This is a genomic window from Blattabacterium cuenoti, from assembly GCF_014251655.1.
GTDB lineage: Bacteria > Bacteroidota > Bacteroidia > Flavobacteriales > Blattabacteriaceae > Blattabacterium > Blattabacterium cuenoti_I.
Genome location: NZ_CP059225.1, coordinates 356,028 through 471,370 on the forward strand (window position 1 = coordinate 356,028; position 115,343 = coordinate 471,370).

At 25.4% G+C, this 115,343-nt stretch carries 121 protein-coding genes, 8 tRNA genes, 1 rRNA gene, 1 other RNA gene and 1 pseudogene (2 of these 132 cut by a window edge); 39 read left to right on the top strand and 93 right to left on the bottom strand.

All coding sequences use genetic code 11. The features are described 5' to 3' along the window. Positions 1 to 885 (bottom strand): 16S ribosomal RNA (locus H0H63_RS01665) (it extends 478 nt beyond the left edge of the window). A gap of 238 nt (positions 886 to 1,123) precedes the next feature. Here H0H63_RS01665 and queA point away from each other — a divergent pair. The 4 genes from queA to H0H63_RS01680 are packed head-to-tail and all read left to right on the top strand — an operon-like array spanning position 1,124 to position 5,304. After that, the gene (gene queA / locus H0H63_RS01670) at positions 1,124 to 2,167 is read left to right on the top strand and encodes a tRNA preQ1(34) S-adenosylmethionine ribosyltransferase-isomerase QueA (protein WP_185858297.1); all 1,044 of its coding nucleotides are present in this window, start codon (positions 1,124 to 1,126) and stop codon (positions 2,165 to 2,167) included. A gap of 33 nt (positions 2,168 to 2,200) precedes the next feature. Next, positions 2,201 to 3,178, top strand: coding sequence for a polyprenyl synthetase family protein (locus H0H63_RS01675; protein ID WP_185858298.1), 978 nt, complete (start codon positions 2,201 to 2,203; stop codon positions 3,176 to 3,178). Positions 3,179 to 3,187: 9 nt separating this feature from the next. Then, on the top strand, positions 3,188 to 3,376 hold the full coding sequence (locus H0H63_RS03115) for a toprim domain-containing protein (RefSeq protein WP_394798813.1): 189 nt from the start codon (positions 3,188 to 3,190) through the stop codon (positions 3,374 to 3,376). 44 nt (positions 3,377 to 3,420) lie between these two features. Then, complete coding sequence (locus H0H63_RS01680) at positions 3,421 to 5,304, top strand: type IA DNA topoisomerase (protein WP_394798816.1); 1,884 nt, start codon at positions 3,421 to 3,423, stop codon at positions 5,302 to 5,304. Positions 5,305 to 5,309: 5 nt separating this feature from the next. On the opposite strand, the gene H0H63_RS01685 is transcribed toward H0H63_RS01680, so the two are convergent. Beyond that, entirely contained in the window at positions 5,310 to 5,732 is a 423-nt protein-coding gene (locus H0H63_RS01685; RefSeq protein ID WP_185858299.1) for a hypothetical protein, read from the bottom strand. Positions 5,733 to 5,945: 213 nt separating this feature from the next. Here H0H63_RS01685 and rsmI point away from each other — a divergent pair, with 213 nt between their 5' ends. Beyond that, complete coding sequence (gene rsmI, locus H0H63_RS01690; protein ID WP_185858300.1) at positions 5,946 to 6,617, top strand: 16S rRNA (cytidine(1402)-2'-O)-methyltransferase; 672 nt, start codon at positions 5,946 to 5,948, stop codon at positions 6,615 to 6,617. Here the strand turns inward: rsmI and H0H63_RS01695 are convergent. Further along, positions 6,610 to 7,605: an aspartate-semialdehyde dehydrogenase gene (locus tag H0H63_RS01695; protein ID WP_185858301.1), complete on the bottom strand. Its 996-nt coding sequence runs from the start codon at positions 7,603 to 7,605 to the stop codon at positions 6,610 to 6,612. The genes rsmI and H0H63_RS01695 overlap by 8 nt on opposite strands. Positions 7,606 to 7,671: 66 nt before the next feature. Between H0H63_RS01695 and gmk the strand changes: the two genes are divergently transcribed. Then, positions 7,672 to 8,256 carry a guanylate kinase gene (gmk, locus tag H0H63_RS01700; RefSeq protein ID WP_185858302.1) on the top strand — a complete coding sequence of 195 codons (585 nt, stop codon included), beginning with the start codon at positions 7,672 to 7,674 and terminating at the stop codon, positions 8,254 to 8,256. Positions 8,257 to 8,278: 22 nt separating this feature from the next. Here gmk and H0H63_RS01705 read toward each other — a convergent pair. After that, positions 8,279 to 8,352, bottom strand: a tRNA-Asn gene (locus H0H63_RS01705). 8 nt (positions 8,353 to 8,360) lie between these two features. Continuing rightward, positions 8,361 to 8,789: an RpiB/LacA/LacB family sugar-phosphate isomerase gene (locus tag H0H63_RS01710; RefSeq protein ID WP_185858303.1), complete on the bottom strand. Its 429-nt coding sequence runs from the start codon at positions 8,787 to 8,789 to the stop codon at positions 8,361 to 8,363. A gap of 99 nt (positions 8,790 to 8,888) precedes the next feature. On the opposite strand from H0H63_RS01710, the gene H0H63_RS01715 reads away from it, so the two are divergent. The 4 genes from H0H63_RS01715 (at position 8,889) to H0H63_RS01730 (ending at position 11,220) form a co-directional block, all read left to right on the top strand. Beyond that, complete coding sequence (locus H0H63_RS01715) at positions 8,889 to 10,109, top strand: phosphoglycerate kinase (RefSeq protein WP_185858304.1); 1,221 nt, start codon at positions 8,889 to 8,891, stop codon at positions 10,107 to 10,109. Positions 10,110 to 10,159: 50 nt separating this feature from the next. After that, positions 10,160 to 10,777, top strand: coding sequence for a superoxide dismutase (locus H0H63_RS01720; protein ID WP_185858305.1), 618 nt, complete (start codon positions 10,160 to 10,162; stop codon positions 10,775 to 10,777). Between the two features lie 6 nt (positions 10,778 to 10,783). After that, complete coding sequence (gene folB, locus H0H63_RS01725) at positions 10,784 to 11,140, top strand: dihydroneopterin aldolase (RefSeq protein ID WP_185858306.1); 357 nt, start codon at positions 10,784 to 10,786, stop codon at positions 11,138 to 11,140. A gap of 9 nt (positions 11,141 to 11,149) precedes the next feature. Continuing rightward, positions 11,150 to 11,220, top strand: a tRNA-Cys gene (locus H0H63_RS01730). Positions 11,221 to 11,628: 408 nt separating this feature from the next. On the opposite strand, the gene glmS is transcribed toward H0H63_RS01730, so the two are convergent. Further along, on the bottom strand, positions 11,629 to 13,479 hold the full coding sequence (gene glmS / locus H0H63_RS01735) for a glutamine--fructose-6-phosphate transaminase (isomerizing) (protein WP_185858307.1): 1,851 nt from the start codon (positions 13,477 to 13,479) through the stop codon (positions 11,629 to 11,631). A gap of 42 nt (positions 13,480 to 13,521) precedes the next feature. After that, entirely contained in the window at positions 13,522 to 14,331 is an 810-nt protein-coding gene (locus H0H63_RS01740) for a glycogen/starch synthase (protein WP_185858308.1), read from the bottom strand. Positions 14,332 to 14,494: 163 nt separating this feature from the next. Between H0H63_RS01740 and rnr the strand changes: the two genes are divergently transcribed. Beyond that, a complete protein-coding gene (gene rnr / locus H0H63_RS01745; RefSeq protein WP_185858309.1) occupies positions 14,495 to 16,459 on the top strand; it encodes a ribonuclease R in 1,965 nt (654 codons plus the stop codon). A 13-nt stretch (positions 16,460 to 16,472) separates the two neighbouring features. Here rnr and coaD read toward each other — a convergent pair. Further along, positions 16,473 to 16,948 (bottom strand): annotated as a pseudogene (coaD, locus tag H0H63_RS01750) (pantetheine-phosphate adenylyltransferase). 90 nt (positions 16,949 to 17,038) lie between these two features. Here coaD and H0H63_RS01755 point away from each other — a divergent pair. From H0H63_RS01755 to H0H63_RS01765, 3 genes are read left to right on the top strand one after another with little or no spacing between them, the layout of a single operon-like run. Continuing rightward, positions 17,039 to 18,115, top strand: coding sequence for a PSP1 domain-containing protein (locus H0H63_RS01755; protein ID WP_185858310.1), 1,077 nt, complete (start codon positions 17,039 to 17,041; stop codon positions 18,113 to 18,115). Positions 18,116 to 18,148: 33 nt separating this feature from the next. Beyond that, a complete protein-coding gene (locus H0H63_RS01760; protein ID WP_185858311.1) occupies positions 18,149 to 20,449 on the top strand; it encodes a transglycosylase domain-containing protein in 2,301 nt (766 codons plus the stop codon). Positions 20,450 to 20,473: 24 nt separating this feature from the next. After that, positions 20,474 to 21,448: an NAD(P)-dependent oxidoreductase gene (locus H0H63_RS01765; RefSeq protein ID WP_185858312.1), complete on the top strand. Its 975-nt coding sequence runs from the start codon at positions 20,474 to 20,476 to the stop codon at positions 21,446 to 21,448. Positions 21,449 to 21,596: 148 nt separating this feature from the next. Here the strand turns inward: H0H63_RS01765 and H0H63_RS01770 are convergent, their stop codons facing one another. The 47 genes from H0H63_RS01770 to rplM all read right to left on the bottom strand — a co-directional run bounded on the left by H0H63_RS01770 (position 21,597) and on the right by rplM (position 54,780). After that, positions 21,597 to 23,258 (bottom strand): diflavin oxidoreductase, encoded by a 1,662-nt coding sequence (locus H0H63_RS01770; RefSeq protein WP_185858313.1) that lies wholly within the window; start codon positions 23,256 to 23,258, stop codon positions 21,597 to 21,599. 416 nt (positions 23,259 to 23,674) lie between these two features. Further along, positions 23,675 to 24,583: a cysteine synthase A gene (gene cysK, locus H0H63_RS01775; protein ID WP_185858314.1), complete on the bottom strand. Its 909-nt coding sequence runs from the start codon at positions 24,581 to 24,583 to the stop codon at positions 23,675 to 23,677. Positions 24,584 to 24,591: 8 nt separating this feature from the next. Beyond that, a complete protein-coding gene (locus H0H63_RS01780) occupies positions 24,592 to 25,416 on the bottom strand; it encodes a serine O-acetyltransferase (RefSeq protein WP_185858315.1) in 825 nt (274 codons plus the stop codon). Between the two features lie 530 nt (positions 25,417 to 25,946). Then, entirely contained in the window at positions 25,947 to 26,990 is a 1,044-nt protein-coding gene (locus tag H0H63_RS01785; RefSeq protein ID WP_185858316.1) for an AMP-binding protein, read from the bottom strand. Positions 26,991 to 26,994: 4 nt separating this feature from the next. Further along, positions 26,995 to 28,080 carry an enolase C-terminal domain-like protein gene (locus H0H63_RS01790; RefSeq protein WP_185858317.1) on the bottom strand — a complete coding sequence of 362 codons (1,086 nt, stop codon included), beginning with the start codon at positions 28,078 to 28,080 and terminating at the stop codon, positions 26,995 to 26,997. A gap of 2 nt (positions 28,081 to 28,082) precedes the next feature. Then, positions 28,083 to 28,778 carry a metal-dependent hydrolase gene (locus tag H0H63_RS01795; RefSeq protein ID WP_185858318.1) on the bottom strand — a complete coding sequence of 232 codons (696 nt, stop codon included), beginning with the start codon at positions 28,776 to 28,778 and terminating at the stop codon, positions 28,083 to 28,085. Positions 28,779 to 28,862: 84 nt separating this feature from the next. After that, entirely contained in the window at positions 28,863 to 29,693 is an 831-nt protein-coding gene (gene menA / locus H0H63_RS01800) for a 1,4-dihydroxy-2-naphthoate octaprenyltransferase (RefSeq protein ID WP_238784388.1), read from the bottom strand. Beyond that, entirely contained in the window at positions 29,690 to 30,523 is an 834-nt protein-coding gene (menB, locus tag H0H63_RS01805) for a 1,4-dihydroxy-2-naphthoyl-CoA synthase (RefSeq protein WP_185858319.1), read from the bottom strand. Before menB ends, menA begins: the two co-directional genes overlap by 4 nt. A gap of 442 nt (positions 30,524 to 30,965) precedes the next feature. After that, complete coding sequence (nhaD, locus tag H0H63_RS01810; protein ID WP_185858320.1) at positions 30,966 to 32,240, bottom strand: sodium:proton antiporter NhaD; 1,275 nt, start codon at positions 32,238 to 32,240, stop codon at positions 30,966 to 30,968. Positions 32,241 to 32,246: 6 nt separating this feature from the next. Continuing rightward, positions 32,247 to 33,539, bottom strand: coding sequence for a phosphopyruvate hydratase (gene eno, locus H0H63_RS01815; RefSeq protein ID WP_185858321.1), 1,293 nt, complete (start codon positions 33,537 to 33,539; stop codon positions 32,247 to 32,249). Positions 33,540 to 33,542: 3 nt separating this feature from the next. After that, positions 33,543 to 33,971 (bottom strand): 50S ribosomal protein L17, encoded by a 429-nt coding sequence (gene rplQ / locus H0H63_RS01820; protein ID WP_185858322.1) that lies wholly within the window; start codon positions 33,969 to 33,971, stop codon positions 33,543 to 33,545. 6 nt (positions 33,972 to 33,977) lie between these two features. Continuing rightward, the gene (locus H0H63_RS01825) at positions 33,978 to 34,973 is read right to left on the bottom strand and encodes a DNA-directed RNA polymerase subunit alpha (protein ID WP_185858323.1); all 996 of its coding nucleotides are present in this window, start codon (positions 34,971 to 34,973) and stop codon (positions 33,978 to 33,980) included. Positions 34,974 to 34,984: 11 nt separating this feature from the next. After that, complete coding sequence (gene rpsD, locus H0H63_RS01830) at positions 34,985 to 35,593, bottom strand: 30S ribosomal protein S4 (protein ID WP_185858324.1); 609 nt, start codon at positions 35,591 to 35,593, stop codon at positions 34,985 to 34,987. Between the two features lie 12 nt (positions 35,594 to 35,605). Then, positions 35,606 to 35,992 carry a 30S ribosomal protein S11 gene (gene rpsK, locus H0H63_RS01835; protein ID WP_185858325.1) on the bottom strand — a complete coding sequence of 129 codons (387 nt, stop codon included), beginning with the start codon at positions 35,990 to 35,992 and terminating at the stop codon, positions 35,606 to 35,608. A gap of 11 nt (positions 35,993 to 36,003) precedes the next feature. Beyond that, positions 36,004 to 36,384, bottom strand: a complete 381-nt coding sequence (gene rpsM / locus H0H63_RS01840) for a 30S ribosomal protein S13 (RefSeq protein ID WP_185858326.1) — start codon at positions 36,382 to 36,384, stop codon at positions 36,004 to 36,006. A 12-nt stretch (positions 36,385 to 36,396) separates the two neighbouring features. Beyond that, positions 36,397 to 36,513, bottom strand: coding sequence for a 50S ribosomal protein L36 (rpmJ, locus tag H0H63_RS01845; RefSeq protein WP_185858327.1), 117 nt, complete (start codon positions 36,511 to 36,513; stop codon positions 36,397 to 36,399). A gap of 12 nt (positions 36,514 to 36,525) precedes the next feature. Beyond that, a complete protein-coding gene (infA, locus tag H0H63_RS01850) occupies positions 36,526 to 36,741 on the bottom strand; it encodes a translation initiation factor IF-1 (protein ID WP_185858328.1) in 216 nt (71 codons plus the stop codon). Between the two features lie 49 nt (positions 36,742 to 36,790). Further along, positions 36,791 to 38,185, bottom strand: coding sequence for a preprotein translocase subunit SecY (secY, locus tag H0H63_RS01855; RefSeq protein ID WP_185858329.1), 1,395 nt, complete (start codon positions 38,183 to 38,185; stop codon positions 36,791 to 36,793). Positions 38,186 to 38,190: 5 nt separating this feature from the next. Beyond that, the gene (gene rplO / locus H0H63_RS01860; protein ID WP_238784389.1) at positions 38,191 to 38,661 is read right to left on the bottom strand and encodes a 50S ribosomal protein L15; all 471 of its coding nucleotides are present in this window, start codon (positions 38,659 to 38,661) and stop codon (positions 38,191 to 38,193) included. Continuing rightward, positions 38,648 to 39,157: a 30S ribosomal protein S5 gene (gene rpsE / locus H0H63_RS01865; protein WP_185858330.1), complete on the bottom strand. Its 510-nt coding sequence runs from the start codon at positions 39,155 to 39,157 to the stop codon at positions 38,648 to 38,650. Before rpsE ends, rplO begins: the two co-directional genes overlap by 14 nt. Positions 39,158 to 39,167: 10 nt before the next feature. After that, a complete protein-coding gene (gene rplR, locus H0H63_RS01870) occupies positions 39,168 to 39,494 on the bottom strand; it encodes a 50S ribosomal protein L18 (protein WP_185858331.1) in 327 nt (108 codons plus the stop codon). 10 nt (positions 39,495 to 39,504) lie between these two features. After that, the gene (rplF, locus tag H0H63_RS01875) at positions 39,505 to 40,056 is read right to left on the bottom strand and encodes a 50S ribosomal protein L6 (protein ID WP_185858332.1); all 552 of its coding nucleotides are present in this window, start codon (positions 40,054 to 40,056) and stop codon (positions 39,505 to 39,507) included. 18 nt (positions 40,057 to 40,074) lie between these two features. After that, a complete protein-coding gene (rpsH, locus tag H0H63_RS01880; protein ID WP_185858333.1) occupies positions 40,075 to 40,458 on the bottom strand; it encodes a 30S ribosomal protein S8 in 384 nt (127 codons plus the stop codon). A 17-nt stretch (positions 40,459 to 40,475) separates the two neighbouring features. Next, positions 40,476 to 40,745, bottom strand: a complete 270-nt coding sequence (rpsN, locus tag H0H63_RS01885; RefSeq protein ID WP_185858334.1) for a 30S ribosomal protein S14 — start codon at positions 40,743 to 40,745, stop codon at positions 40,476 to 40,478. A gap of 1 nt (position 40,746) precedes the next feature. Next, positions 40,747 to 41,298 carry a 50S ribosomal protein L5 gene (rplE, locus tag H0H63_RS01890; RefSeq protein ID WP_185858335.1) on the bottom strand — a complete coding sequence of 184 codons (552 nt, stop codon included), beginning with the start codon at positions 41,296 to 41,298 and terminating at the stop codon, positions 40,747 to 40,749. Then, positions 41,295 to 41,522, bottom strand: coding sequence for a 50S ribosomal protein L24 (rplX, locus tag H0H63_RS01895; protein WP_185858336.1), 228 nt, complete (start codon positions 41,520 to 41,522; stop codon positions 41,295 to 41,297). Before rplX ends, rplE begins: the two co-directional genes overlap by 4 nt. A 27-nt stretch (positions 41,523 to 41,549) precedes the next feature. After that, positions 41,550 to 41,921, bottom strand: a complete 372-nt coding sequence (gene rplN / locus H0H63_RS01900; protein ID WP_185858337.1) for a 50S ribosomal protein L14 — start codon at positions 41,919 to 41,921, stop codon at positions 41,550 to 41,552. 30 nt (positions 41,922 to 41,951) lie between these two features. Continuing rightward, a complete protein-coding gene (gene rpsQ / locus H0H63_RS01905) occupies positions 41,952 to 42,230 on the bottom strand; it encodes a 30S ribosomal protein S17 (RefSeq protein WP_185858338.1) in 279 nt (92 codons plus the stop codon). After that, positions 42,227 to 42,421, bottom strand: coding sequence for a 50S ribosomal protein L29 (rpmC, locus tag H0H63_RS01910; protein WP_185858339.1), 195 nt, complete (start codon positions 42,419 to 42,421; stop codon positions 42,227 to 42,229). The genes rpsQ and rpmC overlap by 4 nt, the downstream gene beginning before the upstream one ends. Positions 42,422 to 42,423: 2 nt before the next feature. After that, complete coding sequence (gene rplP / locus H0H63_RS01915; protein WP_185858340.1) at positions 42,424 to 42,837, bottom strand: 50S ribosomal protein L16; 414 nt, start codon at positions 42,835 to 42,837, stop codon at positions 42,424 to 42,426. Positions 42,838 to 42,849: 12 nt separating this feature from the next. Further along, positions 42,850 to 43,551: a 30S ribosomal protein S3 gene (gene rpsC / locus H0H63_RS01920; protein WP_185858341.1), complete on the bottom strand. Its 702-nt coding sequence runs from the start codon at positions 43,549 to 43,551 to the stop codon at positions 42,850 to 42,852. Between the two features lie 4 nt (positions 43,552 to 43,555). Further along, entirely contained in the window at positions 43,556 to 43,915 is a 360-nt protein-coding gene (gene rplV / locus H0H63_RS01925) for a 50S ribosomal protein L22 (protein ID WP_185858342.1), read from the bottom strand. 16 nt (positions 43,916 to 43,931) lie between these two features. Further along, positions 43,932 to 44,216 (bottom strand): 30S ribosomal protein S19, encoded by a 285-nt coding sequence (gene rpsS / locus H0H63_RS01930; RefSeq protein WP_185858343.1) that lies wholly within the window; start codon positions 44,214 to 44,216, stop codon positions 43,932 to 43,934. A gap of 8 nt (positions 44,217 to 44,224) precedes the next feature. Beyond that, a complete protein-coding gene (rplB, locus tag H0H63_RS01935; RefSeq protein ID WP_185858344.1) occupies positions 44,225 to 45,049 on the bottom strand; it encodes a 50S ribosomal protein L2 in 825 nt (274 codons plus the stop codon). 5 nt (positions 45,050 to 45,054) lie between these two features. Next, on the bottom strand, positions 45,055 to 45,339 hold the full coding sequence (gene rplW / locus H0H63_RS01940) for a 50S ribosomal protein L23 (protein WP_185858345.1): 285 nt from the start codon (positions 45,337 to 45,339) through the stop codon (positions 45,055 to 45,057). Positions 45,340 to 45,354: 15 nt separating this feature from the next. Then, positions 45,355 to 45,984, bottom strand: coding sequence for a 50S ribosomal protein L4 (gene rplD, locus H0H63_RS01945; protein WP_185858346.1), 630 nt, complete (start codon positions 45,982 to 45,984; stop codon positions 45,355 to 45,357). Next, on the bottom strand, positions 45,975 to 46,613 hold the full coding sequence (rplC, locus tag H0H63_RS01950) for a 50S ribosomal protein L3 (RefSeq protein WP_185858347.1): 639 nt from the start codon (positions 46,611 to 46,613) through the stop codon (positions 45,975 to 45,977). The genes rplD and rplC overlap by 10 nt, the downstream gene beginning before the upstream one ends. Positions 46,614 to 46,618: 5 nt before the next feature. Continuing rightward, positions 46,619 to 46,924 carry a 30S ribosomal protein S10 gene (rpsJ, locus tag H0H63_RS01955; protein ID WP_185858348.1) on the bottom strand — a complete coding sequence of 102 codons (306 nt, stop codon included), beginning with the start codon at positions 46,922 to 46,924 and terminating at the stop codon, positions 46,619 to 46,621. 4 nt (positions 46,925 to 46,928) lie between these two features. After that, positions 46,929 to 49,034, bottom strand: a complete 2,106-nt coding sequence (gene fusA / locus H0H63_RS01960) for an elongation factor G (protein WP_185858349.1) — start codon at positions 49,032 to 49,034, stop codon at positions 46,929 to 46,931. Positions 49,035 to 49,054: 20 nt separating this feature from the next. After that, positions 49,055 to 49,531 carry a 30S ribosomal protein S7 gene (rpsG, locus tag H0H63_RS01965; protein ID WP_185858350.1) on the bottom strand — a complete coding sequence of 159 codons (477 nt, stop codon included), beginning with the start codon at positions 49,529 to 49,531 and terminating at the stop codon, positions 49,055 to 49,057. Positions 49,532 to 49,545: 14 nt separating this feature from the next. Beyond that, positions 49,546 to 49,923 carry a 30S ribosomal protein S12 gene (gene rpsL, locus H0H63_RS01970; RefSeq protein ID WP_185858351.1) on the bottom strand — a complete coding sequence of 126 codons (378 nt, stop codon included), beginning with the start codon at positions 49,921 to 49,923 and terminating at the stop codon, positions 49,546 to 49,548. 67 nt (positions 49,924 to 49,990) lie between these two features. After that, positions 49,991 to 50,818, bottom strand: a complete 828-nt coding sequence (gene map, locus H0H63_RS01975) for a type I methionyl aminopeptidase (RefSeq protein ID WP_185858352.1) — start codon at positions 50,816 to 50,818, stop codon at positions 49,991 to 49,993. A 7-nt stretch (positions 50,819 to 50,825) separates the two neighbouring features. Then, on the bottom strand, positions 50,826 to 52,379 hold the full coding sequence (gene gpmI, locus H0H63_RS01980) for a 2,3-bisphosphoglycerate-independent phosphoglycerate mutase (protein WP_185858353.1): 1,554 nt from the start codon (positions 52,377 to 52,379) through the stop codon (positions 50,826 to 50,828). 13 nt (positions 52,380 to 52,392) lie between these two features. Next, the gene (gene tsf / locus H0H63_RS01985; RefSeq protein ID WP_185858354.1) at positions 52,393 to 53,205 is read right to left on the bottom strand and encodes a translation elongation factor Ts; all 813 of its coding nucleotides are present in this window, start codon (positions 53,203 to 53,205) and stop codon (positions 52,393 to 52,395) included. Further along, positions 53,205 to 53,924, bottom strand: coding sequence for a 30S ribosomal protein S2 (gene rpsB, locus H0H63_RS01990; protein ID WP_185858355.1), 720 nt, complete (start codon positions 53,922 to 53,924; stop codon positions 53,205 to 53,207). The genes tsf and rpsB overlap by 1 nt, the downstream gene beginning before the upstream one ends. A gap of 34 nt (positions 53,925 to 53,958) precedes the next feature. Further along, entirely contained in the window at positions 53,959 to 54,336 is a 378-nt protein-coding gene (gene rpsI, locus H0H63_RS01995) for a 30S ribosomal protein S9 (RefSeq protein ID WP_185858356.1), read from the bottom strand. Between the two features lie 3 nt (positions 54,337 to 54,339). Further along, positions 54,340 to 54,780 carry a 50S ribosomal protein L13 gene (rplM, locus tag H0H63_RS02000; RefSeq protein WP_185858357.1) on the bottom strand — a complete coding sequence of 147 codons (441 nt, stop codon included), beginning with the start codon at positions 54,778 to 54,780 and terminating at the stop codon, positions 54,340 to 54,342. Between the two features lie 204 nt (positions 54,781 to 54,984). On the opposite strand from rplM, the gene dnaK reads away from it, so the two are divergent. Beyond that, positions 54,985 to 56,874 carry a molecular chaperone DnaK gene (gene dnaK / locus H0H63_RS02005; RefSeq protein ID WP_185858358.1) on the top strand — a complete coding sequence of 630 codons (1,890 nt, stop codon included), beginning with the start codon at positions 54,985 to 54,987 and terminating at the stop codon, positions 56,872 to 56,874. 34 nt (positions 56,875 to 56,908) lie between these two features. Here dnaK and H0H63_RS02010 read toward each other — a convergent pair whose 3' ends face one another. From H0H63_RS02010 to rsfS, 4 genes are read right to left on the bottom strand one after another with little or no spacing between them, the layout of a single operon-like run. Next, the gene (locus H0H63_RS02010; RefSeq protein WP_185858359.1) at positions 56,909 to 57,580 is read right to left on the bottom strand and encodes a phosphatidylserine decarboxylase family protein; all 672 of its coding nucleotides are present in this window, start codon (positions 57,578 to 57,580) and stop codon (positions 56,909 to 56,911) included. A gap of 8 nt (positions 57,581 to 57,588) precedes the next feature. Beyond that, positions 57,589 to 58,413: a phosphatidate cytidylyltransferase gene (locus tag H0H63_RS02015; RefSeq protein ID WP_185858804.1), complete on the bottom strand. Its 825-nt coding sequence runs from the start codon at positions 58,411 to 58,413 to the stop codon at positions 57,589 to 57,591. A 4-nt stretch (positions 58,414 to 58,417) separates the two neighbouring features. Continuing rightward, complete coding sequence (gene ftsH, locus H0H63_RS02020) at positions 58,418 to 60,352, bottom strand: ATP-dependent zinc metalloprotease FtsH (protein ID WP_185858360.1); 1,935 nt, start codon at positions 60,350 to 60,352, stop codon at positions 58,418 to 58,420. A 54-nt stretch (positions 60,353 to 60,406) separates the two neighbouring features. Next, the gene (gene rsfS, locus H0H63_RS02025; protein WP_185858361.1) at positions 60,407 to 60,718 is read right to left on the bottom strand and encodes a ribosome silencing factor; all 312 of its coding nucleotides are present in this window, start codon (positions 60,716 to 60,718) and stop codon (positions 60,407 to 60,409) included. A 113-nt stretch (positions 60,719 to 60,831) separates the two neighbouring features. On the opposite strand from rsfS, the gene H0H63_RS02030 reads away from it, so the two are divergent. Next, positions 60,832 to 61,596, top strand: a complete 765-nt coding sequence (locus H0H63_RS02030; RefSeq protein ID WP_185858362.1) for a biotin--[acetyl-CoA-carboxylase] ligase — start codon at positions 60,832 to 60,834, stop codon at positions 61,594 to 61,596. Here H0H63_RS02030 and yidC read toward each other — a convergent pair. Both yidC and H0H63_RS02040 read right to left on the bottom strand, forming a co-directional pair. Next, positions 61,577 to 63,349: a membrane protein insertase YidC gene (gene yidC / locus H0H63_RS02035; protein ID WP_185858363.1), complete on the bottom strand. Its 1,773-nt coding sequence runs from the start codon at positions 63,347 to 63,349 to the stop codon at positions 61,577 to 61,579. The two genes, H0H63_RS02030 and yidC, sit on opposite strands and share 20 nt — an antisense overlap. Continuing rightward, entirely contained in the window at positions 63,349 to 64,986 is a 1,638-nt protein-coding gene (locus H0H63_RS02040) for a CTP synthase (RefSeq protein ID WP_185858364.1), read from the bottom strand. The genes yidC and H0H63_RS02040 overlap by 1 nt, the downstream gene beginning before the upstream one ends. A gap of 122 nt (positions 64,987 to 65,108) precedes the next feature. Here H0H63_RS02040 and ffs point away from each other — a divergent pair. Next, positions 65,109 to 65,211: signal recognition particle sRNA small type (gene ffs, locus H0H63_RS02045), an RNA gene on the top strand. Between the two features lie 39 nt (positions 65,212 to 65,250). Continuing rightward, complete coding sequence (clpX, locus tag H0H63_RS02050) at positions 65,251 to 66,477, top strand: ATP-dependent Clp protease ATP-binding subunit ClpX (RefSeq protein ID WP_185858365.1); 1,227 nt, start codon at positions 65,251 to 65,253, stop codon at positions 66,475 to 66,477. Here clpX and obgE read toward each other — a convergent pair. The 3 genes from obgE to lpdA form a co-directional block, all read right to left on the bottom strand. Then, complete coding sequence (obgE, locus tag H0H63_RS02055; RefSeq protein ID WP_185858366.1) at positions 66,467 to 67,447, bottom strand: GTPase ObgE; 981 nt, start codon at positions 67,445 to 67,447, stop codon at positions 66,467 to 66,469. The two genes, clpX and obgE, sit on opposite strands and share 11 nt — an antisense overlap. A 2-nt stretch (positions 67,448 to 67,449) precedes the next feature. Next, the gene (locus H0H63_RS02060; protein ID WP_185858367.1) at positions 67,450 to 68,034 is read right to left on the bottom strand and encodes an adenylate kinase family protein; all 585 of its coding nucleotides are present in this window, start codon (positions 68,032 to 68,034) and stop codon (positions 67,450 to 67,452) included. A 130-nt stretch (positions 68,035 to 68,164) separates the two neighbouring features. Continuing rightward, positions 68,165 to 69,562, bottom strand: a complete 1,398-nt coding sequence (gene lpdA, locus H0H63_RS02065) for a dihydrolipoyl dehydrogenase (protein WP_185858368.1) — start codon at positions 69,560 to 69,562, stop codon at positions 68,165 to 68,167. A 139-nt stretch (positions 69,563 to 69,701) separates the two neighbouring features. On the opposite strand from lpdA, the gene fsa reads away from it, so the two are divergent. Continuing rightward, positions 69,702 to 70,364, top strand: coding sequence for a fructose-6-phosphate aldolase (gene fsa / locus H0H63_RS02070; RefSeq protein WP_185858369.1), 663 nt, complete (start codon positions 69,702 to 69,704; stop codon positions 70,362 to 70,364). On the opposite strand, the gene H0H63_RS02075 is transcribed toward fsa, so the two are convergent. The 5 genes from H0H63_RS02075 to H0H63_RS02095 all read right to left on the bottom strand — a co-directional run bounded on the left by H0H63_RS02075 (position 70,361) and on the right by H0H63_RS02095 (position 72,959). Further along, complete coding sequence (locus tag H0H63_RS02075; RefSeq protein WP_185858370.1) at positions 70,361 to 70,660, bottom strand: hypothetical protein; 300 nt, start codon at positions 70,658 to 70,660, stop codon at positions 70,361 to 70,363. The genes fsa and H0H63_RS02075 overlap by 4 nt on opposite strands. Beyond that, positions 70,657 to 71,205 (bottom strand): outer membrane protein assembly factor BamD, encoded by a 549-nt coding sequence (locus tag H0H63_RS02080; protein WP_185858371.1) that lies wholly within the window; start codon positions 71,203 to 71,205, stop codon positions 70,657 to 70,659. The genes H0H63_RS02075 and H0H63_RS02080 overlap by 4 nt, the downstream gene beginning before the upstream one ends. Positions 71,206 to 71,211: 6 nt before the next feature. Next, the gene (locus tag H0H63_RS02085; protein WP_185858372.1) at positions 71,212 to 71,706 is read right to left on the bottom strand and encodes a ferritin; all 495 of its coding nucleotides are present in this window, start codon (positions 71,704 to 71,706) and stop codon (positions 71,212 to 71,214) included. 8 nt (positions 71,707 to 71,714) lie between these two features. Next, positions 71,715 to 72,599 (bottom strand): 4-hydroxy-tetrahydrodipicolinate synthase, encoded by an 885-nt coding sequence (gene dapA, locus H0H63_RS02090; RefSeq protein ID WP_185858373.1) that lies wholly within the window; start codon positions 72,597 to 72,599, stop codon positions 71,715 to 71,717. Positions 72,600 to 72,689: 90 nt separating this feature from the next. Further along, positions 72,690 to 72,959 carry an RNA recognition motif domain-containing protein gene (locus H0H63_RS02095; RefSeq protein ID WP_185858374.1) on the bottom strand — a complete coding sequence of 90 codons (270 nt, stop codon included), beginning with the start codon at positions 72,957 to 72,959 and terminating at the stop codon, positions 72,690 to 72,692. 180 nt (positions 72,960 to 73,139) lie between these two features. On the opposite strand from H0H63_RS02095, the gene pncB reads away from it, so the two are divergent. The 7 genes from pncB to groL all read left to right on the top strand — a co-directional run bounded on the left by pncB (position 73,140) and on the right by groL (position 79,787). Further along, positions 73,140 to 74,312, top strand: a complete 1,173-nt coding sequence (pncB, locus tag H0H63_RS02100) for a nicotinate phosphoribosyltransferase (protein ID WP_185858805.1) — start codon at positions 73,140 to 73,142, stop codon at positions 74,310 to 74,312. A 71-nt stretch (positions 74,313 to 74,383) separates the two neighbouring features. Next, positions 74,384 to 75,721, top strand: coding sequence for a tRNA (N6-isopentenyl adenosine(37)-C2)-methylthiotransferase MiaB (miaB, locus tag H0H63_RS02105; protein WP_185858375.1), 1,338 nt, complete (start codon positions 74,384 to 74,386; stop codon positions 75,719 to 75,721). Positions 75,722 to 75,740: 19 nt separating this feature from the next. Continuing rightward, a complete protein-coding gene (locus H0H63_RS02110; protein ID WP_185858376.1) occupies positions 75,741 to 76,988 on the top strand; it encodes a sigma 54-interacting transcriptional regulator in 1,248 nt (415 codons plus the stop codon). 171 nt (positions 76,989 to 77,159) lie between these two features. Next, positions 77,160 to 77,456 (top strand): hypothetical protein, encoded by a 297-nt coding sequence (locus H0H63_RS02115; RefSeq protein WP_238784390.1) that lies wholly within the window; start codon positions 77,160 to 77,162, stop codon positions 77,454 to 77,456. 70 nt (positions 77,457 to 77,526) lie between these two features. After that, a complete protein-coding gene (secG, locus tag H0H63_RS02120; protein ID WP_238784391.1) occupies positions 77,527 to 77,709 on the top strand; it encodes a preprotein translocase subunit SecG in 183 nt (60 codons plus the stop codon). 124 nt (positions 77,710 to 77,833) lie between these two features. Further along, a complete protein-coding gene (locus tag H0H63_RS02125; protein ID WP_185858378.1) occupies positions 77,834 to 78,112 on the top strand; it encodes a co-chaperone GroES in 279 nt (92 codons plus the stop codon). Positions 78,113 to 78,143: 31 nt separating this feature from the next. Beyond that, positions 78,144 to 79,787: a chaperonin GroEL gene (gene groL, locus H0H63_RS02130; protein WP_185858379.1), complete on the top strand. Its 1,644-nt coding sequence runs from the start codon at positions 78,144 to 78,146 to the stop codon at positions 79,785 to 79,787. Between the two features lie 43 nt (positions 79,788 to 79,830). Here the strand turns inward: groL and H0H63_RS02135 are convergent, their stop codons facing one another. From H0H63_RS02135 to H0H63_RS02145, 3 genes are all read right to left on the bottom strand, one after another. After that, complete coding sequence (locus H0H63_RS02135; protein WP_185858380.1) at positions 79,831 to 80,328, bottom strand: KdsC family phosphatase; 498 nt, start codon at positions 80,326 to 80,328, stop codon at positions 79,831 to 79,833. Between the two features lie 47 nt (positions 80,329 to 80,375). Then, on the bottom strand, positions 80,376 to 80,768 hold the full coding sequence (locus H0H63_RS02140) for a DUF3276 family protein (RefSeq protein WP_185858381.1): 393 nt from the start codon (positions 80,766 to 80,768) through the stop codon (positions 80,376 to 80,378). Positions 80,769 to 80,866: 98 nt separating this feature from the next. Further along, positions 80,867 to 82,576 (bottom strand): ABC transporter ATP-binding protein, encoded by a 1,710-nt coding sequence (locus H0H63_RS02145; protein WP_185858382.1) that lies wholly within the window; start codon positions 82,574 to 82,576, stop codon positions 80,867 to 80,869. A gap of 104 nt (positions 82,577 to 82,680) precedes the next feature. Between H0H63_RS02145 and nusB the strand changes: the two genes are divergently transcribed. The 4 genes from nusB to H0H63_RS02165 all read left to right on the top strand — a co-directional run bounded on the left by nusB (position 82,681) and on the right by H0H63_RS02165 (position 84,680). After that, a complete protein-coding gene (gene nusB, locus H0H63_RS02150) occupies positions 82,681 to 83,619 on the top strand; it encodes a transcription antitermination factor NusB (protein ID WP_185858383.1) in 939 nt (312 codons plus the stop codon). A gap of 110 nt (positions 83,620 to 83,729) precedes the next feature. Further along, positions 83,730 to 83,960 (top strand): preprotein translocase subunit YajC, encoded by a 231-nt coding sequence (gene yajC / locus H0H63_RS02155; protein WP_394798814.1) that lies wholly within the window; start codon positions 83,730 to 83,732, stop codon positions 83,958 to 83,960. Then, a complete protein-coding gene (gene coaE / locus H0H63_RS02160) occupies positions 83,957 to 84,580 on the top strand; it encodes a dephospho-CoA kinase (RefSeq protein ID WP_185858385.1) in 624 nt (207 codons plus the stop codon). Before yajC ends, coaE begins: the two co-directional genes overlap by 4 nt. Continuing rightward, complete coding sequence (locus H0H63_RS02165) at positions 84,564 to 84,680, top strand: 30S ribosomal protein THX (RefSeq protein WP_185858386.1); 117 nt, start codon at positions 84,564 to 84,566, stop codon at positions 84,678 to 84,680. The genes coaE and H0H63_RS02165 overlap by 17 nt, the downstream gene beginning before the upstream one ends. On the opposite strand, the gene H0H63_RS02170 is transcribed toward H0H63_RS02165, so the two are convergent. Then, on the bottom strand, positions 84,677 to 85,378 hold the full coding sequence (locus tag H0H63_RS02170; RefSeq protein ID WP_185858387.1) for a zinc metallopeptidase: 702 nt from the start codon (positions 85,376 to 85,378) through the stop codon (positions 84,677 to 84,679). The two genes, H0H63_RS02165 and H0H63_RS02170, sit on opposite strands and share 4 nt — an antisense overlap. A gap of 75 nt (positions 85,379 to 85,453) precedes the next feature. Between H0H63_RS02170 and H0H63_RS02175 the strand changes: the two genes are divergently transcribed. Continuing rightward, positions 85,454 to 86,746, top strand: a complete 1,293-nt coding sequence (locus H0H63_RS02175; RefSeq protein WP_185858388.1) for an NAD(P)/FAD-dependent oxidoreductase — start codon at positions 85,454 to 85,456, stop codon at positions 86,744 to 86,746. Here H0H63_RS02175 and H0H63_RS02180 read toward each other — a convergent pair. Continuing rightward, positions 86,728 to 87,774: a chorismate-binding protein gene (locus H0H63_RS02180; RefSeq protein ID WP_185858389.1), complete on the bottom strand. Its 1,047-nt coding sequence runs from the start codon at positions 87,772 to 87,774 to the stop codon at positions 86,728 to 86,730. The genes H0H63_RS02175 and H0H63_RS02180 overlap by 19 nt on opposite strands. A gap of 5 nt (positions 87,775 to 87,779) precedes the next feature. After that, positions 87,780 to 88,214: a PaaI family thioesterase gene (locus H0H63_RS02185; protein WP_185858390.1), complete on the bottom strand. Its 435-nt coding sequence runs from the start codon at positions 88,212 to 88,214 to the stop codon at positions 87,780 to 87,782. Positions 88,215 to 88,299: 85 nt separating this feature from the next. On the opposite strand from H0H63_RS02185, the gene idi reads away from it, so the two are divergent. From idi to miaA, 7 genes are all read left to right on the top strand, one after another. Continuing rightward, positions 88,300 to 88,821, top strand: coding sequence for an isopentenyl-diphosphate Delta-isomerase (idi, locus tag H0H63_RS02190; RefSeq protein ID WP_185858391.1), 522 nt, complete (start codon positions 88,300 to 88,302; stop codon positions 88,819 to 88,821). Continuing rightward, positions 88,821 to 89,234, top strand: coding sequence for a 6-pyruvoyl trahydropterin synthase family protein (locus H0H63_RS02195; RefSeq protein ID WP_185858392.1), 414 nt, complete (start codon positions 88,821 to 88,823; stop codon positions 89,232 to 89,234). Before idi ends, H0H63_RS02195 begins: the two co-directional genes overlap by 1 nt. After that, complete coding sequence (gene gcvT / locus H0H63_RS02200) at positions 89,218 to 90,342, top strand: glycine cleavage system aminomethyltransferase GcvT (RefSeq protein ID WP_185858393.1); 1,125 nt, start codon at positions 89,218 to 89,220, stop codon at positions 90,340 to 90,342. The genes H0H63_RS02195 and gcvT overlap by 17 nt, the downstream gene beginning before the upstream one ends. Before the next feature lie 102 nt (positions 90,343 to 90,444). After that, complete coding sequence (locus H0H63_RS02205; protein WP_238784392.1) at positions 90,445 to 91,677, top strand: MATE family efflux transporter; 1,233 nt, start codon at positions 90,445 to 90,447, stop codon at positions 91,675 to 91,677. A gap of 78 nt (positions 91,678 to 91,755) precedes the next feature. Then, positions 91,756 to 93,381 carry a DEAD/DEAH box helicase gene (locus tag H0H63_RS02210; RefSeq protein ID WP_185858394.1) on the top strand — a complete coding sequence of 542 codons (1,626 nt, stop codon included), beginning with the start codon at positions 91,756 to 91,758 and terminating at the stop codon, positions 93,379 to 93,381. A gap of 7 nt (positions 93,382 to 93,388) precedes the next feature. Beyond that, positions 93,389 to 94,474 (top strand): chorismate synthase, encoded by a 1,086-nt coding sequence (gene aroC, locus H0H63_RS02215; protein WP_185858395.1) that lies wholly within the window; start codon positions 93,389 to 93,391, stop codon positions 94,472 to 94,474. 57 nt (positions 94,475 to 94,531) lie between these two features. Continuing rightward, positions 94,532 to 95,404, top strand: coding sequence for a tRNA (adenosine(37)-N6)-dimethylallyltransferase MiaA (gene miaA / locus H0H63_RS02220; protein ID WP_238784393.1), 873 nt, complete (start codon positions 94,532 to 94,534; stop codon positions 95,402 to 95,404). Here the strand turns inward: miaA and H0H63_RS02225 are convergent. Next, positions 95,386 to 95,460: transfer RNA gene (locus tag H0H63_RS02225), tRNA-Val, on the bottom strand. The genes miaA and H0H63_RS02225 overlap by 19 nt on opposite strands. Positions 95,461 to 95,465: 5 nt before the next feature. Next, positions 95,466 to 96,737 carry a bifunctional folylpolyglutamate synthase/dihydrofolate synthase gene (locus tag H0H63_RS02230; RefSeq protein ID WP_185858396.1) on the bottom strand — a complete coding sequence of 424 codons (1,272 nt, stop codon included), beginning with the start codon at positions 96,735 to 96,737 and terminating at the stop codon, positions 95,466 to 95,468. 92 nt (positions 96,738 to 96,829) lie between these two features. On the opposite strand from H0H63_RS02230, the gene glnS reads away from it, so the two are divergent. After that, positions 96,830 to 98,497 carry a glutamine--tRNA ligase gene (gene glnS / locus H0H63_RS02235; RefSeq protein ID WP_185858808.1) on the top strand — a complete coding sequence of 556 codons (1,668 nt, stop codon included), beginning with the start codon at positions 96,830 to 96,832 and terminating at the stop codon, positions 98,495 to 98,497. Here the strand turns inward: glnS and rpoC are convergent. The 16 genes from rpoC to ileS form a co-directional block, all read right to left on the bottom strand. Next, on the bottom strand, positions 98,494 to 102,726 hold the full coding sequence (gene rpoC, locus H0H63_RS02240; protein WP_185858397.1) for a DNA-directed RNA polymerase subunit beta': 4,233 nt from the start codon (positions 102,724 to 102,726) through the stop codon (positions 98,494 to 98,496). The genes glnS and rpoC overlap by 4 nt on opposite strands. A gap of 66 nt (positions 102,727 to 102,792) precedes the next feature. Beyond that, positions 102,793 to 106,605 (bottom strand): DNA-directed RNA polymerase subunit beta, encoded by a 3,813-nt coding sequence (rpoB, locus tag H0H63_RS02245; RefSeq protein WP_185858398.1) that lies wholly within the window; start codon positions 106,603 to 106,605, stop codon positions 102,793 to 102,795. 52 nt (positions 106,606 to 106,657) lie between these two features. Continuing rightward, positions 106,658 to 107,032 carry a 50S ribosomal protein L7/L12 gene (gene rplL, locus H0H63_RS02250; protein WP_185858399.1) on the bottom strand — a complete coding sequence of 125 codons (375 nt, stop codon included), beginning with the start codon at positions 107,030 to 107,032 and terminating at the stop codon, positions 106,658 to 106,660. Between the two features lie 45 nt (positions 107,033 to 107,077). Further along, positions 107,078 to 107,626 (bottom strand): 50S ribosomal protein L10, encoded by a 549-nt coding sequence (gene rplJ, locus H0H63_RS02255; RefSeq protein ID WP_185858400.1) that lies wholly within the window; start codon positions 107,624 to 107,626, stop codon positions 107,078 to 107,080. After that, positions 107,623 to 108,321 carry a 50S ribosomal protein L1 gene (gene rplA, locus H0H63_RS02260; RefSeq protein ID WP_185858401.1) on the bottom strand — a complete coding sequence of 233 codons (699 nt, stop codon included), beginning with the start codon at positions 108,319 to 108,321 and terminating at the stop codon, positions 107,623 to 107,625. Before rplA ends, rplJ begins: the two co-directional genes overlap by 4 nt. Before the next feature lie 27 nt (positions 108,322 to 108,348). Continuing rightward, entirely contained in the window at positions 108,349 to 108,786 is a 438-nt protein-coding gene (rplK, locus tag H0H63_RS02265) for a 50S ribosomal protein L11 (protein WP_185858402.1), read from the bottom strand. Between the two features lie 4 nt (positions 108,787 to 108,790). Next, complete coding sequence (gene nusG, locus H0H63_RS02270; RefSeq protein ID WP_185858809.1) at positions 108,791 to 109,348, bottom strand: transcription termination/antitermination protein NusG; 558 nt, start codon at positions 109,346 to 109,348, stop codon at positions 108,791 to 108,793. Between the two features lie 11 nt (positions 109,349 to 109,359). Next, positions 109,360 to 109,545, bottom strand: a complete 186-nt coding sequence (locus H0H63_RS02275; RefSeq protein ID WP_185858403.1) for a preprotein translocase subunit SecE — start codon at positions 109,543 to 109,545, stop codon at positions 109,360 to 109,362. Between the two features lie 22 nt (positions 109,546 to 109,567). Then, a tRNA-Trp gene (locus H0H63_RS02280) sits at positions 109,568 to 109,640 on the bottom strand. Positions 109,641 to 109,679: 39 nt separating this feature from the next. Continuing rightward, the gene (tuf, locus tag H0H63_RS02285; RefSeq protein ID WP_185858404.1) at positions 109,680 to 110,867 is read right to left on the bottom strand and encodes an elongation factor Tu; all 1,188 of its coding nucleotides are present in this window, start codon (positions 110,865 to 110,867) and stop codon (positions 109,680 to 109,682) included. Positions 110,868 to 110,905: 38 nt separating this feature from the next. Further along, positions 110,906 to 110,977: transfer RNA gene (locus H0H63_RS02290), tRNA-Thr, on the bottom strand. An 8-nt stretch (positions 110,978 to 110,985) separates the two neighbouring features. Then, positions 110,986 to 111,058: transfer RNA gene (locus tag H0H63_RS02295), tRNA-Gly, on the bottom strand. A gap of 23 nt (positions 111,059 to 111,081) precedes the next feature. Then, positions 111,082 to 111,165, bottom strand: a tRNA-Tyr gene (locus H0H63_RS02300). Positions 111,166 to 111,176: 11 nt separating this feature from the next. Beyond that, positions 111,177 to 111,250, bottom strand: a tRNA-Thr gene (locus H0H63_RS02305). 79 nt (positions 111,251 to 111,329) lie between these two features. Beyond that, positions 111,330 to 112,004 (bottom strand): lipoprotein signal peptidase, encoded by a 675-nt coding sequence (locus tag H0H63_RS02310; protein WP_185858405.1) that lies wholly within the window; start codon positions 112,002 to 112,004, stop codon positions 111,330 to 111,332. Positions 112,005 to 112,325: 321 nt separating this feature from the next. Then, a protein-coding gene (gene ileS / locus H0H63_RS02315; RefSeq protein ID WP_185858406.1) for an isoleucine--tRNA ligase crosses the window boundary here: on the bottom strand, positions 112,326 to 115,343 show its 3' portion. The gene runs 417 nt beyond the window's last position; the window shows 3,018 of its 3,435 coding nt (coding positions 418–3,435); its start codon lies off the right edge, out of view; it ends in the stop codon at positions 112,326 to 112,328.

The window sequence follows — 115,343 nt, forward strand, 5'->3', positions numbered from 1 at the left end:
CCCCAGGTGGATCACTTATCACTTTCGCTTAGTCACTGAAAAAAATCCAACAACTAGTGATCATCGTTTACGGCGTGGACTACCAGGGTATCTAATCCTGTTTGCTCCCCACGCTTTCGTGCCTCAGCGTCAGTGTAGACTTAGTAACCTGCTTTCGCGATCGGTGTTCTGTGTGATATCTATGCATTTCACCGCTACACCACACATTCCAGCTACTCCAATCTAACTCAAGTTTACCAGTATCAATAGCAATTTTAACAGTTAAGCTGTAATATTTCACTACTGACTAAATAAACCGCCTACGCACCCTTTAAACCCAATAAATCCGGATAACGCTTGTGTCCTCCGTATTACCGCGGCTGCTGGCACGGAGTTTGCCGACACTTATTCGTATAGTACATTCACAATTCTTATCTCGTAAGAATCTTTATTCCTAAACAAAAGCAGTTTACAACCCGTAAGGCATTCTTCCTGCACGCGGCGTGGCTGGTTCAGAGTTTCCTCCATTGACCAATATTCCTCACTGCTGCCTCCCGTAGGAGTCTGGTCCGTATCTCAGTACCAGTGTGGGGGATCACCCTCTCAGGCCCCCTACCGATCATTGTCTTGGTAAGCTATTACCTTACCAACTAACTAATCGGACGCACGCTCATCTTTTGCCACATTTCTGCTTTAATAATAAGATCATGCGATCCTACTATATTATAGAATATTAATCCGAGTTTCCTCAGGCTATGTTCTAGCAAAAGGTAGATTACGTACGTGTTACGCACCCGTACGCCGGTCGCCATCAAAATCTTTTCAGATTTCATGCTGCCCCTCGACTTGCATGTGTTAAGCCCGCCGCTAGCGTTCATCCTGAGCCAGGATCAAACTCTCCGTTGTAGTAAAAAATTTAATAACACAAAACCTTATTAAAAAAATACTCCAAATATCAGATCTAGAAGCTATTTTTTTTACATCTTAAAAAGAACTATAAGAGTGCAAGTATACGTCTTTTTTTTTTTAAAAAAAAAGTTTTTTCAATAAAAAATAAATGTATGTATATTTTTCTATATAGAAAAAAAATAATTTAATTTTAGACAAAATCAGTGTAAAAAATTTTTACATTATTTACTAATATATGAGAACTTCAGACTTTTACTTTGAATTACCTTTGAATCTTCTTGCTAAATATCCTTCTCAAGAAAGAGATGAATCTAAACTAATGGTTATTCACAGAAATAATAAACAAATAGAACATAAATTATTTAAAGATCTATATCAATATTTTGAAGAAGGAGATACTTTAATTATTAATAATACCAAAGTATTTCCTGCAAGACTATTTGGAAATAAAGAAAAAACGGAAGCTAAAATAGAAGTTTTCTTACTTAGAGAATTAGATCCCAAAGATAGAACTTGGGATGTATTAGTTGATCCAGCAAGAAAAGTAAGAGTAGGGAACAAATTAAATTTTGGATATGGATTAACAGGAGAAGTTATAGATAATACAACTTCTAGAGGAAGAATTTTACAACTTCATTTTGAAGGATCCCATAAAGAACTTATTAAAAAAATAAAAAAGTTAGGTAAAACCCCTTTACCTAAATATATCAACCGAAAACCAGAAAAATATGATGAAGAACGTTATCAAACTGTATATGCAAAAAAAGAAGGATCTATAGCCGCTCCAACCGCAGGTTTACATTTTTCTAAACATTTATTAAAAAAATTAGAAATAAAAGGAATAAATTTAGTAGAAATAACTTTACATTTAGGATTAGGGAGCTTTTTCCCCGTAGAAGTAGAAGACATTTCAAAACATAAAATGGATTCAGAAAAATGTTTTATAGATGAGTACTCTTGTAAAATTATTAATCATACTATACAAGAAAAAAAAAGAATTTGTGCTGTAGGAACTTCTTCTATGAGAGCGATTGAAAGTTGTGTTTCTTCTAGTAAAAATTTAAATCCGTTTTATGGATGGACCAACAAATTCATTTTTCCTCCTTATAATTTTAGTATAGCAAATTCTATGATTACAAATTTTCATATTCCTAAATCTACATTATTAATGATGACTGTAGCTTTTGCAGGTTTTGATTTAATTATGAAAGCATATCAAATAGCAATACAAAAAAAATATAGATTTTATTCTTATGGAGACGCTATGTTAATTTTATAATAATTAAAAATTATTATCATTTGTAAGATAATTATGAGAATCATTTTAAAAACAGTAAAAAATTCTATAAAACAAGAAATAAAAGAATTTGAAAAACAATTTATCAATATTATCAATAACAATAATCCTCTTATAGACAAAATTAATCATTATCTATTTCAAAGAAAAGGAAAATTAATACGTCCTATATTTGTTTTTTTAATAGCTAAAATGTTAGGTACTATTCAAAAAAAAACGTATCATACAGCTTGTCTGATAGAACTTATACATACTGCTACTCTTATTCATGATGATGTAATAGATAATAGTTCTTTTCGTCGTGGTTCTTTTTCAATTAATGCTATATGGAAAAATAAAATAGCTGTTTTAATAGGAGATTATTTGCTTTCTAAAAGTCTTTTATTAGCGACAAATAATAATTATCATGATCTTCTTAAAATAATTTGTAAAACTGTTAAAAATATGAGCGAAGGAGAATTATTACAAATGGAAAAATCTACTCAATTAAATATAACTGAAAATGTTTATAATAAAATTATTTACCATAAAACAGCTAGTTTAATTGCTGCTTCTTGTGAAGGAGGAGCACGTTCGGTGAATGTAAATGAAGAGACAGCGTTGAAAATGAGAAAATTTGGAATTTTTATTGGGATAGCTTTTCAAATAAAAGATGATTTATTCGATTATGAAGAAAAAGACAAAAATTTAACAGGAAAACCAATAGGAATTGATTTTAAAGAAAAAAAAATAACACTTCCACTTATTTATACTATTCAAAAAGCTTCTAAAAAAGATCAGAAGAAAATTTATCATTTTATAAATAACTATAACAGTAGAAAAAGACATAAAATAATTGATTACGTAAAAAAATATGGAGGATTAGAATATGCCCAAAAAAAAATGATAAAATTCCGTAATAGCGCATTAAAAATTTTAGAAGTTTATCCAGAAGGATCTATTAAAAAAGCATTGAAAATAATGGTAAATTTTATTGTAGAAAGAAATCAATAAAAAATAAATATGAAAGAAAATTTAGTAATCGTTGAATCTCCTATAAAAGCTTACACTATACAAATGTTTCTTGGGAAAAATTATCATGTAGTATCTAGTTACGGACATCTTATAGATCTTCCTAAAAAAGAAATAGGAATTGATATTAAAAAAAATTTTAAACCTAATTACGTAATTCTATCTAAAAAAAAAAAATAGTTCAAAATCTAAAATCACTTATAAAAAACTATAAAATCATTTGGATTGCTTCTGATGAAGACCGTGAAGGAGAAGCTATTGCTTATCAAATTTGCAAAATATTTAATATACCCAATGAAAAATATAGAAGAATAGTTTTTCGTGAGATTACAAAAAAAGCAATTTATTATGCTATAAATAATCCGAGAAAAATTAACTATGATCTAGTAAATGCTCAAAAAACAAGACGAATTTTAGATAGATTAGTAGGATTTCAATTATCTCCAGTCTTATGGAAAAAAATTAATACAGGACTTTCCGCGGGTAGAGTACAGTCTCCAGCAATAAAACTAATAGTAGAACGAGAAAATAAAATTAAAGAATCAAATTCTTCTTCTACTATTTATCAAGTATATGGAAGTTTTGTTACGAAAAATGATAAGAAAATAACTATAAATACTAAATTAGAAAAAGAAATAAAAGATAAAAAACAAATAGTAAAAACTTTATTATCATGTATCAATACTACTTTTCAAGTCAAAAAAATAGTGATTCGACATGAAAATAAAAAACCATCACTTCCATTCACGACTTCTTCTCTACAACAAGAAGCTTGTAAAAAATTACAATATTCTATATCGAAAACTATGTTAATAGCACAAAAATTATATGAAAAAGGATTTATCACATATATTCGTACAGATAGTATGAATTTATCAAAAAATATTTTATTGGAGATAAAAAATTACATTCTTTCTTCATATGGAGAAAAATATTTATCTATTAAAGAATTTTCTAAAAGAAAAAAGTTTTCTCAAGAAGCTCATGAAGCTATTCGTCCTACTATAATTAATCATAAAGAAGAAAATTATCTAAAATCTCTAGACATATATCAAAAAAATCTTTATCTCCTTATATGGAACAGATCTATAATGGGACAAATGACAAACGCTATAATAGAGAAAAAAATTTTCTATATTCAATCTACCGATTTAAATATTCCTTTTATTTATACAAAAAAGACCGTTTTATTTGACGGATTTATGAAAATTACAAATAAAGAAGAAAAAAAAGATAAATATGATCGTTTAGAACTCCAAGAAGGATCTTTTTTAGAAAAAGAAAAAATTATAGCTAAACAAATATTTAAGAATCATTTATATAGATATAATGAAGCTTCTTTAGTAAAAAATTTAGAAAAATTAGGGATAGGAAGACCATCTACTTATGTACCTATAATATCTGCTATTCAAAAAAGAAATTATGTTAGTACACATAAAATAATAAAAAGAAAAAAAATTATAAAAAATTTTCTTTTAAAAGAAAATTCTATCGTGGAAAAAAATGAAGAAGTTACTGAAATAGAAAAAAATAAATTTATTCCTACAGAAATAGGAATATTAATTGTTAATTTTTTGGAAAAAAATTTTAAAAAAATAGTGGATTATGATTTTACAGCAAATTTAGAAAAAGATTTTGATGAAATAGCCAAAGGAAAACAATCTTGGATTAAAATTGTTGAAAATTTTTATGAAAAATTTAATCAAAAAATACAATATGTACGAAAATATGTAGATAAAATTCATAAAGAACGTTTTCTTGGAATAGATCCAAAATCTAATAAAAAAATTTTTGCTAAAATTGCTAGATTTGGTCCGGTAATTCAAATAGGAGAATTTAAAAAAGATAAAAACAAACCTAAATTTTTTCCTTTATTAAATAGTCAAACTATAAATACAATTTCTTTTTTAGAAGCTCTGAAAATAATTGAATTACCAAAATTATTAGGTTTTTTTGAAAAAAAAGAAGTATTACTAAAAATAAATAAGTATAATATTTATATAGAATACAAAAAAAAATTTTTTCCAGTTGAAAAAGAAATATTTTTTAATTCTAATTCTTTAGATTTACAAAAAGCTATTGATATAATAGAAAATAATTTCAAATAAACAATTTATCCATCAAAATATCTTTGATTTAAATAAGTAGTAGGATATGCTTGATCATGTCCAGTTCGTTTGACGTGATCTAAATATTTAGGAATATAAGATAATGCTTTTACTCTATCAGATAACGACATTCGATTCCATATATTTTCAGCCATTCTTTTTTTTCCTACTTTATATCTATAATCTTTCCAAAAACGATTGAAAGATAAATCTGTAGGGACTTCTTCTATAGAAAAAGCGGCCCTTGTATTTTTCATTTTATTTATGATAGATTCATTATAAGGCAAGTATTTTCCAATCCATATATAATGTGATAAAGAAAGTTTTTCTGGAAAAATAACTTCTCTTAAGAAACCGTTTAAATCGTATTTGAATATAATATCTCCAGATACTAAATAACTTCTAAATATATATTGTTTACCTCTCATTATTATTTATTTCATCAGCATTAATTATTATTATATTGTTATAAGTTTTAATGCATAAACTATTTTTAGTCGAAATAAAATTATTAACTATTTTATGTTGATGATGAAATTTAGAAAAAAGTATTTTACATATTTTTTTAGATCATATTTAAAAGTTATGGATTTTTATCTTACAAAAATTTTATAATACTTTTTTTTTTTACATATTTTAATATGTTATATATTGTACCTACACCTATAGGAAATTTAGAAGATTTTACTTTTAGAGGATTGAGAATTTTAAAGGAAGTAGATATAATTTTAGTAGAAAATTATAAAATTTCCAGAAAATTATTAGATTTTTATAAAATTAAAAATCATATAAGTAGATATCATATCCATAACGAACATAAAGTAATTCCTCATTTTATAAAAAAAATTAAACAAGGAAAAAAAATAGCATTAATATCCAGTTCTGGAACTCCCGGTATATCTGATCCTGGTTTTTTACTCATACAATCTTGTATACAAGCTTCTATTTCTATAGAATGTTTACCAGGTCCTACTGCTTTAATACCTGCATTAGTAACTTCTGGAAGTCCTATCAATGAATTTACTTTTATAGGTTTTTTACCTAAAAAAAAAAGAAAAATAAAATTAGAAAATTTATCTAAAGAAAATAGAACAATTGTTTTATATGAATCTCCTTATAGATTATTACGAACATTAAATGATATAAAATATTTTTTCGGATTGAAAAGAAACATAGTTGTATGTAAAGAAATATCTAAGATTTTTGAAAAAATTTCTAGAGGTAATATAGAAGATATAATTACATATTATAAAAACATGAAGAAAGTATTAGGAGAATATACTATTATTATTGAAAAATGTATTTCTAAGTAATATATTTTTTATCTATTAAATATTCAGCAATTTGAATAGCATTTGTAGCTGCTCCTTTTCTTAAATTATCTGCTACTATCCAAATATTAATAGAATTAGGAAATGAAAAATCTTCTCTTATTCGACCAACAAAAATTTCATCTTTTCCATGAGCATATAATGGCATAGGATAAATGTTTTTTTTTGGATCATCTTGAATTATTATTCCTTTTCTTTTTAATAAAATATTAGATATATGATCTGTATTAGGTTTTTTTTTAAACGTAATATTTACACTTTCAGAGTGACCTCCTACAACCGGTACACGTACTGCTGTAGCAGTAATAGAAATATTTTGATCATTTATAATTTTTTTTGTTTCTTTAATCAGTTTAATTTCTTCTATCGTATAATTATTTTCTGTAAATTGATCACAATGTGGTAGAACATTTTGATAAATAGGATATGGATATATTTTTTTACTAGAATTATCTCCTTTTTTTTCTCTGTTTAATTGATCCAATGCTTTTTTTCCGGTTCCTGTTACTGATTGATAAGTAGAAACAATAACCCTATAAATACAATATTCTACATGTAATGGAAATAAAACCATTACTAATTGTATTGTAGAACAATTTGGATTTGCAATAATTTTATCTTCTTTTTTTAAAATTGGAGCATTGATTTCTGGAACGATCAATTTTATATTAGAATCCATTCTCCATGCAGAAGAATTATCTATAACAGTAGTCCCTACTTTAGAAAATTTTGGAGCCCATTTCTTAGAAACCGTTGATCCAGCAGAGAATAATACAATATCAGGTTTTTTTAATAGTAAGTTATATACACTAATAACCTTAAATATTTTTTTTTTAAAAAAAATTTCTTTTCCTATAGATTTATCAGAAGCAGATAGGTATAATTTTTTTAATGGAAAATTCCGTTTTTCTAAAATGTCTAACATTACACGACCTACCATTCCAGTTACTCCTACAATTCCTAATTTCATATAAACCTTTAATAAAAATTTAATTTTCCATTATAATAACTAGCAAAGTTAGTAAATTAATTAATAATGAAAAAAGGAAAAATGATTATTTTATCTGGATCATCTGGAACTGGTAAAACCACTATTTCACATTTTTTACTTTCAATATTTCCAGAATTAAAATTTTCTGTTTCGTGTACTACTAGATCTATGCGAAATAAGGAAAAAAATGGAATAGATTACTATTTTATTTCCACGAATACTTTTATTTCTAAAATAAAAAAACATCAATTTATTGAATGGGAAGAGGTTTATCCTAAATTATTTTATGGAACTTTGAGAAATGAAATTTTTAAAATTTGGAAATCTAATCAACATATTTTATTGGATGTAGATGTAAAAGGGGGGATAAACTTAAAAAAACAATATCCAAATAATTCTTTATCTATATTCTTAATGGTTGATTCCATTCAAATTTTAAAAAAAAGACTCTTTATAAGAAATTCTGGTAGATATTTTAATGAAAATCAAATAAATATACGTTTAAAAAGAGTTAAAGAAGAAAATAATTATGCTAAATTATTTGATGTTGTTTTATTAAATATTGATCTAGTTCAAACAAAAAATAAAGTAGTTCAAATAGTTTCCAATTTTATTACTAATAAAAATTAGTTAAAAAATAATTTAATAAAAACTCCTCAGGCAGGATTCGAACCTGCGACTCTCTGATTAACAGTCAGATGCTCTAACCAACTGAGCTACTGAGGATTTTTTTATTAATCTATTTTTTCTATTCTTATCTGATGCCGTCCTCCTTCGAATTCCGTTTTTAAAAAAACTTCTATAATTTCCAAAATTTTATTTTCACTTATAAAACGTGCAGGTAAACTAATAATATTAGCATTATTATGTCTTCTTGCTAAAGAAGCTATTTCTTTTTTCCATACTAGTGCTGCACGAATTTTTTTATGTTTATTAGCAGTTATAGCCGCTCCGTTTCCACTACCACATATAATAATTCCAAAATCAGCTTTTCCTTTTTCTACAAATTCTGCTGTAGGATGTATAAAATCAGGATAATCAACTTTTTTTCCATATTCATAAAATCCAAAATCTTTAATTTTATACCCAATTTCAGATAAATAATTATTGATTAAATATTTATAATATACTCCGGTATGATCGGATCCTATTGCTATTTTCATAATGATTTTTAAATACAAAAAAAAAGACACTTACAATCAAGATAAATATACAATAAAATTTATTTATTTTATTTTTGTAATACTATGGATTGTTAAAAAATGGAATATATAAAAACTATAAATAATTTTGATTTTAGAAATCAAACTGCATTAATCAGAGTAGATTTTAATGTACCTGTGAATGAAAATCATCAAATAACAGATAATACACGTATTAAATATAGTATTCCTACTATTCAAAAAATTCTTTATGAAAAAGGAAAAATAGTTTTGATTTCTCATTTTGGAAGACCAAAAGGAAAAATATCTGAAATCTATTCTTTAAAATTTATAGTTCCTTTTTTATCTAAAGAACTAAAAACAGATGTACTTTTTTTTGAAAATTGTATAGGAAAAGATGTAGAAAAAAAAGTTCATCAATTAAAAAACGGTGAAATTTTATTACTAGAAAATTTACGTTTTTACAAAGAAGAAGAAGAAGAAAACGAACATTTTGCTTTTGAACTATCAAAATTGGGAGATATTTATGTTAATGATGCTTTTGGTGTTTCTCATCGTTTGCATACTTCTATTACTATTCTTCCAAAATTTTTTGGGGAAAAAAAATGTATAGGATTTCTTATGAAAAAAGAAATTCAAAATATCAATAAATTTTTATCAAAAAAAGGAAAAAAACCTATTACATTTTTATTAGGAGGAGCAAAAATTTCTTCTAAAATAGAAATAATTGAAAATATTATTGATATTGCTGATCATTTACTAATAGGAGGAGGGATGGCTTTTCCATTTATAAAAATAAATGGAGGAAAAGTGGGGGATTCTATTGTTGAATATAATAAAATAATTAAAATTGAAAATACACTAAAAAAAATCCTTGATCAAAAAAAAAACAAAATAAATATTTTATCTTTTCCAAAAGATGTTGTCATTTCTAAATCTTTTAAAAAGACATCTAATACTAAAATTGTACCTATTTATTCTATTCCAGATGGATGGATGGGGTTAGATATAGGTCCTTCTTCTATCAAATATTTTTGCAACATTATAGAAAAATCCAAAACTATTTTTTGGAACGGCCCAGTAGGAGTTTTTGAAATTTCTAATTTTTCTTTGGGGACTAAATCTATAATAAAAACAATTGCAAAAACTACCGAAAAAGGTTCTTTTTCCTTAATTGGAGGTGGAGATTCTATTGCTTCACTAAAAATGGTAAAAGGATGTAAAGAAAAAATAAGTTATTTATCTACTGGAGGTGGTGCTATGTTAGAAAGTTTAAAAAATAAAATACTTCCTGGAATAAAAGCTATAATAAATACATAAAAAATTATGTTTTTAATTATATTTGTCTTTTTCATATAAAAAATACAATTATGCTATTTAAACTTCCAAAATTATCTTATTCATATGAAGATTTTGAACCTTTTATAGATAAAAAAACTATGGATATTCATTATAATAAACATCATGCTACTTATACAAACAATTTAAATAAAGCTATATCATCTTCTTGCATAGATATGAAAAGTTTGTCCATAGAAGAAATTCTTAGAAGAGCACATATGGAAACTCCTACAATACGAAATAATAGTGGAGGTTTTTACAACCATAATATTTTTTGGGATATATTAATTCCTCATTCAAAATATGTTCAACCAAGTCCATATTTAAATGAAATTTTTAAGAAATATTTTAAATCTTTTGACTCTTTTAAAGATAAATTTTCTACTATTGCAGCTAATTGTTTTGGATCTGGTTGGACTTGGTTATGTGTAAAAGAAAAAATATTACAAATTTGTTCAACAAAAAATCAAGATAATCCTTTAATGTATAATACTGGTTGTGACGGGGTTCCTATACTTGGATTAGATATTTGGGAACATGCTTATTATTTACAATATCAAAATAGACGTTTAGATTATATATCTTCTTTTTGGAATATTGTTGACTGGAAGAAAGTAGAAAAAAATTATCAAAAAGCTGTGAAATAAATTTTCATGGGAAAAATTATCCTAGAAAATATAAAATTATTTGGATTTCATGGATGTATGCCAGAAGAAAAACTTTTAGGATCTTATTATACAATTAATCTTGAAGTAGAATTAGATTTTTATGAAGCATCCATTCATGATGATTTGTCTAAAACTGTAGATTATGTACATTTATATCGTATTGTAAAAGAAGAAATGAATATTCATTCTAAATTGATAGAACATTTAGCTCAAAGAATAATTCAAAGAATTAAGAAATATAAAAAAATTTTAATTAGACATGCAAAAATAAAAATATGTAAGAATAATCCACCATTACAAGGTTCTGTAATAGATAGTGTATGTGTTGTTTTAAATGATTAAAAATTTTTTGGCACTGTGTCCGAATGGTAAGGTAGAGGTCTGCAAAACCTTTTATAGCGGTTCGATTCCGCTCTGTGCCTTTTTATAAAAAAAAATTATTAAAACTTTTCCAAAAATTTTATTTCATCACTTATTATTCTAATTTTTTATGATTATCTATAGTTAAAAAAAATTAGTAAAAAAATATTAGTCTTTTATCTTTGTCAAGATAAAGTAAAAAAATAGAGATTATCCAGTGATATTTGATATTTTTGAATTAAAAAAATAATGATATTTTATTTTTTCAGTACTAAGTAAAATCTTTTTTTATGTATGTAGGGGGACACTTACTTAAAACTACTTTATTAAATAGTATTTTTATAAATATATAAATAAAATTATTCTTGAATTTAGTAGAATATTTTTATTATATACGTTAAAACAAACGTTTAGAATAAAACTGATATGAAATTTTATACGTAAATAAAAAAATCATGAGTAAATTTACTTTACTCCACTGTTACTGATTTAGCTAAATTTCTCGGTTGATCAACGTTTTTCCCTCGTATATAAGCTATTTCATAAGCTAATAATTGAAGAGGGATAATAGTGACTAATGGACTAAGCTCTTCAGATGTTTCTGGAACTTTTATAACATGATCAACCATCATACTTACTTGAATATCTCCTTCATTAACTATAGCTATAATTTTACCTTTTCTAGCTTTAATTTCTTGAATATTTCCTATTATTTTTTCATAGCATACTTTTTTTGTTGCAATAATAACTACTGGAATATTTTTATCTATTAATGCTATAGGTCCATGTTTCATTTCTGCAGCTGGATAACCTTCTGCATGAATATAGGATATCTCTTTTAATTTTAAAGCTCCTTCTAAAGCTACTGGAAAATTAATCCCTCTTCCTAAATAAAGAAAATTATTAACATGATAATATACTTTAGATATTTCTTTTATATATTGATTTACTTTTAAAACATGATCTACTTTTTCTGAAACAGATCCAAGTTCTTTACATAAAGATTGATATTGATTATCATTTATAGATAATCTATATTTTCCTATTTTCAAAGCCAATAAAACAAAAATTATAATTTGTGCAGTAAATGCTTTTGTAGAAGCAACCCCTATCTCAGGACCTGCATGTGTATAAGCACCAGCATCTACATTTCGTGAAATAGATGAACCTACTACATTACAAATTCCAAAAACAAAAGCTCCTTTATTTTTTGCTAATTTTAAAGCAGCTAAAGTATCCGCTGTTTCTCCAGATTGAGAAACTACAATAATCACGTCTTTTTCTTTTACAATAGGATTTCTATATCTAAATTCAGAAGCATACTCCACTTCTACTGGAATACGAGCTAATTTTTCCAATAAATATTCTGCGATTAAACTAGCATGCCATGATGTCCCACATGCTACTATAGTTATAGATTTAGCATTAATAAAAATATCTTTATGAGACTCAATTCCATCAATACAAATGATTCCTTTTGGAATTAATAATCTACCACGTAAAGTATCTAAAATTGTTTTTGGTTGTTCATATATTTCTTTCAACATAAAATATTTATATTTTCCTTTTTCAATTTTTTTTAAATTTATTTGTAGTTTTTTAATAATTGGATTGAGTTTATGATTATCTAGAATCTTTCTAAGGTCTAATTCTTCTCCTTTTTTAAGAATTGCCATCTCTCCATCTTTTAAATAAATCACGTTATCTGTATAATCTATAAAAGGAATAGGATCAGACGCAATAAAAAATTCTTTTTTATTAATTCCTAAAGCAAGAGGACTTCCTAATTTTGCTATGATTATTGTTTCTGGATTATATTTATCTACTATAGCGATTGAATAAGCTCCTACTATTTCATTTAAAGAAATTCTTACCGCCTCTTCTAAAGAAAATTTATTTTCTTTTTTAACATATTCAATAAGATTTACAAGGACTTCTGTATCTGTTTCGCTTTTAAAAGTGAATCCATTTTTTAATAAAATAACTTTAATGGAATAATAATTTTCTATAATTCCATTATGAATCATAATTAATTCATTAGAATTAGAAACATGAGGATGAGCATTCAAATCATCAGGAATACCATGAGTAGCCCATCTTGTATGACCTATTCCAGAAGTTCCTTTTACTTTTATCTTACAAGAATATATTTTTTTCTCTAATTCATAAACCCTTCCTTTAGTTTTACATAAACTATATCCATTTTCATAAAATATAGCAATTCCAGAACTATCATATCCTCTATATTCTAATTTTTTTAATCCATTAATAATAATAGGATAAGCTTCTCTGTCACCTAAATAACCAATTATACCACACATTCTAACTTAGAAATTAGAAGTTTTTATAATTAATCAATACTACTATTCTAAAACAGTTTCTTTATAAAATTGTTGATAAACAGTTTCTATCTTTTCTACAGGATAATATTCTAATACTAACAACTTATTAATGTTTATATAATCTTCTATTTCTTTTGGAAAAGATAAATCTCCTTTTATTATAGCATCCGAAAAATATATACATAATTTTACTAAATTAAAATAATCCGGATTTTCTAATAATTTAAGTTTTCTAGATTTAATACCATCTAGTTTTACTTTTTTAATAACATCTTTATCTAGATAATTTAAAAAAGGTTTATTATAAATAGATACTACTATTTTTACATTTTGATATAAAGGATCATTTTTATATAAATTTTTAATATACAAAGGAATGAAAAAACTAATCCATCCATATATATGGATAATATCAGGTTTCCAATTTAATTTTTTTATAGTTTCTAAAACTCCCTTTGTAAAAAATAAAGCTCTTTCATCATTATCTTTAAAAAAGACACCATGTTCATCATTATCTATAGCCTTTCTTTTAAAATATTCCTCATTATCTATAAAATAAACTTGTAGTCTAGCATCAGGTATGGATGCTACTTTTATCCATAAAGAATGTTCAACATTATTAATAACTAAATTTATACCTGACAAACGAATAACTTCATGTAATTGATGTCTTCTTTCATTTATCACACCAAAACGAGGCATAAATATACGTACATCATTCCCTATTGATTGCATAAACTTAGTAACTTTCAAAACTGATAAAGAGATGTGGTTCTCTGAAGAAAAAGGAAATAAATCTGAAGAAACATATAATATACGTTTACCTGTCATCTTAAGAGTTATTTTTTTTTATAATATAAAGAAACGGATCGTTGCAAATATAATAAATAATATTCAATGCCTTAAATTTTAAAATAAAAATATAAAATCATTTTTTAGATAAAATCTCGTAGATTGTAGGTTTTTTAGTTCTTTATAAAGACATGCTTTTATCATGAAATCAGAAAAAAAAATAAAAAATAAACATTGTATTAATTTTGCCATAGGTTTTATTAATGTAACTAATCACGGATATGCCTTTGTAAGTATAGAGGGAGTTAAAAAAGATATTTTTATCCCAAAAAATAAAATAAATCAATCTTTAGAAGGCGATTTAGTAAAAATTAGGTTCAAAAAAAATAGAACAGGAATAAAAATGGAGGGAGAAGTATTAAAAGTAATTAAAAGAAAAAATAAAAAATATATTGGAATATTAAAAATTCATTCCGATTCTGAATATGGATTAGTAATAGTTTCTAATATTCACGTAAATATTCTTATTCCAATAAATGATAAAAAATTAAAAAAATATCATCATAATAATAAAGTATTAGTTCAAATCATATCATGGCCTAGAAATTTAAAAAATCCTGTAGGAAAAATAATTAAAATATTCGGAAAATATGGAGATTATGAAACTGAAGTTTATTCATTATTAGAAGAAAATAGAATTTCTTACAAATTTTCTAAAAAAGTAGAAGATGAAACTAAAAAGATTTTTTCTAAAAAAAATTCAGATAAAACTATAAGAAGAGACATGAGATACATAAAAACTTTTACTATAGATCCTATAAATGCTAAAGATTTTGATGATGCTCTATCAATTAGAAAATTAAATTCTGATATTTGGGAAATAGGAGTACATATATCCGATGTATCTCACTATATAGAAGAAGATAGTTTATTAGATAAAGAAGCATATTTACGTTCTACGTCTATTTATCTTGTAGGAAAAGTAATTCCTATGCTTCCGGAATTATTATCCAATGATATTTGTTCTTTACAACCAAAAAAAGATAGGTTAAGTTTTTCTTATATTTTTGATATAGATAAAAAAGGAAAAATATTGAGAAGTTGGTTTGGAAAAACAATTATACGATCTAATAAAAAATTTACATATGATGAAGTTCAAAAAATTATAGATGAAAAAAAAGGGGATTTTTATGAAGATATTTACACTTTATTTTTATTTTCTAAAATATTAACTAAAAAGAGATTAAATAATGGAGCAATTTATTTAGAAAAAAGTGAAGTTAAGTTTCATTTAGATAAAGAAAATAATCCAATATCTTTATATTTAGAAAAAAATAATGATGCTCATCACTTGATAGAAGAATTTATGTTACTGACTAATCAAAAAATTTCAGAATTTGTTAGCTTAAATTTAAATGGAGAACCTTCTAACAAATTATATATTTATAGAATTCATGATGAACCAGATCCTAAAAAAATATTTTTATTGAAAAAAATTATAGAGCCCTTAGGATATTTTTTAGATTTAAAAAATTTAAAAAATTCTATCAATCATTTACTAAGAAGAATTAAAGGAAAACCTGAACAAAACATGATAGAAAACTTAATTCTTCGTTCTATGAGCAAAGCTAAATATTCCACAAAAAATATAGGTCATTATGGCTTGTCTTTTATTTATTATACTCATTTTACTTCTCCTATAAGGAGATATTCAGATATCATAGCTCATCGTTTATTACACTATTATTTAATGGTGAAAAAAAATAATGTAAAAAGTAAAAAACTAAAAGATATAGAATTTTATGAAGAACAAACTCAATATTGTAGTAATAAAGAACGTTTAGCTATAGATATAGAGAGAGAATTTTTAAAATATATACAAGTAAAATACATAAAAAAATTTTTAGGAAAAGAATTTTACGGAATAATTACAGGGTTAACTGATTGGAGTGTTTATGTTGATTTATTATTGTTTCAAATAGAAGGAATGGTTCGATTACGTGATATTAAAGAAGATTGTTATGTTTTAAATTCAGATAGTTATACTATAATCGGTAAAAAAAAAAAGAAAATTTATCATTTAGGAGATAAAATAAAGGTAAAACTTTTAGATATTAATTTAGAAAAAAAACAAATTATTCTTGATTGGATTGATAATATTACTTGAAAAATAAAATACTTCATATTCTAACAGAAGAAGGAACAAATAAGGTATAGTCTTCTCCTCTTTTGATCATATTTCTCACAACACAAGAACTAATATGAGATTTATCATAAGAAGCTATGAGATAAAAAATTTCAATAACATATTTTTTATGTAATTGTTGATTAGTATATAGTATGTTTTTTTCAAATTCTAAATCCAATTGATTTCTAATTCCTCTCAATAAAAATTGAATTTTTTTTTTATACAAAAAGAAATAGTTAAACCATTAAATGAATCTACTTCTATTTTATTTTCTAAATTAGAAAAAGTTTTTAGGATCCATTTTTTTCTTTTTTTAATAGAAAACATATTTTTTTTCCCCAAGTTATCTCCAATAGCTATGATAATTTTATCAAATAAGTTTAAAGCTCTAACAATAATATCATAGTGTCCTAAAGTAATGGGATCAAAAGATCCTGGAAATATAGCTATTTTAGCATAACGATCCATAATTATAAAATTATAATTTTTTATTTAAAAATAATAAGCATCTATAATAAAAGTTTTATTTTTATTTTTAAACTGATTATTTATTAAATGATGAAAAAATCATGTTCTGGTTGTTTTAAATGTTTAAAAAATAAAAACACTCTTGAAAAAAAAGAAATCCAAAAAAAAACATGTTATAGTAGTGATAATCCATTATTAGATTGGTTATCTAATATAAAATCTCCTTTTGAATATTACAAATATGATATTATTGAGATTAGATTTAAAAATAATAGAAAAGAATTTTTTATTAATAAAAAAAGATTGATCCTTAATCAAGGAGATATGGTTACTGTAGAAACTAAATATGGAATAGGATATGATGTAGGAGTTGTTAATTTAACTGGAGAACTAGTGAAATTACAAATAAGAAAAAATAAGAATACTAATTTAAATGAATATAAAACAATATACCAAAAATCAACCGATAAAGAAATTAATATTTGGAAATATTTTAAGAAAAAAGAATTTTCAACTTTATTAAAAGCTAAAAAAATTGTAAAAAAATTAAATCTTTCTATGAAAATTAGTGATGTAGAATATCAGGGTGATGGAGAAAAAGCGATTTTTTATTATACAGCTGATAATAGAATTGATTTTAGAAACTTAATTAAAAAATTAGCTATATGTTTTCACACACGTATAGAAATGCGTCAGATAGGATATAGACAGGAATCGGCAAAAATTGGAGGGTTAGGATCTTGTGGGAGAGAACTTTGTTGTTCTACTTGGATTAAAAATTTTAAAAGTGTTACTACTAATTCAGCAAGATATCAGCAACTTTCCATAAATATCCAGAAACTAACAGGTCAATGTAGTAAGTTAAAATGTTGTTTGAATTATGAATTAGACATTTATTTATCTTACATGAAAGATTTTCCAGATTTTAATAGTAAAATTCATACAGAAAAAGGAATTGCTAAATGCATGAAAATTGATGTTTTTAAACGAAAAATGTGGTTTTCTTATATTAAAAAACCAAATATTTGGTTTAAACTAGAAGTAAAAAAAGTTAAAGAAATTTTAGAAAAAAATAAAAAAAATCAAATAGCACCACCTTTAGAAAAATTATCTACAGTTAATTCTATTCATAAAACAGAATTAACATTTAAAAATTTATCTATATAATAAAAAAAATAATATATTTAACAAATAATATTCGTGTTGAAAAAGAAAAATAGGATAAAAATAAATTCTTATTTTCGTGTACTTATTTTTTACTTTTGGTTTTTATTTTTTATAGGTATTAGTACATTTTTTATAGTTTTTTATGCTATTTCTAAAGGATATTTAGGGACTTTGCCTAGTACCAAAGATATAGAAAATCCTACTATGGAGGTAGGATCAGAAGTATATGATTCGAATGGAATATTATTAGGTAGATTTTTTTCAGAAAATAGAACTTTAATTACTTATCAACAGTTACCAAAAAATCTTGTAAATGCTTTAATAGCAAAAGAAGATATTCGTTTTAGATATCATTCTGGGATTGATGCTAAATCTCTTCTTAGAGCTATTCTTTTACTAGGAAAAAAAGGAGGAGGTAGTACGATTTCTCAACAATTAGCAAAACTTCTTTTTACAAGAGCATCTGCAAAAAATAAATTACAAAGAATATATCAAAAACTTTTAGAGTGGATAATGGCTATTGAATTAGAAAAACGTTATACAAAAGAAGAGATTATCACTATGTATTACAATAAGTTTGATTTTTTGTATAACGCAAAAGGAATAGAGACAGCATCTCACACTTATTTTAATAAAAAAGTTTCTGAACTTAATCTAGGAGAATGCGCAATTTTAGTTGGTATGTTAGAGAATCCTTCTTTATATAATCCAAAGAATTATCCTAGTAGAGCTAAAAAACAAAGAAATTTAGTTCTATATCAAATGAAAAAATATAATTTTTTAAATGGATTTCAATACGAAAAAGAATTAAAAAAACCCATAACAATACATTTCAAAATGCAAAAAAAAGATTTTGAATTACTTACTTATTATGGAGAATTTTTAAAAAAAGAAGTACAAGAATCTCTAAATGAATATCAAGAAAAAACTGGACTTAAGTTAAATCTTTATTCTAGTGGGTTAAAAATATATACATCTATAGATGCTAAAATGCAAGATCTTGCAGAAAAGGCTGTTCGTAAACATCTAACTAAATTACAAATTTTATTTAATCACTTTCAAAAAAAAAATAAAAATGCTCCATTTTCAAATATTTCTCAGGAGAAAACCAAAAGAATTCTTACATCCTCTATGCATAGAAATCCTTTGTATCAAAATTTAAAACAAAAAGGGTTTACTGAAGAAAAAATCATAGAAGAATTTAAAAAACCACAATTAATAAGATTATTTACTTGGAATGGATCTAAAAAAGTACTAATATCTCCTTGGAATTTTATTCGTTATCAAAAAAGTATTATTCAAGCAGGATTATTATCTATTGAACCATCTACAGGATTTATAAAATCATGGGTAGGAGGAGTGGATTTTAATTATTTTCAATATGATCATGTAGCACAAACACAACGACAAGTTGGTTCTGTTTTTAAACCTATTTTATATGCAACAGCTATTAATGAATTACATTATAATCCTTGTACAAGAATTTCTAATGAAAAATTTCATTTAGGAAAATGGAATCCTAGAAATTCTAATGGAAAATATGGAGGAACTTTTACATTAAAAGATGGATTAGCTTTTTCCGTTAATACTATTTCAGCTCGTATTATATCACAAGTTACTCCAGGACCAGTAATACAATTAGCTAAGAAAATGGGAATTGAGTCATCCATACCAGATCATTTATCTATAGCATTAGGTGCTGCGGATTTAACCTTGTATGAAATGACTGGAGCATTTAATACATTTACCAATTATGGTATTTATTTAAAACCTAGTTTATTAGTAAAAATAGAAGATGAAAATGGAAATTTAATTAAAGAACATATAGACATTAGCAGAAGACAAGTTTTTAGTGAAGAAGTAGCATATATCATGTTAAAATTAATGCAAGGAGTAGTTCAATATGGAACAGCTAATAGATTAAAAAAATATTATAATATTATAGGAGACGTAGTTGGAAAAACTGGAACTACCAATGAAAATTCAGACGGATGGTTTATAGGAATGGTTCCAAATTTAACAACTGGTGTTTGGGTAGGGTGGGAAGATCGATTTACTCATTTTGATAATATTAAGTTTGGGCAAGGAGCAAATATGGCTTTACCTATATGGGCATATTATATGAACAGTTTATATAAAAAAATGAATTTAATTTATTATGAAAAATTATTATTTCGTAAACCAAAAAATTATCAATATCATTGGGAAAAATGTGAAGAAAGTATCTTAGATCAAGAAGAAAAAAAGGATAAAGAAGAAGAAGATTCTTTAGAAGAAATTATTGATATTAATAATAATTTAAATACGGAAAATAATAAATATTACGATAAATAATAATTATTATTAATCTATGATTTTATGATCAAAAAAATATTAATTTTAGAGAAAGGACATCCTTTTATTAAGTATAAATTACAAAAAAAAGGATTTATTTGTGATGAAAATTATAAGCATTCAATTAATAAAATTGATATATCTATGTATGATGGAATCATTTTAAGAAGTAGGTTAAAAATAGATAAACAATTTATTGATAGAGCTGAAAATTTAAAATTTATAGCTCGTATTGGATCTGGTACAGAAAATATAGATAAAAATAATGCTTTTCAAAAAGGAATTACTTTAATTTCTTCTCCAGAAGGGAATAAGGATGCTGTAGCAGAACATGCTATAGGAATGCTTTTGTGTGTGAAAAATCATATAATTCGTTCTTATCAAGAAATTAAAGAGGGAATATGGAATAGAGAAAGAAATAGAGGAACAGAAATTATGGGAAAAACTATAGGGATCATTGGATATGGAAATACAGGAAAAGCTTTTGCTAAAAAACTTTCAGGATTTGATTCTAGAATATTATGTTATGATATTTTACCAAAAATAGGAGATATTTATGCTAAACAAGTAGATATGAATACTATTTTTAGAAAATCAGACATAATAAGTTTACACGTTCCTTATACAGAAAGGACAAAAGGAATGATAAATTCCAATTTTATTAATAAATTTTATAAATCTTTTTATTTTATAAATACTTCTCGTGGAGGATGTGTTATTACACATCATTTGGTAAAAGCATTAAATACTGGTAAGGTATATGGAGCATGTTTGGATGTATTAGAATATGAAAATTTTTCTTTTGAAAATATTTTTAATCATCATAAGCTTCCTAAAAGTTTTTTTTATTTAATTGATTCTAATAAAGTAATATTAACTCCACATATTGCTGGATGGACTAAGGAATCTAAATATAAAATGGAAAAAAAGATTGTAGAAAAAATTATTATTTTAAATAATAAATTCAAAAATTATAAAACAAAAAATTTTAATCAATAAGATATTTCTATGATATTCTTTTGGTAAAACATGTATTAATTTTGATAATGAGAAAATTTATTAATAAATCAAAATAAATTAGATTATTTATCTAATAATACTAATATTTATTATTTTGTTATTCATTTTTTATATTTAAGTATTTTTTTCAATATACATCTTTTAAATATCTTCCTTCCTTTTTCATTTTTTTTATAAATAATTTCGAATCATATTTTCCTATTTTCTGTATTATGTTATGGATTACTTTTTCAACATCTATACTCATAAAAAATTTTTTTCCACAAACATAAATGTATGCTCCATTTTTTATCCATGAAAAAAATTCTATACGATTTTCCCATATTTTATCTTGTACATATATTTTTTTTTCTTGATCTCTAGAAAAAGAAAGATTTACATGATAAAGAATTCCTTCTTTCTTCCAATTTTCGATTTCTGTTCGATATAAAAAATCTGAATCAGAATATTGATTTCCAAAAAATAACCAATTTCTACCAATACCCCCCATTACTTGTCTTTCATATAAAAAAGATCTAAAAGGAGCTATACCAGTACCGGTTCCAATTAAAATAATATCTTTTTCTGGATTTGGTGGTAATCTAAATAAGTGATTTTGATGAATAAAAAAGGTTAATTTATCTCCTTTTTGTAATTTAGATAAAAAATTGGAGCAATGACCATATACAGTTTTTCCGTTTAATTGAAAGCTATGACGAGATACAGTTATGTGTATTTCTCCATGATGAACATTAGGAGAAGAAGAAATAGAATATAATCTAGGTTTTATCGGTTCTATTATTTCCATAAGATTTTCTAATAAAAATTCTTTCTTCATAGGAAATTCTTTTAATAGTTCAATAAGTTTCCATTTTTTATTTAAAGTAATATTTTTTATTCCCGAAAGAGAAGAATATTTTATTAAAAAATTATCTGATAAATAAAGAATATTTAATTTTTTTTTGAACAAATAAAATATATTATTTTTTTTATTATATTCTGCTAACTCTTTTTTTTTAGTAAAAGAAATTTCTTCTATAAGACTATCTACTTCATTTAATGGATTTTCAGGAAATATTCCTACAGAATCTCCTGGAAAATATTTAATTTTTTTTTGAATATAAATTTCTATATGATAAATTTCTTTATTAATCCCTATTTTTTTATTGTTTAAAAGTATAACATTTAATATTTTTCCATCTATTTCTCTATTTTTTCTACATTGTTTTTTTTTTTTTACTTTATTAAAAAAGTTGAAAATTTCTAAGATCCATTGATCAGCCTTTTCTTCATAATTAATAACATCACATTTATATAATGGTATTATTCTTTTTGCACCTATTTGATACAGACGTTTATCCACATTTATTCCTGCATTACAAAAAAAAGAATAAGATTTATCACCTAACGCCAATACACTATATTTCAAATTATTTAAAATAATATTTTTATTATGAATAAAATTAAAAAAAGTTTTGGAAGAAGAAGGAGGGTCTCCCTCTCCATGAGTACTAATTATTATAAATAAATAATGTTCTTTTTCTAAATCTTGTAATTGATATTGATCTAAACCAATTAATCTTATCGGGAATTCTTTCTTTTTTATTTTTTTATAAACCTCAATAGCTAAATTTTTAGCATTACCTGTTTCAGTTCCATAAACTAATGTAATTTTATTTTCTATTTTTATATCTTTTTTACAAGAAGAAGATAAAAATCCGTAAATATAACCATTCATCCATATAATTTCTTTCTTAGAGGATTCATTGATTAATTTAAAAAATATTTTTTTATTGGATTCAGATAACATTATCGTCAATTTGATTTTTATCAAATATGAATATAATCCGAAATAATTATCCCATATAATTATGAATTATATCATTTTTTTTATTATAAATTCATCATTTATTAATGAACTTTTTTTTTAAATAAATTCAAAAATATTATAACTAAATTTAGTATCATAAATTTATTTTTTTTTTAATAAAAAAACAAATTTTATCGATTCTATCTATTTTATAAATAATGTTTACCTTAATTTTGAAATTATTAATTTTTATATAATTTTTTTTACAAAATATCAAACAATTTTTGATTTATTTCCTAACTAACTTAGTTTAATCCCGATTGATTACTAAATCTAATTCCTAAAATTAGGATATGATTTTTTTAAATTAATAATTTTTATAAAAAAATTAAATTGGATTATATCTTAATTTTTTTCTAGAAAAGACCATCTACTGAAATGTATCTTTCTCCTGTATCATAATTAAACGTTAATATAATAGATTTTTCGGATAAATGAGATAGTTGTTTATTTATAGCCGATAAAGACGCTCCTGTAGATATTCCTACAAGAATACCTTCTTTATTTGCTGTTTTTCTAACAAAATCAAAAGCTTCTTCTTTAGAAACTAAAAAAGATCCATCTAATATTTTTACGTTTAAAATAGACGGAATAAAACCTGCACCTAATCCTTGTAGAAAATGTGGACTGGATTTCCCACTAGATATTACTGGAGATTCTATAGGTTCCACAGAAAAAATTTTTATATTAGGAAATTTATTTTTTAGAACTTCTCCAATTCCAGTAATGTGTCCTCCTGTCCCTACTCCTGTAATAAAGTAATCTATTCCTTCAGGAAAATCTTTTATTATTTCTTTTGCAGTTATTATCTTATGAGTATTTGTATTAGAAATATTATCAAATTGTCTTGGCATCCAAGAATTTGGAATAGTATTGATTAATTCTTTTGCTTTCTGAATAGCTCCTATCATTCCTTTATCTTTCGGAGTAAGAATAAATTTGGATCCAAAAATAGAAAATAATTTTCTTCTTTCTATACTCATTGATTCTGGCATAACTAGAATAAGACGATATCCTTTTACAGCACAAACTATAGAAAGTCCTATTCCCGTATTACCGGAAGTAGGTTCTATAATGATATCTCCTTTATGAAGAAGACCTTCCCGCTCTGCATCTTCTATCATAGATAGTGCTATTCTATCTTTTAGACTTCCTCCTGGATTACTTTTTTCTAATTTCATCCATACTTGATGATTAGGATATAACTTATTGAGACGTATATGAGGAGTATTACCAATAGTTTTTAAAATACTATCAACTTTCATTTCTTTTTTTATATTGTGAAATTTATAGAATTAGAAAGTGGAATGTTATTTCTCATTTTTGTTTCATTTTTTTGATACACTATAGAAAAAGGAGGAATACTTCGTGTAATCCAAACATTTCCTCCAAGAATACTATCATGACCTACTACAGTTTTTCCTCCTAAAATAGTAGCTCCTGCATAAATAGTTACTTTATCTTCTATAGTAGGATGACGTTTTTTATTTTGTAATTTTTTATCTACATGAATAGCTCCTAGAGTAACTCCTTGATATATTTTAACTTTTTCTCCTATATTTGTACTGGAACCTATAACAATACCAGTTCCATGATCAATTGCAAAAGCTTTTCCTATTTTTGCAGATGCATGAATATCTACTCCGGTTTTACTATGTGCATATTCTGTAATTAATCTTGGAATAATTGGAATATTTTGAATATGTAATTGATGTGCTATTCTATACAATGCAGTAGCAAAAAATCCAGGATAAGAAAGAAAAATTTCTTCTATTACTGTTGCTGCTGGATCCGATTCTAATATAGCATGAGCATCTATAATCAATGTTTGGTAAATATTAGGAATTTCTGAAAAAAAACTTTTGGAAATATTTATAGAATTTTTTGAATCAATATTTAAATCAATAAGAATTTCGTATAATATATTTTGTAATTTTTTGTAATCATTTTCTAGATAAATTATATCATTTAAAAGTTTTTTATCAGGAGTAAATAAAAGATAAAATAATTTTTTTACAAAATTTTCGGATTTTTTCTTATTAGGGATAAATTTTTTATTTTTATTATTTTCAAATATGGTACTTAAAAAACTTAACATTTATTTCATTTTTATGATTGAATCATATACATTCTATTGATAAATTTTTATCATAATTAATATTCTAAATTAGAATGACTTACGACATAATTCTTACCTACAAATAATATATGTAAATTTTTTATCCAATCACTTTTAAAGTGATATTTTTATTATTGTTAATTATTATTATTAATTTAGGAAAGTAAAAAATATGTGATGTTATAGTATAGATAAAATAATTATATAAAAAAATTTCGATAAAAAATTCTATTGTAACTTTTTTTTTTACAAAATTATTCATTAAGATTATTTATCTACTATCAGATGATATTTACTAATTATATTGAACATAGTTTAATTTTTTCTCAAACATAAGATTTTTTATCTTATTCTGTAATAGAATAATCTATTTTTTTTATATAAAATCGTATATTCACAAAATAATTCATCTATTTATTATATAGATCTAATCAAACAAGGTAAAAATACAAATATAGTAATTTCTTTTTTTTTATTACATGTTTATAATAAATAGTAAAAAAAGAATTTTACCAAGAAAATGTTTTTATTAAACTTTTAGTAGTCTCTTTTCTTTTTATTTTTCCTAGTGGATTTTCTATAAAATGAGAAATAAAAAAAATATTTTTTGGTTTATAAAACTTTTTTTTTCCATTAAAAACAAATTCTGGTATTTTTAAAGAAAAAGGGTTTCCCTCTATAATAAGAATAATTTTTTCTCCTAGAATTTTATCTGGTATAGATGATATAAAAAATCGTTTATCAAAAGGAATAAAATGACTTATTTTTTTTTCTACTAATTCAGGAATAATTTTTATTCCTCCACTATTAATAATATTGTCATATCTTCCTATCCAAACAAATGTATTATTGGAAATAATACGAACAATATCATTGGTTTGAATAAATTTATCCATACAACACGTAGAAAAAATACCTAAACAATTTCTTTTATCTATACTTATATTTATATCATCAAATGATTGATAAAAAGAATGTTCTCTAACTCCATTAATTTTTTTTATAGCTATATGACCTAGAGTTTCTGTCATTCCATAAGTTGCATAACAAATTGTTGAAATTTTTTTCAATTTTTTTTCTAAAAAATTTGGAATAGAACTCCCTCCTATCAAAAGAATTTTGATATACTTTAAGTATTTTAAACTAAAAAAAACTTGCATAGGAACCATTGAAGATATATCAAAATATTTATTTATATTTTTTAATGGATTAGATGATGGAGGTATACAATATATTTTCCATTTAAAAATAATAGCTCTAACTAAAAACATTTTAGCAGCTATAAAACCTGCAGATAGACATAATAAACCTTTAATTTTTTTTTTTTCTAATTTCAAAAAATGTACGGTTTTTATAGCCCTTTCTATCATATATTTTTTCTCTAAAAATATTTTTTTAGGAGTTCCTGTTGTTCCAGAAGTAGAAATCATTAATATTGGATTATTTTTATACCAATTATTCAGGAAAGAAAAAATATCCTTTTTCCAATTAGAGTTATTTTTTTCTATATCATAAAAATAAAATTTTTCTTTATTAGAAAAATCTATCCACATTTTTTTATATTTTTATTTTCCATTTTAATAATGGATTATACCAAATGGAACCTTTTTTTATTTCTAAAGGAGATTCCCAATTATTTATATATAAAAATCCTGTATTTAATCCATGAACATTAATCTTATTTTTATATTTTTTATCAATGATAAAAGTCCATTGAGCAATAGCATTAATTCCTATATTACTTTCTAAAGAAGAACTAATCCACCATTTTATTTCTCTTTTTTTAGCTTCTAATATCCATTCTTTAGATCCAAAAAAACCACCATTAATACTAGGTTTTATCACTATATATTTAGGCTTTATAAAATCTAATAATCTTTTTTTATTTTCTAAATTATTTATACCCTTTAATTCTTCATCTAAAGCTATAGGAATTTTTGATTGTTTGCATATTTCCGACATATATTTCCAGTTTCCGGATAAAATAGGTTGTTCTATTGAACAAACCATATTTAATTCATAAAGTTTATTTAAATAAAATAAGGTATCTTTTACATTATTAAAACAACCATTTGCATCTATTCGTATTTTTGCAATTGGATATTTTTTTTTTATCTTTTTTAATATAAAATATTGATAGTTAAAAAGTTTTGTATTTATTTTTATTTTTATAAATGAAAAACCTTCCATAATTTTATCTCCTATATATTTCATTACATTATTTTCTTTCTTTTTATTAAAAGAATTCAACCATATTAATCCATTTACAGGAACTCCTTCTTTTCCATTTACAAATTTAGAATTATATAGTACTGGAAATTTATTTTTTAAACTTAACAAAACTTGCTCTAATCCAAATAAAATAGACGGATATGAAATATATTTATGATAATAACATATTTTGGTTTTTTTTAAAGAAATTACTTTTTTATAAACTTTATCTAATTCTTCTTTAAATTTAAATTGATTTGAATCTTTAAAAGTATCTAATAGAGGATTACACTCCCCTATTCCTATTATTTTATTATTTTTTTTTAATACAAAGAACCAAATCGTATTTGTTATAAAAGTTCTATTAGAATTAAATATTTTATTTTTCAAATAAAAAGTTTTTTCTTTTAAAAAAAAATTTTTTTTATTCATATTTAAATATCTATACTTTCTCCCATTTTCAATAATATTAATTCTTTTCCTTTTTCATAAAAAATTTTTTTTGCTTGTTTTTTATTAATTTGAATACTTGAAAAAGTATTATAATGAACTCCTAGTATTTTTTCACATTTCAGAAATTCAGAAGCAATGACGGCTTCATTTATATCCATAGTATATCTGCCTCCTATTGGTAAAATGGAAAGTCCTAATTTTCCAAAATTAGGAATAAGATTCATTTCATATGTTAAAGATGTATCTCCTGATATATATAAATTTCCTTCATCTGTATGTAAAAGAAATCCTCCAGGATTTCCTCCATAAGTTCCATCATCAAAAACACTAGAATGAACAGCCCAAACATATTTTAATTTTCCAAAAGGAAAAGAAATAAAAGATCCATAATTTATTCCATAAGTATTTATTCCTTTTTTATCAAAATAATTAGATATTTCGTAATTAGAAATTACTAAAGAATTAGTAAATTTTCGTGAAAAAAACTCAACATCACAAACATGATCATAATGTGCATGAGTTAATAAAATATAATCAATTTTTTCTAAATTTTTAGTAAATTTCAAAAAATCTATATTCCTGAAAATAGGATTTTTTGAAAAAAAAGGATCAATTAATAAATGTTTTTCATGTATCTCAAGTATACATGTACTATGAGTAAAAAAAGTAATTTTCATGATATAATAATATTTTTTATAAGAATAGACTTATTCCAATACTTAATACATATAAAAAAATAATTATAACTAGTTTTTTTAATTTTAAACTAAATATTTTTTTTTTTTAATAAACATCATTTCTTTTACATGTAATCCTAAAAATAGAACAATTAATCCAAAAAATAACCATTGATAAATAGTTTTTTGATTAAAAAAAACAAATATACTCCCTAATAAAATTGAAATAAAAATAATAATCATATGATAAACTTTAGCATATTTCATTCCTAACCATACAGCCATAGTATACTTTTTACTTTTAAGATCACTATCTATATCTCTCATATTATTTATATTTAGAACAGCTACATTTAATAATCCTATAGATAAAGATAATAAAAGCATATCCATATGTAAAGTTTTTGTATATAGAAAATAACTTCCTTCTATTGATAAAATTCCAAAAAATAGAAGAACAAATAAATCCGCCATCCCTATTATGTATCCATAAGGACGATATCCGATAGAATATTTTATAGATCCATAAATACAAATCAAAATTCCAAAAAAATAAAGGATAAAAAATTTATTCCATGAAATAGTTGTTAAAATCAATATAAATCCTGAAATAAAAGATAATATAGAAAATAAATAAATAGCTTTTTTCATTTCTAATAATGAAATATAACCGCATTGTACTGTTCTTTTTGGTCCTATACGTTTATCATTATCTACTCCATTAATACTATCTCCATAATCATTTGAAAAGTTTGCTAATATTTGTAATAATAAAGCAGTAATAGAACATAAAATATATATATATAAATTTACGTATACTCTAGATCTGGATATTAAAAAACTTAAAGTTATTCCAGAAAAAGATAAAGGTAGAGTATGTAAACGAGCTGCTTTTATCCAATATTTCAGTTTCATAAAAATTTTGGAAACTTTTTAAAATTTGGATTTCTTTTTTCCAAAAAAGCTTTTTTACCTTCTTGAGATTCTTCTGTTAAATAAAACATTAAAGTAGCATCTCCTGCTAATTGCATTAATCCATGTTGTCCATCTAATTCTGCATTTAAACAACGTTTGATCATTCTTAAACACATAGGACTTCTTTTTTGTATTGTTTTACACCATTCTATGGTTTTTTTTTCTAATTGTTTTTTACTTACTACTTTGTTAATCAAACCCATTTTTAATGCTTCTTCAGCCGTATATTCTTTGCATAGAAACCACATTTCTCTTGTTTTTTTCTGACCAATATGACGAGCTAAATAAGAAGACCCAAATCCTCCATCAAAAGAACCTACTTTAGGACCTACTTGACTAAAAGTAGCATTATCTGATGCGATAGTTAAATCACAAACAACATGCAAAACATGCCCTCCTCCAAAAGCATAACCATTAACCATAGCAATAACAGGTTTAGGAATTTCTCGTATTTTTTTATAAAAATCTAAAATATTTAATCTAATAAATCCATCTTTTCCCAAGTATCCGCCTAAACCTCTTGTATTTTGATCTCCACCAGAACAAAATGATTTATCTCCATAACCCGTTATAATTAATACGTCTATATCTTTTCTATCTCTACATATATCTATAGCTTCTATCATTTCTTTTACTGTTTCTACACGAAAAGCATTATGACACCATGGTCTATTTATTATTATTTTAGAAATACCTTTCCAAAAAAGAAATAAAATATCTTCGTACTTCTTAATCGAAATCCAATCTATATTTTTTACAGTAGAATTCATAACAAAAAAATTAAAATTGATATTTATTTTTACAAAAAAAAAGATTTTATTTATATGTATGTATCATAATATATTATCAGTATTTACAGGAGTATCAATAAGTATTATTGAAATACTTATTTTTATTGAACTTATAAAAAAAAAGTTTTTACAAATAAAAAATATTCCTTTATTTAAATTTAAATGTATTCTTATTAAAGCCCTAGTCTATTCTTTTTTATTTTGATTTTTTTTATCTTTTTAGTGTTCTATTAGGAGAAATAATAACTACTTTTTTTGCAAAAAATGCGAAAAAAGCTTCTGCTATATTAACTAGTTTTATTGTATTCTTAGTAGTATCTTTTCATATTTTTTTTTCTGTCCATTTTCTTTATGGTTTCAAATTGTGACTCCTCTTATTTTTATTCCTTTTTCATATCTAAAAAGTAATTTTATAGAATTTTTACAAAGAAAAAAATGGATAAATTAAAAGATAAAAAAATCCAGATATATAACCAATTAAAGCAATCCAACTAATTTTTTTTAAATACCAAAAAAAATCTATTTTTTCCATTCCCATAGCAGTTACTCCTGCAGCAGATCCTATAAGAAAAATGCTTCCTCCTGTTCCAGATACATAAGCTATAAAATGCCATAAATCATGATCAATTGGATAAGAAAACATAGAAATAGTAGCTGCAACTAAAGGTACATTATCTATAATAGAAGAAATTAATCCAAATATAAAAGTTGTTATTCTCCATGTATGAACTATTTTATTGATCCAATGAGATAAATGATATAATTTTCCCATTGCTTCTAAAGAAGAGACAGAAAGTAAAATTCCAAAAAAGAACAAAATACTGGAAATATCTATTTTTCTAAAAATTTCGTCTATAGAATAAATAGTTTTGTATTTTTTAATTACTATGCAAAGAAGAATACCTAGAGATAACATCATTCCCATGTATGGAGGAATTCCAACTATTGTTTTCATTAATGGAACTAATAATATTAAAAATAAACCTGTTTTTAACATAAAAAAACCTCTATTAAGATCATTTTTTGATAATTTACTTTTTTTTATTTGGATAAATCCATTAAATATGGGCATATAAGAAGCTATAAGAGTGGATATAAACATACATAATATAGATGGAATAAATATTTTTTTTACAAGACGGAGAGTGGTCACTTTATTGGAAATCCACAACATGCTTGTCGTTATGTCTCCTATTGGAGACCATACTCCTCCTGCATTAGCAGATATAATAACTAATCCTAAGTAATATAAACGTTCTTTATAATTAATAACTGTTTTTCTAAGAAGAGAAATCAAAACCATAGTTGCTGTTAGATTATCTATTATTGCAGATAATAAAAAAGAAATTAAATTTATCATCCATAAAAATCTTCGTTTTGTGTTTCTCGTCTTTTTATAAAATAATTCTCTTAAAGCATCGAATCCGGAATATTTATCAATTATGACAATAATTGACATGGCTGCAATAAGAAAGAAAACAATTTCAGATGTTTTTCCCAAATGAAATAATAATAAAGATCTTGGATCTTTTTTTATAATGATAGATTGATTAAATTCATAAACAGGAATATGAAATAATATAATTAATGACCAACAAATAGTAGCCATTAGAATGGATGGAATAACTTTATTTAGTGATAATAAACTTTCTAAAAGAATAAACAAATATCCAAAAATAAAAATTAAGATTATCATTTATTTTTATTGGAATAAATTCTTCCATTTTGAATAAAAAGAATGTTTCCCAAGTTCTTCCTCAATGCGCAATAATTGGTTATATTTTGAAGTTCGTTCAGAACGACAAATAGAACCTATTTTTATTTGTTCTATATTAAATGCAACTGAAAGATCTGCTATGAAAGAATCTTCTGTATCTCCAGAACGATGAGAAATTATATTTTTATACTTGTTTTTTTTAGCTAAATTAATTGTTTCAATTGTTTCTGTTAATGTTCCAACTTGGTTTACTTTTATTAAAATAGAATTTGCCACTTCTTTTTTTATTCCTTTTTTTAATATACTCGCCTTAGTCACAAAAAGATCATCTCCTACTAATTGAATTTGATCTCCTATTTCATCTGTTAATAGTTTCCATCCTTCCCAATCGTTTTGATCCATTCCATCTTCGATAGATATAATAGGATATTTTTTAATTAAATAAGATAAATAATGAATATGTTCTTTTTTAGACTTTTTTGAATTTTCTAATTTTTTTTCAAATTTAGAATAATCATATTTATTATTTTGATAAAATTCAGAAGCAGCACAATCTATAGCTATTCCTATTTGATCATAAGGTTCATAATTAGCTAAATGTATAGCTTCTAATATATGATCTAATACATCTTCTACTCCATTAAAATTAGGACTGACTCCCCCTTCATCCCCTACACTTGTAGATAAACCTTTTTGTTGTAGAATTTTTTTTAGTTGATAAAAAACTTTATATCCCATTTGTATTGCTTCTAAAAAAGTATTAGCTGTTATAGGAACTATCATAAATTCTTGAAAAACGATAGGAGCATTGGAGTGTTTTCCTCCGTTTACAATATTTATTAAAGGAATGGGAAGTTCACATGTATATACTCCTCCTATATATTTATAAAGAGGAATTTCCAATTCATTAGATGCAGCTTTTGCAGTAGCTAATGAAATAGCTAAAATGGCATTGGATCCTAATCTTTTTTTATTTACTGTTCCATCTAATTCCAACATTAATTTATCAATACAAATTTGATCTAAAGCAGATTTTCCTATTAATTCAGGTGCAATAATATTGTTTATGTTTTTAACCGCTTTCAATACTCCTTTTCCTGAAAAAATATCTTTTTGATTATCTCGTAATTCGAAAGATTCATTTTCTCCTTTTGAAGCTCCAGACGGGACTGACGCACGTCCTAATATATTTTTATCTGTTATTACATCTACTTCTATAGTAGGATCTCCTCTAGAATCTAATATTTGTCTAGCATTAATACTTTTAATTTTACTCATTGTTCATTTTTTTTTTTTTCTACTACGCCTTATTCTTACAGATTTAATTATTTTTTTAGGTGTATTATATATTTCATTAAAATCTACTAATTCAATAAAAGAAATAGGAGATTGGTCTCCAAAACGAGATCCAGTTTTTATTATACGAGTATATCCACCAGGACGATTACGAACTTTTTCAAAAATATTTTGAAATAATTCTGATACGGCGTTTTTATCTCTTAAATATGAAAATATATTTCTTTTTGAATGAGTTGTATTGATTTTTGATTTTGTAATAATAGGTTCTATATATTTCCTTAGAGCTTTAGCTTTGGCTAAAGTGGTAAAAATTCTTTTTTTTTTTATCAAAGAAGAAGCAAGATTAGAAAGAATAGATCTTCTATGTCCACATTTTCTTCCTAAAGAATTATTTTTTATTCTATGATTCATAATATCTCATTCTTTTAATTTGTATTCTGATATATCCATTTCAAAATATAATCCTTTTTCTTTCATTTTACTTTCTAATTCATCTAAAGATTTTTTTCCAAAATTCCTCATTTTTAACATACTGTTTCTATTACAACTAACTAAATCTGCTATAGTTTTTATAGATTCTGATTTTAAACAATTTTTTGTTCGAACAGATAAATCCATATCATTTAATTTAGATTTTAATAAAGCACGCATTCTTAAAAAATCCTCATCATATTTTTTATTTTTTCTAATTTCTTCTTCTTTCTTTTTTCCTATTTTTTCATAAGAAAAAATAGAAAAATATTGAATTAATATTTTGGAAGCGTTCATTAACGCTGATTTGGGACATATCGAGCCGTCTGTTTTTATTTCTAATGAAAGATTTTCAAAATCAGTTTTTTGCCCAACTCGACAATTTTCTATTGTATATTTAACATTTCTAATAGGAGTATAAATAGAATCTATAGGAATAGTTCCAATCAAATAATCATTGTTTTTTTTGTTTTCCTCTGCTGGAATATAACCTCTTCCTTCTTCAATTGTAAAACTTATATCTAAAGGGATAGATTCCTCTTTATTACAAATAATTAGATCTTCGTTTAAAATTTGAAATCCAGAAATAAATTTGTTTAAAATTTCTCCTGTTACTACTTTTCCATAATTAATGAAAGCGTTTACTGTTTCTTGATGAGTTCCTGAAATTGTTTGTTTTAAACGAATTTTTTTGAAATTTAAAACTATTTCAGTTACATCTTCCACTACTCCTTCTATAGTAGAAAATTCATATTTAACTCCTTTAATTCTAATTGAAGTAACAGCAAAACCTTTTAAAGAACTTAATAAAACTCTTCTTAATGCATTTCCTAAAGTAATTCCATATCCAGGTTCTAACGGTTTTAGATGAAAAACTGCTTTATTACCTGATAATTCACATATTATAATTTGATCAGGTTTGACAAAATCCAGAATAGCCATACAATTTTCTATTATTTGGAATATAATTCAACAATTAATTGTTCTTTAATATTTTCAGGTATTTCCATTCTTTTAGGCATAATTCTAAATATACCAAACATATTTTTTTCATCCAAAACTAACCATTCTACTAATGGACCTATTTTCTTTTGTAAAGAATTTAATATGACTGGATGTTTTTTAGATTTTTCTTTTATACCTATTTTATCTCCTGGTTTAAGTCTAAAAGATGGTATATTTACAATATGATTATTTACTACAATATGTCTATGTGAAACGATTTGACGAGCAGAAGATCTAGAAGGAGCAAATTTTAGTCTAAAAACTATGTTGTCAAGACGACTTTCACACGATTGCAATAATAGTTCTCCAGTGATCCCTTTTTTTCTAGCAGCTTCAAAAAATAATTTTTCAAATTGACGTTCTAATATTCCATAAGTATACTTTGCTTTTTGTTTTTCTATTAATTGTATGAAATATTCTGAACGTTTTCCTCTTCTACGATTATTTCCGTGTTGACCAGATGGGTTTTTTTTTCTTTCGAAATATTTATCTATTCCGTAGAGACATTCTCCAAATCTTCTAGATATTTTAGTTTTAGGACCTGTATATTTTGCCATAATTTTTTTTTATTAAACTCTCCTTTTTTTAGGAGGACGACATCCATTGTGAGGTAATGGAGTAATATCTTTAATCATTGTAACTATAATTCCTGAATTACTTAATGCTCGTATAGCAGCATCTCTTCCAGCTCCAGGTCCTTTTACTTTTACTTCTACTTTTTTTATTCCAGCATTTAATCCTTTTTTTGCTACATTTTCCGCTGTCATTTGAGCAGCATATGGAGTACTCTTTTTAGATCCTCTGAAATTCATTTTTCCAGATGAAGACCATGCAATAACATCTCCTTTTTTATTTGTTAAAGTAATAATTATATTATTAAAAGTGGCTTTAATATGAGCTTCTCCTAAAGAATCTATCACAACTGATTTTTTTTTTCCTGATGAAGATTTTACCATATACTTAAATATTATTTTGTAGCTTTTTTCTTATTTGCTACAGTTTTTTTACGTCCTTTTTTAGTTCTACAATTATTCTTTGTTTTTTGTCCTCTTAATGGTAATCCTTTTCTATGTCTAGTTCCTATATAACAACCTATATCCATTAGTCGCTTTATATTGATTTGCACATCAGATCTTAATTCTCCTTCAATTTTTATATGATTAGATATAAATTTCCTTATTTCGCTCAAGTCTTCATCAGACCATTCTTCTACTTTTTTATTTTCGTCTATTCCAACAGAATTCAATATTTTTTTTGATAAACTTTTTCCTATTCCATATAAATAAGTTAAACCTATTATTCCTCTTTTAGAAATAGGAAGATCTACACCTGAAATTCTAACCCCCATAAACTAATGCAGTTAACCTTGTTTTTGTTTAAATCTAGGATTTTTCTTATTAATAATACGTAATTTCCCTTTTCTTCTAACTATTTTACAGTTTACAGTTCTTTTTTTTAAAGAAGCTTTTATTTTCATATATATTGTTTATTAATATCTATAAGTTATTCTTCCTCTTTCTAAATCATAAGATGATATTTCTAATCTCACTTTATCTCCTGGCAATATTTTTATGTAATGCATTCTCATCTTTCCAGATATATGAGCTTTCACTATACATCCATTTTCTAATTCAACACGAAACATTGCATTTGGAGATGATTCTATAATAGTTCCATCAACTTCAATATGCTTTTGTTTAGTCATAATAATAAAAAAACGATATCTAATTCTAATTTATAATATACATAAAAAATCATAATTTAGTGTATCTACTCCTACCATTTTTCTTCATCATTAATCCATCATAATGGTAATTTAACAAATGTATATTTACTTGTTGCAATATATCTAAAATAACTCCAACTACTATTAGTAATGAAGTTCCTCCATAAAATAGAGAAAAATTTTGAGTAATTCCTATTCGAAATACTATAGATGGTAATATAGCTATTATAGCCAATAAAATCGATCCTGGAAATGTGATCTTTGATAAAATATAATCTATATATTCCGCTGTTTCTTTTCCTGGTTTTATACTTGGAATATGTCCTCCACTTCTTTTTAAATCATCAGCTATTTGATTTACTGGAATAGTAATAGCTGTATAAAAAAAGGTAAAAATTATTACGAAAATAAAAATAGTCATATTATACCATAATCCATAAATATCTTGAAAACAATGAAAAAAGTTTTTTATTTTAATGTTTTTTACATAGTTGGAAAATGTTAATGGAAAAAGCATAATAGCTTGAGAAAATATGATAGGCATGACTCCTGCAGCAGTCATCTTTAATGGAATATATTGGTGTTTTTTATGACTAAATTTAGGGATTACTAATCCTAATGATTTATAATGAGATACATATTGAACTGGAATTTTTCGGACAGATTGAATGATTAAAATAGAAAATAAAATTACTAATAACCATAATAAAAATTCAAAAAATAAAATTATTAATCCACCATTTTTAATTCCTAATTTATTAAAAATTTCCTTTGTTATAGCGTCTGGAAAACGTGCAATTATTCCAGACATAATTATTAAAGATATTCCGTTTCCTATTCCTTGATCCGTTATTTTATCACCTAACCACATAGTAAATAAAGTTCCGGAAGTTAAAACCATTACTCCTATAATCCAAAATAAACTTTTTCCATAAAAAGTATTTATATCAATTAAATAAACAGTAGAATAAGATATAGATGAAAAAGGAATAAACTGTTGAGTTAGAGAAACAAGATATATAGGAGCTTGTATTAAACATATAACGACGGTTAACCATCTTGTAATAAAACTAATTTGTTTTCTTCCACTTTCTCCATCCCTCTGTAATTTTTGTAAATGAGGAATAATAATACACATCAGTTGTATTATAATAGAAGCAGATATATAAGGCATTATTCCTAAAGCTAAAATAGAAGCACGATTAAAAGCTCCACCAGTAAAAGAGGATAATATTTGCATTAAACCTTTAGATCCAGCATGGAGTTTATCCATAAAATCACTAATTCCTAAAGGATTAATTCCTGGAATAGGAATATAAGCACCAAAACGATAAACTAATAAGAAACTTAAAGTAGTTATTATTTTTTTTCGTAATTCTTTTACATTCCAAATATTGTGAAAAGTTTTAAAAAAACTATTCATAATAATTATTCATTCTTACAAAGATGAGTTTCTCCTCCTGCTTTTTTTATAGACAATAAAGCTTTTTTACTAAATTTAGATCCATATATTTTTAAAGGATAATGAATTTTTCCTCTTCCTAATATTTTAATAAAATCATTTTTTTTGATTAAATTTTTTTTTAACAAAATTTTTTTATTAATAATATCTTTTTCTTTAATTTTTTTTTGATCAATCCAATTTTGGATAACATCTAAATTAATACCTATAAATTTTTTTCTTTTTTTTCTAAATCCAAATTTAGGAATCCTTCTTTGGATTGGCATTTGTCCTCCTTCAAACCCTATTTTTTTAGAGAAACCAGATCTTGATTTTGCTCCTTTATGTCCTCTTCCACAAGTCCCCCCTTTCCCAGAGCCTTGTCCTCTCCCTAATCTCAATTTTTTTTTTTTAAATATAATAATATTTTTTTTTAATAAATGTTTAACATCCATCATATACTTTTTGAATAGTAATACCTCTTTGTTTTGCTATAATAGATGCATCTCTCATACTACTTAATGCTTTCATTGTTGCTTTAATAACATTATGGTGATTAGAAGATCCTTTTGATTTAGATAAAACATTTCTTAACCCAACCGCTTCTAAAACAGCTCTTAAAGGTCCTCCAGCTATAATTCCAGTACCATCTGATGCTGGACGAATAAGAACACGAGCTCCTCCATATTTGGATTCTTGTTCATGAGGTATAGTTCCGTTAGAAATACAAACTTTACAAATATTCCTTTTAGCTTGTTCTCCTGCTTTATGAATAGCATCTGGTGCTTCCTTAGATTTTCCAAATCCATAACCAACTATTCCATTTTCATTTCCTTTTATAACAATAGCACTAAAACTAAAGTATCTTCTACCTTTAGTAACCTTACATACTCTTGTTACTCCAACTAATTTTTCTTTTAATTCCAGACCTGTATATTTTATTTTTTTATTCATTTTTTTTATCCTAAAATTCTAAACCAGATTCTCTAATTCCATCAGCTAAAGATTTTATTCGACCATGATATAAATATTTTCCCTTATCAAATATCAATTTTTTTATTTTTAGTTTTTTAATTTTTTGTCCTAACAATTTCCCTACTTCATTGGATAACTCTATTTTTGTTTTTCTAGATTTTTTAGAAAATATTTTTTCTCTTGAAGAAGAAGAAACTAAAGTTTTTCTAGATACGTCATCTATAATTTGTGCATATATTCCTTTATTACTTCTAAATACAGAAACTCTTGGTCGATTGGGTTTTCCAAAAATTTTTCTTGATTTTTTATTTTTCATATAAAATTATTTAAGCGGATTTTCCGGATTTTCTACGAATGATTTCTCCAAAATATCTTACTCCTTTCCCTTTATAAGGTTCTGGTTTTCTGAAAGATCTAATTTTTTCGGATACAATCCCCAAAAGTTGTTTATCGTGAGATTTTAAAATAATTATATAATTTTTTCCTTTTTCTGATTCAATTTCTATATCAATTTCTTCAGGAAGTTGTAACATAATATTATGAGAAAAACCTAGATTTAAATCTAAAATCTTTTCTTTATCATTATAATTAGCTTTATAACCTACTCCTACTAATTCTAACTTTTTAAAAAATCCATAAGTAACCCCTATCATCATATTATTTATTAAAACACGATATAATCCATGTAAAGATTTAGATTTTTTATCTTCTTTATTTCTACAAACTAATAACTGATTTTTTTGTAACCGTAATTGTAATTGATTTGGAATTATTTGGTTGAAAGACCCTAGAATTCCTTTCACCGATATTTTATTTTCAATTATTGTAACTTTTACATTTTCAGGTATGTAAATATATTTTTTTCCAATTCTAGACATTTTAAAATTTTTAGTTTATTAATATACATAACATAAAATCTCTCCTCCTATTTTCTTTTTTCTAGCTTGCTTATCTGTTATAATTCCATCAGAAGTCGAAATTATAGCAATACCTAATCCATTTAACACTCTAGGTAAATTTCTATATTTACAATATTTTCTCAGTCCTGGTTTACTGATCCTAATTATTTGTTGAATTACACAAATTTTTCCTTGATAATATTTTAAAGCTATTTTAATTATTTTTTTTTGTGAATCTACTTTATAATCTAAAATATATCCATTTTCTAATAAAACATTAGTAATTTCTCTTTTTATATTAGATAAAGAAAGTTCCAAAAGTTTATGTTTTGATAAACTAGCATTCCTAATTCTAGTCAAAAAATCAGCAATAGGATCCATATTTTTTTTTATAATTTTTACCAACTGGCTTTTTTAACTCCAGGAATAAATCCTTGAGAAACTAAATTTCTAAAAACAATACGAGAAATTCCAAATTTTCGCATATAACCCCTACATCTTCCAGTAATAGAACATCTATTTCTCAAACGAACAGGAGATGCATCTCTAGGTAATTTTTGCAATAATTCATAATTTCCAGATTCTTTCAAAATTTTTCTTTTATTTGCATATTTTATTACCATTTTTTCTCTTTTTCTCTGTCTTGCTTTAACGGATTCTTTAGCCATTTTATTTTTTTTTAAAAGGAATTCCAAAAAATGATAAAAGACTCTTCGCCTCTATATCATTCTTAGCGGAAGTCACAAATGTGATATTCATTCCCATATTTTTTTTTATTTTATCAATATTAATTTCAGGATAAATAATTTGTTCTATAATCCCCATATTATAATTTCCATTACCATCAAAACTATTGTTTTTTATTCCATTAAAATCTCTTACTCTAGGCAAAGAAATTACAATAAGTCTTTCTAAAAATTCAAACATTTTTGTTCTACGTAAAGTTACTTTAACTCCTATCGGGATTCCTTTCCTCAATTTAAATCCAGATTCATCATGTTTAGAATAGCATAAAACAGCTTTTTGTCCTGTTATATTTGTTATTTCTTTTAAAGAAAAATCTATTATTTTTTTATCTAAAACGGAACTCCCTACTCCTTGATGAATTACTATTTTCTTTAGTCTAGGAACTTCCATAACAGAAGTATATCCAAATTTATTTACTAAATTTTGTATTATTTTTTCCTTATATAATTTATATAATCTGGAGTTATAAATCATTTTTCTTTCATTTTTTTCAAATTAGATATATGAATGGGGGCTTCTTTCTCAAAAATTCCTCCTTTAGGTTTTTTTATACTAGGTTTAATGTGTTTTTTTACCATATTTAAACCACTTATAATCGCCTTGTTCTTTTTAGGAAAAATTTTTTTTATTACCCCTTTATTTCCTTTATAATTTCCTGATAAAATTAATACTTTATCTTCTTTTTTTATCTTTTTCATGTTTCTATTTATTTATAGAATATCATTCTACAAAACTTCTTGTGCCAAAGATATAATTTTCATATATTCCTTTTCTCTAAGCTCTCTAGCTACTGGACCAAAAACCCTTGTTCCTATCATTTCTCCAGAAGCATTTATTAATACACAAGCATTATCATCAAAACTTATATAAGATCCATCTTTTCTCCTAGTTCTATTTTTGGTTCTAACAATTACGGCTTTAGATACTTGTCCTTTTTTTACAGTGACTCCTCCAGATACAGTTATTTTTATAGAAACAACTACAGTATCACCTATTGAAGCATATCTTCTCTTAGATCCTCCTAAAACTCTAATAATTAATGCTTCTTTAGCACCTGTATTATCCGATACTTTACATAGAGATTCTTGTTGTAACATAACAACTATCGTTTAACTATTGTTTATTATTCATTTAGATTTTTCTAATATAGAGACTAATCTCCAGCATTTTTTTCGACTCATAGGTCGTATTTCCATAATATTTACTTTATCTCCATTCTTAGAAATATTTTTTTCATCATGAACCATATATATTTTTTTTTTCAAAATACTTTTTCCATAATATCTATGTTTCACTTTTTTAATTTCAGAAACTAAAATAGTTTTATTCATTTTATCACTTATAACTATTCCTTGTCTTTGTTTTCTAATATTCCGTAATATTATAGATTTTTTCCTATCTATCATTTATTTATTTTTCTTTTATTTAACTCTGTTTTTAATTTAGCAATATTTCTTCTTAAGAATCGAACTTTGATAGTATTTTTATTCATTTTAACATAATGATTAAATTTTAATTTATGATAATTTTCTTCACTAATTTTAATTTTTTGAATCAAATCATCTATTGATAAATTTTTAATACATGAATTTTTCATAATTATGTTTCATTATAAAAAATGAATTTCGTTTTTATAGGAAGTTTTTGAGATGCTAATCTTAAAGCTTCTTTAGCTATATCCATTTCAACTCCATCTATTTCAAATAATATTCTTCCTGGTTTTACTACAGAAACCCAAAATTCTACAGGTCCTTTTCCTTTACCCATGCGTACTTCTTGTGGTTTTTTTGTAGCCGGTTTATCTGGAAAAATATTAATCCATAATTTGCCTTCTCTTTTCATATATCTAGTAGCTGCAATTCTTGCTGATTCTAATTGTCTTGAGCTTATCCATGCACCTTCTAATGCTTTTATTCCATATAATCCTCTTGAAAGAAAAACTCCTTTTTTAGAATTTCCTCTAATTCTTCCTTTTTGTTTTTTTTTATATTTTGTTTTTTTTGGTTGTAACATATAAATAAATCCTTATTTATTTTTTCTATGAGTATATCTAGTATAATTTCTTTTCTTTTTTTGTTGTATTCCCAATAATGGAGATAACTCCCTTTTTCCATATACTTCTCCTTTCATAATCCATACTTTTATTCCTATGCTCCCGTAAACAGTATGAGCTACTGTCATATGATAATCTACATCTGCACGAAAAGTACCAAGAGAAATTCTTCCTTCTTTATAAGATTCACATCTTCCCATTTCTGATCCATTTAGTCTTCCAGAAATTTGAATTTTTATTCCTTGAGCATTCATTCTTATAGCAGAAAGAATAGATAATTTAATCGCTTTTTTATAAGAAATACGATTTTCTAGTTGCCTAACTAAACCTTTAGCTACTAAAGGAGCATCTAATTCAGGACGTTTCACTTCTGAAATATTAATTTGTATTTCTTTTTTTGTAAGTTTTTTTAGTTCTTTTCTAAGAGTATCTACTTCATCCCCTCCTTTTCCTATAACAAGAGCAGGTCTTGATGTCCGAATAGTAATAGTAATAAACTTTAACGTTCTTTCTATGAAAATGCGAGAAACTATTCCTTTTGGAAGTCTAGCTTCTATATATCTTCTTACCTTAAAATCTTCTTGTATTCTATATTTATAATTATTACACCAACTGGATTGCCATCCAGTTATAATTCCAAGACGATTAACAATTGGATTGGTTTTTTGTCCCATATATTTATTTTTTATTTTTTCCTAAAAAAACCGAAATATTACTTGATCTTTTTCTTATTCTATGACCTCTACCTTGAGGTACAGGACGTAATCGCTTTAAAGTTTTTCCTTGATTTACTACAATTTTGTTTATATACAAATTGATATCCTCTAATTGTTCATATTTTCTTTTCCAATTAGATAATAAAGAAAGTAGCAATTTTCTAAAGAAATAAGAAACTCTTTTTTTACTGCTATATTCCAATATAGATAAAGCTTTTTGTATCTCTTTATTTCGAATTAAATCAGCCACCAATCTCATCTTTCTTGGAGAAATCCTAACTCCATTCAAAGAAGCTGAAACCATACTTATTTTTTGTTCCATATCTTTGAATAGTTTTTCAGTTTTTTATTTTTAATTTATTTTTAGATCCAGAATGTCCTTTAAATATACGAGTTGGAGAAAATTCTCCTAGTTTATGACCAATCATATTTTCTGTAACAAATACATTAATAAACTGTTTTCCATTATGTACTGCAAAAGTTTGTCCTACAAAATCTGGTAAAATAGTAGTAGGTCTAGACCAAGTTCTAATAATGGTTCTTTTTTCTGATTTTATATTTTTTAATACCTTTTTATATAATTTTACAGATACATACGGTCCTTTTTTTAAAGATCTTGCCATAATAAAATTTATCGTTTTCTTCTTTGCAAAATATATTTATTTGAGTATTTTTTCCTAGAACGAGTCCTGAATCCTTTAGATGGATTTCCTGTTCTACTTCTAGGTATTCCACCGGAAGCTTTTCCTTCTCCACCACCCATTGGATGATCTACAGGATTCATTGCGACTCCTCTAGTTCTAGGTCTTCTACCCAAATGTCTTTTTTTTCCTGCTTTTCCATATATTTCTAATTGATGATCTAAATTAGATACAACTCCAATAGTAGCCATACAATTAATTATTATCATTCTTACTTCTCCAGAAGGAAGTTTAATAGTAGCATATTTGTCATCTTTTGCAAATAATTGAGCAAAAGAACCTGCACTTCTCGCTATTTTAGCTCCTTGTCCTGGTCTAAGTTCTATACAAGAAATAATAGATCCTAATGGAATTTCACTTAAAAAAGTAGAATTTCCTACATGAAACGGAACATTCTTTCCAGAAAGAACTTTTTGTCCTATTTTTAAGCCATTCATTGCTATAATATATTTTTTTTCTCCATCCTGATAATGAAGTAAAGCGATAAAAGAAGATCTATTTGGATCATATTCGATAGATTTTATAATAGCAGGAATTCCAAATTTTTTTCTTTTAAAATCTATTATTCTATATCTCTTTTTATGACCTCCTCCAAAATAACGCATAGTCATTCTTCCAACATTATTTCTTCCTCCTGACTTACATTTTCCCCTAACTAAAGATTTTTCAGGATAAGAATTTGTAATTTGATTAAAAGAATTTTTTACTCTAAAACGTTGACTAGATGTAATAGGTTTTAACTTTTTAATTGACATTAAATTTATTTTTGGTTAAAAAAATCAATTTTTTGGTTTTCATTAATTTGTACGATAGCTTTTTTTACTCTAATAGTTTTTCCATAAATAAATCCTTTTTTAGTATACTTAGATTTATCTTTTCTAGGATAAATCATTGTTCTAACATTTTTAGCAGAACATCCAAATACTTTTTTTATTTCTTTTTTTATCTGAATTTTATTACAATTTATACGTACATAAAAAGTGTAATAGTTATCCTTAATTCTCTTAGAAGATTTTTCCGTAATAGAAGGTTTAACAAAGATCATAATCTTAATAAATAATTAAATAGACAAAAATTTTTTAAGCTTTTGTATAGAATTTTCTGAAAAAATAAGATATGAAAAATTTAATAATGAAAAACAATCTAGCTCATTTATATTTAATAATTTAAAATTTTCTAAATTTCTAGATGATAAATATAAATTCTTGTTTCCTTCTCCTAAAATCATTAAAGATTTTTCATTTTTCAATTTCAAAAAATTCAACAAATTTAAAATAAATTTGGTTTTTGGTTTTTCTAAATCAATATTTTCTATAATTTTTATTTTATTATGCATTAATTTATGCTCAATAATAAATTTTTTGACTCTACTTTTAGTAAATTTATTTAATTTCAATGAATATTTTCTTGGTCTAGGACCAAAAACCCTACCTCCACCTCTAAAAATTGGATTCTTTATATTTCCTTTTCTAGAACTTCCCGTTCCTTTTTGTCTATGTAGTTTTCTCGTACTTCCAGATAATTCTCCTCTTTCTTTAGTTTTATGTGTCCCTTGACGTTGAGCAGATAGATATCTTTTTATTTCTAAATAAACAGAATAATGATAAGACTTTTTAGAAAAAATATTTTCATTAAATTCTACTTTTTTATTAGTCTCATTTCCTTTGATATCTAAAATATTTAATTCCATTTCTTTTTTTTAATCATCAAATAGGAATTCTTATTTCCTGGTACTGATCCTTTTAAAACCAAAAGGTTTTGAATTGTATCAATTTTCAATATTGTTAAATTCTTAATAGTTATATTCTTTTTACCCATTTTTCCAGCCATTTTTTTTCCTTTAAAAACACGAGAGGGATCAGATCCAGCCCCTATAGAACCAGGAGATCTAGAACGATTATGTTGCCCATGACTTCTTTCTCCAACACCTGAAAAATGATGCCTTTTCATTACACCTTGAAATCCTTTTCCTTTAGAAATTCCTTGAATATCTACTAATTCTCCTTCTTTAAATAAATCTATATGAATTAAACTACCTAAAGAAAAAGGAATAACTGAACTTGAACTATTTCTAAATTCTATTAATTTTTTTTTAGGAGACAATCCAGCTTTTTTAAAATGACCTAACAAAGATTTATTAGTTTTTTTTATCTTTTTATCATCAATTCCTAACTGAATAGAAAAATAACCATCGTTTTCTATTGTTTTTATTTGAACTACATAACAGGGTCCTACTTGAACAATAGTACATGGAACATGTTCTCCATTTTCTACAAAAATACTTGTCATTCCTATATTTCTTCCTATTAGTCCTGCCATTTTTTTTACACTTTTATTTCTGCTTCAACCCCACTAGGTAATTCTAATTTCATTAATGCATCTACTGTTTTAGATGAAGCATTATGTATTTGTAAAAGCCTTTTATGAGTAGGAAGAAAAAACTGTTCTCTAGATTTTTTATTTACATGAGGAGAACGTAATACCGTAAATATTTTTTTTTCAGTAGGTAAAGGAACTGGTCCGTTCAATATTACTCCTGTAGGTAATACAGAATTCACAATCCTCTCCGCTGATTTATCTAATAAGTTATAATCATAAGACTTTAATTTAATTTTTATATCATGACCCATATTATTATTTTTTTATTCTTTTATTACGGTTTTCTATAATAATATTATCTATCACATTGGAAGGAACCATATCGTAATGAGAAAATTCCATAACAGAAGTTCCTCTTCCAGAAGAAAGAGTTCGTAACGTTGTTACATATCCAAACATTTCAGATAAAGGAATCAAAGCTTGGATCACTTTTATATTATTTTTACTATTCATATTTTGAATAACACCTCTTCTACGGTTCAAATCTCCTATCACATCTCCCATATTAATTTCCGGAACAAGAACTTCTAATTTCATAATAGGTTCTAATAAGACAGGTTTAGCTTTTTTTGCAGCTTCTTTAAATCCTAATTTCCCTGCTAATTCAAAAGAAAGTTGATCCGAATCAACAGAATGATAAGATCCATCTAATATAGTTACTTTAGCACTGTCTATTTCATATCCAGATAAAGGCCCGTTTTTCATCATTTCTTTACATCCTTTTTCTATAGAAGGAATATACTCTTTAGGGATGTTTCCTCCCTTAATTTTATTAATAAATACTAAACCAGATTTTCCTATATTTCCCGGTTCCAATCTAAATAAAATATCGGCAAATTTTCCTCTACCTCCTGTTTGTTTTTTATAAATTTCTCTATGTTCTACCAATTCTGTTAAGGCTTCTTTATATTCTACTTGAGGATTACCTTGATTCACTTCAACTTTAAATTCTCTTTTCATTCTATCTACAAGAACTTCTAAATGTAGTTCTCCCATTCCAGAAATAATAGTTTGTCCTGTATAACAATCCGTTCTTACTTGAAAAGTAGGATCTTCTTCCATCAATTTAGATAAAGCGAAACTCATCTTATCTATATCGGATTTATATTTAGGTTCTATTGCTAAACCTATAACAGGTTCAGGAAACGATATATTTTCTAATAAAATTGGATGTTTTTCATCACACAAAGTATCTCCTGTCTTAATATCTTTAAATCCTACTATAGCCGCTATATCTCCAGGTCCAATTCTATCTATAGGGTTTTGTTTATTAGCATGCATTTGATATATTCTAGAAATACGTTCTTTATTTTTAGATCTAGAATTAAAGCTATAAGACCCAGATTCTATTTTTCCAGAATAAACTCTAAAAAAGGCTAAACGCCCCACAAAAGGATCACTTGCTATTTTAAAAGCTAAAGCTGAAAAAGGCTCATTTTCGCTAGGTTTTCTAGTTTCTTTTTTATGGGTCATAGGGTTTATCCCTACTATATCTTTTACCTCAAGAGGAGACGGTAAATATCTACATATAGCATCCAATACAGCTTGTACTCCTTTATTTTTAAAAGAAGAACCACATAGAATAGGAGTAACTTTCATTCTTATCGTATTCTTTTGTAAAGAAAGAATAATATCATCTTCTGAAATAGAAGTACTATCAAATAAAAACTTTTCCATGATAACATCATCATGTTCGGATAAAATTTCAATAAGATTATTTTTATAATCATTAACCAATTTTTTCATTTTATCTGGAATAGGAATTTCCCTATATGTCATTCCATAATTTTTATCATCCCATATTACTGCTTTATTCGAAATCAAATCGACTACTCCTATAAAGCTATCCCCATTTCCAATAGGAATTTGTAATGGAACTGAATTCGCTCCTAATATTTTTCGTATTTGAATAGATACATTAAAAAAGTCGGCTCCTTGACGATCCATTTTATTCACAAAAGCAATTCTAGGTATTCCATATTTGTCTGCTTGTCTCCATACTGTTTCCGATTGAGGTTCTACTCCATCTACAGCACTGAATAAAACAACCATCCCATCTAGCACCCTCATAGATCTTTCTACTTCTACAGTAAAATCAACATGTCCTGGAGTATCTATAATGTTAATCTGATATTTTTTATTTTTATATATCCATTCACAACATGTAGAAGCAGAAGTTATAGTTATTCCACGTTCTTGTTCTTGTTGCATCCAATCCATGGTAGCTGCTCCATCATGAACTTCTCCTATTTTATGATTAATACCTGTATAAAATAGAATTCTTTCCGTTGTAGTAGTTTTTCCTGCATCAATATGTGCTGCTATTCCTATGTTTCTTGTATATTCTAAATTTTTAGACATCATGTAATGAAAATAAAAAACTAAAATCTAAAATGAGAAAAAGCTTTATTAGCTTCAGCCATTTTATGAATATTTTCTTTTCTTTTTACAGCCTCTCCTTGTTCTTTAAAAGCATCCCATATTTCAAATGCTAGTTTATTAGACATTGTTTTTTCATTTCTAATAAAAGCACAAGATATCAATAATTTCATTGCTTTTGTTATTTTACTGTTAGATGAAATGGGAATAGGAACTTGTATATTAGAGCCTCCCATACGACGACTTCTAACTTCTACATGAGGCATAACATTTTTTAATCCTTCTTTCCATATTTCTAATGCAGTTTTATCTTCTTTTTCTTTTATAAGATCTATTTTTTTCATAGCATTATAAAATATTTTATACGCTATATTTTTCTTTCCATTTTTCATCAAATGATTCACAAAACGTGTAACAAGAGAATCATTAAATTTAGGATCAGGAAAATATATCTTATTTTTTTTTTTTGTTTTTCTCATTGATAATTAATAGTTTAATCTTTTTTAGTTATTTTAGCCCCATATTTACTTCTACTTTTTTTTCTTCCATTAACTCCTGCTGTATCCCTGGCTCCTCGTACTATTTTATATTTTACTCCTGGTAAATCTTTTACTCTCCCTCCTTTAACTAATACTATTGAATGTTCTTGAAGATTGTGCCCTTCTCCTATTATATAACTAATAACTTCCCTTCCATTTGTAAAACGGACTCTAGCCACTTTTCTCATTGCTGAATTTGGCTTTTTTGGGGTTGTAGTATAAACTCTAGTGCATACTCCTCTTTTTTGAGGACAAAATTCTAATGCAATAGATTTCCTTTTTTTCAAAATAGAAGTTCGACCTTTTCTAATTAATTGTTGTATAGTAGGCATATTCTATGTGTTAGAATGCAAATTATGCTATTTAATGAAAAAATACAATTAAATCAATAAATTAACATTAAAAGTTATCAATATTTATTTTTTTATTTTGAAAAACATCTTCTTCTATTGATCTTATATTCAATTCTTTATAAATATAACGAAAAGTAGAAAGTAGACAAGGTAATCCATCTACAATTGCAATATTTTGTTCATAATGAGAAGAATGTTTTTTATCTAATGTAGTAATAGTCCATCCATCTTTGTGAAAAACAATTTCAGATGTTCCAAAATTAACCATAGGTTCGATAGAAAGAACTAATCCATTTTTTAATTTTAAACCTTCTCCTTTTCTACCAAAATTAGGAATTTGAGGTGCTTCATGCATTTCTTTTCCAATTCCATGACCTACAAGATCTTTTACAATATTATATCCATGTTTTTCAACATATGATTGGATAGAAGCTCCTATATCTCCTATACTATTTCCAAATCGACACTTAGAAATTCCAACGTAAAGAGACTGTTTCGAACAACGAAGAAATTTTTTTAGTTCATTTGAAATATTTCCTACTTCAAAAGTATAAGCATGTTCTCCATAAAATCCATTCATATATACTCCACAATCTATAGATAGGATATCTCCTTCACGTAAAGGATCTAAATTTGGAATTCCATGTACTACTTGATAATTAGGAGAAACACATAAAGTATTTGGAAATCCATACAATCCTAGGAAAGCAGGAATTCCTCCATGATCTCTTATGTAACTCTCTGCTAATTGATCTAAATAAAGGGTATTTACTCCTGGTTTTACTTCTTTGGACAACATTCCCAATGTTCTAGAGGCCAAAAAAGCACTTTTTTTTATTAAAATTATTTCTTCAATAGTTTTTAACTGCATCAAAATCCAATTATTTTTTGTAATATTTTATAATAGAACAACCATTCATAATATGAGGAATAGGTATTTTCATTAAAAATAGAATAGTAGGAGCTACATCTGACAAAGATCCTAGTTTTTTTAATACAATATTTCTCTTTTTTATATTTCTATCTAAAAGAATAAAAGGGACTAAAGAACAACTATGAGTTGTATTAGGAGTTCCATCTGAATTAATCATTAAATCTGCATTTCCATGATCTCCTACTATAATAACTGTATATGAATTTTTTATAGCTTCTTCAGAACAAAGTTTTGTACATTTATCTACAAATTCACAAGCTTTTATAGTTTCTTTCATTTTACCAGTATGTCCTACCATATCTGGATTGGCGAAATTTAAACAAATAAAATCTGATTCTTTTCTTTTTAATTCTGGAATAATTTTTTTTACAATTTTCATTGCACTCATTTCAGGAATTAAATCATAAGTATCTACTTTAGGAGATTCACATAATATTCTTATTTCTTGATTAAAAGGGACTTCTCTTCCTCCTGAAAAGAAAAAAGTGACATGTGGATATTTTTCTGTTTCTGCAATACGAATTTGTTTTTTACCTTCTTTTTCTAAAATCTCCCCTAAAGTATTTTTTAAACATTTTTTTTCAAAAAAAACTTCAACATTTTTATATTCAGAATTAAAAGAGGTCATAGTAATATAACGATGTAGATTCAATTTTTTTACCCAAGGAAAAGAATTTTCCTTATATCCTATCAATAATTCTGTAATTTGTCTAGAACGATCTGGACGAAAATTAAAACAAAAAACAATATCTCCTTCCTGAATTTTAGAAATAGGTAATCCTATTTCTTCATTTACTATTATTAAAGGAGGTAAAAATTCATCAGTTATTCCATTTTCATAGAATTTTTCTATAGATGAAACAATGTCTTTAGTATAAATACCTTTTGAATAAACCATAGCATCGTATGATTTTTTTATTCTATCCCATCTTTGATCCCGATCCATAGAATAATATCTTCCGATAACAGAAGATAGTTTTCCAACATATTTTCTAGTTTTTTCTAAAAGTTTTTTTATATAAAAAATACTCTTTTTTGTAGAAGTATCTCTTCCATCTGTAAATACGTGAATAAAAACATTCTCTATTTTTTTTTCACTAGCTATTTTTAGAAGTGTAAAAAGATGATTCATATGAGAATGAACTCCCCCATCTGATAATAATCCAATAAAATGGATTCTTTTTCCTGAAGTATGGATTTCTTCAAAAAAAGGATCTATTTTTTTTCTAAATAATCCATTTTTAATGGAAATATTAATTTCTTCCAAACTTTGAATTACTTTTCGTCCGGATCCTAAATTAATATGTCCTACTTCTGAATTCCCCATTTGATCTTTAGGTAATCCTACATAAGATCCTGATGCATTTAATCTACTAAATGGATAATTTTTGGAACAAAAATCTATAAATGGAGTATGAGCTTGTTCTATGGCAGAAGAAAAATAATTATTAGAAGAAACCCCCCATCCATCTAAAATTATTAATACTATTTTTTTTTTCATTCAAATAATTCCATTAAATGCTTATTCTTTTAAAAAGATTTATTTTTAAATTATTGAATGTATTTAAATATTCTCGAATAGTAATTTTGTCGTTTTTGATAAATTTTTGATTAATAAGAGTATTATTACATATAAATTTTTTTAATTTACCTTGAATTACCTGTTTTATTATTTTTTCTGAATTTTTATTTTTTTCAACCTGATGTTTAATAATTTCAATTTCTTTTTTTATTAATGAATTTGGAAATTTATTTTCATCTATAGATATAGGATTCATTGCTGCAATATGCATCGCTATATTTTTAGCTATAACATCCGATATTTTATAAGAAAAACCAACTATAACTGCTATTTTATTGTTAAAATGAGTATAATTCATAACAAATGGAGAATTTATTTTTTCAAAAATTTTTAAATCTAATTTTTCTCCAAAAATGTCCATTTTATATAAAATAACTTCTTTTACATTATGATCTTCATCGTATGAACTAGACAAAAAATCTTCTTTTGTATTATACAGTAATGATTTTTCCGATAACATCGATAAAAAATCTAAAAATTCAAAATTTCTAGAAAGAAAATCAGTTTCACAACTAATTCCTATAATCGATCCACATGAATTATCTCTATTAATGGAAGAGATTAATCCCCCATCTTTTGCTCCAAATGAATGATGATTTATAACTATTTTTTTACCTTTTTTTCTCAAAGAACAAATGGCTTGATCCATATTTCCATTGGAATCGATTAAAGCTTTTTTGCAATCCATTATTCCAATTCCCGTTATCTTTCTTAATTGATTAACTAAACCGACCGTGATTTTCATTATTTTTTCATATTTTTCTCTTCATTATCACTCTTATTTTTTATAGAAATTCCATGTTGAATAGCTTCGGATATAAATTTTAAAATAATATTTATTGATTTAGAAGAATCATCATTAGAAGGAATAGGATAGTGTATTCCATGAGGATTTGTATTAGTATCCACCATAGCAAAAATAGGAATATTTAGTTTTTTAGCTTCTGTTAAAGCTATTTTTTCTTTATTTGGATCTACAAGAAAAATTCCACCTGGAATATGATTCATAGTAGAAATACTACCAATATTTTTATATAATTTTGAATATAGCCTATCCACTAATAATCTTTCTTTTTTAGAAAGAGTATTAAAAGTTCCATTTTTTTTCATTTTATCTATATTATTCATTTTTTTAACAGATTTACGAATAGTTGTAAAATTCGTAAGAAATCCACCTAACCATCTTTCTGTTACACAAGGCATATGTATTTTTTTTGCATAATAAGATACTTTTTCTTTAGCTTGAGCTTTTGTCCCTACTAATAATATTTTTTTACCAGTAATAACTATTTTTTTCAATTCTTCACAAGCTTCTTTTAATTGTAAAATAGTCTTTGATAAATCTATAAGATGAAAACCCCCTTTTTTCATGAAAATAAAAGGACGCATATTAGGATTCCACTTTCGTGCAATATGTCCAAAATGAACTCCAGCTTTCAATAAATCTTGAGTACTTATTTCCATATTTTTTTGTTATTAAACATAATAAAATAAAATTCTAACGTTTTGAAAATTGATATTTCTTTCTTGCTTTTTTTTGACCAAATTTTTTTCTTTCTACTTCTCTAGAATCACGGGTCAATAATCCTTCATCCTTTAATATACTCCTATGTTTTATATCAATTTGACAAAGGGCACGAGATATTGCAAGACAAATCGATTCAGCTTGACTATTGAACCCACCTCCAAAAACTTTAATAGTTATATCAAAATGATCTAATTTATCTACAATTTTCATAGGAAATAAAATTTTTTGATGAACATACATTGGAAAATACTGATCTATTTTTTTAGAATTAACTATAATCACTCCAGTTCCCGATTTTAAATATATTCTAGCAAGAGATCTTTTCCTTCTTCCTATAGAATGAATCATAATCTAATTTAATTTTATGGGTTTTTGTGCTTGATGTTTATGTTCATTTTTTTTATAAACATAAAGGTTTTTAAATATTAAACGACCTAAACGATTCTTTGGAAGCATACCTTTCACTGCTTTATAAATTATATCTCTTGAGTCTTTATTAAATAAACGTTTAATAGGAATTTCTTTTTGTCCCCCCGGATATCCAGTATAATGAATATATTTTTTTTTATTCCATTTTTTCCCAGTTAATCTAATATTGTCAGAATTAATGACTATTACATAATCTCCACAATCTACATGATAAGAAAAAAAAGGTTTATGTTTCCCTAACATAATAAAAGCGATTTTAGAAGAAAATCTACCAAGAATTTGATCAGTAGCATCCATTATTATCCATGATTTTATTATATAATTTTTGTTATATGAAATAGTTTTAAGACTCAGTGAATCCATATTTTTATTTTTAAATATAATATAATAAATTTTAAAAACTTTAATTAATGACTTTTTGTCATAAAAGAAACCTGTATGTAAGAAAAATTTTTTATGTATGCGTTACACCCCTTTCTATTTATGGAGTTATTTCATGTATGGCATAATGATTGGATATCTAATTAATTGAATGATTAAACTAAATATGAAAAAAACGTAATAAAAATGAGTAAAATTATAGGAATAGACCTAGGAACAACAAATTCTTGTGTTGCTGTTATGGAAATTAATGATCCTATCGTAATCCCTAATTCAGAAGGAAAAAGAACCACTCCATCTATAGTTGCTTTCGTAGAAGGAGGAGAAAGAAAAATAGGAGATCCTGCAAAAAGACAAGCAGTTACTAATCCACAAAAAACTATTTTTTCTATTAAACGATTTATGGGAAGAATGTATTCAGAAGTTTCCGAAGAATTAAAACATATCCCTTATAAAGTTATAAAAGGAGGAAATAATACTCCTCGGGTAGATATAGAAAATAGATTATATGCTCCACAAGAAATATCAGCAATGATTCTACAAAAAATGAAAAAAACTGCTGAAGATTATTTGGGTGAAGAAGTCAATAGAGCCGTTATTACGGTTCCAGCTTATTTTAATGATGCACAAAGACAAGCAACTAAAGAAGCCGGAGAAATAGCTGGATTAAAAGTAGAGAGAATTATAAACGAACCCACTGCAGCTGCTTTAGCTTATGGACTAGATAAAAATAATCAAAATAAAAAAATAGCTGTATATGATTTAGGAGGAGGGACATTTGATGTATCTATTTTAGAATTAGGAGATGGGGTTTTTGAAGTTTTATCTACCAATGGAGATACTCATTTAGGAGGTGATAATTTCGATCAGGTAATAATTGATTATTTATCCGATGAATTTAAACATAAAGAAGGACTAGATCTTAGAAAAGATCCTATGGCTTTACAACGTTTAAAAGAAGCTTCCGAAAAAGCAAAAATAGAATTATCTTCTTCTAATCAAACAGAAATTAATCTTCCGTATATCACAGCTACAGAGTCTGGTCCTAAACATTTAGTTATTCCATTAACTAAAGCAAAATTTGAACAATTATCCGAAAAATTAATACAAAGATCTATTAATCCTTGTTCCAAAGCATTAGAAGATGCTCATTTAAATACCAAAGATATAGATGAGGTCATTTTAGTAGGTGGATCTACTAGAATTCCAAAGGTACAGGATGAAGTAGATAAATTTTTTGGAAAAAAACCGTCTAAAGGGGTAAATCCAGATGAAGTTGTAGCTATTGGTGCCGCTATACAAGGAGGAGTGTTAACAGGAGATGTTCAAAATGTATTATTATTAGATGTAACTCCTTTATCTTTGGGAATTGAAACCTTAGGAGGAGTTTTTACAAAGCTTATTGATTCTAATACAACTATACCTACTAAAAAATCTGAAATATTTTCTACTGCATCGGATAACCAGTCCGCAGTTACTATACGTGTTGGACAAGGAGAAAGACCTATGTTTAATGATAATAAAGAAATAGGACGATTCGATTTAGTCGATATACCTCCAGCTCCTAGAGGAATTCCTCAAATAGAGGTTACCTTTGATATAGATGCTAATGGGATTCTTAATGTATCTGCAAAAGATAAAGGAACAGGAAAAGAACAATTCATACGAATTGAAACTTCTTCAGGATTAAATCAAGAAGAAATAGAAAAAATGAAAAGAGAAGCAAAAGAAAATGCAGAAAAAGATGAAAATATAAAGAAAGAAATAGAAAAATTAAATGCTGCAGATAATCAGATTTTTCAATCTGAAAAACAATTAAAAGATCATGAAAATAAATTATCAGAAATTAATAAAAAAAATATACGAAATTCCTTAGAAGAATTAAAAAAAGCTCATTCTAATAAAAATTTTTCCGCTATTGATAAAAGTATGAATAAATTGAATGAAGCATGGGCTAATGCTTCTCAAGAGATATATGCAAAAAAAGATGATCAATCAAAAAAAAAGGAAAACAAAAAAAACAGTAATAAAGGAAATGAAAATGTACAAGATGTAGATTATGAAGAAGTAAAATAAAATAATTTATGATTAAATAAAAAGGGAGTCTTTTTTATCCTGATAAGGAAATATCAGAAATTTTAGTTTCCCCTCCAATAACTTTTTCTCCCTTTTTTATTAATACAGTAGAATTTAAAGGTAAAAATATATCAATTCTAGATCCGAATTTAATGAATCCAAATTCTTCTCCTTTTCTTGCTATGGTATTTTTTTTTGCATATAGAACTATACGTCTAGCTAAAAACCCTGCTATTTGTCTAAATAATATTTTTTTTCCTTTGCTAGTTTTTACCACGATAGTCGTACGTTCGTTATTCAACGATGACTTTTTTAACCAAGCTATTAAATATTTTCCTGGATGATATTTAACATAAATAACCTTACCAGATACAGGAAATCTATTAACATGTACATTCAAAGGAGACATAAAAATGGATATACATATGCAATTTTTTTTTAAAAATTCATTTTCAAAAACTTTTTGTATTTCAACAATTTTTCCATCTGCAGGAGATATAACTATTTCTTTTCCAAAATCATTATCATATTTTAAACTTCTTTTTGGATTTCTAAAAAAGAAAATAAAAAAAATATAGTGAACAATTAAAAACATAGAAATGAGAAAAAAAATTAACCTAGAAAATAAAAAAAAAGAAATCGATATTAATAATGATATTATAATAAATGCATATAATAAATATGTGAACCCTTCTCTATGAATCATCTTTTTTTTTAAAAAAAATAAAGAATTCCAATGACTATCGTTGATATAATTGGAATAACAAAAATAAAACTATCCAATCTATCTAAAAAACCTCCATGTCCTGGTAACCAAACACTAGAGTTTTTTACATTATAAGATCTCTTAATAATAGACTCTACAAAATCTCCAATAGTCGATAATATAGGAATTACAAAAGATAAAATAAACCAATATTTTTTACCCCATATTCGGAATAAAAAAAATCCTAATATTAAACAGAAAAATAAACCTCCTAAAAACCCTTCTATAGATTTATTGGGAGAAATCGATACAGCTATCTTCGTTTTTCCCCATTTTTTTCCAATTAGATAAGATAAAGAATCATGGGTCCATATTAAAATAAAAATACCTAATATTAAATTTTTTCCACAATAAACAGTAGTATATATATAAGAAGCTAAATAAAAAGGAATAATAATATATACTAATCCCAAAGTCAAATGACTTACTTGTGCTATTTTTTCCTTATGAGAATATTTATCAGAAAATAATTGAATAACAAAAAAAATTATGGAATAAGGAATAAAACATACTATATACGAATTTAATCCTTTTTTAATCATAAGAATATCAATTAATATAGATAAAATAAAAAATAAAGAAGATATTTTAATTAAAATTATATTGGTTCCAGATATAATTAAAAATTCGAATAAACAAAAAAAAGAAAGTATCATCATTATAATTCTAAATATTTTTTCTCCATTTTCAATAGAAAAAACTATTAATAATACATAAAAAAAACCAGTAAGTAATCTTATTAGAAAGTTTAATAAATCTTTCTTTATTTTCATCATTTTATTTGATTCCTAATGGAACTTTTAGCATATCCCCAATTTCATCAGGATAAGGCCTTTCTCCGAAAATTTTTATTAAATCATTTCTAAAAATAACTTCTTTTTCTAATAATTCATTAGCTAACATAATCAATTTTTCCTCATTATTTTTCAATATTTTTTTTGCTCTCTGATATTGTTCTGTTATAATTTTGGATATTTCTTCATCTATGATTTGAGCTGTTTGTTCACTATAAGGTTTAGAAAAAGAAAATTCATTTTGTCCTGTAGAATCATAATAAGAAATATTACCAATTCTTTCATTTAATCCAAAAATAGCTACCATAGATTGTGCTTGTTTAGTAACTCTTTCCAAATCATTTAAAGCTCCGGTAGAAATACTACTAAAAATAATTTCTTCGGCAGATCTACCTGCTAATAAAGCACATATTTCATCTTTCATTTGTTCTGGAGTGGTTAATTGTCTTTCCTCTGGAAGATACCATGCAGATCCTAAAGATTTACCTCTTGGTACTATAGTTACTTTAACTAAAGGAGAGGCGTGTTCTAATAACCAACTTATTGTAGCATGTCCAGCTTCATGATAAGCTATTCGTTTTTTTTCATTTGGCTTAATTATTTTATTCTTTTTTTCTAATCCTCCTATAATACGATCTATTGCATCTAAAAAATCTTTATTTTTTATTTCAGATCTATTTTTTCTTGCAGCAATTAATGCTGATTCATTACAAACATTTGCTATATCAGCTCCACTGAATCCAGGTGTTTGTCTTGACAAAAAATCTATATCTACACTATTAGATAATATTAACTTTTTAAGATGAACTTTGAATATCTCTTTTCTCTCATTCAATTCAGGTGGATCTACCAATATTGTACGATCAAAACGTCCAGGACGTAGTAAAGCTTTGTCTAAAATATCGGATCTATTAGTAGCCGCTAAAACAATTACATTCGTATGAGTTCCAAACCCATCCATTTCTGTTAATAATTGATTTAAAGTATTTTCTCTTTCGTCATTAGATCCAGCTATACTACTTTTTCCTCTAGCTCTTCCTATAGCATCTATTTCATCAATAAATATAATACATGGAGATTTATCTTTAGCTTTTTCAAATAAATCTCTTACTCTAGAAGCTCCTACTCCAACAAACATTTCTACAAAATCTGAACCTGATAAAGAAAAAAAAGGAACTTTTGCTTCTCCAGCAACAGCTTTTGCTAATAAGGTTTTTCCTGTACCAGGGGGGCCAATTAACAAGGCTCCTTTAGGTATTTTACCACCAAGTTTAGTATATTTTTGAGGACTTTTTAAAAATTCTACTATTTCTTGAACTTCTTCTTTTGCTCCTTCTAATCCTGCTACATCTTTAAATGTTATTTTTACATCATCATTCTCGTCAAATAATCTAGCTCTAGATTTTCCTATATTAAATATTTGTCCACCAGGCCCCCCCCCTGTAGAACCTATTCTTCTAAAAATAAAAACCCAAAACACAACTAACAATATGAAAAAAATACCATAATCAAAGAAAAATTTGGTAATTGTATATTCCTGTTGATTTTTAAAATCAATAAGAGTATTAAGATTGTACTTTTTCTTATATTCTTCAAATTTTTTTTGAAAAAATTGTAAATCTCCAATTTCAAATTCATATTGTAATGGTTGTGCAATGATTCTTTTATTTTTTTCTTGATGATAATTAATTTCATCAGATAATAATTTTTTGTTTAGATGAACATGTACTATTTCTCTATGTTTTACTATAATTTTTTGAACTTCTCCTTTTGCTAAAATATCAAAAAAAGTGTCCTGATCTATTTTTTTAGGATTAGATAAAGAGGACTTAAAAAAAAATATACCCAAAAATATAGCAAATATCACTGCATATACCCAAAAAAAGTTATTTTTACTTTTTACTTTTTTATTTATCATATTAATAAAATAATAGATTTATTCATGATTTTATAAAATTTATTTATCTGATTTTTAATTCCAAAGATCTTCTATCTTATAATGTAATCTAATATCCTGTTGAAAAATATGAACTACAATAGAAATATAATCAACTAAAATCCATTCTTTACTTTTCAATCCTTCTACATGCCAAGGTTTTATTTTTAATTTTTCAATTGTAATTTTTTCTATAGATTGAGATATAGCATGTACTTGACGAGAAGATTCTCCATCACAAATCACAAAATAATCACAAATAAAATTTTTTCTATTTTTTAAATTCAAAATAGATATATTTTTTCCTTTAAGTATTTGAATTCCTTCTATAATCTTATCTAATAACAAAGCAAAATTATTTTTAAATATTATAAAAATAAGGGTCTTTTTTTTTTTAAATTGTATAAAACAAAAATAAGTTTTTCACTTTAAATGAAAATCAATTTTATAACATATTTTATTTGAAAAAGTTTATTTGGCCCATTGATTTTATTTTTTTAAAAAAAATTAATTCTACAAACCAATATGCAACCCAATATGCCAATAAATATATTTTGAACAAAAAAAATTGGATTGTCATTTGGACAATGAATCAAACTAAAGGAAAAGGATCAGAAAAAAACTTTTGGTATTCAGAAAAAAATAAAGGCCTTACTTTTAGCATTATTTTTAAACCTATTAAAAATTTTCCTATTGAAAAAAAATACATAATTAATGTTATCATAAGTAATGCTGTACATAAAACTTTGTCAAAATATCAAAAAAAAAAATTCTGGATCAAATGGCCTAATGATATTATTTCAAACAATAAAAAAATAGGAGGTATTTTAATAGAGAATAGTATATCCATAAAAAAAATTCATACGAGTATTATCGGAATAGGTTTAAACATATACCCCATTAAACTAGATCATGCTATTTCTTTAGAAGAAATTTTAAAAAACATAAACTTAAAATTATTCCATATTTTTCATAACCTTGTATTTTCTATTCAAGAAGAGTATTTTTTTTTTCTAACATTTGGAGAGAACTACATTAGAAAATATTATATTAATAATTTATATTTAAAAGATATAACTTCATATTTTTATATATACAGAATAAGTAAATCTGTTAAAGGGATCATTCGATCTATAAATGAAGAAGGATTTTTAATTATAGAACTAACTGATAATCAAAAATTTCATTTTTTTTCTCAAAAAGAAATCAAGTTTTTGATTCCGTAATTTTTTTGTTAATGATTTTTTTAATCATAGTCCTCCAATGACTATGTTTTTTTAATTTTTTGTCTTGAATTTTCATAAGAATTTTTTGTTCATCTAATATGAATTTTTTAATAAAAAATAAAAAACCAATATTAATAATATTAGATGTAAAATAATATAAAGATAAAGCAGAGGCATAACTATTGATAAATAATAACATAATAATAGGAGTCAAATATAATATAAAATTCATATTAGGAATAGAATTAGTTTCCTTTTTAGAAATATCCTTATTTTCACTGTTACTTATTCTAGTATAAACTAGTAATGCTAATGAATATAATAAGGTAAGTAAACTTACATGATTTCCGTAAAAAGGAATAAAAAAAGGGAACTCCAAGATAGAATCATATGATGTTAAATCTTCTACCCATAAAAAAGATTTTCCTCTCAAATTAATTATAGTAGGAAAAAACTTAAATAATGAATAAAAAATAGGAATTTGAAATAATGTAGAAATACATCCAGACATCGGATTAATTCCTACTTTATGATATAATTCCATCATTGCTCTTTGTTTTTTCAAAGCATCTTTACTACCATTACTATATTTTTTATTTATTTCTTCTATTTCTGGACGAATTAATTTCATAATTGCACTTAATTTATATTGCTTATATGTAATTGGATATAATATAAATTTCACTACAATAGTCATTAAAATAATAATAACACCATAATTTAAATTTGTTTTCTCCAAAAATTGAAAAATTATTAAAAAAAAATACTTATTAATCCATTTTAAAAAACCCCATCCAAATGGAATTATATTTTCAAATCCACTTTGATATTCTTTTAAAGAATTAAAATCCAAGGGGCCAAAATAAAAACGAAAAGAAAAATAAAATTCTTTATTTTTTTTTGAATTTTTTATTTTTGTATAAAATTGAATTTTTTTCAAAAAATATCCTGACGAAAAATTTTCAGAACGAATAAAAACATTTCTTAATATTTCCTCAGGAATAAATATAAAAGAAAAAAATTGCTGTTTATGAGCAATCCAATTTATATCAGGAATACCTTTATTTTCTATATTTTTTTCAGATAAATATTTAACTTTCTTAGGTTTAGGAGAAGATCCTGTAGAATAATATACTTGAGTATAAGAATTCTCCCAATCTCTATCCTTTTCTAAGGAAAAAACTTTTTGTTCTAAGTTTAGAAAAACTGATTTATTGAAAGAATGAAAATTTTTTGTTCGTACATAAAAACCAACATCATATTGATTTTTTTTTATTGTATAAATAAAATCTAAAAATCCTTCTCCATATGGATTTTTAGCTCTCATAACAATAATCCGTATTTTTTTTAGATTTGTTATTGAAAAAGGTTTAAATATAAGAGTATTTGTATTAATATTTATCCCTTTTTTTTTCTTTTTAGAAAAAGAAATATTGTATTCTAAACTAGAATTTTTTACTAAATATAGATCTCTAGAATGAGATGAAAAAGAATTATTATAAGCCTTATATTTTTTTAAGAAAACTTCACTTATCATTCCTCCTATACAAGATATTTTCAATTTTAAAACATTATTTTCTAATGAAAAAAAATTATTTTTTTTCTTTTTTGAAGGAATAATTTTTTTTGAAATATATATAGTTTCTTTTTTTTCTTGATTATTATTTACATTGAAATACGTGAAAATTGTTAAAATAAATAATATAAGAAATAGTCCTATTATAGAACTATAATCTAATCTATTGTCCTTCATCATATAAAAGAATAATTCTGATGATTACAGTATTTGTAATTTTTCGCAATTTTCACAAAATTTATAAATAAAGGATGCGGATTTGTGACTCTACTCTTATATTCTGGATGGTATTGAACTCCCAAAAAAAATATATGATTTTCTAATTCTAAAGCTTCTACTAAACCTGTATCTGGATTTATTCCAACTACTTTCATTCCAGCATTAGAAAAACATTCTAAATAATTATTATTAAATTCATATCGATGACGATGTCTTTCAAAAACTTCTTTCTTTCCTCCATAAATAGAAAATATTTTTGATCCTTCTATTAAAAGACATTTCCAATTTCCTAAACGCATAGTCCCTCCTTTATAAATTAATTTTTTTTGTTTTTCCATTAAATTTATTACTGGATGAGAGGTATCTGGATTTATTTCATAACTATTTGCTTTTTTTAATCCTAATACATTTCTAGCAAATTCTATAACAGCGATTTGCATTCCTAAACATATTCCAAAAAATGGAATCTTATTTTCTCTTGCATATTTTGCAGCAAGAATCTTTCCTTCTATTCCTCTATTTCCAAATCCAGGTGCTACTAAAATTCCTGAAACTCCATAGAAATATTTTTTCATATTTTTTTCTTCTATCATATCTGAATAAATCCATTTTATATTAATAGAAATTTCACTTTCTGTTCCTGCATGAATTAATGCTTCTGTAATCGATTTATAAGAATCATGTAAAGAAACATATTTCCCAACTAATGCTATTTTAATTTTATATTTTGGATTTTTATATTTGTTAATAAAAATTTTCCAAATTTCTAGGTTTGGAGCAATGATAGTAGATAAATTTAAATGATTTAATACTACTTTATCAAAGTTTTGGAAATGTAATAGACAAGGAATTTCATATATAATTTTTGTATCAATTGATTCTATAACATGTTTTGGTTTTACATTACAAAACAAGGCTAATTTGTTTCTAATATTTTTAGATATATGTTTTTCTGTTCGACAAACAATAATATCTGCCTGTATTCCTTTTTCCATTAAATTACGAACAGAATGCTGTGTTGGTTTTGTTTTTATCTCCCCAGTTACTGGAATATATGGAAGTAAAGTCAAATGAATTACTAATCCATTAAATTTTCCTAATTCCCATTTAAGTTGACGTACTGTCTCTATATATGGTAAACTTTCTATATCTCCAACAGTACCTCCTATTTCGGTAATAATAATATCATAATTTCTAGATTCTCCAAGTATTTTTATCCGTCTTTTAATTTCATCAGTTATATGAGGGATAACCTGTATTGTTTTTCCTAAATAATTTCCTTTTCTTTCATTATCAATGACAGTTTTATATATTAAACCAGATGTTACATTATTTTTTCTAGTAGTGGATTGATTCAAAAATCGTTCATAATGACCTAAATCTAAATCTGTTTCTGCTCCATCTTTCGTTACAAAACATTCTCCATGTTCATAAGGATTTAAAGTCCCCGGATCTACATTAAAATAAGGATCCAATTTTAAAATAGATATTTTATATCCTCTTGCTTTTAATAACATTCCCAAAGAAGCAGAAACAATTCCTTTTCCCAAAGAAGAGGAGACTCCCCCTGTAATAAAAATGTATTTTGTTTCCATCAAAAAAAATCAAATAATACAAAAAAACAATAAATAAAAACTTTAATATCACAGGATATAAACTAATTTATATAAAAAAACAAGAATTTATGATTTTTTTTTTATATTTACACTAAACAATGGAGCAAGTTCTACACAATCAGCTCCCTATAAAATCCTCCAGGGTGGGAACACAGCAAAGGTAAATAAGGTTTGTAGCGATGTGATGTAGATCCGCTTGCTCCTTTTATTTATTTTTATGGATAGATAGATGGAATGATTTTTATGGAAGACTCATTATTAAAATGTAATTTTTGTGGAAGAAAAAAAAATGAAATTCATTTTTTGATATCGGGAATTAGTGGCCATATTTGTAATTATTGCATAGAAAAAACTTACTCTATTATTCATAAAAAATTTTCAGAAAAAAATATTGATAATAATAAATACGAATCCATAGAAATAAAAAAACCTAGAGAAATAAAATCTTTTTTGGATAAATATGTTATAGGACAAAATGAGGCAAAAAAAATAATTTCTGTTGCTGTTTATAATCATTATAAACGTATTTCTCAAAAAGAAAAAGAAAAAGAAAAAAATGAGCAACATACAGAAATAGAAAAATCAAATATATTATTGATCGGAAAGACAGGTACAGGGAAAACCTTATTAGCAAAAAGTATATCTAAACTTTTAAAAGTTCCTTTTGCTATAGCTGATGCTACAACTTTAACTGAAGCAGGATATGTAGGAGAAGACGTTGAATCTATTTTAACAAGATTATTACAATCTGTTAATTACGACATACGTTCCGCGGAAAAGGGAATAATATTTTTAGATGAAATAGATAAAATTTCTAGAAAAAGTAATAATCCTTCCATCACCAGAGATGTATCTGGAGAAGGAGTCCAACAAGCTCTACTTAAAATACTGGAAGGATCCGTAATAAATGTCCCTCCACAAGGAGGGAGAAAACATCCGGATCAAAAAATGATACAGATCAATACTGAAAATATATTATTTATAGCTGGAGGAACTTTTGATGGAATCGAAAAAATAATTTCTGATAGAATAGAAAAAATATCTATAGGTTTTCTTACCAAAGAAAGAAAAAAAAATAATAGAGAAAAAAATTACCATTATCTAAAAAATATTTTAGCTATAGATTTAAAAAAATTTGGTTTAATACCTGAAATCATAGGAAGATTTCCTATAATAACTAATCTAAATCCATTAGATAAAAACATGTTAAAACAAATACTAATAGAGCCAAAAAATGCTTTGATTAAACAATATAAAAAATTGTTTGATATGGATAAAGTATCTATAAACATTACAGATGAAGCTTTAGATATTATAGTAGATAAAACTTTTCAATTAGGTCTTGGAGCTAGAGGATTACGAACTTTTTGTGAAAAAATATTTCTTGATTATATGTTCGATATAGAAAACATTAAAAATGTATTGAATGTAGATAAAAATATTGTCATGAAAAAACTTTCTAATTACTAATTAAGTTCCATAACTTATTCTTTAATTCAATTAATCCTTCTTTTGTAAAAGAAGATATGAAAATAATATTTTCTTTCAAAAAAAGATTCCTTATTTTTCTTTTTTTTTTGTCATCAATTAAGTCAGATTTAGAAATTGCTAATAAACGTTTTTTATTTAATAATTTATAGCTAAATTTTTTTAGTTCATTTAACAATATAAAATATTCTGTTTTCTTATTTTTTGTTTCTGAAGAAACAAGAAATAATAAAACAGAATTACGTTCTATATGTCTTAAAAAATAATGTCCTAAACCTTTTCCTTCAGACGCATTTTCTATAATACCTGGAATATCTGCAACTAAAAAAGAATTAAAATTCATTTTAACTACACCTAAATGTGGTTTTTTAGTAGTAAAAGCAAAATTTCCTATTTTTGGTTTTGCTTTTGTAAGAACAGAAAGTAAAGTAGATTTACCCGTATTAGGAAACCCTACAAATCCTACATCTGAAAAAATCTTTAGTTCTAAAAAAATACAATTTTCTTTTGTTTTTATTCCTGATTGTGCATAATAAGGAGATCGATGAGTTGAACTTTTAAAAAAAGCATTTCCTTTTCCTCCTTTTCCTCCTTCAAATAAAATTTTTTTATGGAAATCTTTAGTGATCTCCATTATCACATTTTTTTTTTCATTTTTTATTATAGTTCCTATGGGAACTTCTATTAATAAATCTTTACCGTTACTTCCTGTTATATTATTTCCTCCACCAGGACAACCAGATTTTGCCATCCAATGTCTTTTATATCTCAAATGAAAAAAAGTATGAATATGAGGATTCCCTTGGATAATAATATTGCCTCCATTTCCACCTGATCCACCATCAGGCCCTCCTCTTACTATATATTTATCTCTATAAAAATGGATACATCCAGGCCCTCCATCTCCACTTTTACAATAAATTTTTATAAAATCTATAAAACTATTTTTCATAATTATTTTTTGATATTTTTTATTTTTTCTTCTATAAAAGTAGAAATTTGATCTATAGAAAGAGAGGCATTTAATTTTATTATATTATTTTTCCATTTTTTTCCATTATTCCAAATAAAAGAAGTTTCCTTATCATATTCTTTTATTCTTCTTTGTACTGTAAGAATATTTGCGTCATCATCACGATGACTTGTTTTTCCTCTTTTTAATAATCTATTTATTATCAAATTTTTTTGAATTGAAAAATAGAAAATTATATTTATTTTTCCTAGAAAAAATTTTTTTAATCTTCTTTCTAAAGAAAAAATTTGATTTTTTGTTCTAGGATATCCATCATAAATAATACCTTTAGCATGAGAATATTTTTGAATTTCTAAATTCAACATATTTGTAGTAATAAGATCAGGGACTAACGTCCCTTTATTAATATAATACCTAACGATTTTTCCTAAACTTGTTTTTTTTCTTATATGATCTCTAAAAATCATTCCACTAGATAAGTGAATAAAATTAAATTTATTAGCTATAATTTTAGCTTGGGTTCCTTTTCCACATCCTGGTGGACCAAACAATATAATATGTATCATAAAACAACAAAAATTATAAACATTCATGTAATATATTAGAACAGAATATTTCATTTCTATCAGTTTATTACTTGATTTTTGTATCAACCAAAGAAGTAAATGAGAAGGTTTTTATTTATTGTATAATAAATTATAAATGAATTGCTTTTCCATAAGCATTTGATACAGATTCTAAAATAGATTCACTTAATGATGGATGTGGATGTATAGTTCCCATAACTTCATAACTAGTAGCTTCTAATTTTCTTGCAATTACTACCTCTGATATTAAATCAGTTACCTGATTACCTATCATATGACAACCTATCCATTCATCATATTTAGCATCAAAAATTACTTTTACAAATCCATCGGTATATTCATCAGAAATTGCTCTTCCAATAGCACTAAATGGAAATTTAGAGACTTTTACCTTAAATCCTTTTTCTTTTGATTCTTTTTCAGTATAACCTACTGAAGCAATTTCAGGAAATGAATATACACATTTAGGAACATTGTTATAATCTATTTTTTGACAACTAAAACCTTTTATATTTTCAATACAATTTATCGCTTCATGTGAAGCAACATGAGCTAAAGAAGGAGTATTTATCACATCTCCTATAGCATAATATCCATCTATATTAGTACGGTAATTGTCATCTACTACAATAAATCCTTTTTCAATTTGAATTCCTATTTCTTCTAATCCAATTAATTTTATATTAGGAATAATTCCTATAGCATATAAAACTATATCAGTCTCTAAAACGATATGATTGTCTTCTAAAGTTTTTACTTCAACTAATATTTTTCCATTATTAGTATAGGTGATTTTATTAATAGAAGAAGATGTATAACTTGTAATTCCCATTTTATTTAATGATGATTCTAAATAATCAGAAATTTCATCATCTCCATTTGGAAAAAGTTTTGTAGCAATTTCTAAAATAGTAACTTTTGTTCCCATAGAATGGTAAAAATATGCAAACTCCAATCCTATAGATCCAGAACCCACAATAATTATTTTTTTTGGTAAAGAAAGAGAAGAAAGAGCTTCTTTATATGTTATAATTTTTTTTCCATCATATTGAAACTTTTTTTCAATTTTAGGAATTGCTCCAGTAGCGATAACAATGTGTCTAGACTTATATTCTCCTACACTTTTTTCATTTTGAAATATTTCAATTTTTTTTTCTTTTTTCAATTTTGCATTTCCATGAATAACATGAATTCCGTTCTTTTTCATTAAAAATGAAATTCCTTTTTTCATTTTATCTACTGCATTTCTACTTTTATCAATAATTTTAGAATAATCAATCTTTATTTGATCATTTTTTATTCCAAATAATTCTCCATTTTTTCTGATAGATTGTAAAATTTTTGCACTATTTAAAAGAGATTTAGTAGGAATACAACCCCAATTTAAACAAATTCCTCCAAGAGATTCTTTTTCTATTATAGCTGTTTTCATTCCTAATTGTGCAGCACGTATCGATGATACATAACCAGCTGGACCACTTCCTAAAATAATAATATCAAAATGCATAAATTTAAATATAATATGAACCAATAAATTTACAGATTTTTATTTATCGAAAAATCTATTTTCAATTAAGAAAAAAACAATAATTCGTTTTTATTAAACAAAATATTTTAAATTTGTACCTTAGAAGATTAAACGATATATGAAATTTTTCATAGATACGGCCAATTTAGAAGAAATTCACGAAGCAAGATCATTAGGAATGTTAGATGGAATAACTACAAATCCGTCTTTGATTTCTAAAGAATCAGTTTCTAATCAAAAAGAAATACGAAGTCATTATTTATCTATATGTCATCTTTTAAAAAATGAAGAAGACATCAGTGCAGAAGTGATTAGTACTAACTATGAAGATATGGTTAAAGAAGGAGAAGAATTATCACTTGTACATCCAAGAATTATAGTGAAAATACCTATGACACAAGATGGGATTAAGTCTATCAATTTTCTTTCCAAAAAAGGAATAAAAACTAATTGTACTCTTGTTTTTTCTGAAGGACAATCTATTTTAGCCGCTAAATCTGGAGCTTATTATGTTTCTCCTTTTATAGGAAGAATAGACGATATTTCTTATAACGGACTTCATTTGATAAAAAATATCAAAAAAATATACGAAAATTACAATTTTAAAACAAGAATTTTGGCTGCTTCAATACGTACTCCTTTACATATTATAGAATGTTCAAAAATTGGAATATATGCAGTTACCTCTCCGATACAAGTTATAAAAAATCTATTACGTAATCCATTAACGGATATAGGATTAGATAAATTTATGAAAGATTATAAAAACAAAATAATTTAAATTTTTATTTTTTCATCCAATAAATATTGAATAGAAATAGATGTAGCTTTTGGAAGCTGTTCATAAAATTTCGATAATTCTATTTGTTCTTTATTTTCAAAAATTTCTTCTAAATTATTTTTATTTATAATGTTAAATTCCTCCAACTTATTATCTAAATCTATTTTTATTTTATCACTAATTTTCTGACTAACTTTTTCTAAAATACATATAGTTTCATATATATTTTTACCTGATTTATTTTCTAATTTTATACGATCTATTGTTTCTGTATTGTTAGGAGCATTAAAATTCATAATTTTTTTAATTTTTTATACAAAAACTTTAACCTCTTTGCATTAGGAGAATATGGAAAATATTTTATATATTCCTCATACGATTTTACAAAATCGTTTTTCCTTAAAAGATGATATTGAGAAAGACAAATCTTATATAAAACTTTTTCTTGAAAACAACTATCTGGAAAATCTTTTATAAAATCCTGAAAATACATCAAAGATGCTTTATATCTTCGCATTAAAAAATAAAGATTGGCTATATAATAGTTTTTCTTTTCTATTTTCATTAATAAATCGTTCAATAATCTATAAGCTTCTTTGACTCTATAGCTATATGGATAGGTTTGTACAAACTTTTGTAATTTATTAATAGCAATATGAGTTTTTGTTTGATCCAAATTTAAGTCTAAAGAAGAATAATAAGAACGTTTTCCACTTTCAAACAATGATTCTTCATTTGTATTGTTTTCATCATATGATAGATGATGTTTTTTTTCTGAAAAAATAGAACAACTTTCAAAAAATATTATGCATAAAAAAAAGATAATTTTTCTTATATTCATTGTTTTTTATTTATTATGAATTTTTCTTATATCTCTATCTAATAAATATAAACCTCCTTTATCTTCTCCTATTAATTCGATTTTATCCAAAATCGTCTTAATTAAAGATTCTTCCTCTATTTGTTCCTCTATATACCATTGTAAAAAATTATATGTAAAATAATCCTTCTCTTGCAAAGATAATTCAACTAAAAAATTTATTTTACTAGAAATTTTTCTTTCGTGATCAAGTAATTTTTTAAATAATTCTTTTATAGATCCATATATTGTATTTTTAATACAGACTTTATTAAAAATAACGTTTCCTCCTCTTTGATTAATATATCTTATTAATTTTAACATATGCATTCTTTCTTCATTTGAATGATCATATAAGAATTCACATATTCCTTCAAACCCTGAACTTTCAACATATGAAGCCATGTATAAATATAATTGAGAAGACTCTGATTCTCTATTTATCTGTTTTATTAATTCTATTTGTATTTTTTCACTAAACATACAGATTCTTATGAATTTATTTGTTTTAATAAATGTAACATTTTCTTTTTTAAGGTAGAAGTTCCTACCAATAATGGTAATCTTACATATGGATCACATATTTCTATAAGACTCAAAAGAGTTTTTATTCCTGTAGGATTTCCTTCTTCATAAATAAGATCTATCATGTGAAAAATATCATAAAATATAGAAAACGATTTTTCTATTCTATTCTTTCTTGCTAAAAAAATCATTCTAGAAAAAAGTTTAGGAAAACCTTGAGCAATTACAGAAATAACACCTTCTCCACCTCCTAATATAACAGGTAAAGTGATAAAATCATCTCCTGATATGACACTAAAATTCTGTGGTTTTTTTTCAATAATTTTATAAGACTGTAATATATTTCCAGAAGCTTCTTTTATTCCTATTATTCTTTTAAAATTTTTAGCTAAACGTAAAACAGTATTAGGTAAAACATTAGATCCTGTTCTTTTAGGAACATTATAAATAATTATATCAGCTTCTGTACAATTTACAATTGATTTAAAATGTTGATATATTCCTTCTTGAGAAGGTCTATTATAATAAGGAGAAACTGAAAGAATAGCATAAAAATCTGATACATTTTTTATGCTATTTATTTGTTTTATAACATTTTTTGTATTATTACCTCCTACTCCTAATAATAAAGGAAGTTTTTTATAATTTGCGTTTTGAATACATGCAATTACATCTTTTTTCTCTTCTTCTTTTAAAGTAGCTGTCTCAGCAGTAGTACCCAATACCACTAAATAATCAACTTCATTATCTTCTACATATCTTACAAGCTTTTCAAGTCCATTGAAATCTATTTTTCCATCTTTTTTAAAAGGAGTAACTAACGCTACACCTGTCCCATATAATTTTTTCATTAGATTACTACATTTGCAATATATAAACAGATGTAAAAACGCATATTAATTAAAAAAGAATAATAATACCACAACATATTATTATATACATCAATATCTTTTTGTTCTTGGTCTAGCTATAGATACAATAATATTTCTTCCCATAAATTCTGTTCCATTTAGTTTTTCTATAGCTTGTTTAGCATTCTCTTCATTAGACATTTCTATAAATCCAAATCCTTTGCTTCTTTTGTTTGATGTAGATTCATCAAAAATTATTTTAGCATGAGTCACTTCTCCTATAGATTCGAAATATTTTTTTAATTCTTGTTCTGTCATGTCATATGATAAGTTACCTACGTATAATTTCGTATTGTCCATATTAAAAATAAATTGTTTTAAAAGCAAATTTAGAAAAATATTTTTTCTAAAAATATAATATACATACTTATTATTAAAATTAAATAAGGTTTATTCAAAAAAAAATTCTGATTCTAAATTAAGAAAAATGTTCATTTTTTTTATCTTAAAAAAATGAAATTATTTTTAAGAAAATTTTTAATGAATAATTTTTCTATTGTATCATCGTTATTAGATAACGATTTTTATAAATTCACGATGCAAAATGCTGTTATAAAATTATTTCCATTAGCAAAAGCTAAATATGAATTTATTAATCGAGGGAAACATACTTTTCCAAAAAATTTTGGATATCTTTTAAAAGAAAATTTGAAGAAAATGTCTCTTCTAAAACTTTCAAGTGAAGAAAGAATTTATTTAGAAAAATATTGTCCTTATTTAGATTCTTCTTACTTAGATTTTTTAAATAAATATCAATATAATCCAAAAGAAGTAAATATATATCAAAAAGGAAAGAATATTCAAATGAATATAGAAGGATTATGGAGTAGAACTATTTTATGGGAAGTCCCTATAATGGCTATTATTTCTGAATTATATTATAAGTTAACAGGAGCAAAACGAATATCAAACAAAAAAATTACCATTTTAACTAAAGAAAAATTGAAAAAATATGAAAGATTAAAAGTTCAAATAGGAGAATATGGGACAAGAAGAAGATATTCCTATCGAGTACATAAACTTGTATTAAAAATACTTATGGAATACGGATATCCTTTTTTTATAGGAAGCAGTAATCTTCATTTTTCTCATATTTTTTCAATCAAACCAATAGGAACCCAAGGCCATGAATGGATCATGTTCCATGCAGCAAAATATGGATTTGATGAAGCAGATCGTATAGCAATGGAAAATTGGTTAAACATTTACGGTGGAAATTTAGGGATCGCTTTATCTGATACATATACTTCATCAATTTTTTTCAAAAACTTTAATAAAAAACTATCTAGTATTTTTAAAGGAGTGAGACATGATAGTGGAGATCCTATTTTTTTTGCTAAAGAAACTATTCAACATTATAAAAAATTTCAAATAAATCCCATCAGAAAAAAAATTATATTTTCGGATAATCTTAATCCATATAAAGTAGCTGATATTTCTTCTTTTTGCAAAAACAAAATAATTCCTATTTTCGGAATAGGAACTAATTTTACTAATGATGTAGGTCCTCCTAATATGAATATTGTTATAAAAATGGTTCAAGCTCTTCCAGAAAAAAAATGGGTATCAGTAGTAAAACTATCTAATGTTAAAGAAAAATCTACTGGTAAAAAAAATATGATTTTTTTAGCAAAAAAAACTCTTCATTTATGATAAAAAAGCTTTGATGACATAATGACATTTTATTTTTACCTTTATTTGATTCTAAAAAAAAATTAGATGTAATGGAAGAAAAAAAATCAAATCAAAATTTTTATATTGAGAGTTATGGATGCCAAATGAATGTATCTGATAGTGAGATCGTTACTTCTATATTATTAAAAAACGGATATTTTTTATCTCAAGATTTAAAAAAAGCAAACATTATATTATTAAATTCTTGTTCTATACGAGAAAAAGCAGAATTAACTATCAAAAAAAGACTAGAACAATTAGAATTTCTTAAAAAAAAGAAAAAAATTATGTTTGGAATTATAGGTTGTTTTTCTAAACAAATGGAAAATTTTCTTATAGAAGAAAAAAAAGTAGATTTTATAGTAAATCCTAATTCTTATAAAGAAATATCTAATATCATTTATCATGCAAAAATAGGAAAAAGATACTTATATGCTATAAATAGAAATGAAACATATGAAAATATAAAACCATTTCATATAAATGAAAATAAAGTAACAACTTTTTTAAGTATAACACGAGGATGTAATAATATGTGTACATTCTGCATAGTTCCTTTCACTAGAGGAAGAGAAAAAAGTAGTAGTCCAAATTCTATAATAGAAAAATGCAAACGTTTATATAAAAATGGATATAAAGAAGTGACTCTATTAGGTCAAAATGTTGATTCCTACCAATGGACAGAAAATTTCAATATGAAAAAAAATATAGATTTTTCTGATCTTTTAAATCTTATAGCTAAAGAAAACCCTTTCCTAAGAATTAGATTTTCTACATCTAATCCTCATGATATGTCAGATAAAGTATTGAAAGTAATTTCTAAAAATCCCAACATTTGTAAACATATTCATCTTCCTGTACAATCCGGAAGTAATAAAATATTAAAATTAATGAATAGAAAGTATACCCGTGAAGAATATCTTATTTTAATAAAAAAAATTAGAACTATAATTCCTGAATGCTCTATTTCTCATGATATTATGACCGGTTTTTGTAACGAAGAAGAAAGCGACCACCAAGAGACTATCAGTTTAATGAATGAAGTAAAATATGATTACGGTTATATGTTTTTCTATTCTCCTAGACCCGGAACTTATGCATATAAAAAATTAGAAGATAACGTTCCTATCAATATAAAAAAAAAGCGATTAAAAGAAATTATTAATTTACAAAAAAATCATTCATACTTAAGAATGAAAAAACATTTAGGAAATGTAGAAGAAATTTTAATTGAAGGAAAATCGAAAAGAAATGATCAATATTGGTACGGAAGAAATACACAGAATATTATTGTTGTTTTTCCAAAAAAATCTTCTAAAATAGGAGAATTAGTTCATGTAAAAATAATAAAAAATACATCTGCAACTTTAATAGGTTTAATTTGTTAATAAATAAAGAAATAAAAATATGGAGTCTATCCAAAATATAAAACAAAAATTTGGAATCATTGGATATGATTATACTTTACAAAGAGCATTAGAAAAAGCTATACAAGTCGCCCCTACCGATATTTCTGTTTTAGTTCTTGGAGAAAGCGGAGTAGGAAAAGAATTTATTCCAAAAATTATTCATCAATTTTCTTGTAGAAAACACCATTCTTATATTGCTGTTAATTGTGGAGCTATTCCGGAAGGAACTATAGATAGTGAACTCTTTGGACACGAAAAAGGATCTTTTACAGGAGCTACTAGTATGCGAAAAGGTTATTTTGAAGGAGCAAATGGTGGAACTATTTTTTTAGATGAAGTAGGAGAACTTCCATTAACTACACAAGTACGTCTTCTTAGAATTTTAGAATCTGGAGAATTTATTAAAGTTGGATCTTCTAAAATTCAAAAAACCAATATACGAGTTGTTGCAGCTACTAATTTAAATATGATAGAATCTATACAAAAAGGAAAATTTAGAGAAGATTTATATTATCGTCTTAATACAGTACAAATTAATGTCCCTCCTTTACGTTATCGTAAAAATGATATCCAATTTTTATTCAAAAAATTTTCCAATGATTTTGCAGAAAAATACCATATGCCTCCTATTAGACTTACTAAAGAGTCTTTAAAATATTTAGAAAACTATTCTTGGCCTGGTAATATTAGGCAATTAAAAAATATGACAGAACAAATTGCTGTTGTAGAAACAAAACGGGAAATTTGTGTAGATAAATTAAAAGAATACATTCCAGATAATCTTCCCTCAATATCTTTTTCTCATTCTTCTTTTCATGATTTCTCCAAAGAAAGAGATTTTATTTATAAAATTTTATTTGATATGAAAGAAAATTTTAATAATTTAAAAAATATTACTTTACAATTAATAAAAAACCGTTTTGATCCCAGATTTTTTGAAAAAAACCAACAACTTATGGAAAAAGTTTTCGGTAAAATAATCCATAATAACAATAGAGATAATTCCATTTTTCAATTAGAAGATTTTTCCAAATTATCTTTAAATGAAAATTTAGATTATGAATATGAAGAAGTAGAAGAAGATTCTTTAAAAAATGAATTACCTTCTTTTTCTTTACAAAAAAAAGAAATAGAATTTATTCAAAAAACTCTGAAAAAAAATAATGGAAAAAGAAAAAAAACAGCAAAAGAATTGGGAATTTCAGAACGAACATTATATAGAAAAATAAAACAGTATGGTTTATAAAAAAATTTTTTTTTATTCATTTTCTTATTTTTTGTAAATTGTTATCATCCATCTATTCCTTCATTTTTTAATACAAAAAAAACAATAGAAATAGGTAATTTTTCAGAAAAAATAAATCTACCAAGAAGATCTATTGCTTTTGATTTTAAGAAATATCTTGAAGATTACATTATGAAGCATAGTCCTTCTAATTTAGTATTAAAAAATGGAGATATCCTTGTTGAAGGAATATTTTTAGATTATGCAATTATTCCTACAAATAATTATCCATTAAAAAAAATTAAAATAACAGCTAAAATATATTATATAGATAATTTTAATCCTAAAAAAAATTGGGAAGAATGCTTTATAGTTTCAGAAGAATTCTATCACAAAAAAAATTTCTTTTTAAAAGAAACTTTTGATAAGGTTATTGAAAAACTAACAATACAAGTATATAAAAAAATATTTATTGATAATAATAAGTGATCAAAAAAATATGGAAGATTTATTTATAACTATATTCGGATTTTTTATTATTATAACATGTTTTCTACTTATGTTAATTATTTTAATACAAAATCCTAAAAAAGAAAGTATTCATCATACTTTTATGGAAAAAGATTTTAGATTTTTTGGAGTAAAAAGAACAAATACTTTTCTTGAAAATATAACTTGGTTTTTATCTGCAGTTATATTTCTTCTAACTTTATTTTTCAATCTAATATTAAAATCAAAATAATAAAATGAATATTTTCTGCCATATTGACATTTAACATTACTTAAATGAAAAAAATTCAATTATTTCTCATTTGGCATGTTTTTGGCTTTGAACGGGTAGTATCGTTAACCTTAAAATTTATAATATGGTGGATATAAAAATTAAACCTTTAGCAGATCGTGTACTTGTTCAACCTGATCCTGCTGAAACAAAAACAGAATCAGGTATTATTATTCCTGATACAGCAAAAGAAAAACCACAAAAAGGAACTATAATAGCAGTAGGACAAGGAAAAAAAAATGAACCTATGATTCTAAAAGAAGGAAATAGAGTTTTATACGGAAAATATTCTGGAACAGAATTAAAATGGGAAGGGGAAGAATATCTCATTATGCGAGAATCTGATGTAATAGCTATTATATGATCATATATTAATAAAAAAATCTAAAAAAATTATGGCAAAAGATATTAAATTCGATATTGAAGCAAGGGATAAATTAAAAAAAGGAGTAGATGCATTAGCTAATGCAGTTAAAGTTACTTTAGGACCAAAAGGTCGTAACGTAGTACTACAAAAATCGTTTGGAGGACCTCAAGTAACTAAAGATGGGGTGACTGTAGCAAAAGAAATTGAATTAGAAGATCCTATAGAAAATTTAGGAGCTCAAATGGTAAAAGAAGTAGCATCTAAAACTAACGATGTAGCAGGTGATGGGACTACAACTGCTACTGTATTGGCTCAAGCTATTGTTAGAGAAGGATTAAAAAATGTAGCTGCTGGTGCAAATCCTATGGATTTAAAAAGAGGGATAGATAAAGCTTTGGAAGGAGTTATTTTTGATTTAAGAAAACAATCCAGAGAAGTAGGAGGAAATACAGAAAAAATAAAACAAGTAGCTTCCATTTCTGCAAATAATGATGAAAAAACTGGAGCTTTAATAGCTGATGCTTTTGAAAAAGTAGGAAGAGAAGGAGTTATTACAGTAGAAGAAGCTAAAGGGACAGATACATCCGTAGATGTAGTAGAAGGGATGCAGTTTGACAGAGGTTATCAATCTCCATATTTTGTGACAAACACTGAAAAAATGATCACAGAATTTGATCAACCTCAGATTTTATTATCTGATAAAAAGATAGCGGCAATGAAAGATTTATTGCCTATATTAGAACCTGTAGCTCAATCTGGTAAACCTTTGCTCATTATATCCGAAGAAGTTGAAGGAGAAGCATTAGCCACATTAGTGGTAAATAAAATTAGAGGAACTCTAAAAGTAGCAGCTATAAAAGCACCTGGATTTGGAGATAGAAGAAAAGCTATGTTAGAAGATATAGCTATTCTAACAGGTGGTACTGTTGTTTCTGAAGAAACAGGAAGTAAATTAGAAGACGTAAAATTAAATATGCTGGGAAAAGCAGAAAGAGTCATTATAGATAAAGATAATACCACTATTGTTAATGGAGGAGGAAATAAAAAAGATATAAGAGCACGTGTCGATCAAATTAAAGCACAAATAGAATCTACAACGTCAGATTATGATAAAGAAAAATTACAAGAACGTCTTGCTAAATTAGCTGGAGGAGTAGCCGTTCTTTATGTTGGAGCCGCTTCTGAAGTAGAAATGAAAGAAAAAAAAGACCGTGTAGATGATGCTTTAAATGCAACAAGAGCTGCAGTAGAAGAAGGAATTGTAGCAGGAGGTGGGGTAGCCTTAGTTCGTGCTATTAAATCATTGGATCATATAAAAGGAGATAATTCTGATCAAGATACAGGTATACAAATAGTAAGAAGATCTTTAGAAGAACCTTTACGTCAGATTGTAGCTAACGCAGGTGGAGAAGGATCTGTAGTTGTAGCTAAAGTAGCTGAAGGAAAAGGAGATTTTGGATATGATGCTAAAATTGGAGAATACAAAAATATGATTGTAGAAGGAATTATAGACCCTACTAAAGTAGCCAGAGTAGCATTAGAAAATGCAGCTTCAGTATCCGGTATGTTATTAACTACTGAATGCGTTGTAACAGAAATAAAGAAAGAGGAACCAAACATATCACCTCCAATGCCAGGAGCTGGAGGAGGTGGAATGGGAGGAATGATGTAAATAGAAATAAAAAAAATAGTGTCTTAGGACACTATTTTTTTTATTAAAACCAATTTTTTTGGATTTTTAAAGTTTGTTCGATCACGTCTCTTACACATCCTCTTCCTCCTTTTTTCGGAGAAATATATTTAGATATATCTTTTACTTCTTGAACAGCATCTATGGGAGAACAAGGTAAAGCTACAGATTTCATTATTTCTATATCTGGGATATCATCTCCCATATAAAGAATTTTTTTCTTAGTAATATTGAGAATATTACAATATTCATCTAAATATTTTTTTTTATTATCTGCACCTTGATAAATGTAACGTATATTCAGTCCTCTTAGACGACGAAAAACCATTATATCAGAACCCCTAGTAATAATACATAAATTATACCCTTTCCTTTTTGCTAACTGCATAGCATATCCATCTTTAGCAAACATTTGACGAACCATTCCATATGGAAATAGACTTAAAGTACAATTCGTCAATACCCCATCTACATCAAATATGAAAGTAGTAATATCATTCATTATATTTATATAATCATCCATAAATCAACATATAATCTCATCCATAAATCAACCTTTGATTATAATTATTATATATCTTCAAAATTAATATTCGTGAAATTTTTTATTTCTGATGTTTTCTTTTTTACTTCTTTAGATTCTTGGTTATAGGTCATATGATTTTTAAAATCCTTTTGATGACGTTCCGAAATAACTTCTCTTCCTTTTTCATTAATAATAAATCGAATCATATCATCAAGTATACTCTGAAATTTTGAAAAATCCTCTTTGTACAAATAAATTTTATGTTTTTTGTAAGTAATTTCTCCAGTTTCGGTAAAACTTTTTTTACTTTCAGTGATAGTTAAATAATAATCTCCTGCTCTTGTTTCTCTGGCATCAAAAAAATATGTACGACTTCCAGTTTTTAGAGTTTTTGAACAAATTTCATTTCTTTCTTTAGTATTTTCTTTTTCGTCCATTTCAATAAAATATTATAATCCTATATTTAAGCAAATCTAAAAAAAAAAATGGATCTTCCTATTTTTAATTCAAAAAAAATTTTTATAATAAAATATTATTATTTTGCTATTTTTGATATTTTTCCATTTTTTAATACAATAAACAAATCAAAATCAGATATATAAGAAATATCATGAGTAATGATCATAATAGTGGTATTTCTCATTTCCTTTTTTATACAACAAATAATTTTTTTTCTAGTTTTTTGGTCTATAGCCGAAAAACTATCATCAAATACAAGTATTTTTGGATTTCTAATAAGTGCTCTAGCTATACATATTCTTTGTTTTTGTCCTCCAGATAAAGTAATTCCTCTTTCTCCTATAACTGTTTTATATCCATTCTTAAAACTCAGAATATCATCTTCTATCATTGCTTTTCTAGCAGCATCATATACTTTATAGCATGGAGTTACTTTTTCTATACTTCCTAAAGCAATATTATTATAAATAGAGTCTGAAAAAAGAAAAGATTCTTGAGGAACATACCCTATGTTATTTCTAAAATCATATAAATTATGATGTTTCAAAGATAAATTATCTACTAGTATTTCTCCTTTATATGGATCATATAAACGTGAAACTAATCTTCCTACTGTTGTTTTTCCGGATCCTGTTTCTCCTGTTAAAACCATAGTTTTTCCCTTTCTTAAAATAAAGGATATCTTTCTAATTATTAGTTTTTTATTTTTTAGTTTGTTATAATAAATAAAACTAACATTTTTAAATTGAACTGTTCCAATAATTTTTTTTTTTATTAAATTTTTATTAAAAATTTCAGGTTTTTCTTTTAAAAATTCGCTTATTCTAAATTGTGAAACTTTAGCTCTTTCCACAATGGATACGACCCATCCTAATATAATGAAAGGAAATATAAGTATATTAATATATGTAAGAAATTCAGCAATAGTTCCGATTTCTTTTATTTCTCCTTCAAAATATTTTTTCCCTCCAAAAAAAAGAATTAATAAATGACTAATTCCTATAAAAAATAGGATAATAGAAGATAAAATTGTATCAATTTTTGCTAGTTCTATATTTTTTTTTTGATATTTTAATATAATTTTTTTATATTTTTTTTTAAAAAAGGATTCTGATACAAATGATTTAATGATATGAATTCCAGAAAAAGTTTCTTGAATAAAAGAACATATAAGAGATTGATAATTTTGAACTTTCTCACTATTTTTAGTAATATGAATACTAATATAATAAATAGAAATAAAAAGAATAGGTATAGGAATAATTACATAAAAAGTTAACATTTGATTAATTCGAAACATTTGTATAAAAACCATAAAAAATAAAACTACAAGGTTAACAAAATACATAATTCCAGGACCTATGTACTGTCTTATAAAAGAAACATCTTCTGTTAGTCTATTCATTAAATCTCCTGTTGAATTCTTTTTATAAAAAGACAAACTCAATTTTTGATAATGTAAAAAAATTTCATTTTTTATATCAAATTCTATCATTCTAGAAGTAGTAATAATACATTGTCGCATATGATACTTGACGAATCCTCCTACAATAGGAACCATTAATATTATCCCGGTATAAATACAAATATTTTTTTTTAAAAAAAAAGAATTTGATGTATTTGAAAAATTTATCAATAAATTTTTTATTGTGTCAATAGACTTTCCTATATAAGGAATAGGAAATAAAGTTAAAATATTTGAAATCAGAATTAATAAGAACCCTATACAAAAACGTAATCTATATCTTTTACAATATTTTTTGCTAAAAGCAAATAACCCAACCATATAACATACAAAAATACAAACTTTTTCAGTTTAATTTTTTATTTATATAATTGTTACAAAACCTTATTTTGTAATATAGTATAAATTAACATTATCAAAATAAAATGTCCATAAGACGAAAGTTCAGGATAATAAGTTTACAATTTTTGTATGCTCAACATTTATCCAAAATGGATTCTAATCAAGTAGAAAAAAATATGCTTCAAAGCATTGAAGAATTACATAATTTATATATTAGTCTTCTTTGTCTGATTTTAAAAATACGTGAAAGTATTCTAACAAATAACGGAAATAATAAAAATTTTATACAAAAAAAATTCGCATGTAATTCCGTTATAAAAATATTATCCAATAATGAATACTTGATACAAGAATATTATTCTTCAGAAAAAAAAGAAAAAATATTATGGAAAAAACAGGATGAATATTTTTTTGTATTACTACAAGACTTACTACAAGTAATGTATACATCTCATCTATGTAAAAAATATTTTGACCATCCATCTTCTTCTTTTGAAGAAGAAAAAAAATTTATTATAAAATACTATAAAAATTTTATTATTCCCAATAAAAAATTAATAGGATATGCAGAAGATCTATATATAAATGGACAAGAAAACTTATGTATAGCTCACTCCATGGTTTGTAAAACTTTACAATTTATCAAACATTCCACTCCATCTAATTTTAGATTATACAATATTTACAAAAACAATGAAAATATCAAATTTATTATTGATTTGTATAGAAATACAATTTTTCACAAAAAAGAATTTAATGACTTGATTAGTACTATATCCAATAATTGGGATATAAAAAGAATATCAGTTATAGATCTAATCATCTTGCAAATGTCTATTTGTGAGTTTTTGTATTTTCCTAATATTCCTCCAAAAGCTACCATGAATGAATATATAGAAATTACAAAAATATTTTGTACGGAAAAAAGTAAAATTTTTATTAATGGAATATTAGATCAAATCTTTAAACTTTTACATAAAAAAAATAAAATATTTAAAGAAGGAAAGGGACTTACAAAATGAATTTATTATCTTATTATTTAATAAAATATTATTGTATGTTTTTACAACAAAATTCCATTGCAAATACTATTTGCATGTTTGCATTAATTTTCATAATATTCTATTTTTTTATGATACGACCTCAAATAAAAAAACAGAAAACAGAAAAAAAATTCCAAGAAAACTTGAAAAAAGGAAATTATATAGTAACAAATTCAGGAATACACGGAAAAATTATAGATATAACAGATACTTTTTGTGTATTAGAAACAATTACAGGAAAAATAAAACTTGAAAAAAATACAGTTTCTAAAGAGTTAACTCAATTAAGATATAATAAAAATCATGAAGAAAAAAAATGAAATTTATGTTGATAGGAATTACAGGAAAAATGGGATCAGGAAAAAGTTTATTTTCTTCTTTTTTTGAAAAAAAAGGAATACCCGTTTATTATTCGGATAAAAGAGGAAAAATATTAATGAACCAAAAAAGAGTTATAAAAGAAAATATTATAAAATATTTTGGAAGAAATTCTTATAATAAAAAAGAAAAAATTAATAAATCTTATTTATCTGAAATAGTTTTTAAAAATCCTATTGCATTAAGATTATTAGGTTCTATTGTTCATCCATGTATTTCAATAGATTTTAGAAACTGGATTTCTTCTATATATAAAAAAAAAACTCTATATGTAATCAAAGAATCTGCTCTTTTATTTGAAAGTGGAAGTTATAAAAAATGTGATTTAGTTATAACTATAACATCTCCAATGGAAAAAATGATTGAAAGAATAATAAAAAGAGATAATTTAAATAAAAATCAAATTATCAATCGTTTGAAAAATCAAATGTCTAATCAAAAAAGAAAGAAAAAATCTAATATTATCATTAAAAACCATTTTTCTAAAGCTTATCTTCAAAAAGAAGCCGATAGAATGCACAAATTATTCAAAAACTTATTTCATTATGGGAAAAGGAGATAAAAAAACAAGAAGAGGAAAAATAAGAAATAAAACTTATGGGAATCTTCGACCAAATTCAAAAAATGTTAGAAGAAAGAAAAAAAAAACTAATTCAAGTTAGTGATCTTCTTTTTCCGTTGTTGTAAACATAGATAAAAAATATAATAGTTGTGCTAAACTTCCTAAAGCAGAAACAACATAAGTCATAGCCGCCCAATTAAGGGATTCTTTTGCTTTTTGGTATTCTTGATAATTAACTATATTTTTATTTTTCATCCAATTTAAAGCTCTATTACTGGCGTTAAATTCTATTGGTAATGTTATAAAAGAAAAACATACAACTAAGAAGAAGGAACCAATTCCTAATTGAAGGATAAAAGAGTTATTACCTCCTGAATTATAAAAAAGGGTTAATCCAGATATTATAGCTAGATTAATAAATATGGAACTAAAGTTTAAAATAGAAATTAAATGATTACGAAATTTTAATAAATTGTAACCTAATTTATGTTGCAAAGCATGGCCACATTCATGAGAAGCAACGGCTATAGCAGCTGTACTACTTTCGTAATAAACTTTTTCGCTTAAATTTATTGTTTTGTTCAAAGGATTATAATGATCCATTAAGTCTCCTTCTGTATAAAGTACTTTAACATCATAAATTCCATGATCTATTAACATTTTTTCAGCTATTTCTTTTCCACTCATATTAGTAGAATGTAAGCGAAGTTTAGAATAAGTTATAAATTTATTTTTTAAAATTGTATTTACAATAATACTCACTAAAAAAGTGATTCCTATAATCAGATAATAAGTCATAAAATCTTTTTTTTAAACAAAATTATTTTCAATTAAAAATATATATAAATTAGCTTATGTGTCAAATTTTTGACTATGAATATTCCAACAGTAAATAATCTAAAAAGAGTCGTTATTATTGGAGCTGGATTTTCTGGGTTACAAGTAGCCAAAAAACTGAGAAAGGACAAATTTCAAGTTGTACTTGTAGATAAAAATAATTATCATACTTTTCAACCTTTATTATATCAGGTAGCTACAGCGGGATTAGAACCAGATTCTATAGCTCATTCTATTAGAAATATTATTAAAAAAACAAAAAACTTTTTTTTCAGATTAGCAAACGTTCATTATATCAATACAGAAAAACAAAAAATATATACAAATGTAGGTTATTTATCTTATGACCATTTAATTGTAGCTACTGGATCAATTACTAATTATTTTGGGAACAAGAATATTGAATATTTCTCATTTCCAATGAAATCTATTCCAGAAGCTTTAAATATTAGAAGTCTTATTTTACAAGATTTTGAATCGGCTTTACTAAAGAAAGATGACCAAGAAAGAAAAAGACTTATGACTTTTGTAATTGTGGGAGGAGGCCCTACTGGGGTCGAATTGGCTGGAGCTTTAGCTGAAATGAAAAAATATGTATTACCTCATGATTATCCAGATTTAGATATACAATTAATGAATATTCATTTACTACAAGCTACTTCTAGGTTATTAGATGGAATGTCTAAAAAATCATCAGAACAAGCTTATAAAAATTTGAAAGAATTAGGAGTTAATATTTGGTTAAATTGTTTAGTTAAAGATTATGATGGTCAAATCGTTTTTATGGAAAAAAATAAAAAAATAGAATCTGATAATGTAATATGGGCTGCTGGAGTGAAAGGAGCTTTAATTAAAGGGTTTTTAAAAGAAGATATAGAACACCATAGAATTTTAGTAGATAATTATCTTAGAGCTATTAGATACAAAAATATTTTTGCAATTGGAGACGTTGCTTATATGAATTCTTATCCTAGTGGACCCCCTATGACTGCACCACCTGCTATACAACAAGGTAATTATTTAGCAAAAAATTTTAATCTTTTTTCATCAAAAAAAAATATAATAAAACCTTTTGTCTATAAAAATATAGGTTCTATGGCTACTATTGGTAGAAATAAAGCTGTATGTGATTTTACTTTTTTTAAATTAAAAGGTTTTTTAGCATGGATAGTTTGGATGGTTGTTCATTTAGTAAGCTTAGTAGGTTTTAGAAATAGAGTAATAGCTTTAACAAACTGGATTATTCAATACTTTCATTATAATAAAAGTGTACGTTTAATTATAAGACCTTTTCATAGAAAAAAAAAAAATTATTTAAAAAAGAGTTGAGACAAAATATTTTTTATTTTATTTTCTGTTTCTACATATTCTTGATTTATATTACTATTTATAGTGATTCCACTTCCAGCATATAAAGTTATTTCGTTTTCTTTAACTTTTGCACATCTTAAATTAAGATATAATTCCATATTTTTTTCATTTACAGTTCCAAGATATCCTGCATAAAATTTTCTTTCATACCCTTCGTTTTTATTTATAAAACTTAAAGATTCTTTTTTTGGAAATCCACATATAGAAGGAGTAGGATGCATATAATTTAATAATTCATAATAGTTAGGTTTTTCAAAAAAAGAAAAAAAAATTGGAGTTTCTAAATGTGTTAAATGACCTACTCGTATAATTTTAGTTTTTTCTAAATAAATATGGCCTTTATAAGATTGTAATAATAATTGGGATATGTATTTTACTACGATTTGATGCTCTTTTATTTCTTTTTTAGTCCATTGATGATTTCCCCAAATCGTTCCTGCTAAAACTGATGTTTTAAATTTTTTTTTATGACATTTCATTAATAATTCTGGAGATGATCCTATCCAAAATCCATGATCTACGTTATACCAAAGACTAATGAAAGTATTAGGATAAGAACATACTAATTTTTGAAAGGTTTTTTTTAAATCAATAATATGAAAAGAAATTTTTATAGATCTAGATAATACTACTTTTTGAAAAAAACCTTGTTTTATATTTTCAATTGCTTTTTTAATTATATTTTTATATGCAGAAGATAAAATTAAAAGGGAAGAATTTCTTTCATAATAAGAAGAAGAATAGTCATTATATCTATTTTCTAATTTTTGTATATCTACAAAATAGATATGTTTTGGTTTTATTTTTATTGTGTAATTATGATCAAAATCTTGAATTAAAAAAAATTCTTTTCCATTATTTGGATAATGAGAATAAAAAAAAATTTTTTTTTCATAAGGTTTTCTAAAAATGACAAAATTATTACGTATCCAATAATTTTTTATAATTTTTTTATATAACGAAAAAATACTGATTTTCTTTATCATAAAAACTATTTTTTTTGTATTAACATATTCGTCATTTTACAAAAACTAATGATATTTCTTTTTTCATTATAAACGTTAATTTGAACAATATGTAAAGTTTTTCCTTTATGAACTATTCTAGCTTTAGAAAATAAAAATCCTTTTTTTATACTACGAATATGGTTTGCAGAAATTTCTATATTAAAAATATTCATATTATTATTTTTTTCTTTATTAATAATAAAAGATATAGAACTTCCTACACTTTCAGATAATGTCATTATAGCTCCTCCATGAAGATAACCAAAAGGTTGTAGTATATTCTTATTGATAGGCATTTTTGCAATTAATATATCTAATTTTGTAGATAGATAAATAAACCTGATATTCATAATACTTATCAGTGTATTTTTTGTTAAATTATTTAATTCATTTAAAAGATTATGAATATTTTTTTTCATCATGGAAAAATACCTACTATTAAAAAAGTATATATAACTAATTTACGATACTTTATTTTTATCAAAAAAAAACTAATATTTAGATATGGATAATGATTATTGTATTCCTTTAATAGGAAAAAAAAACAATATTGTTGGATTTGAAAAAAAATATAAAATACATGTAAAAGGTTTATTTCATAGGGCTGTATCTGTATTCATTTTTAATTTCAGAAATGATTTAATGTTGCAAAGAAGATCTTCAACAAAATATCATTCTTCTTTACTTTGGACCAATACATGTTGTAGTCATCCTAGAAAAAATGAATCGGTTTTAGAAGCGGCACATCGTTGTCTTATAGAAGAAATGGGTTTTGATTGTTTTTTAGAACTAAAATTTAGTTTTACTTATCATGAATATTTCAATAATGGATTGATAGAAAACGAATTAGATCATGTTTTTTTAGGTTTTTACGATAAATATCCAACTATAAATTACAAAGAAGTTGAAAATTGGAAATGGATTCCTTTAAAAAAATTAATTAAAAACGTTCATATAAACCCAGATTCTTATACAATATGGCTAAAAATTATTCTTAAAAATTATATAAATCAACTATTAAAATAATGAAAGCTACCATAAACAAAAAAGGTCATTTTAGTGCAGCCCACAGGCTTTATAACAATCATTGGGATTATCAAAAAAATATAGAAATATTTGGAAAATGTGCTTATTTAAATTATCATGGACATAATTATGAATATATCACAAGTATAACCGGTGAAATAGATATAGAAACTGGTTTTGTTTTTAGTTTACAAAAATTAAAAAATATTCTTCATGAAGAAATAGAAGAACTTTTTGATCATAAAAATATTAATTTGGATATAAAAGAATTTTATTCTATTAATCCAACTATGGAAAATATTGTGATTTTTATGTGGAATAAAATAAATCAAAGAATATCATCTTATTTAGACTTAAAAATAACTTTATACGAAACAAAAAATAACTTTGTTGAATATGACGGAAAATCATAAAAAATTGATAAAAACTAGTTTATACAAAAACCATGTGAAGTTAGGGGCAAAAATGATTAATTATTCAGGTTTTTGTATGCCACTCCAGTACACTTCTTCTTTAATAGAACATATGTCAGTTAGAAATACAGCTGGTATTTTTGATGTGAGTCATATGGGAAAATTTATTTTGAAAGGAAAATACGCTATGGATTTAATCCAGTATTTAACCACAAATGATTTATCTAAAATAAAAATAGGACAAGCCCAATATTCTTGTTTAATTAATGATAATGGAGGAATCATAGATGATTTAGTGATTTATAAAATTTCGGAAAATAAATTTTTACTTATAGTTAATGCAGCTAATATCGAAAAAAATAAACAATGGATTATTTCACATATAAAAAAGAATATATTGTATGATAATATAGAATTCATAGATTTTTCTCAAGAATATTCTCTTTTAGCTATTCAAGGTCCATTATCTTTATATTATATTCAAAAATTAACAAATATTTCGTTACATAAAATTCCCTTTTATCATTTTGAGATAGGAGATTTTTCTGGAATAAAACAAGTATTAATTTCTTGTACAGGATATACAGGATCTAAAGGAGTAGAAATTTATGTACCTAATAAATATGTAGAAAAAATATGGAATGATATATTAGAAATAAAAGAATATAAAATAATTCCTTGTGGAATAGCAAGTAGAAATTCATTAAGAATAGAAATGGGATATCGTTTATATGGACAAGATCTTTCTGAAGAAATAAGCCCTATAGAAGCTGGATTATCTTGGATTGTCCAGTTCGAAAAAAAAGAATTTCTTGCAAAGAAAAAATTACAAATACAAAAAAAAGAAGGAAAATATAAAAAATTTATATCTTTTATTGTAGAAAAAAAAGGTAAAATCCCCAGAAAAAATTATCCATTAATAGATGAAAATGAAATTATTATTGGAAATGTTACGTCTGGAATTTTTTCTCCGGTTTTAAAAAAAGGAATAGGATTAGGATATTTGTATAATAATAAAAAAGAAAAAAAATTTGTTTATATTTTGATAAGAGGAAAAAAAGTTCCTATTACAATGACAAAATTACCTTTCATTAAAAAAAAAATATAAATACATAAATATTCTGTACATTTCAAAAAAAATTTTTTATTAGCTTTTCCTGTCATTTTTTCCCAATTAGGAGTAATATGTATAGGTCTATCTGATAACTTAATGGTAGGTTTTTTAGGAAAAAAAGCTTTAGCTTCTGTTTCATTAGCTAATTCCGTTTTTTTTATAACGATTATTTTTGGATTAGGAATTTCTACTGCTATTTCTTCTTTAATAGCATCTATAGATGCTAAAAAAGAATATGAAAAAGGTGCTATTATTTTTTATCATGGATTAATTATAAATTTTTTTTTATCCATATTTATGTATGGATTAATATATGTATTTATTTACATTTTTCCTTACTTAGGACAACCTAAAGAAATTTTAAATGAAACCATCTATTTTTTGAAGATTATTGCTTTTTCTTTTATTCCATGGATGATATTTGAAGTTTTTAGAAAATTTTCCGAAGGGTTATCTCTGGTATATCCAAATCTTATTGTTATTTGGATTGCAGCTTTCATTAACATAATATTAAATTACATATTTACCAATGGATTTTTTGGTTTTTGTAAATTAGGGATAATAGGAGTAGCTTATGCTACTTTAATATCTCGTACCATAATGGTAATAGGAATTTTTATACTGTTATACAGATATAAAAAAGTACATTATTATTATCATTACTTGAATTTTTTTTTTATAAAGAAAAAATACATAAAAAAAATACTAAAAATAGGGATTCCTTCCGGATTACATATGTTATTTGAAATGAGTGCTTTCGCTGTTTCCTCGTTCATATCAGGAAAATGTGGAATTAAAGTACTTGCTGCTCATCAAATAGTTATTAATTTAGTTTCTTCTATCTTTCTTCTCAGTACTGGTCTTTCTGTGGCAGCTACAATCAGAATAGGGAATCAGCTAGCTTTAAAAAATTATTACGAATTAAGAATGGTAGGAAAATCTATTTTCTTTATGGGGATTATATTCATGCTAATTTGTAGCTTTTTCCTTATCTACTTACGTAGTAAAATTACTTATATATATATAAATGATCAAGAAGTAATTTTACTTGCAAAAAAAATGATTATAATTGCTGGATTATTTCAATTATCTGATGGATTACAAGGAATTATTCTTGGAGCTTTAAGAGGATTGCAAGATGTTCACATTCCTATGTGGATTAGTTTTTTTTCTTATTGGATTATTGCTTTACCTACAGCTTGGTTTTTATCTATTAAAATAGGAGGGATAGGCGTTTGGATTGGATTAGGATTAGGACTTACTCTATCAGCTATATTACTTTTTATGAGATATGAAATTATAACTAAAAGATTTATAAAAAAAATATAACAAATAACTAATATTCAATAGAATTAATCCTTCATAGTTTGTAACTAATAATTATTTATATTTGTTATTTACTATTGTATGAAAACATTTAAAGAATACAATTTTTTTAACGATAAAATTCTTCAATCTCTAGAAGAGATTGGATTTAAATATCCAACACCAATACAAAAGAAGGTGATATCCTTTTTATTTGCTTCAAATAAAGATATTATCGCATTAGCTCAAACCGGTACTGGAAAAACAGCCGCTTTTGGTTTACCAATTATACAAAAAGTTAATTTTGAATTAAAAAAACCTCAATCCTTAATTTTATGTCCTACAAGGGAGTTATGTATACAAATAACACGTGATCTTTGTCGTTTTTCTAAATTTTTATCATCGATTCGAATTATTCCTTTATATGGAGGTGTTAATATAGAATATCAAATTAAATCTATACAAAAAAAAACTCATATTATAGTAGGGACTCCAGGAAGAATAATTGATTTAATAAAAAGAAAAAAATTATTTCTTAATGAAATTAAACATTTAATACTTGATGAAGCAGATGAAATGATGAATATGGGTTTTAAAGAAGAATTAGATTATATAATAGCTCAATTGCCAAAAAAAAGACAAAGTCTTCTTTTTTCTGCTACCATGTCTAAGTATATGAACGTTATAGCAAACACTTACTTAAAAGATCCTGTAGAAATCATTATTGGAAGAAAAAATGTTGGATCTGATGATGTAAAACATATCTACTATATAGTAGATCAATTAAGAAAAAAATATTTAGTTTTAAAAAGAATTATAGATATAAATCCAGAAATCTATGGAATTATATTTTGTAGTACAAAAAAAGGAACTAAAGAAATAGCTGAATATTTAATAAAAGATGGGTATAACGCGGATGCTTTATATGGAGATCTTTCGCAAACACAACGTGAATATGTCATGAATAGATTTAGAAATAAAAATTTACAATTTTTAGTAGCTACGGATGTAGCTGCTCGTGGTCTAGATGTAAATAATATAACTCATGTAATCAATTACAATATCCCCAAAGAAAGTGAAATTTATGTACACAGAAGTGGTCGTACTGGTAGAGCGGGTAATTCTGGAATTTCTGTTTGTATCGTACATGCTAGAGAAACCAGAAATTTAAAAGAATTTGAAAAAAAAATTGGAATCAATTTTTATAGGAAAATGGTCCCAACAGGAAAAGAAATATGTGAAAAACAATTACTATATTTTATAGAAAGAGTGAAAAAAGTTGTTGTAGATGATAAACTTATGAAAAGATTTATTCCTGAAATACAAAAAAATTTAAAATTTTTTGATAAAGAAGAATTAATAAAACGTTTTTCTTGGATAGAGTTTAACCGATTTATAAATTATTATAAAGATTCTAAAGATATAAATCCTATTTATTTAGGAAAAAAAATAAAAAAAAAATCTTTTGTAAAGTCTAAAAAATTAAAAAAAGAATCTTTTTCTAAACTTTTTTTGAACATAGGATATAAAGATAATTTAACAAAATTAGGATTAATTAATTTAATAAATCAAGCGGTTAACAACTCACGTATTAATATTGGTCATATAGAAATATTATCGAATTTCTCATTATTCGAAGTAGAAAAACGTTTTAAACGTAAAATATTAGTAGGAATGAGTAGAATAAATCATTTTGGAAGACCTATTTCTATAGAAATTAAAAATTAAAACTTTGATGGCAGGAAATATTTTTGGAAATTTATTTAGAATTAGTACTTTTGGAGAAAGTCATGGAGAAGCTTTAGGTGGGGTTATTGATGGATGTCCATCTGGATTAGAATTAAATTTTGATGAAATTCAATACGAATTAAATCGTAGAAAACCAGGACAATCTTCTATTGTAACTAAAAGAAGTGAGCCTGATAAAGTTAAATTTTTATCTGGAATTTTTAATAATCAAACAACAGGATCTCCTATAGGATTCATTGTTTATAATCAAGATCATAAATCCGTTGATTATAACCATATTAAAAATGTATATCGTCCATCTCATTCAGATTTCACATATGAAAATAAATATGGAATTCGTGATTATAGAGGAGGAGGACGTTCTTCCGCAAGAGAAACGATCTGTAGAGTAGTAGCTGGGGCCGTAGCTAAACAATTAATAAAAGATATCACTATTACTTCTTATGTTTCTTCTGTAGGAAACATATCTATTCATAAATCTTATCAAGAATTAGACTTGTCCAAAGAATCAATAGAAGGAAATCCTATAAGATGTCCTGATCCAGGTACTGCAGAAAAAATGATATCTAAAATTAAAAAAATAAAAAATAAAGGGGATACAATAGGAGGAACTATTACATGTATCATTAATGATATTCCAATAGGAATTGGAGAACCTGTTTTTGAAAAATTACATGCAGAACTAGGAAAAGCTATGTTATCGATTAATGCAGTTAAAGGATTTGAATATGGAAGTGGATTTAAAGGAACTGAATTAACTGGTTCTCAACATAATGATTTGTTTACTCAAGATGGAAAAACTAAAACTAATTTATCTGGAGGAATTCAAGGAGGTATTTCTAATGGGATGGATATTTATTTTAAAATTGCTTTTAAACCTGTAGCTACAATAATGAAAAAACAACAAACTATAGACAAACATAAAAATATTGTTTTAATGGAAGGGAAAGGGAGACATGACCCCTGTGTTTTACCCCGTGCAGTTCCTATTGTAGAATCTATGACTGCTTTGGTTTTAGCAGATTATTGGATGTACGCTAAATTATCTAAATATTCTTCATTTTTGAATTAATTGAATCATAAATATTTAATTTTCATTTTAGGGCCAACATCTGTCGGAAAAACATCTATGTCCTTATTCTTAGCTAATAAGTTCAAAACGGAAATTTTATCTTGTGATTCCAGAAAATTTTATAAAGAACTAAGGATTGGAACGGCTATGCCCACTATAAAAGACCTTTGTAGGATCCCCCATCATTTTATAGGACATTTGAGTATTCATCAAATCTATAACTCTAAATTATTTGAAATAGATTCTTTATATAAAATTTCAAATTTATTTAAAAAATATTCTATATTGATTATGGTAGGAGGATCCAGTTTATATGAAAGAGCTGTAACAAAAGGATTATCGGAAATTCCTAAAATAAATTTAAATATTAGAAATAACTTAATTTTACATTTTCAAGAAAAAGGAATTTCTTTCCTTCAAAAAGAATTTATAAAATTAAAAAAAAAAGGAGAATCAATAGATATTAATAATCCAAGACGATTGATAAGATATTTAGAAATTATCAAATCTACAGGACAACATCCTTCCTTTTTTTTTAAAAAAAAAAAAATATACAAAAGGGATTTTTGTATTTTAAAAATAGGATTGATTATTCCAAAATATGAAATTCATTCTAGAATAAATAAAAGGGTAGATAAAATGATGAAAAAAGGATTATTAGATGAAGCTAAACTCTATTATCATTATAGAAATTTAAATAGTTTGCAAACAATAGGATACAAAGAATTATTTGAATTTTTTTCGAAAGATAAAAATTGTTTAAATGAAGCTGTAGAAAAAATAAAAAGAAATACTAGAAAATATGCAAAAAGACAATTAACTTGGTATAGAAAAGATCCATCTATTATATGGTTTGATCCAAAAGAAAAAGAAAAAATTTTTAATTTTATTTTAAATAGAATGAATGGGAATGGGCAATACTGGATTTGAACCAGTGACCTCCTGCTTGTAAAACAGATGCTCTAAACCAACTGAGCTAATTGCCCTTTGTTCAAATGTAAGAAAAATTTTTATAGTATAACAAAATTTCAGATACAATAAACGTACTTCCACTTATTAAGATCAAATCATTTTTATTAGCTTTATCTTTTGCAGATAAAAAAGCTTTTTCTACAGAATCAAAAAAATTTATTTTACTACTACTACAATTTTTAAATATTTTTTTTACTAATATTTTTAAATCATAAATAGGAAATTTTCTATCTATAGAAGGTTGACAAAAATAATAGAAAGATTCGATAGGAAAATATTTTAATAATATGTCTACTTGTTTTTCTTTAACAAAACCCAAAACTAAATGTAACATATCATATGACTCTTTTTTTAATTGATGAGTAATCATAGAAACCCCTTCTTCATTATGAGCTATATCACAAATAATTTTAGGGTATTTTTTTTGTAAAATATGCCAACGACCTTTGAAAGTCGTATTTTTTACGATATTTTTTAATCCTTTTTTTATCGATTTATGAGATACAAAAATATTTTTTCTATAATGTAGAATACTTATAATTTTTAATACAATATTTCTATTTAAAGTTTGATAATCAGCTTCAAAAGGAATTGAATATTTGATATCTTCTTTTTTTTTTATAGAAAAATAAATTGGAGCATTTTTATTTAAAGCTGTTTTAAAAAAAATAACTTGAATATCTTTTGATACATTGCACCCTATTATAACTGAAACGTTTTTCTTGATTATTCCTGCTTTTTCCAAAGCAATTTTACATTTACTATTTCCAAGTGTTTCTCCGTGATCTATACTGATATTAGTTATTACTGATATTTCCGGAATGATAATATTAGTAGAATCCAATCTTCCACCCATACCTACTTCTATAATGGCTATGTTTACTCCTTTTTTTTTAAAATACTGAAAGGCTAAAGCTGTATTCATTTCAAAAAATGATATTTTTTCTTTTTCTATAAATTTTTGATTTTTTTCAATAAAATCTACAATAAAGTCTTTTTCTATTAAAGATCCATTGTAGGTTATTCTTTCTCTAAAATCTATTAAATGAGGAGAAGTAAATAATCCTATTTTATATTTTTCTTCTTGTAAAATGGAAGATAACATATGAACTGTAGAACCTTTTCCATTCGTTCCTCCTACATGGATACTTTTAAAAAAATTTTGAGGATTTCCTAAATAAGAACAAAAATTTTGTATTCTTTTTAAACCTGGTTTATATGATTTTAAACCAATTTTCTGATAAATGGGAAGACGTTTAAAAATCCATTGAACAGTTTCTAAATAATTCAACTTATTTATTTAAATATTAAAATAATATAGCAAAAATATATTTTTTAAAAAAATTAGTTATATTCGCATTAAATTGGTTTTTTAATTATTCTATTGTCATAAAATCACACTTACATTTTGTTGAAAAAATTATAGAGGAAGATATTAAAAATGGATTTCACAGAGAAAAAATAAAATTTCGTTTTCCTCCTGAACCAAATGGACACCTTCATATTGGTCATATTAAAGCTATATGTCTCAACTTTGAGTTGGGTAAAAAATATAAATCTCCAGTTCATTTAAGATTCGACGATACTAATCCTATAGGAGAAGAAAAAAATTTTATAGAATCTATAAAAAAAGATATTCTTTTTTTAGGGTTTAAATGGGATAGTGAATGTTATGCATCCGATTATTTTCAACAACTTTATGAATGGGCTATTAAATTAATTAAAAAAAGTAAAGCTTATGTCGATGATCAGCCTCAAAGTATCATTAAATTTCAAAGGAAAACCCCTTTTGAAAAGGGAATTATCAGTCTTTATAGAAAAAGATCCGTAGATGAAAATCTATATCTTTTTGAAAAAATGAAAAGTGGAATCTTTCAAGAAGGATCTTGTGTATTAAGAGCAAAAATTAACATGAATTCTTCAAATATGAATATGAGAGATCCGATTATGTACAGAATAATCTTACGAAAAAAACATCATAAAACTAAAAATAAATGGTGTATCTATCCTACTTATGATTGGACTCATGGACAATGTGATTATATTGAACAAATATCTCATTCTTTATGCTCATTAGAATTTGAAAATAGACGTCCATTATATAATTGGTATTTAGATCAAATTTGTGATTCTAATTCGGAAAAAATAAGACCAAAACAAATAGAATTTTCAAGATTAAATTTAAGTAATACTATAACTAGCAAAAGAAAAATACAATATTTAATTGAAAAAAAAATAATCCAATCTTGGAACGATCCACGAATTTTAACAATTTCTGGATTACGTCGTAAAGGATACACTCCTACCGCTTTAAAAAATTTTGTTCGTCAGATAGGGGTGACAAAAAGAAATAATATTATTGATGTATCTTTTTTAGAATTTTGTATTAGAGAACATTTGAATAAAATAGCTCCTAGAGTTATGGTAGTATTGCGTCCTATTAAACTAATTATTGATAATTACTCTATCAATTATACAGAATGGATAAAAGCTGAAAACAATCCAGAATATCCTAATTCCGGATATAGAAAAGTTCCTTTTTCTAAATTTCTTTATATTGAAAAAGATGATTTTTTAGAAAAAGAACAAATAAATTTTTTTAGGCTTTGTATAGGAAAAGAAGTAAGACTTAAGAATGCCTATATTATAAAAGCAAATTACATAATAAAAAATTCTAAAGGAGAGATAAAAGAAATACATTGTACCTACGATCCAAAAAGTAAATCTGGAAAAAAAAGAAAAATAGAAGAAAAAAGAAGAATAAAAAGTACTTTACATTGGGTTTCCATAAAACATTCTTTTTCTGTAGAAATTAATTTATATTATTCTCTTTTTTTAAAAAAAAATCCGGATATTGATTTTCATCAGTGCATAAATCCAAAATCTATAGATAAAATTACAGGTTATGCAGAACCTGATTTGAAAAAAGCAAAAAAAGGAAATCACTTTCAATTCCAAAGAATTGGTTATTTTTATGTAGAAAAAGTTAGCGAAAAAAAAATTATTTTTAATCAAACAGCATCTATAAAAAATAAATGGAAAAAAAATTAAATCAATTCTACATGAATATTTTCATATTCTCTTAATCCGGTTCCTGCAGGAATCTTATGTCCTACTATTACATTTTCTTTTAATCCATATAAATAATCTGTTTTACTACTTATAGCGGCTTCACTTAGAACTTTTGTAGTTTCCTGAAATGAAGCTGCAGATATGAAAGATTTAGTTTGTAAAGCGGCCCTTGTTATTCCTTGTAATATGGGTCTAGCTGTAGCAGGTATAGCATTTCTAGTTTTTATTAATTTCTTATTTTTATACTTTAGAACAGCATTTTCATTTCTAAAATCTCTATAACTAATTATATCTCCATTTTTAAAAATATGAGAATCCCCTGAATTCTCTATTACTTTCATTTGAAAAATTCTATCATTTTCTTCTATAAAATCATCTTTATACTCAATATGTCCTTCTAAAAATTTTGTATCTCCTACATCTATAACTTCTACTTTTCTCATCATTTGCAATACAATTACTTCAAAATGTTTATCGTTAATTTTTACACCTTGTAAACGGTATACTTCTTGTATTTCTTTAATCAAATATTCTTGAACAGACCTAGCCCCTTTTATATTTAATATATCATTAGGAGTAACGGCTCCATCTGATAAAGGCATTCCTGCTTTTACATAATCATTTTCTTGCACAAGAATTTGATTAGATAATTTTACAAGATATTTTCTAATTTCTCCAGTTTTAGATTCTACTATAATTTCTCTATTACCTCGTTTTATTTTTCCATGACTAACTATTCCATCCATTTCTGATACTACCGCTGGATTAGAAGGATTACGTGCTTCGAATAACTCAGATAAACGAGGCAACCCTCCCGTAATATCTCCAGATTTAGCTGATCTTCTAGGAACTTTTACTAAAATTTTTCCAACATCTATTTTTTCCTCATTTTCTACCATTAAATGAGCTCCTACTGGAAGATTATACACTCTTAATTCTTCGTTTTGATCATTCAATATTTTTAACGTTGGAACTAAATTCCTATTTCTTACTTCCGTAATAACTTTTTCTTGAAAACCAGTTTGTTCATCTATCTCTATTTGAAAAGTAACTCCCTGTTCTAAGTGTTGATATGATATAAATCCGGAAAACTCTGCTACTATAACTGCGTTATATAAATCCCATTTACAAATTAAATCTCCTGATTTTAATTGATCTCCATGTTTTACATATAGAGAAGATCCATAAGGAATATTATTCACCATTAATACAGACGATTTTTTTTGATTCAAAAGTTTCATTTCTGTAGATCTAGAAATTACTATTCCTACTTTTTCAGTATCTACTTTTGTTGTTACAAATCTTAAATCTTCAAATTCTATAATTCCATCATATTTAGCTCTTATTTTTGAAGACTCCGTGATATTACCAGCAGTTCCTCCAACATGAAAAGTACGTAGTGTTAATTGAGTCCCGGGTTCTCCAATAGATTGTGCAGCAATGACTCCAACAGCTTCTCCCTTTTGTACTATTTTTCCTGTAGATAAATTACGTCCATAACATTTAGAACAAATACCCATTTTAGATTCACAAGTAAGAGGAGATCTTACTTCTACCATTTCTATTTCATATTTATCAATGATTTTAGCTATTTTTTCATTAATCATCTCTCCTGAAGCAACTATTAATTTATTTTTTTTTGGATAAAAAACGTCATTTAAAGATATACGACCTAAAATTCTATCAGATAAAGGATCAACTATTTCTTCATTTTTTTTTAATGCAAACATTTCTAAACCGCGTAATGTATTACAATCTTCCATTGTTATAATCACATCTTGAGCCGCGTCTACCAATCGTCTAGTTAGATATCCTGCATCTGCCGTTTTTAAAGCAGTATCAGCTAATCCTTTTCTAGCTCCATGAGTAGATATAAAATATTCTAAAATAGAAAGTCCTTCTCTAAAATTAGATAAAATAGGATTTTCAATAATTTCTCCTCCAGAAGATCCTGTTTTTTGAGGTTTAGCCATTAAACCTCGCATTCCGGAAAGTTGACGTATTTGTTCTTTAGATCCTCTAGCTCCAGAATCTAACATCATATATACAGGATTAAATCCTTGTTTATCTTCTCGCATATGCCTCATTACTTTTTCTGTAAGCATAGCATTTGTATTTGTCCATATATCAATAACTTGATTATAACGTTCATTATTTGTAATTAATCCCATATTATAATTCATCTTTACATTATCTACATGTTTAATCGCATGATCAACCATATCTTTTTTATTATCAGGAATAATGATATCTCCTAATCCAAAGGAAAGACCTCCTTTAAATGCGTTGTAAAAACCTAATTCTTTAATATTATCTAAAAAATTAGCAGTAGTAGGAACATCTGTTAAATGTAATATTTTTCCTATAATTTCTCTTAATGATTTTTTCGTAAGAGATTCATTGATATATCCTACTTTTTGAGGAACTACCTGATTAAATAATACTCTACCTACAGTAGTTTCTATCAACTTTTCTAAAAAATTATCTTCTTCACGAATATTAACTTTAACTTTGATTAAAGCGTGTAAATCTACTACTTTTTGATTATATGCTATTTCAACTTCTTCTGGAGAATAAAAAATAAGTCCTTCTCCTTTTACTTTATTTTTAGCATCTGATAATAAAGGTTTAGTCATATAATATAAACCTAAAACCATATCCTGAGAAGGAACTGTAATAGGAGATCCATTAGCAGGATTTAATATATTTTGAGACGCTAACATTAAAAGTTGAGCTTCTAAAATAGCTCCATGGGATAATGGAAGATGAACGGCCATTTGATCTCCATCAAAATCAGCATTAAAAGCTGCACAAACTAAAGGATGCAATTGTATGGCTTTTCCTTCTATCAGTTTCGGTTGAAAAGATTGAATTCCTAATCTATGTAAAGTAGGAGCTCTATTTAATAATACAGGATGTCCTTTCAAAACATTTTCCAAAATATCCCATATCATAGGATCCCGTTTATCTATTATTTTTTTAGAAGATTTTACTGTTTTTACTATTCCTCTTTCAATTAATTTTCTTATGATAAAAGGCTTGTAAAGTTCTGCAGCCATATCCTTAGGGAGCCCACATTCATGTAATTTTAAATGAGGTCCTACTACAATAACAGATCTTGCAGAATAATCTACTCTTTTTCCAAGAAGATTCTGTCTAAAACGACCTTGTTTCCCTTTTAGAGCATCAGATAATGATTTTAAAGGACGATTAGATTCAGATTTTACTGCAGATACTTTTCTTGAATTATCAAAAAGAGAATCTACTGCTTCTTGAAGCATTCTTTTTTCATTTCTTAAAATCACTTCAGGAGCTTTAATTTCTATAAGTCTTTTTAACCGATTGTTCCTTATAAGTACACGACGATACAAATCTGTCATATCAGAAGCAGCGTAACGACCTCCATCTAAAGGAACTAAAGGCCTCAATTCAGGAGGTATCACGGATAATACATGAATAATCATCCAAGATACATCCCCTCCATTTTTCTTTCCTTCTCTAAAAGATTCCACCACTTGTAAACGTTTTAATGCTTCAATACGTCTTTGTTTGGAAGTTTCATTATGAGCTTGATTTCTTAATTCAATAGATAAATCGTCCAAATCTATACGATTTAACAATTCTTCTATACATTCACCTCCCATTTTAGCAATAAATTTATTAGGGTCAGAATTTTCCAATTGTTGGTTTTCTTTTGGTAATTTATTTAAAGCTTGTATATACTCTTCCTCAGTAAGAAAATCTCCTTTATGAAAAGAAGATCCATCTGAATGGAATGCTAATCCTCCTTGAATAACGACATAACGTTCATAATAAATAATCATTTCTAGTTTCTTAGATGATAATCCTAATAAATATCCAATTTTATTAGGAGACGAACGGAAACACCAAATATGTACAACAGGAACTACAAGACTTATATGCCCCATACGTTCTCTTCTAACTTTTTTTTCAGTAACCTCTACTCCACATCTATCACAAACAATTCCTTTATAACGAATTCTTTTATATTTTCCACATGCACATTCATAATCTTTTACTGGTCCAAAAATACGTTCACAAAAAAGACCATCTCTTTCTGGTTTGTGAGTCCTATAATTTATTGTTTCTGGTTTCAATACTTCTCCATGAGATTCTTTTAATATAGCTTCAGGAGATGCTAATCGAATAGTTATTTTTCTAAATTTATTATTTTTTTTTCTATTCATTTTCATTGTTTTTTTTGATAAATATTATAATATTATTCATTATGTAATGAACTATAATTTTATCCTTCATTTTTCTAAACGAATATCTAATCCTAACCCTTTTAATTCATAACAAAGAACATTAAAAGATTCTGGATTATTAGGTTCAGGCATTGGTTCTCCTTTTACTATAGATTCATAAGTTTTTGCTCTTCCTACTACATCATCAGATTTCACGGTTAATATCTCACGTAAAAGATTGGATGCTCCAAAAGCTTCTAAGGCCCAAACTTCCATTTCTCCAAAACGTTGTCCTCCGAATTGTGCTTTTCCACCTAATGGTTGCTGTGTAATTAAAGAATAAGGACCTATTGAACGAGCATGCATTTTATCATCTACCATATGTCCCAATTTTAACATATATATCACCCCAACTGTAGCTGGTTGATCAAATCTTTCTCCAGTTCCTCCATCAAATAAATAGGTTGTTCCAAAACGAGGGATTCCTGCTTTTTCTGTATGATCACAAATCTGTTCGATAGTTGCTCCATCAAATATAGGAGTAGAAAATTTTACATCTAATTTTTTTCCAGCCCAACCTAATACCGTCTCATAGATTTGTCCTATATTCATTCTGGAAGGCACCCCTAATGGGTTTAAAACAATATCGACAGGACTTCCATCTTCTAAAAAAGGCATATCTTCTACTCTAAGAATACGAGCTACTACCCCTTTGTTACCATGTCTTCCTGCCATCTTGTCTCCTACTTTTAATTTTCTTTTTTTTGCAATGTATACTTTTGCCATTTTCACAATTCCAGAAGGTAATTCATCTCCCACTGTAATAGTAAATTTTTTGTGTTTTAAAGAACTAGTTAAATCATTTACTGCTATTTTATAATTATGAAAAATTTCTAATACAGAATTATTAATTTCAATATCATCTACCCAAGCATCAGAATATACATCCACATGTTCGGAAATGTTCTCAAGTGTTTTTTCAGTAAATTTCATTCCTATCTCTATTACTTTCTCTTTCTTTTCATTAAAAACAGATCTATGACATTTTTTACCATTTAAGATAGACAATAACTTTTTTAATAAAAGATTTTTAAGATGAGAGAATTTTTTTTCATATTCTTTTTCTAAATATTCTATTTGTATTTTATCCTTAGCTCTAGATGTTTTATCTTTTATACTTCTTGTAAAAAGTTTTGTATCTATAACTATTCCAAATAAAGAAGGTTCAGCTCTCAAAGAAGCATCTTTAACATTTCCTGCTTTATCTCCAAAAATAGCTCTTAATAATTTTTCTTCCGGGGTAGGATCTGATTCTCCTTTTGGAGTTATTTTTCCAATAAGAATATCTCCCGGTTTTACTTCAGCTCCTACTCTTATAATCCCATTTTCATCTAAATCTTTAGTCGCTTCCTCACTTACATTAGGTATATCATTAGTTAATTCTTCCATTCCTAATTTTGTATCACGAACCTCCAAAGAATATTCATCTATATGTATAGAAGTAAACCAATCTTCACTTACCACTTTTTCAGAAATCAAAACAGCATCTTCAAAATTATATCCATTACACGGAATAAAAGCTGCTTTTAAATTTCTTCCTAAAGCTAGTTCTCCTTTTTCTGTTGCATATCCTTCGCACAAAATCTGTCCTTTCACAACTTTCATTCCTTTTTTAACAATAGGTTTTAAAGTAATACATGTATTTTGATTCGTTTTTCTAAATTTAATTAAGTCATAAACTTGTATATTAGAATTAAAATTGACCAATTGATCTCTATTCGTTTGATCATAACGAATAATTATTTTTCTGGCATCAATAAAATCCACTACTCCATTTTTTTCTGCATTAATTAAAATACGAGAATCTATTGCTACTTGTCTTTCTAACCCAGTTCCTACGATAGGGGATTCAGGTTTTAATAATGGAACGGCTTGACGCATCATATTAGACCCCATAAGGGCTCTATTAGCATCATCATGTTCTAAAAAAGGAATTAAAGAAGCCGATATAGAAGCTATTTGATTGGGAGCTACATCTATATAATCTATCTGATCAGGATTAACAATAGGAAAATCTCCATCTTCACGAGCTATAATTCTATCTGATAAAAAATTACCATTTTTATCAATAGCATTAGCTTGTGCTATTATTTTTCCTTCCTCTTCTTCTGCACTTAAATATGTAACTTTAGACTTTAAATTTACTTTTTTATGATGCACAATACGATAAGGAGTTTCTACAAAACCCATATTGTTTATTTTTGCAAATACAGAAAGAGAAGAAATTAATCCTATATTAGGGCCTTCTGGAGTTTCTATTGGACATAATCTACCATAATGAGAATAATTAACATCTCTAACTTCAAATCCTGCTCTCTCTCTAGATAAACCACCTGGACCTAAAGCAGATAATCTTCTTTTATGAGTGATTTCAGATAAAGGATTTGTTTGATCCATAAATTGAGATAACTGATTTGTACCAAAAAAAGTATTTATTACAGATGATAACGTTTTAGCATTGATTAGATCTACAGGCATAAAAACCTCATTATCACGAACATTCATTCTTTCTCTTATGGTTCTAGCCATTCTAGCTAACCCAATACTAAATTGGGTATAAAGTTGTTCCCCTACAGTTCGTACTCTTCTATTAGATAAATGATCTATATCATCAACTTCTCTTTTAGAATTAAATAAAGCATTTAAATGTTCTATTATAGCAATAATATCTTGTTTAGTTAAAACTAAATAATTAGGATCTATTTTTAAACCAAGACGTTTATTCAAACGATATCTACCTACAGGTCCTAAACTATATCTATTATCGGAAAAAAAAAGTTTATCTATAACTCCTCTAGCTATTTCTTCATCTGGAGGATCAGTATTTCTAAGTTGTCTATAAATGTATTCTACCGCTTCTTTTTCTGAATTTGTTGGATCTTTATATAAAGTATTATAAATAATCGAATAATCTTTTTTTCTTCCTCCTTCCTTATGTAACAAAACTCTCTTTATTTCATGATTATTCATAATATCAATATGTTCTTGTTTTAAAAGAACATCTCTATCTATAAGAATTTCATTTTTTTCTACAGAAACCACTTCTCCTGTCTCTTCATTTACAAACTCTTCATTCCAAATCTTTAAAACTCTGGCAGCTAAAGTTCTATTAATAATATTTTTTCCATTATTTTCTATCTCTATTTCTTCAGTTAAATCAAAAATTTCCAATATATCTTTATCTCTTTCATATCCTATAGCACGTAATAAAGTTGTCATAGGTAATTTTTTTTTCCTATCGATATAGGCATACATGACACTATTAATATCTGTAGCAAATTCTATCCATGATCCTTTAAACGGAATAATTCTGGCAGAATAAAGTTTCGTTCCATTAGCATGATGAGATTGACCGAAAAAAACACCTGGAGACCGATGTAATTGAGATACTATTACTCTTTCTGATCCATTAAAAATAAAAGATCCAGAAGGAGTCATATATGGACATGTACCTAAATAAACGTCTTGATATACCGTTTCAAAGTCTTCATGCTCAGGATCTGTACAATAAAGTTTTAGTTTAGCTTTTAAAGGAACACTATAAGTTAAACCCCTTTCAATACATTCTTCTATAGAATATCTAGGAGAATCTAAGGAATACCCTTTAAATTCTAAAACAAAAGAATTTCTTGCATCAGAAATAGGAAAATTTTCTGTAAAAGCTTTGAATAATCCTTCATTTTTTCTATTTATAGGATTTGTATCTAATTGAAAAAATTCTTTAAATGACTTAATTTGAATATCCAAAAAATCAGGAAATTCTACTTGTTTTGCCACTGAAGAAAAAGTGATTCTTTTTGATATTTTTTCTGTATTCACCAATTTTAATTTAATGGATCTTTGCAAGATTTTTTTTATTAAAAAAACATATTCATTTTAATTCTATTTCAGCTCCTATTTCTTCGAATTTATTTTTTACATCCTCTGCTTCTTTTTTAGAAATAGATTCTTTAAGAGTACTAGGAATACGGTCTACCAAGTCTTTAGATTCCTTAAGACCTTTCCCTGTTATTTCTTTTACTAATTTTACCACAGATAATTTTGAATTACCGGATGATTTTAAAATTATATTGAAAATACTTTTTTCTTTTTTTTCAGTAATTTTTCCATTTTCATTAGATGATGAAGTCTCTGATTTAACTAAACTATATGGTTCTATTCCATATTTTTTTTTCAAAAGAATAGATAATTCATTAACTTCTTTGACAGTTAAATTCACTAATTGTTCTGCTAACTTTTCTATCATTTTATTATTTTATTTTTAATTCAAAAGTCTAGAATAGAAACATTTTTATTTTTTTTTTATAGAAGATAAAGATTCTAAAATTCCAAAAATCCTATTTTCTGTTGATTTTAAAAAAGATAATACAATTTTTAGTATTGGAGATCGTAACGTTTTTAAAATATCAATAATAAGATCTTCTTTAGATTTAATATTTATTATTTTTTCCAAATCTTTATTTCCAAAATAAAAGGATTCCTGAACATAAGCAACTTTTAGATATGGTATTTCTATTTGTTCTTGAATATGAAATTTTTTTATAATTTTTGCCCCCATATTTCCTATTCCAAAATTTGAAAATAACAATGTTGTATTTCCTTTTAAAATAGAAAAAAAAGAGTCTAATTTTTTAGATTCTATTTTTTCTAAAGACTTTTTCAACAAAGTATTTTTAACTACTTTCATTCTAATATCGTGATCATGAAATCTTTTTCTTAAAAAAGAAATTTGATTAGAACTTAAATTAGATATATCAATTAAATATATTGTTTCATAATTAGATATTATAGAAATTAATTCTAATACTTCTTTTTCTTTTTTCTTTTTATCCTTATTCATGTTTTCACAAAGCTTTTTAACTCTAATGGAATACTATGACTCATTGTAGTAGATAAATAAATATTTTTTATATAAACTCCTTTGGAACTAGAAGGTTTATTTCGAATAATTATTGCCATAAATTCCTTAATATTATCGAACAAATGTTCCTTTGAAAAGGAAATTCGTCCTATTGAAGCATGAACAATTCCATAACGATCTGCTTTGAAAGATATTCTACCAAATTTTATTTCTTTAATAGATTTTACTGGATCCATAGAAACAGTATCCATTTTAGGATTAGGCATTAATCCTTTGGGTCCTAAAATTTTTCCGATAGAACTCAACTTATTCATCACGGAAGGAGTTGCAACAATAATATCAATATCAGCCCATCCAGATTTTATTTTTTCAATATAATCCAACCCCACATGATCCGCTCCAGCTTCTTTAACTTCTAATTCTTTATCTCTAGGAACCAGAGCTAAAATACGTACATTTTTTCCTATACCATGTGGCAATAAAACTGTTCCTTTAACCATTTGATTGGGTAAACGGATATCTATTCCAAGACGAACAGTAATATCAACAGATGCATCAAATTTAACAAAATTTATTTCTTTCATAAGAACTATAGCTTCATCTAACAAAAAATATTTTTTTCTAGAAATTTTATCTATAATTCTTTTTCTATTTCTAGTTAATTTTTTTAACATATAGACTAATATAGAACATTTTAATAATCAATCTACTTCTATACCCATAGATTTAGCAGTTCCAGAAATCATAGATATAGCAGATTCCAATGAAAAACAGTTTAAATCTTCCATTTTATCTTTTGCAATTTTCTTTATTTCATTTAAACTTATTTTTCCTATTTTCAAACGATTAGGGGATTTAGACCCTTTATCTATTTGTAATAGATTAAGTAATTGAATAGATATCGGTGGTTTTTTGATGGAAAAAGAAAATGATTTGTCTTCATATACGGTAATTACAACAGGACATAAATCTCCTTTTTTTTCTTGAGTGCAAGAATTATATTGATTACAAAATTCCATAATATTAACTCCTGAACTACCTAATATAGGTCCTATAGGGGGAGCTGGACTTGCTTTTCCTCCATTTATTTTTTGTATTTTAATTCTTTTTATCACTATTTTTTTTTTCTCATGACCCATGATTCTAAATTTTTTCTATTTGTGTAAAATTTAATTCTAATGGAGTTTTTCTACCAAAAATAAGAACTGATAATTCTAACTTTCTTTTTTCTTCATGAATTTTTTCAATTGTTCCATTAAAACCAGTAAAAGGTCCATCTATCACCTTAATTGTTTCTCCAACTATAAAAGGAATACTTATATTTTCATAATAATTTTCAGACAATTGATCTATTTTTCCTAACATTTTATTAACTTCTTCTTCTCTCATAGGAATAGGGATAGCAGTACTTCCTTTTCCTTCACTTAAAAAATTAATAACTCCGGGAACATTTTTAATTGCATGAATAGTTTCTCCTTCCAAATTGGCTTCTACCATAACATATCCGGGATAATGAACTTTTTCTCTATGAATTTTTTTTCCTTTTCTCATTTGGATAACTTTTTCAATAGGAACCAAAACTTTTCCTATATATTCTTGAAATCCATTATTTCTCACCTCATTTTCAATATATAATTTAACTTTTTTTTCTTGTCCACTAATAGTTTTAATGACATACCATTTTCTTCCTAAATCCTCCATCATTAATAATTTTATAAAGAAAATAATTTCTTAATTAAAAAAATAATGATACTATCTACTCCATATAAAAATATGGATAGAAATATAGAAAAAAAAGATACTATCATAGTTGTTAATTGTAAATCCTCCCACTTAGACCATGTCATACAATGAAAAAATTCTTCATAAATTTCCAAAAAAAAATTATTTTTTTTCATATTGTGTATATAAAAAAACATGCACGGACGGTAAGAATCGAACTTACGACCTTCGGTTTTGGAGACCGATGCTCTACCGACTGAGCTACATCCGTATTAAAAAAAATATTCAACAATTCCATTTATATAAATAATTAATCTAAGATACGAAGAACTTGTCCGGCTCCTACTGTCCTTCCTCCTTCACGAATAGCAAAACGTAAATTATCACTTAATGCAACTGGTTGATGTAACTCCACTTCCATAGAAACATTATCTCCAGGCATTACCATTTCTATTCCTTTTGGAAGATGAATTTCTCCTGTAACATCTGTTGTTCTTAAATAAAATTGAGGACGATATTTATTATGGAAAGGAGTATGTCTACCTCCTTCTTCTTTTGTTAGAATATATACTTCCGCTTTAAATTTTTTATAAGATTTTATAGTTCCCGGTTTTCCAATAACCATTCCTCTTCGAATATCTTGTTTTTCAATCCCACGTAATAATATACCTACATTATCTCCTGCTTGCCCCTTATCCAATATTTTCCTAAACATTTCTACTCCTGTAACAGTAGAAGATAATTTCTTTTCTCCCATTCCTATAATGTCTACTAAATCTCCTGTATGAACTATTCCACTTTCAATACGACCTGTAGCCACTGTTCCTCTTCCTGTTATCGTAAAAACATCTTCTATAGGCATTAAAAATGATTTATCCATTTCCCTAATTGGTTCAGGAATATAATCATCTAAAACCTTCATAAGGTCTTTTATTTTTTCAATCCATTTATTTTCTCCATTTAAAGCTCCTAAAGCAGATCCTTGTATAATAGGAATATTTTCTCCATCATATTCATATTTAGAAAGCAATTCTCTAATTTCCATTTCTACTAATTCCAATAATTCCGGATCATCTACTTGATCTACTTTATTCATAAATACTACAATTTTTGGAACTCCTACTTGACGTGCTAATAGTATATGTTCTCTAGTCTGAGGCATCGGACCATCTGTAGCAGCTACAACTAGAACTGCTCCATCCATTTGAGCTGCTCCCGTTATCATATTTTTCACATAATCAGCATGGCCAGGACAATCTACATGGGCATAATGACGCTTTAGTGTTTCATATTCTACATGAGAGGTATTAATCGTTATTCCTCTAGCTTTTTCTTCTGGGGCATTATCTATTGAATCAAAGCTCTTTTCTTCTGCTAATCCTACTTCAGATAATACTTTTGTAATAGCAGCAGTTAATGTTGTCTTTCCATGATCTACATGACCTGTAGTTCCTATATTTAAATGGGGTTTATCTCGTTTAAATTTTTTTTTTGCCATGGTAAAATTCTTGTTATAAATAAAAAGTTCAAAAAGAAAGCCAATGTCGGGAATTGAACCCGTGCCCTCTTCCTTACCAAGGAAGTGCTCTTCCACTGAGCTACATTGGCAACATAAGAGCGGAAGACGGGATTCGAACCCGCGACATTCAACTTGGAAGGCTGATGCTCTACCAACTGAGCTACTTCCGCTTACAATAAATCATAATCACCAATGGGAAGAGCAGGATTCGAACCTGCGAAGGCCATGCCAACAGATTTACAGTCTGTCCTCGTTAACCAAACTTGAGTATCTTCCCAAAATTAAAAAAGCCGGCGGAGGGATTCGAACCCACGACCCCGAGATTACAAATCACGTGCTCTGACCAACTGAGCTACACCGGCAAATCAAATTTGTTCGTAACAATGAAAATCAGATCGATACAAATCTATAGAGATTTTTATAATTCTCAATAATAAATTATCACAAAATTTTTACATTTTTTATCTTATTTTTAAATAAAAGCAATAAACTAAATCCAGCAAATATAACTATATCAGATAAATTAAAAACTGGTTTAAAAAATTTAAAATGTTGACCTCCAAAAATAGGAATCCAATGAGGGATATAAGTATCTATTATTGGAAAATAAAATAGATCCACTACGCATCCTCCCATAAAGGAGGCATATCCACCTAAATTAACCAAATTTTTATTCTTTAAAAAGTTATAAAAAAAATAATTTATTTTAGATATTCCGTTGTAAGGAATCCATTTACAATATTCATTATTATAAACTGTTCCTGTATCAAACAATAATCCATATAAAGCACTATCTAAAAAATTCCCTATAGCTCCTGATAAAATTAAACTGATAGGAATAGTGAAATAATAAGAAGATCCTTTCTTTACATTTTTATAAAGAAAAAAAAATATAAAAAAAACTAAAAAAAAACGAAAAACACTTAATAATATTTTTCCACAGTATCCATTTCCAAAATGAATTCCATAAATCATTCCAGGATTTTCCACAAAAAAAATCCAAAAGAAAGGAAAAATAGAAACTCCGGATCCTAACTCAAAATGAGTTTTTATGTAAATTTTTAAAATTTGATCAATCAATAAAATAAAAAAAACAATTAAAAAAATTCTTTTCAAAAAATTAATATTTATTATTTTTTCCAATTGGATGGAACAAAAAAACTACATCAAACGTTTTTATATATATATCAATTCTTTTTGTTACATAAAAAAAACCCATAATCTTTACTTTTGTAAGGTTATGAATAATAAATTCATATTTATTTATTGATAAATTTTTGATAAATTAAATATTGTTGTGTTTTCATAATTTTTTTTCTTAATGTAAGAAAACTTGAAAAAATAGGAAAAGAAAGTATATCATATGTTCTGTTTATTATTAGATGATTTTTCTAATCTTTTCAGTATAAAATCAACGAAATTTTTTTTATTTCTTACTTATTGGATTTCTTTTTTTTTCTTCCATATTTGGATATATAATATTATTTTTTCTGAAAAACAGATTTTTTCTCCTTTTTTTTGTTCTAAATCTAAAAATATATCTATAGAAAGAGTTTCCTTACAAATAAATTTTTTATTTCTTTGTATAAGAGATTGTATTTTTTGATTTGGAATATGAATATATACAAAAATTTTTTCAACTACATTATAGTTATGCATTTTTCTTAATTTTTGTATAGATCTAATCAAACCTCTAATAAACCCTTCTTCCCATAAAGAATCTGTAATATGTAAATCTAATGCAATTGTTAATTCATTATCATATAAAATATCCCAATTTTTAATGTATTCTGTCGTAATTTTTACATCTTTTAAGAATAAAAGAATTTTTTCTCCTTGAAAAAAAACAGTACATTGTTTTTTTTCTTCTATTTCTTTAATTTTTTCTTGAGTAAATTTTTCTATAATATTGGAAATACATTTCGTTTTATTTCCAAATTTAGGACCTAAAGATTGATAATTCGGTTTAATATGTTTAACCGATTCTAAATTTTTATAAGAATAAGGAAATTCTAATTCCTTTACATTAGCTTCAGTTATAATAATTTTTAATGATTTTCTTAATTGATAACGTATTGTTTCATCGGAAATAAGAATAAGCAATTTTTGCAAAGGTTGACGATTTTTGATTCTATTTTTTTTTCGAATAGAAAATACCATAGCAACAATTTTTTGAACCAAATACATTCTATTTTCTAATTCCTTGTTAATTAATCCAAAATCATAATGAGGAAATTTAGTTAAATGAACACTATTAAAGTTTTCTTTTCTAGTAACAGAATTTAAATCTAAATACAATTTTTCTGAAAAAAATGGAGTAATAGGAGATATTAATTTAGTAACAATAATTAAACATTTATATAATATTTGATATGCAGATATTTTGTCCAATGTATATTTTTCTTTCCAAAATCTCCTACGACATAATCTTATATACCAATTACTCAATTTATCTAATACAAAAGAATAAATTAAACGTGCAGCTCTAGTTGGATTATAATTAGCATAATAAAAATCTGTTTTTTTGATTAGAGTATTTAACTCGGAAATAATCCAAAAATCTAATTCTGTATAATTGGAACATTCTTCTTCTTCATAAGAAAATCCATCAATATTAGCATACAGTACAAAAAAAGAATAAATATTGTATAGTGTCCCAAAAAATTTTTTAATCATAGAAGAAATACCTTCCACATTGAATTTTAAATTATCCCAAGGTTCAGAATTAAATATAATATACCAACGAATAGCATCAGGTCCATAAATATTGATTAAATCAAAAGGATTTACAGTATTCCCTTTACTTTTAGACATTTTATATCCATTTTTATCCAAAACCAACCCTGTTGATATAACATTTTTATATGCTATAGAATCAAATACCATACTACTAATAGAATGTAAGGTAAAAAACCACCCTCTTATTTGATCAATTCCTTCCGAAACAAAATCAGCAGGGAACAACAAATTATTATCTATAAATTCTTTATTTTCAAATGGATAATGAAATTGAGCATATGGCATCGCCCCAGAATCAAACCAAACATCTATTAAATCTTCTTCTCGTTTCATTGGATCACCGTTAGATGAAACTAATATAACTTTATCTAAAACATCTTTATGTAAATCTATTTTATTATAATTATCATCGCTCATATCATCTAAAACAAAATCTTTGAATATATTATGAGACATAAATCCATATTTAATAGAATTTTCAATTTCTATAAACAATTCCTTAATTGATCCAATAACTATTTCTTCATCTCCTTTTTCTGTTCTCCAAATGGGAATAGGAGTTCCCCAGTATCTAGTACGTGATAAATTCCAATCTTTTGCATTCTTCAACCAAGAATCAAAACGTTTTTTACCTATAAAATCAGGATACCATTTTATTTTCTTATTCAAAAGGATCATTTTATCTTTCAATTCTGTAGTTTTTATAAACCATGAATTTAAAGGATAATAAAGAATTGGTTTTTCTGTTCTCCAACAATGTGGATAAAAATGGGTATGTTTTTCTACCCTAAATATTTTTCTTTCTTTTTCTAAAAAAAAAACAATTTCTTGATCTACTGAAAAAGAATTTTCATTTTTTGTATTAAAATGATTTTTAACATATTTACCTCCAAATCCATGAGGAAAACTATTTAAAAATTTTCCTTGCAAATCTACTAAAGGAATAATATGATTACTATCATCTAAAACTAACATTAAAGGAATATTATATTTTTTGGCTATCATAAAATCTTCCATTCCAAATGTAGGAGCAATATGAACAATTCCAGTTCCTTCTTCTACATTTACGAAATCTCCTGTTACTATTTGAAATGCATTTTTTTCGTTTTTATAAGGTTTAAACCAAGGTAATAATTGTTCATATTTACTAAATAGTAAATCTTTTCCTTTAAACTTATTTATGATCAAATAAGGAATATGATGATTTTCCATATCAGATATATTAAAATGTAATTCAATATCATTTGATACAGAATAAAATACGCTAGATAATAATATTTTATGAATTAATTTTTCAGCAAAAATGATATGTTCTATCAAATAAGTATAAGTATTATAAGTTTTTACTAAAACATAATCTATGTCATTTCCTACAGCTAATGCTGTATTTGAAGGTAAAGTCCAAGGAGTAGTGGTCCATGATATTAAATATATATCTCCTAATACATTATTAAATTTTTTAGGTAAAGAACTATTTATAATTTTAAATTTTAAAAATGGAGATATTTCTTCTACCTTCTTATAAGTTCCTGGCATATTTAATTCGTGATGACTCAATCCTGTTCCGGCTGCAGGAGAATAAGGCTGTATGGTAAAACCTTTATAAATTAAATCTTTATAATATAATTTTTTGATTAACCACCAAACGCTTTCTATATACTTTGTATTACAAGTAATGAAAGAGTGATTCAAATCTATCCAATAACCTATCTTATC

Coding starts and splice junctions, on each gene's coding strand:
- menB (WP_185858319.1), bottom strand. CDS start 30,523: ATGAATTCTACTGTAAAAAATATAGATTGGATTTCGATTAAGAAGTAC.
- groL (WP_185858379.1), top strand. CDS start 78,144: ATGGCAAAAGATATTAAATTCGATATTGAAGCAAGGGATAAATTAAAA.
- rpsE (WP_185858330.1), bottom strand. CDS start 39,157: ATGAATAAAAAAATAAAATATACAGGTCTGGAATTAAAAGAAAAATTA.
- menA (WP_238784388.1), bottom strand. CDS start 29,693: ATGAAACTGAAATATTGGATAAAAGCAGCTCGTTTACATACTCTACCT.
- H0H63_RS02275 (WP_185858403.1), bottom strand. CDS start 109,545: ATGAAAAAAAATAATTTTTTTTTGGAAATTTATGAAGAATTTTTTCAT.
- H0H63_RS02095 (WP_185858374.1), bottom strand. CDS start 72,959: ATGGACAATACGAAATTATACGTAGGTAACTTATCATATGACATGACA.
- H0H63_RS02165 (WP_185858386.1), top strand. CDS start 84,564: ATGGGAAAAGGAGATAAAAAAACAAGAAGAGGAAAAATAAGAAATAAA.
- dnaK (WP_185858358.1), top strand. CDS start 54,985: ATGAGTAAAATTATAGGAATAGACCTAGGAACAACAAATTCTTGTGTT.
- rplL (WP_185858399.1), bottom strand. CDS start 107,032: ATGATAGAAAAGTTAGCAGAACAATTAGTGAATTTAACTGTCAAAGAA.
- H0H63_RS02115 (WP_238784390.1), top strand. CDS start 77,160: ATGAAGCATAGTCCTTCTAATTTAGTATTAAAAAATGGAGATATCCTT.
- H0H63_RS01710 (WP_185858303.1), bottom strand. CDS start 8,789: ATGAAAATAGCAATAGGATCCGATCATACCGGAGTATATTATAAATAT.
- rplO (WP_238784389.1), bottom strand. CDS start 38,661: ATGATGGATGTTAAACATTTATTAAAAAAAAATATTATTATATTTAAA.
- rpmJ (WP_185858327.1), bottom strand. CDS start 36,513: ATGAAAATAAAAGCTTCTTTAAAAAAAAGAACTGTAAACTGTAAAATA.
- H0H63_RS02205 (WP_238784392.1), top strand. CDS start 90,445: ATGGTAGGTTTTTTAGGAAAAAAAGCTTTAGCTTCTGTTTCATTAGCT.
- H0H63_RS02085 (WP_185858372.1), bottom strand. CDS start 71,706: ATGTTTAGTGAAAAAATACAAATAGAATTAATAAAACAGATAAATAGA.
- rplP (WP_185858340.1), bottom strand. CDS start 42,837: ATGTTACAACCAAAAAAAACAAAATATAAAAAAAAACAAAAAGGAAGA.
- pncB (WP_185858805.1), top strand. CDS start 73,140: ATGAATAATTTTTCTATTGTATCATCGTTATTAGATAACGATTTTTAT.
- clpX (WP_185858365.1), top strand. CDS start 65,251: ATGGAAGACTCATTATTAAAATGTAATTTTTGTGGAAGAAAAAAAAAT.
- H0H63_RS01785 (WP_185858316.1), bottom strand. CDS start 26,990: ATGTGGATAGATTTTTCTAATAAAGAAAAATTTTATTTTTATGATATA.
- H0H63_RS03115 (WP_394798813.1), top strand. CDS start 3,188: ATGAAAGAAAATTTAGTAATCGTTGAATCTCCTATAAAAGCTTACACT.
- rpsG (WP_185858350.1), bottom strand. CDS start 49,531: ATGAGAAAAACAAAAAAAAAAAATAAGATATATTTTCCTGATCCTAAA.
- nusB (WP_185858383.1), top strand. CDS start 82,681: ATGTCCATAAGACGAAAGTTCAGGATAATAAGTTTACAATTTTTGTAT.
- tsf (WP_185858354.1), bottom strand. CDS start 53,205: ATGAAAATCACGGTCGGTTTAGTTAATCAATTAAGAAAGATAACGGGA.
- rplJ (WP_185858400.1), bottom strand. CDS start 107,626: ATGAATAAGGATAAAAAGAAAAAAGAAAAAGAAGTATTAGAATTAATT.
- rplK (WP_185858402.1), bottom strand. CDS start 108,786: ATGGGTCATGAGAAAAAAAAAATAGTGATAAAAAGAATTAAAATACAA.
- ftsH (WP_185858360.1), bottom strand. CDS start 60,352: ATGATAAATAAAAAAGTAAAAAGTAAAAATAACTTTTTTTGGGTATAT.
- rpsN (WP_185858334.1), bottom strand. CDS start 40,745: ATGGCTAAAGAATCCGTTAAAGCAAGACAGAGAAAAAGAGAAAAAATG.
- rplC (WP_185858347.1), bottom strand. CDS start 46,613: ATGGCAGGACTAATAGGAAGAAATATAGGAATGACAAGTATTTTTGTA.
- nhaD (WP_185858320.1), bottom strand. CDS start 32,240: ATGATAATCTTAATTTTTATTTTTGGATATTTGTTTATTCTTTTAGAA.
- eno (WP_185858321.1), bottom strand. CDS start 33,539: ATGAGTAAAATTAAAAGTATTAATGCTAGACAAATATTAGATTCTAGA.
- H0H63_RS01825 (WP_185858323.1), bottom strand. CDS start 34,973: ATGGCTATTCTGGATTTTGTCAAACCTGATCAAATTATAATATGTGAA.
- secG (WP_238784391.1), top strand. CDS start 77,527: ATGTTAATTATTTTAATACAAAATCCTAAAAAAGAAAGTATTCATCAT.
- H0H63_RS01780 (WP_185858315.1), bottom strand. CDS start 25,416: ATGTTAAGTTTTTTAAGTACCATATTTGAAAATAATAAAAATAAAAAA.
- nusG (WP_185858809.1), bottom strand. CDS start 109,348: ATGGAGGATTTAGGAAGAAAATGGTATGTCATTAAAACTATTAGTGGA.
- H0H63_RS01720 (WP_185858305.1), top strand. CDS start 10,160: ATGCTATTTAAACTTCCAAAATTATCTTATTCATATGAAGATTTTGAA.
- H0H63_RS01715 (WP_185858304.1), top strand. CDS start 8,889: ATGGAATATATAAAAACTATAAATAATTTTGATTTTAGAAATCAAACT.
- rpsS (WP_185858343.1), bottom strand. CDS start 44,216: ATGGCAAGATCTTTAAAAAAAGGACCGTATGTATCTGTAAAATTATAT.
- H0H63_RS02140 (WP_185858381.1), bottom strand. CDS start 80,768: ATGGACGAAAAAGAAAATACTAAAGAAAGAAATGAAATTTGTTCAAAA.
- rsmI (WP_185858300.1), top strand. CDS start 5,946: ATGTTATATATTGTACCTACACCTATAGGAAATTTAGAAGATTTTACT.
- rnr (WP_185858309.1), top strand. CDS start 14,495: ATGAAATCAGAAAAAAAAATAAAAAATAAACATTGTATTAATTTTGCC.
- H0H63_RS02145 (WP_185858382.1), bottom strand. CDS start 82,576: ATGGTTGGGTTATTTGCTTTTAGCAAAAAATATTGTAAAAGATATAGA.
- aroC (WP_185858395.1), top strand. CDS start 93,389: ATGGCAGGAAATATTTTTGGAAATTTATTTAGAATTAGTACTTTTGGA.
- H0H63_RS02195 (WP_185858392.1), top strand. CDS start 88,821: ATGAAAGCTACCATAAACAAAAAAGGTCATTTTAGTGCAGCCCACAGG.
- rplM (WP_185858357.1), bottom strand. CDS start 54,780: ATGGATTCACTGAGTCTTAAAACTATTTCATATAACAAAAATTATATA.
- idi (WP_185858391.1), top strand. CDS start 88,300: ATGGATAATGATTATTGTATTCCTTTAATAGGAAAAAAAAACAATATT.
- H0H63_RS02010 (WP_185858359.1), bottom strand. CDS start 57,580: ATGATTCATAGAGAAGGGTTCACATATTTATTATATGCATTTATTATA.
- rpoC (WP_185858397.1), bottom strand. CDS start 102,726: ATGAATAGAAAAAAAAATAATAAATTTAGAAAAATAACTATTCGATTA.
- H0H63_RS02080 (WP_185858371.1), bottom strand. CDS start 71,205: ATGAATATAAGAAAAATTATCTTTTTTTTATGCATAATATTTTTTGAA.
- rplV (WP_185858342.1), bottom strand. CDS start 43,915: ATGGAACAAAAAATAAGTATGGTTTCAGCTTCTTTGAATGGAGTTAGG.
- H0H63_RS01740 (WP_185858308.1), bottom strand. CDS start 14,331: ATGACAGGTAAACGTATATTATATGTTTCTTCAGATTTATTTCCTTTT.
- H0H63_RS02040 (WP_185858364.1), bottom strand. CDS start 64,986: ATGGAAACAAAATACATTTTTATTACAGGGGGAGTCTCCTCTTCTTTG.
- H0H63_RS01770 (WP_185858313.1), bottom strand. CDS start 23,258: ATGTTATCTGAATCCAATAAAAAAATATTTTTTAAATTAATCAATGAA.
- rplN (WP_185858337.1), bottom strand. CDS start 41,921: ATGTTACAACAAGAATCTCTATGTAAAGTATCGGATAATACAGGTGCT.
- rpsC (WP_185858341.1), bottom strand. CDS start 43,551: ATGGGACAAAAAACCAATCCAATTGTTAATCGTCTTGGAATTATAACT.
- rpsM (WP_185858326.1), bottom strand. CDS start 36,384: ATGGGGGTTAGAATTTCAGGTGTAGATCTTCCTATTTCTAAAAGAGGA.
- coaE (WP_185858385.1), top strand. CDS start 83,957: ATGAAATTTATGTTGATAGGAATTACAGGAAAAATGGGATCAGGAAAA.
- H0H63_RS02210 (WP_185858394.1), top strand. CDS start 91,756: ATGAAAACATTTAAAGAATACAATTTTTTTAACGATAAAATTCTTCAA.
- rpsD (WP_185858324.1), bottom strand. CDS start 35,593: ATGGCAAAATATACAGGTCCTAAAACTAAAATATCTAGAAGATTTGGA.
- obgE (WP_185858366.1), bottom strand. CDS start 67,447: ATGAAAAATAGTTTTATAGATTTTATAAAAATTTATTGTAAAAGTGGA.
- yajC (WP_394798814.1), top strand. CDS start 83,730: ATGATACGACCTCAAATAAAAAAACAGAAAACAGAAAAAAAATTCCAA.
- infA (WP_185858328.1), bottom strand. CDS start 36,741: ATGACTAAACAAAAGCATATTGAAGTTGATGGAACTATTATAGAATCA.
- rplA (WP_185858401.1), bottom strand. CDS start 108,321: ATGTTAAAAAAATTAACTAGAAATAGAAAAAGAATTATAGATAAAATT.
- rplQ (WP_185858322.1), bottom strand. CDS start 33,971: ATGAATCATAGAATAAAAAATAATTCTTTAGGAAGAAAATGTGGACAT.
- rpmC (WP_185858339.1), bottom strand. CDS start 42,421: ATGAAAAATTCATGTATTAAAAATTTATCAATAGATGATTTGATTCAA.
- H0H63_RS02180 (WP_185858389.1), bottom strand. CDS start 87,774: ATGATAAAGAAAATCAGTATTTTTTCGTTATATAAAAAAATTATAAAA.
- rpsK (WP_185858325.1), bottom strand. CDS start 35,992: ATGGTAAAATCTTCATCAGGAAAAAAAAAATCAGTTGTGATAGATTCT.
- rpsB (WP_185858355.1), bottom strand. CDS start 53,924: ATGGAAATAAGTACTCAAGATTTATTGAAAGCTGGAGTTCATTTTGGA.
- H0H63_RS01695 (WP_185858301.1), bottom strand. CDS start 7,605: ATGAAATTAGGAATTGTAGGAGTAACTGGAATGGTAGGTCGTGTAATG.
- H0H63_RS02060 (WP_185858367.1), bottom strand. CDS start 68,034: ATGATACATATTATATTGTTTGGTCCACCAGGATGTGGAAAAGGAACC.
- dapA (WP_185858373.1), bottom strand. CDS start 72,599: ATGAAAAAATTATATGGGACAGGTGTAGCGTTAGTTACTCCTTTTAAA.
- H0H63_RS02135 (WP_185858380.1), bottom strand. CDS start 80,328: ATGGATGATTATATAAATATAATGAATGATATTACTACTTTCATATTT.
- rpsQ (WP_185858338.1), bottom strand. CDS start 42,230: ATGATAGATAGGAAAAAATCTATAATATTACGGAATATTAGAAAACAA.
- rplW (WP_185858345.1), bottom strand. CDS start 45,339: ATGATCTTTGTTAAACCTTCTATTACGGAAAAATCTTCTAAGAGAATT.
- fsa (WP_185858369.1), top strand. CDS start 69,702: ATGAAATTTTTCATAGATACGGCCAATTTAGAAGAAATTCACGAAGCA.
- H0H63_RS01765 (WP_185858312.1), top strand. CDS start 20,474: ATGATCAAAAAAATATTAATTTTAGAGAAAGGACATCCTTTTATTAAG.
- rplD (WP_185858346.1), bottom strand. CDS start 45,984: ATGGAATTAAATATTTTAGATATCAAAGGAAATGAGACTAATAAAAAA.
- gpmI (WP_185858353.1), bottom strand. CDS start 52,379: ATGAAAAAAAAAATAGTATTAATAATTTTAGATGGATGGGGGGTTTCT.
- secY (WP_185858329.1), bottom strand. CDS start 38,185: ATGAATAGTTTTTTTAAAACTTTTCACAATATTTGGAATGTAAAAGAA.
- glmS (WP_185858307.1), bottom strand. CDS start 13,479: ATGTGTGGTATAATTGGTTATTTAGGTGACAGAGAAGCTTATCCTATT.
- cysK (WP_185858314.1), bottom strand. CDS start 24,583: ATGAAAGTTGATAGTATTTTAAAAACTATTGGTAATACTCCTCATATA.
- rpsI (WP_185858356.1), bottom strand. CDS start 54,336: ATGATTCATTCTATAGGAAGAAGGAAAAGATCTCTTGCTAGAATATAT.
- rplR (WP_185858331.1), bottom strand. CDS start 39,494: ATGAAAAATAAAAAATCAAGAAAAATTTTTGGAAAACCCAATCGACCA.
- rpsJ (WP_185858348.1), bottom strand. CDS start 46,924: ATGGGTCATGATATAAAAATTAAATTAAAGTCTTATGATTATAACTTA.
- fusA (WP_185858349.1), bottom strand. CDS start 49,034: ATGTCTAAAAATTTAGAATATACAAGAAACATAGGAATAGCAGCACAT.
- tuf (WP_185858404.1), bottom strand. CDS start 110,867: ATGGCAAAAAAAAAATTTAAACGAGATAAACCCCATTTAAATATAGGA.
- H0H63_RS01685 (WP_185858299.1), bottom strand. CDS start 5,732: ATGAGAGGTAAACAATATATATTTAGAAGTTATTTAGTATCTGGAGAT.
- rpsL (WP_185858351.1), bottom strand. CDS start 49,923: ATGCCTACTATACAACAATTAATTAGAAAAGGTCGAACTTCTATTTTG.
- gcvT (WP_185858393.1), top strand. CDS start 89,218: ATGACGGAAAATCATAAAAAATTGATAAAAACTAGTTTATACAAAAAC.
- H0H63_RS02015 (WP_185858804.1), bottom strand. CDS start 58,413: ATGAAAATAAAGAAAGATTTATTAAACTTTCTAATAAGATTACTTACT.
- H0H63_RS02125 (WP_185858378.1), top strand. CDS start 77,834: ATGGTGGATATAAAAATTAAACCTTTAGCAGATCGTGTACTTGTTCAA.
- H0H63_RS01795 (WP_185858318.1), bottom strand. CDS start 28,778: ATGAAAATTACTTTTTTTACTCATAGTACATGTATACTTGAGATACAT.
- H0H63_RS02185 (WP_185858390.1), bottom strand. CDS start 88,214: ATGAAAAAAAATATTCATAATCTTTTAAATGAATTAAATAATTTAACA.
- rpsH (WP_185858333.1), bottom strand. CDS start 40,458: ATGGATCCTATTGCTGATTTTTTGACTAGAATTAGGAATGCTAGTTTA.
- H0H63_RS01675 (WP_185858298.1), top strand. CDS start 2,201: ATGAGAATCATTTTAAAAACAGTAAAAAATTCTATAAAACAAGAAATA.
- rplX (WP_185858336.1), bottom strand. CDS start 41,522: ATGAAAAAGATAAAAAAAGAAGATAAAGTATTAATTTTATCAGGAAAT.
- gmk (WP_185858302.1), top strand. CDS start 7,672: ATGAAAAAAGGAAAAATGATTATTTTATCTGGATCATCTGGAACTGGT.
- folB (WP_185858306.1), top strand. CDS start 10,784: ATGGGAAAAATTATCCTAGAAAATATAAAATTATTTGGATTTCATGGA.
- H0H63_RS02175 (WP_185858388.1), top strand. CDS start 85,454: ATGAATATTCCAACAGTAAATAATCTAAAAAGAGTCGTTATTATTGGA.
- rplF (WP_185858332.1), bottom strand. CDS start 40,056: ATGTCTAGAATTGGAAAAAAATATATTTACATACCTGAAAATGTAAAA.
- H0H63_RS02170 (WP_185858387.1), bottom strand. CDS start 85,378: ATGACTTATTATCTGATTATAGGAATCACTTTTTTAGTGAGTATTATT.
- H0H63_RS01755 (WP_185858310.1), top strand. CDS start 17,039: ATGAAAAAATCATGTTCTGGTTGTTTTAAATGTTTAAAAAATAAAAAC.
- H0H63_RS01790 (WP_185858317.1), bottom strand. CDS start 28,080: ATGAATAAAAAAAATTTTTTTTTAAAAGAAAAAACTTTTTATTTGAAA.
- rplB (WP_185858344.1), bottom strand. CDS start 45,049: ATGTCAATTAAAAAGTTAAAACCTATTACATCTAGTCAACGTTTTAGA.
- miaA (WP_238784393.1), top strand. CDS start 94,532: ATGTCCTTATTCTTAGCTAATAAGTTCAAAACGGAAATTTTATCTTGT.
- queA (WP_185858297.1), top strand. CDS start 1,124: ATGAGAACTTCAGACTTTTACTTTGAATTACCTTTGAATCTTCTTGCT.
- H0H63_RS02110 (WP_185858376.1), top strand. CDS start 75,741: ATGGAGTCTATCCAAAATATAAAACAAAAATTTGGAATCATTGGATAT.
- miaB (WP_185858375.1), top strand. CDS start 74,384: ATGGAAGAAAAAAAATCAAATCAAAATTTTTATATTGAGAGTTATGGA.
- yidC (WP_185858363.1), bottom strand. CDS start 63,349: ATGAAGGACAATAGATTAGATTATAGTTCTATAATAGGACTATTTCTT.
- rplE (WP_185858335.1), bottom strand. CDS start 41,298: ATGATTTATAACTCCAGATTATATAAATTATATAAGGAAAAAATAATA.
- lpdA (WP_185858368.1), bottom strand. CDS start 69,562: ATGCATTTTGATATTATTATTTTAGGAAGTGGTCCAGCTGGTTATGTA.
- H0H63_RS02075 (WP_185858370.1), bottom strand. CDS start 70,660: ATGAATTTTAATGCTCCTAACAATACAGAAACAATAGATCGTATAAAA.